This is a genomic window from Bradyrhizobium sp. AZCC 2262 (assembly GCF_036924535.1).
In the GTDB taxonomy this organism is placed as follows: Bacteria; Pseudomonadota; Alphaproteobacteria; order Rhizobiales; family Xanthobacteraceae; genus Bradyrhizobium.
In genome coordinates this window covers 282,958-398,300 of sequence record NZ_JAZHRT010000001.1, presented here as the reverse complement: position 1 = coordinate 398,300, position 115,343 = coordinate 282,958, and the positions used below count along the sequence as shown (strand labels likewise).

92 protein-coding genes and 9 pseudogenes (2 of these 101 only partly in view) are annotated in these 115,343 nt (G+C 60.3%); 38 read left to right on the top strand and 63 right to left on the bottom strand.

The annotated features are described in order from the left end of the window. From V1283_RS01860 to V1283_RS01850, 3 genes are all read left to right on the top strand, one after another. On the top strand, window positions 1-390 hold the 3' portion of the coding sequence (locus V1283_RS01860; protein WP_334384743.1) for a TetR/AcrR family transcriptional regulator. 249 nt of this gene lie to the left of the window's left edge; only the last 390 of its 639 coding nucleotides appear in the window; the start codon falls outside the window, past its left edge; it ends in the stop codon at window positions 388-390. Next, the gene (gene nhaA, locus V1283_RS01855) at window positions 387-1,571 is read left to right on the top strand and encodes a Na+/H+ antiporter NhaA (protein WP_334384742.1); all 1,185 of its coding nucleotides are present in this window, start codon (window positions 387-389) and stop codon (window positions 1,569-1,571) included. Before V1283_RS01860 ends, nhaA begins: the two co-directional genes overlap by 4 nt. A gap of 141 nt (window positions 1,572-1,712) precedes the next feature. Beyond that, entirely contained in the window at window positions 1,713-2,651 is a 939-nt protein-coding gene (locus V1283_RS01850; RefSeq protein ID WP_334384741.1) for a hypothetical protein, read from the top strand. A 22-nt stretch (window positions 2,652-2,673) separates the two neighbouring features. Here the strand turns inward: V1283_RS01850 and V1283_RS01845 are convergent, their stop codons facing one another. The 3 genes from V1283_RS01845 to nirB are packed head-to-tail and all read right to left on the bottom strand — an operon-like array spanning window position 2,674 to window position 8,138. Then, window positions 2,674-5,334 (bottom strand): nitrate reductase, encoded by a 2,661-nt coding sequence (locus V1283_RS01845; RefSeq protein WP_334384740.1) that lies wholly within the window; start codon window positions 5,332-5,334, stop codon window positions 2,674-2,676. 12 nt (window positions 5,335-5,346) lie between these two features. Then, entirely contained in the window at window positions 5,347-5,682 is a 336-nt protein-coding gene (nirD, locus tag V1283_RS01840; RefSeq protein WP_334384739.1) for a nitrite reductase small subunit NirD, read from the bottom strand. Further along, window positions 5,679-8,138, bottom strand: coding sequence for a nitrite reductase large subunit NirB (gene nirB / locus V1283_RS01835; protein ID WP_334384738.1), 2,460 nt, complete (start codon window positions 8,136-8,138; stop codon window positions 5,679-5,681). Before nirB ends, nirD begins: the two co-directional genes overlap by 4 nt. Window positions 8,139-8,795: 657 nt before the next feature. Here nirB and V1283_RS01830 point away from each other — a divergent pair. Further along, the gene (locus V1283_RS01830; protein WP_334384737.1) at window positions 8,796-10,055 is read left to right on the top strand and encodes an MFS transporter; all 1,260 of its coding nucleotides are present in this window, start codon (window positions 8,796-8,798) and stop codon (window positions 10,053-10,055) included. A gap of 92 nt (window positions 10,056-10,147) precedes the next feature. Next, entirely contained in the window at window positions 10,148-11,860 is a 1,713-nt protein-coding gene (locus V1283_RS01825) for a protein kinase domain-containing protein (RefSeq protein ID WP_334384736.1), read from the top strand. A 71-nt stretch (window positions 11,861-11,931) separates the two neighbouring features. On the opposite strand, the gene V1283_RS01820 is transcribed toward V1283_RS01825, so the two are convergent. The 6 genes from V1283_RS01820 to V1283_RS01795 form a co-directional block, all read right to left on the bottom strand. Further along, complete coding sequence (locus V1283_RS01820; protein ID WP_334384735.1) at window positions 11,932-13,368, bottom strand: NAD-dependent succinate-semialdehyde dehydrogenase; 1,437 nt, start codon at window positions 13,366-13,368, stop codon at window positions 11,932-11,934. A 354-nt stretch (window positions 13,369-13,722) separates the two neighbouring features. After that, entirely contained in the window at window positions 13,723-14,121 is a 399-nt protein-coding gene (locus V1283_RS01815) for a DUF1127 domain-containing protein (RefSeq protein WP_334384734.1), read from the bottom strand. A 42-nt stretch (window positions 14,122-14,163) separates the two neighbouring features. Further along, window positions 14,164-14,736, bottom strand: coding sequence for a cupin domain-containing protein (locus V1283_RS01810; RefSeq protein ID WP_334384733.1), 573 nt, complete (start codon window positions 14,734-14,736; stop codon window positions 14,164-14,166). A gap of 673 nt (window positions 14,737-15,409) precedes the next feature. Then, on the bottom strand, window positions 15,410-17,896 hold the full coding sequence (locus V1283_RS01805; RefSeq protein WP_334384732.1) for a two-component system VirA-like sensor kinase: 2,487 nt from the start codon (window positions 17,894-17,896) through the stop codon (window positions 15,410-15,412). Further along, a complete protein-coding gene (locus V1283_RS01800; RefSeq protein ID WP_334384731.1) occupies window positions 17,893-18,861 on the bottom strand; it encodes a cytochrome-c peroxidase in 969 nt (322 codons plus the stop codon). The genes V1283_RS01805 and V1283_RS01800 overlap by 4 nt, the downstream gene beginning before the upstream one ends. 180 nt (window positions 18,862-19,041) lie before the next feature. Beyond that, window positions 19,042-19,539 (bottom strand): DUF1127 domain-containing protein, encoded by a 498-nt coding sequence (locus V1283_RS01795; RefSeq protein ID WP_334384730.1) that lies wholly within the window; start codon window positions 19,537-19,539, stop codon window positions 19,042-19,044. A gap of 283 nt (window positions 19,540-19,822) precedes the next feature. Here V1283_RS01795 and V1283_RS01790 point away from each other — a divergent pair, with 283 nt between their 5' ends. Next, window positions 19,823-20,005, top strand: a complete 183-nt coding sequence (locus V1283_RS01790) for a hypothetical protein (RefSeq protein WP_334384729.1) — start codon at window positions 19,823-19,825, stop codon at window positions 20,003-20,005. A gap of 96 nt (window positions 20,006-20,101) precedes the next feature. Here V1283_RS01790 and V1283_RS01785 read toward each other — a convergent pair whose 3' ends face one another. From V1283_RS01785 to V1283_RS01755, 7 genes are all read right to left on the bottom strand, one after another. Next, window positions 20,102-20,827: a response regulator gene (locus V1283_RS01785; protein WP_334384728.1), complete on the bottom strand. Its 726-nt coding sequence runs from the start codon at window positions 20,825-20,827 to the stop codon at window positions 20,102-20,104. 97 nt (window positions 20,828-20,924) lie between these two features. Further along, the gene (locus tag V1283_RS01780) at window positions 20,925-21,956 is read right to left on the bottom strand and encodes a helix-turn-helix domain-containing protein (protein WP_334384727.1); all 1,032 of its coding nucleotides are present in this window, start codon (window positions 21,954-21,956) and stop codon (window positions 20,925-20,927) included. A 192-nt stretch (window positions 21,957-22,148) separates the two neighbouring features. Next, on the bottom strand, window positions 22,149-22,358 hold the full coding sequence (locus V1283_RS01775) for a hypothetical protein (RefSeq protein WP_334384726.1): 210 nt from the start codon (window positions 22,356-22,358) through the stop codon (window positions 22,149-22,151). Between the two features lie 33 nt (window positions 22,359-22,391). Continuing rightward, window positions 22,392-23,774 (bottom strand): FAD-binding oxidoreductase, encoded by a 1,383-nt coding sequence (locus V1283_RS01770; protein WP_334384725.1) that lies wholly within the window; start codon window positions 23,772-23,774, stop codon window positions 22,392-22,394. Between the two features lie 168 nt (window positions 23,775-23,942). Continuing rightward, the gene (locus tag V1283_RS01765) at window positions 23,943-24,893 is read right to left on the bottom strand and encodes a cytochrome c (RefSeq protein WP_334384724.1); all 951 of its coding nucleotides are present in this window, start codon (window positions 24,891-24,893) and stop codon (window positions 23,943-23,945) included. Window positions 24,894-25,073: 180 nt separating this feature from the next. Continuing rightward, the gene (locus V1283_RS01760) at window positions 25,074-26,426 is read right to left on the bottom strand and encodes a glycosyltransferase (RefSeq protein WP_334384723.1); all 1,353 of its coding nucleotides are present in this window, start codon (window positions 26,424-26,426) and stop codon (window positions 25,074-25,076) included. A gap of 184 nt (window positions 26,427-26,610) precedes the next feature. Further along, the gene (locus V1283_RS01755) at window positions 26,611-26,892 is read right to left on the bottom strand and encodes a hypothetical protein (RefSeq protein ID WP_334384722.1); all 282 of its coding nucleotides are present in this window, start codon (window positions 26,890-26,892) and stop codon (window positions 26,611-26,613) included. A 195-nt stretch (window positions 26,893-27,087) separates the two neighbouring features. On the opposite strand from V1283_RS01755, the gene V1283_RS01750 reads away from it, so the two are divergent. From V1283_RS01750 to V1283_RS01725, 6 genes and pseudogenes are all read left to right on the top strand, one after another. Beyond that, window positions 27,088-27,327 (top strand): hypothetical protein, encoded by a 240-nt coding sequence (locus V1283_RS01750; protein WP_334384721.1) that lies wholly within the window; start codon window positions 27,088-27,090, stop codon window positions 27,325-27,327. A 231-nt stretch (window positions 27,328-27,558) separates the two neighbouring features. Next, on the top strand, window positions 27,559-28,764 hold the full coding sequence (gene zigA / locus V1283_RS01745) for a zinc metallochaperone GTPase ZigA (protein ID WP_334384720.1): 1,206 nt from the start codon (window positions 27,559-27,561) through the stop codon (window positions 28,762-28,764). A gap of 11 nt (window positions 28,765-28,775) precedes the next feature. Next, window positions 28,776-28,976, top strand: a complete 201-nt coding sequence (locus tag V1283_RS01740) for a hypothetical protein (protein ID WP_334384719.1) — start codon at window positions 28,776-28,778, stop codon at window positions 28,974-28,976. 509 nt (window positions 28,977-29,485) lie between these two features. Continuing rightward, window positions 29,486-29,677, top strand: a pseudogene (locus V1283_RS01735) (DNA polymerase IV); the annotation flags it as partial. Window positions 29,678-30,277: 600 nt separating this feature from the next. Next, on the top strand, window positions 30,278-30,502 hold the full coding sequence (locus V1283_RS01730; protein WP_334384718.1) for a hypothetical protein: 225 nt from the start codon (window positions 30,278-30,280) through the stop codon (window positions 30,500-30,502). A gap of 1,736 nt (window positions 30,503-32,238) precedes the next feature. After that, window positions 32,239-32,421 (top strand): hypothetical protein, encoded by a 183-nt coding sequence (locus tag V1283_RS01725; protein ID WP_334384717.1) that lies wholly within the window; start codon window positions 32,239-32,241, stop codon window positions 32,419-32,421. Between the two features lie 12 nt (window positions 32,422-32,433). Here the strand turns inward: V1283_RS01725 and V1283_RS01720 are convergent. From V1283_RS01720 to hflC (V1283_RS01695), 7 genes and pseudogenes are all read right to left on the bottom strand, one after another. Next, window positions 32,434-32,606 (bottom strand): annotated as a pseudogene (locus tag V1283_RS01720) (IS630 family transposase); the annotation flags it as partial. A gap of 398 nt (window positions 32,607-33,004) precedes the next feature. Further along, a complete protein-coding gene (gene hflK, locus V1283_RS01715; protein WP_334384716.1) occupies window positions 33,005-34,027 on the bottom strand; it encodes an FtsH protease activity modulator HflK in 1,023 nt (340 codons plus the stop codon). After that, window positions 34,024-35,031 carry a protease modulator HflC gene (gene hflC / locus V1283_RS01710; protein ID WP_334384715.1) on the bottom strand — a complete coding sequence of 336 codons (1,008 nt, stop codon included), beginning with the start codon at window positions 35,029-35,031 and terminating at the stop codon, window positions 34,024-34,026. The genes hflK (V1283_RS01715) and hflC (V1283_RS01710) overlap by 4 nt, the downstream gene beginning before the upstream one ends. A 115-nt stretch (window positions 35,032-35,146) precedes the next feature. Then, the gene (gene hflK / locus V1283_RS44540) at window positions 35,147-36,235 is read right to left on the bottom strand and encodes an FtsH protease activity modulator HflK (RefSeq protein WP_442895838.1); all 1,089 of its coding nucleotides are present in this window, start codon (window positions 36,233-36,235) and stop codon (window positions 35,147-35,149) included. 66 nt (window positions 36,236-36,301) lie between these two features. Beyond that, window positions 36,302-37,255 (bottom strand): annotated as a pseudogene (locus V1283_RS44535) (SO_0444 family Cu/Zn efflux transporter); the annotation flags it as partial. 221 nt (window positions 37,256-37,476) lie between these two features. After that, window positions 37,477-38,523: an acetamidase/formamidase family protein gene (locus V1283_RS01700; protein WP_334384712.1), complete on the bottom strand. Its 1,047-nt coding sequence runs from the start codon at window positions 38,521-38,523 to the stop codon at window positions 37,477-37,479. Between the two features lie 77 nt (window positions 38,524-38,600). After that, window positions 38,601-39,491: a protease modulator HflC gene (hflC, locus tag V1283_RS01695; RefSeq protein ID WP_334384711.1), complete on the bottom strand. Its 891-nt coding sequence runs from the start codon at window positions 39,489-39,491 to the stop codon at window positions 38,601-38,603. 388 nt (window positions 39,492-39,879) lie between these two features. On the opposite strand from hflC (V1283_RS01695), the pseudogene V1283_RS01690 reads away from it, so the two are divergent. Then, window positions 39,880-40,028, top strand: a pseudogene (locus V1283_RS01690) (IS630 family transposase); the annotation flags it as partial. Window positions 40,029-40,495: 467 nt separating this feature from the next. On the opposite strand, the gene V1283_RS01685 reads toward V1283_RS01690, so the two are convergent. After that, the gene (locus V1283_RS01685) at window positions 40,496-40,864 is read right to left on the bottom strand and encodes a VOC family protein (protein ID WP_334384710.1); all 369 of its coding nucleotides are present in this window, start codon (window positions 40,862-40,864) and stop codon (window positions 40,496-40,498) included. Window positions 40,865-41,529: 665 nt separating this feature from the next. On the opposite strand from V1283_RS01685, the gene V1283_RS01680 reads away from it, so the two are divergent. Further along, window positions 41,530-41,709, top strand: a complete 180-nt coding sequence (locus tag V1283_RS01680; RefSeq protein ID WP_334384709.1) for a hypothetical protein — start codon at window positions 41,530-41,532, stop codon at window positions 41,707-41,709. A gap of 184 nt (window positions 41,710-41,893) precedes the next feature. Here V1283_RS01680 and V1283_RS01675 read toward each other — a convergent pair whose 3' ends face one another. Then, window positions 41,894-42,292 (bottom strand): hypothetical protein, encoded by a 399-nt coding sequence (locus tag V1283_RS01675; RefSeq protein WP_334384708.1) that lies wholly within the window; start codon window positions 42,290-42,292, stop codon window positions 41,894-41,896. A 241-nt stretch (window positions 42,293-42,533) separates the two neighbouring features. Here V1283_RS01675 and V1283_RS01670 point away from each other — a divergent pair, with 241 nt between their 5' ends. The 5 genes from V1283_RS01670 to V1283_RS01650 all read left to right on the top strand — a co-directional run bounded on the left by V1283_RS01670 (window position 42,534) and on the right by V1283_RS01650 (window position 46,384). Then, the gene (locus V1283_RS01670; RefSeq protein WP_334384707.1) at window positions 42,534-43,217 is read left to right on the top strand and encodes a hypothetical protein; all 684 of its coding nucleotides are present in this window, start codon (window positions 42,534-42,536) and stop codon (window positions 43,215-43,217) included. Between the two features lie 481 nt (window positions 43,218-43,698). Beyond that, window positions 43,699-43,971, top strand: coding sequence for a hypothetical protein (locus V1283_RS01665; protein ID WP_334384706.1), 273 nt, complete (start codon window positions 43,699-43,701; stop codon window positions 43,969-43,971). Window positions 43,972-44,402: 431 nt separating this feature from the next. After that, the gene (locus V1283_RS01660) at window positions 44,403-44,699 is read left to right on the top strand and encodes a hypothetical protein (RefSeq protein ID WP_334384705.1); all 297 of its coding nucleotides are present in this window, start codon (window positions 44,403-44,405) and stop codon (window positions 44,697-44,699) included. Continuing rightward, window positions 44,689-45,261 carry a type II toxin-antitoxin system VapC family toxin gene (locus V1283_RS01655; RefSeq protein WP_334384704.1) on the top strand — a complete coding sequence of 191 codons (573 nt, stop codon included), beginning with the start codon at window positions 44,689-44,691 and terminating at the stop codon, window positions 45,259-45,261. The genes V1283_RS01660 and V1283_RS01655 overlap by 11 nt, the downstream gene beginning before the upstream one ends. A 304-nt stretch (window positions 45,262-45,565) precedes the next feature. Continuing rightward, window positions 45,566-46,384, top strand: coding sequence for a haloacid dehalogenase type II (locus tag V1283_RS01650; protein WP_334384703.1), 819 nt, complete (start codon window positions 45,566-45,568; stop codon window positions 46,382-46,384). 414 nt (window positions 46,385-46,798) lie between these two features. Here V1283_RS01650 and V1283_RS01645 read toward each other — a convergent pair whose 3' ends face one another. The 5 genes from V1283_RS01645 to V1283_RS01625 all read right to left on the bottom strand — a co-directional run bounded on the left by V1283_RS01645 (window position 46,799) and on the right by V1283_RS01625 (window position 52,155). Beyond that, window positions 46,799-47,209: a DoxX family protein gene (locus tag V1283_RS01645; protein ID WP_334392933.1), complete on the bottom strand. Its 411-nt coding sequence runs from the start codon at window positions 47,207-47,209 to the stop codon at window positions 46,799-46,801. A 34-nt stretch (window positions 47,210-47,243) separates the two neighbouring features. Next, the gene (locus V1283_RS01640) at window positions 47,244-47,744 is read right to left on the bottom strand and encodes an SRPBCC domain-containing protein (RefSeq protein WP_334384702.1); all 501 of its coding nucleotides are present in this window, start codon (window positions 47,742-47,744) and stop codon (window positions 47,244-47,246) included. Beyond that, window positions 47,741-48,334, bottom strand: a complete 594-nt coding sequence (locus tag V1283_RS01635) for an ArsR/SmtB family transcription factor (RefSeq protein WP_442895690.1) — start codon at window positions 48,332-48,334, stop codon at window positions 47,741-47,743. Before V1283_RS01635 ends, V1283_RS01640 begins: the two co-directional genes overlap by 4 nt. A 216-nt stretch (window positions 48,335-48,550) precedes the next feature. Then, on the bottom strand, window positions 48,551-49,552 hold the full coding sequence (locus V1283_RS01630; protein WP_334384701.1) for a YwqG family protein: 1,002 nt from the start codon (window positions 49,550-49,552) through the stop codon (window positions 48,551-48,553). Window positions 49,553-49,764: 212 nt separating this feature from the next. Next, window positions 49,765-52,155 (bottom strand): LPS-assembly protein LptD, encoded by a 2,391-nt coding sequence (locus V1283_RS01625; RefSeq protein ID WP_334392931.1) that lies wholly within the window; start codon window positions 52,153-52,155, stop codon window positions 49,765-49,767. A 372-nt stretch (window positions 52,156-52,527) separates the two neighbouring features. Between V1283_RS01625 and V1283_RS01620 the strand changes: the two genes are divergently transcribed. The 3 genes from V1283_RS01620 to V1283_RS01610 all read left to right on the top strand — a co-directional run bounded on the left by V1283_RS01620 (window position 52,528) and on the right by V1283_RS01610 (window position 55,909). After that, the gene (locus V1283_RS01620; protein ID WP_334384700.1) at window positions 52,528-53,259 is read left to right on the top strand and encodes a response regulator; all 732 of its coding nucleotides are present in this window, start codon (window positions 52,528-52,530) and stop codon (window positions 53,257-53,259) included. Next, window positions 53,259-54,671: an ATP-binding protein gene (locus tag V1283_RS01615; protein WP_334384699.1), complete on the top strand. Its 1,413-nt coding sequence runs from the start codon at window positions 53,259-53,261 to the stop codon at window positions 54,669-54,671. The genes V1283_RS01620 and V1283_RS01615 overlap by 1 nt, the downstream gene beginning before the upstream one ends. Before the next feature lie 815 nt (window positions 54,672-55,486). Next, window positions 55,487-55,909, top strand: a complete 423-nt coding sequence (locus V1283_RS01610; RefSeq protein ID WP_334384698.1) for a VOC family protein — start codon at window positions 55,487-55,489, stop codon at window positions 55,907-55,909. 245 nt (window positions 55,910-56,154) lie between these two features. Here V1283_RS01610 and V1283_RS44530 read toward each other — a convergent pair. From V1283_RS44530 to V1283_RS01600, 3 genes and pseudogenes are all read right to left on the bottom strand, one after another. Further along, a pseudogene (locus tag V1283_RS44530) lies at window positions 56,155-56,436 on the bottom strand (DUF4261 domain-containing protein); the annotation flags it as partial. 453 nt (window positions 56,437-56,889) lie between these two features. Next, on the bottom strand, window positions 56,890-57,783 hold the full coding sequence (locus tag V1283_RS01605; RefSeq protein WP_334384697.1) for an SDR family NAD(P)-dependent oxidoreductase: 894 nt from the start codon (window positions 57,781-57,783) through the stop codon (window positions 56,890-56,892). Between the two features lie 680 nt (window positions 57,784-58,463). After that, a complete protein-coding gene (locus V1283_RS01600) occupies window positions 58,464-64,823 on the bottom strand; it encodes a SpvB/TcaC N-terminal domain-containing protein (RefSeq protein ID WP_334392929.1) in 6,360 nt (2,119 codons plus the stop codon). A 41-nt stretch (window positions 64,824-64,864) separates the two neighbouring features. Here V1283_RS01600 and V1283_RS01595 point away from each other — a divergent pair, with 41 nt between their 5' ends. Continuing rightward, window positions 64,865-65,068, top strand: a complete 204-nt coding sequence (locus V1283_RS01595; protein WP_334393404.1) for a hypothetical protein — start codon at window positions 64,865-64,867, stop codon at window positions 65,066-65,068. A gap of 1,771 nt (window positions 65,069-66,839) precedes the next feature. On the opposite strand, the pseudogene V1283_RS01590 reads toward V1283_RS01595, so the two are convergent. Further along, window positions 66,840-68,199: pseudogene (locus tag V1283_RS01590) on the bottom strand (epoxide hydrolase family protein). A gap of 120 nt (window positions 68,200-68,319) precedes the next feature. Here V1283_RS01590 and V1283_RS01585 point away from each other — a divergent pair. Further along, entirely contained in the window at window positions 68,320-68,820 is a 501-nt protein-coding gene (locus V1283_RS01585) for a winged helix-turn-helix transcriptional regulator (protein ID WP_334384696.1), read from the top strand. A 514-nt stretch (window positions 68,821-69,334) separates the two neighbouring features. Here the strand turns inward: V1283_RS01585 and V1283_RS01580 are convergent. The 7 genes from V1283_RS01580 to V1283_RS01550 all read right to left on the bottom strand — a co-directional run bounded on the left by V1283_RS01580 (window position 69,335) and on the right by V1283_RS01550 (window position 74,879). Then, window positions 69,335-70,093 (bottom strand): sulfite exporter TauE/SafE family protein, encoded by a 759-nt coding sequence (locus tag V1283_RS01580; RefSeq protein WP_334384695.1) that lies wholly within the window; start codon window positions 70,091-70,093, stop codon window positions 69,335-69,337. Between the two features lie 157 nt (window positions 70,094-70,250). Next, a complete protein-coding gene (locus V1283_RS01575) occupies window positions 70,251-71,246 on the bottom strand; it encodes an HlyD family secretion protein (protein WP_334384694.1) in 996 nt (331 codons plus the stop codon). After that, a complete protein-coding gene (locus tag V1283_RS01570) occupies window positions 71,243-71,680 on the bottom strand; it encodes a DUF983 domain-containing protein (protein ID WP_334384693.1) in 438 nt (145 codons plus the stop codon). Before V1283_RS01570 ends, V1283_RS01575 begins: the two co-directional genes overlap by 4 nt. Continuing rightward, complete coding sequence (locus V1283_RS01565; RefSeq protein WP_334384692.1) at window positions 71,677-71,886, bottom strand: DUF1656 domain-containing protein; 210 nt, start codon at window positions 71,884-71,886, stop codon at window positions 71,677-71,679. Before V1283_RS01565 ends, V1283_RS01570 begins: the two co-directional genes overlap by 4 nt. After that, window positions 71,883-73,937 (bottom strand): FUSC family protein, encoded by a 2,055-nt coding sequence (locus V1283_RS01560; RefSeq protein WP_334384691.1) that lies wholly within the window; start codon window positions 73,935-73,937, stop codon window positions 71,883-71,885. The genes V1283_RS01565 and V1283_RS01560 overlap by 4 nt, the downstream gene beginning before the upstream one ends. A gap of 27 nt (window positions 73,938-73,964) precedes the next feature. Continuing rightward, complete coding sequence (locus tag V1283_RS01555) at window positions 73,965-74,438, bottom strand: hypothetical protein (RefSeq protein WP_334384690.1); 474 nt, start codon at window positions 74,436-74,438, stop codon at window positions 73,965-73,967. A gap of 114 nt (window positions 74,439-74,552) precedes the next feature. Further along, window positions 74,553-74,879 (bottom strand): hypothetical protein, encoded by a 327-nt coding sequence (locus V1283_RS01550; RefSeq protein ID WP_334384689.1) that lies wholly within the window; start codon window positions 74,877-74,879, stop codon window positions 74,553-74,555. Between the two features lie 110 nt (window positions 74,880-74,989). Between V1283_RS01550 and V1283_RS01545 the strand changes: the two genes are divergently transcribed. Then, window positions 74,990-75,922, top strand: a complete 933-nt coding sequence (locus V1283_RS01545; RefSeq protein ID WP_334384688.1) for a LysR family transcriptional regulator — start codon at window positions 74,990-74,992, stop codon at window positions 75,920-75,922. A 194-nt stretch (window positions 75,923-76,116) separates the two neighbouring features. On the opposite strand, the gene V1283_RS01540 is transcribed toward V1283_RS01545, so the two are convergent. Next, window positions 76,117-76,755: a GntR family transcriptional regulator gene (locus tag V1283_RS01540; RefSeq protein WP_334384687.1), complete on the bottom strand. Its 639-nt coding sequence runs from the start codon at window positions 76,753-76,755 to the stop codon at window positions 76,117-76,119. 158 nt (window positions 76,756-76,913) lie between these two features. Here V1283_RS01540 and V1283_RS01535 point away from each other — a divergent pair, with 158 nt between their 5' ends. The 8 genes and pseudogenes from V1283_RS01535 (at window position 76,914) to V1283_RS01500 (ending at window position 85,302) form a co-directional block, all read left to right on the top strand. Further along, window positions 76,914-77,705, top strand: coding sequence for an enoyl-CoA hydratase/isomerase family protein (locus tag V1283_RS01535; RefSeq protein ID WP_334384686.1), 792 nt, complete (start codon window positions 76,914-76,916; stop codon window positions 77,703-77,705). A gap of 33 nt (window positions 77,706-77,738) precedes the next feature. Continuing rightward, complete coding sequence (locus tag V1283_RS01530) at window positions 77,739-78,947, top strand: CaiB/BaiF CoA transferase family protein (RefSeq protein WP_334384685.1); 1,209 nt, start codon at window positions 77,739-77,741, stop codon at window positions 78,945-78,947. An 85-nt stretch (window positions 78,948-79,032) separates the two neighbouring features. Further along, window positions 79,033-80,037, top strand: a complete 1,005-nt coding sequence (locus tag V1283_RS01525; protein ID WP_334384684.1) for a Bug family tripartite tricarboxylate transporter substrate binding protein — start codon at window positions 79,033-79,035, stop codon at window positions 80,035-80,037. A 10-nt stretch (window positions 80,038-80,047) separates the two neighbouring features. Then, window positions 80,048-80,515, top strand: a complete 468-nt coding sequence (locus V1283_RS01520; protein WP_334384683.1) for a tripartite tricarboxylate transporter TctB family protein — start codon at window positions 80,048-80,050, stop codon at window positions 80,513-80,515. A 12-nt stretch (window positions 80,516-80,527) separates the two neighbouring features. Continuing rightward, window positions 80,528-82,036, top strand: a complete 1,509-nt coding sequence (locus V1283_RS01515; RefSeq protein WP_334384682.1) for a tripartite tricarboxylate transporter permease — start codon at window positions 80,528-80,530, stop codon at window positions 82,034-82,036. Between the two features lie 46 nt (window positions 82,037-82,082). After that, a complete protein-coding gene (locus V1283_RS01510; RefSeq protein WP_334384681.1) occupies window positions 82,083-83,078 on the top strand; it encodes a 4-hydroxythreonine-4-phosphate dehydrogenase PdxA in 996 nt (331 codons plus the stop codon). Window positions 83,079-83,290: 212 nt separating this feature from the next. Continuing rightward, window positions 83,291-83,916: pseudogene (locus tag V1283_RS01505) on the top strand (tyrosine-type recombinase/integrase). 762 nt (window positions 83,917-84,678) lie between these two features. Next, entirely contained in the window at window positions 84,679-85,302 is a 624-nt protein-coding gene (locus tag V1283_RS01500; protein ID WP_334384680.1) for a tyrosine-type recombinase/integrase, read from the top strand. A gap of 277 nt (window positions 85,303-85,579) precedes the next feature. Here the strand turns inward: V1283_RS01500 and V1283_RS01495 are convergent, their stop codons facing one another. The 4 genes from V1283_RS01495 to V1283_RS01480 all read right to left on the bottom strand — a co-directional run bounded on the left by V1283_RS01495 (window position 85,580) and on the right by V1283_RS01480 (window position 90,036). Then, the gene (locus V1283_RS01495; RefSeq protein WP_334384679.1) at window positions 85,580-86,362 is read right to left on the bottom strand and encodes an LLM class F420-dependent oxidoreductase; all 783 of its coding nucleotides are present in this window, start codon (window positions 86,360-86,362) and stop codon (window positions 85,580-85,582) included. A 127-nt stretch (window positions 86,363-86,489) separates the two neighbouring features. Next, window positions 86,490-86,948 carry a TIGR03668 family PPOX class F420-dependent oxidoreductase gene (locus V1283_RS01490; RefSeq protein ID WP_334384678.1) on the bottom strand — a complete coding sequence of 153 codons (459 nt, stop codon included), beginning with the start codon at window positions 86,946-86,948 and terminating at the stop codon, window positions 86,490-86,492. 1,232 nt (window positions 86,949-88,180) lie between these two features. Further along, on the bottom strand, window positions 88,181-89,260 hold the full coding sequence (locus V1283_RS01485; protein ID WP_334392928.1) for a TRAP transporter substrate-binding protein: 1,080 nt from the start codon (window positions 89,258-89,260) through the stop codon (window positions 88,181-88,183). 392 nt (window positions 89,261-89,652) lie between these two features. Further along, window positions 89,653-90,036: a GYD domain-containing protein gene (locus V1283_RS01480; protein WP_212265020.1), complete on the bottom strand. Its 384-nt coding sequence runs from the start codon at window positions 90,034-90,036 to the stop codon at window positions 89,653-89,655. A gap of 489 nt (window positions 90,037-90,525) precedes the next feature. Here V1283_RS01480 and V1283_RS01475 point away from each other — a divergent pair, with 489 nt between their 5' ends. Together V1283_RS01475 and V1283_RS01470 are read left to right on the top strand one after the other, a co-directional pair. Continuing rightward, the gene (locus V1283_RS01475) at window positions 90,526-90,828 is read left to right on the top strand and encodes a hypothetical protein (protein ID WP_334384677.1); all 303 of its coding nucleotides are present in this window, start codon (window positions 90,526-90,528) and stop codon (window positions 90,826-90,828) included. Between the two features lie 122 nt (window positions 90,829-90,950). Continuing rightward, a pseudogene (locus V1283_RS01470) lies at window positions 90,951-91,031 on the top strand (hypothetical protein); the annotation flags it as partial. A gap of 25 nt (window positions 91,032-91,056) precedes the next feature. Here V1283_RS01470 and V1283_RS01465 read toward each other — a convergent pair. From V1283_RS01465 to V1283_RS01445, 5 genes are read right to left on the bottom strand one after another with little or no spacing between them, the layout of a single operon-like run. Continuing rightward, window positions 91,057-91,245 carry a hypothetical protein gene (locus V1283_RS01465; protein WP_334393403.1) on the bottom strand — a complete coding sequence of 63 codons (189 nt, stop codon included), beginning with the start codon at window positions 91,243-91,245 and terminating at the stop codon, window positions 91,057-91,059. A 10-nt stretch (window positions 91,246-91,255) separates the two neighbouring features. Then, on the bottom strand, window positions 91,256-92,443 hold the full coding sequence (locus V1283_RS01460; RefSeq protein WP_334384676.1) for a M24 family metallopeptidase: 1,188 nt from the start codon (window positions 92,441-92,443) through the stop codon (window positions 91,256-91,258). Between the two features lie 22 nt (window positions 92,444-92,465). Then, on the bottom strand, window positions 92,466-93,878 hold the full coding sequence (locus tag V1283_RS01455; RefSeq protein WP_334384675.1) for an MFS transporter: 1,413 nt from the start codon (window positions 93,876-93,878) through the stop codon (window positions 92,466-92,468). Between the two features lie 31 nt (window positions 93,879-93,909). Continuing rightward, window positions 93,910-94,686, bottom strand: coding sequence for an alpha/beta fold hydrolase (locus V1283_RS01450; protein ID WP_334384674.1), 777 nt, complete (start codon window positions 94,684-94,686; stop codon window positions 93,910-93,912). A gap of 11 nt (window positions 94,687-94,697) precedes the next feature. Then, window positions 94,698-96,317 carry an FAD-dependent monooxygenase gene (locus V1283_RS01445; RefSeq protein WP_334384673.1) on the bottom strand — a complete coding sequence of 540 codons (1,620 nt, stop codon included), beginning with the start codon at window positions 96,315-96,317 and terminating at the stop codon, window positions 94,698-94,700. A gap of 108 nt (window positions 96,318-96,425) precedes the next feature. Here V1283_RS01445 and V1283_RS01440 point away from each other — a divergent pair, with 108 nt between their 5' ends. Both V1283_RS01440 and V1283_RS01435 read left to right on the top strand, forming a co-directional pair. Next, complete coding sequence (locus tag V1283_RS01440; protein ID WP_334384672.1) at window positions 96,426-97,328, top strand: LysR family transcriptional regulator; 903 nt, start codon at window positions 96,426-96,428, stop codon at window positions 97,326-97,328. 475 nt (window positions 97,329-97,803) lie between these two features. Next, on the top strand, window positions 97,804-102,624 hold the full coding sequence (locus tag V1283_RS01435; RefSeq protein ID WP_334384671.1) for an NAD-glutamate dehydrogenase: 4,821 nt from the start codon (window positions 97,804-97,806) through the stop codon (window positions 102,622-102,624). A gap of 31 nt (window positions 102,625-102,655) precedes the next feature. Here the strand turns inward: V1283_RS01435 and V1283_RS01430 are convergent. From V1283_RS01430 to V1283_RS01380, 11 genes and pseudogenes are all read right to left on the bottom strand, one after another. Continuing rightward, window positions 102,656-103,105, bottom strand: a pseudogene (locus V1283_RS01430) (YeiH family protein); the annotation flags it as partial. Window positions 103,106-103,350: 245 nt separating this feature from the next. Next, window positions 103,351-104,100: a hypothetical protein gene (locus tag V1283_RS01425; RefSeq protein WP_334384670.1), complete on the bottom strand. Its 750-nt coding sequence runs from the start codon at window positions 104,098-104,100 to the stop codon at window positions 103,351-103,353. Window positions 104,101-105,920: 1,820 nt separating this feature from the next. Then, window positions 105,921-107,150 carry a 5-aminolevulinate synthase gene (gene hemA, locus V1283_RS01420; protein WP_334384669.1) on the bottom strand — a complete coding sequence of 410 codons (1,230 nt, stop codon included), beginning with the start codon at window positions 107,148-107,150 and terminating at the stop codon, window positions 105,921-105,923. Window positions 107,151-107,453: 303 nt separating this feature from the next. Then, window positions 107,454-107,687: a DUF6894 family protein gene (locus tag V1283_RS01415; protein ID WP_334384668.1), complete on the bottom strand. Its 234-nt coding sequence runs from the start codon at window positions 107,685-107,687 to the stop codon at window positions 107,454-107,456. A 180-nt stretch (window positions 107,688-107,867) separates the two neighbouring features. Continuing rightward, entirely contained in the window at window positions 107,868-108,176 is a 309-nt protein-coding gene (locus V1283_RS01410; RefSeq protein ID WP_334384667.1) for a hypothetical protein, read from the bottom strand. A 242-nt stretch (window positions 108,177-108,418) separates the two neighbouring features. After that, entirely contained in the window at window positions 108,419-109,612 is a 1,194-nt protein-coding gene (locus V1283_RS01405) for an HlyD family secretion protein (protein WP_334384666.1), read from the bottom strand. A 12-nt stretch (window positions 109,613-109,624) separates the two neighbouring features. After that, complete coding sequence (locus V1283_RS01400; protein WP_334384665.1) at window positions 109,625-109,828, bottom strand: DUF1656 domain-containing protein; 204 nt, start codon at window positions 109,826-109,828, stop codon at window positions 109,625-109,627. Further along, entirely contained in the window at window positions 109,828-111,711 is a 1,884-nt protein-coding gene (locus V1283_RS01395; RefSeq protein ID WP_334384664.1) for an FUSC family protein, read from the bottom strand. The genes V1283_RS01400 and V1283_RS01395 overlap by 1 nt, the downstream gene beginning before the upstream one ends. Next, entirely contained in the window at window positions 111,677-112,138 is a 462-nt protein-coding gene (locus V1283_RS01390) for a winged helix-turn-helix domain-containing protein (RefSeq protein WP_334384663.1), read from the bottom strand. Before V1283_RS01390 ends, V1283_RS01395 begins: the two co-directional genes overlap by 35 nt. Before the next feature lie 230 nt (window positions 112,139-112,368). Further along, complete coding sequence (locus tag V1283_RS01385; RefSeq protein WP_334392927.1) at window positions 112,369-113,004, bottom strand: response regulator transcription factor; 636 nt, start codon at window positions 113,002-113,004, stop codon at window positions 112,369-112,371. A 232-nt stretch (window positions 113,005-113,236) separates the two neighbouring features. Beyond that, window positions 113,237-113,452 carry a hypothetical protein gene (locus tag V1283_RS01380; RefSeq protein ID WP_334384662.1) on the bottom strand — a complete coding sequence of 72 codons (216 nt, stop codon included), beginning with the start codon at window positions 113,450-113,452 and terminating at the stop codon, window positions 113,237-113,239. Window positions 113,453-114,033: 581 nt separating this feature from the next. Between V1283_RS01380 and V1283_RS01375 the strand changes: the two genes are divergently transcribed. Next, window positions 114,034-114,423, top strand: coding sequence for a response regulator transcription factor (locus tag V1283_RS01375; protein WP_334384661.1), 390 nt, complete (start codon window positions 114,034-114,036; stop codon window positions 114,421-114,423). Here V1283_RS01375 and V1283_RS01370 read toward each other — a convergent pair. Beyond that, window positions 114,389-115,343: the final stretch of an ATP-binding sensor histidine kinase gene (locus V1283_RS01370; protein WP_334392926.1), read on the bottom strand. It continues 5,336 nt past the right edge of the window; the window shows 955 of its 6,291 coding nt (coding positions 5,337-6,291); its start codon lies beyond the right edge, outside the window; its stop codon occupies window positions 114,389-114,391. The two genes, V1283_RS01375 and V1283_RS01370, sit on opposite strands and share 35 nt — an antisense overlap.

Sequence of the window (115,343 nt, the reverse complement as noted above, 5' to 3'; positions counted from 1 at the left end):
ATCGAAAAACCGTCGAAGCAATCGAAGCTGTCGCGCTTCGCACAGCTCACGCTGGATTTCGGCCTGCGCCGCAATGGCATCTATCGCCTCATGTTCGCATCGCGAACCATGGCATGTACGCCGAAAGGCAGCGAGCTGCACAGCGCAGCCATGGAGACCTTTGAACTCCTCATGGAGGCACTGGAGGCCCCCGCGGTGGGACTTCTGCGCGAGCGTAGCGCCCTGAAGATCTGGGCCTCGCTGCACGGCGTGGTGATGCTGGCCGAACAGGGACTGCTCACCGGCCAGGTCGCCCATGTCAGCCGGGAAGAACTGGTCGAGGACATCGTGCAGGAAACCAAGCTTGCGCTGTCACTCGCCATCGAAACGGCCGGCAAAGACGGCCGATGACGGCCGAGGTTCCGGCATCTGACTACCCCGACAACACAGGCCTCTATGGCGGCGTAGTTCTTGGCCTCTCCGCCATCGCGGCTCTCGTCGTCGCAAACTCGTCCTTCGGGCCGGCCTACGAGGCGCTGTTGCGGATGACGGGCGAGGTCCGGATCGGGACGATCGGACTGAGCAAGACCATCGATCACTGGATCAATGACGGCCTGATGGCGGTGTTCTTTCTGCTGGTCGGGCTCGAGATCAAGCGCGAGGCGATCGAGGGCGCGCTGGCGAGCCCAAAGAAAGCGGCATTGCCCGTGATCGCCGCGTTCGGCGGCTTTGTCACGCCGGCCGCGATCTTTGCCGCCGTGAACTGGGGCAATGCCGACGCGTTGCGCGGCTGGGCCATACCGGCCGCGACCGACATCGCCTTTGCACTCGGCGTTTGCGCCATGCTGGGACGCAAGGTGCCGGCTTCGCTGAAGACCTTTCTGTTGGCGCTCGCGATCATCGACGACCTGATGGCCATCATCGTGATCGCGATCTTCTATACCGCGGACCTTTCGGTCACGGCGCTGGCGCTCGGCGGGCTGGGCGTCGCGGCGCTCGTGGTTCTCAACCTGCTCGATGTGCGCAGACCATCGTTCTATCTGATCGCGGGATTGTTCACCTGGGTCTGCGTACTCAAATCCGGCGTACATGCGACGCTGGCCGGCGTCGCCGTCGGTCTCGCGATGCCGATGACCAGACATGACGGGCACAGCCTGCTGGAAGATACCGAACATGCGCTCAGGCCGTGGGTGATTTTCACCATCGTGCCGATTTTCGCCTTCGCGAATGCCGGCGTATCGCTTCACGGATTGACCTTGTCAAAACTGGCGGAGCCGATAACGCTTGGCATTATCGCTGGGCTTTTCGTCGGCAAGCAGATCGGGGTCTTTGTCGCTTCGATGCTTGCGATCAGGCTGGGCCTGGCTGCGATGCCGGAAGGAACGACCACGACAAAGCTCTACGCCATGGCCATCCTGACCGGCATCGGCTTCACCATGAGCCTCTTCATCGGCACGCTGGCCTTCGACGATGAGGTGGTGCTGAAACAGGTCCGGCTCGGCGTTCTCATGGCTTCGCTGCTGTCCGGCATCGTCGCCGCGCTAATGTTCTCGGCGATCGCGCGATCGGGTGGGACTTCACCTCCCCGATAAGGAGTCAGCCAGCGAAACGACGATGAAGCCGCGGCGGCGCAAACGCGCCACACCCGTCATGAGATCGAAGCCCGCGCGGTCGTGGCTTCTTGTATTCGCCGCGGCCAAATGGTCATCTCAGCCAATCAAGCGCGCCATCGATTGAGCACGAATCTGACCAGATCCACCGCACCGCGCGGTCTGCCGTTCGCCCCGGCGCGACCCGCCAGAGGCGTAGCGCTGGGCGTGCTGCTGTCGTTATGTCTTTCCGGCGCAGCCCTTGGAAAAGACGATGGCGACGATGAGGAGGACGCGGCCAAGGCAAAGCCGCCCCTGCCGAACTTCTACCTCGATATGAGAACCATCTATTCGACGGTGCCCGCTGGCTCGCTCTCGATCGGATTCAGCACGCCTCCATTGTTGTCCACACTGACGAACCTTTCCTCGCTCCGAACCCTCACCTCGCCGTCCAGCCAAAGCCTTTCGGTCGACCTGCCCTTGACCGTCGATGTCAACGATCGGCTCTCGGTCTATGGCGGCGTCAGCGGAGCCACGTCGCAGGCCGGTACCGATCCCTGGACGAATTTCTCGATCTACGCCTTCACGGTCGGATTCCAGGCCGACATCTATCAGCAGAACGGCGGAATGTTTCCGACCATCACGATTCAATCCAACGCGACGCGATCGACTTCGGACGCGCCGCTGGCCACGACGGCCTACAACACCATCCTCGAAGCCGATTACGCGTTGAATGCGGATGAAACGCGCGGGCTGCTCGCGGGGATGCAATACACCCGAGTCCTCGTCGATACCCCGTTTGCCCGCGTCAGCCCTGACGTCATGGGCTATGTCGGCGGCTATTATCAGTGGGACAACAACTGGAAACTCACCGCCCGCTTCGGCGTGCAATCCTTCGGCGGCGCGCAGCTGCTGAACCTGACGCCGTTTCCCGCCTTCACGCAGCCGATCGTGCGGTTAGACCTCGATCGCATGGACGACGACGACAATCGGCTGTTCGGCATCACCGCGCAGATCGCCTGGACGCCGAAGCCGTCCTACCAGCTAACGCTGCGAACGCCACTCTACGCGATCAAGAACTAGAACCGGCCGACCATCGGGCCGCTCATGCCGGCTGCGAATCCCGTACGGCCGTGCCGCGCAGCAGCTTGCCGATCTCCGGCTTGCACGCGCCGCAATTGGTACCGGCCTTCAGGCGTCGGCCGACATCGTCGACGCTGGCTGCCCCTTTTTTGATTTCAGCCGAGATCTGGTGCTGTCCGACGCCGAAGCACGAGCAGACGATCGGCCCAACGTCCTGGCCCGCATCGAGCGGTTGACCCGTCAGCAGTGACATCCGCGCATTCGGCGACAAGGCCTGCTCCGCGAAAAGCCCTGATAGCCACGACCGCGAGACCAGCTTGTGATCGGGGGCGATGAACACGCAACCTTCCAGCCGGCCGCCGCGAACGGCCGCGTAGCGGAAACGGCCGGCCTTCGGATCGCGATAGGCGATCCACTCGATGTCGTCATACCCGACGCGAAGCTGCGCCCGCGCCCAATCGCGCCAGCTCGTTGGTCGCTCGTCGCCGGCGAGCTCCATCCGCCAGCAGGTCCCTGAAAGGCCGCCGACCCAGTAACCCGTGGCGGGCCGCTCGATCTCCTGGCGGCTGAGGATGAAGGCATGCCATTTCGGCAAGTAGGCTGCCGCCTTGACCGGCGTGTGCTTGGACTCCGGCTGCCCGGAGATCGGATCGGTCGCCGGATTGACCAGCGCATTGACCCGGCCATCGCCGGCATACTCCCCGTTCCAGTGCATCGGCACGAACACGCAGCCGCGCCGCTGTTCGGCGGTAACGACAACGCGCGCCACCATCTCGCCCCACGGGCTGGTCAGTCGGACGAGGCCGCCATTCTCGACGCCAGCCATGCGCGCATCGTCGGGATGGAATTCGGCATAAGGCTCGAAAATGTGCGCCAGCAGCCGCGCTGATTTTCCCGTCCGCGTCATGGTGTGCCATTGGTCGCGGACCCGCCCGGTATTGAGCACCAGCGGATAATCGCGGCTGGTCGCGTTCACGGCGGCACGCGGCGTCACCGGCACGAAACGCGCTCTATGATCGGCCGTGAAGAATTTTCCGGTTTCGAACATCCGCGGCGTGCCGGTCGGATATTCGCGCGTGACCGGCCACTGGATCGGAGTAAGCGCATCGTAGGCGCGATCGTCGAGCGTATTCAGGGCGGACAGATCGAAATCGCGGGTCCCTTCATTCTCGAAACTGGAGAGTCTCGCGTGCTCGCGGAAGATCGCGGCAGCGTTCGGATAGTCGAACCCCGAAAAGCCCATGCGCTGCGCGACGTCGCAAACCGCCTGCCAGTCGGCCCTTGCAGTGCCGGGCGCCGGCAGGAACCGCCGCTGCCGGGAGATACGGCGTTCGGAGTTGGTGACGGTGCCGTCCTTTTCGCCCCAGGTCAGCGCCGGCAACAATATTTGGGCATGACGCGTGGTGTCGGTATGGCGCATGCAATCGGATACGACGACGAGCTCGCAGCCATCGAGCGCGCGGCGCGCACGATCGGCATCCGGCAAGCTGACCAGTGGATTGGTGGACATGATCCAGACCGCCTTGATGCGCCGGTCGGCGATCGCCTCGAACATGTCGACAGCCTTGAGGCCCTGCTTGTCCGCGATGACAGGCGACTGCCAGAAGCGCTGCACGATGTCGCGGTGTTTCGGATTTTCAATCTCCATGTGGGCGGCCAATTGATTGGCCAGCCCGCCGACTTCCCGGCCACCCATCGCGTTGGGTTGTCCGGTCAGCGAGAACGGCCCCATGCCGGGCCGCCCGATACGGCCGGTCAACAAATGACAGTTGATGATCGAATTGACCTTGTCAACGCCGCTGCTCGACTGGTTGACGCCCTGCGAATAGAGCGTGACGACCCGCTCGGTTTTGGCGAACCAGTCGAAGAACAACGCCACCGCGCCCTCAGTCAGGCCGCAGATGTCGGCCGTCTGCGCAACCGTCTGGCCGGCGACCTGTTGCAGCGCGGCTTCGGCGCCGGTGGTGGATCCATCCACGAATGCGCTGTCGATGGCGTCGCGCGATGCAAGATGCGCGAGCAACCCGTTGAACAGCACCGAATCGCTGCCCGAGCGAAGCGGCAGGTGGAGATCGGCGTCCTCGCAAGTCGCAGTCCGCCGCGGATCGATGACGACGATGCGGCACGCCGGGTTGTTGGCCTTGGCGGCCACCATGCGCTGGTAAAGGATCGGATGGCACCAGGCGGCATTGGAGCCGACGAGAACCAGAAGATCGGCGCTTTCGAGATCCTCATAGCAGCCCGGAACGGTGTCGCTGCCGAACGCGCGCTTGTGGCCCGCCACGCTCGACGCCATGCACAGCCGGGAATTGGTGTCGATGTTGGCGGTGCCGATGAAGCCCTTGGCGAGCTTGTTGATGACGTAATAGTCCTCGGTCAGAATCTGGCCGGAGACGTAGAAGGCCACCGAATCCGGCCCATGCTCGCGGACTATACTGCCAAAACCCTCCGCGACATGATCGAGCGCCGCATCCCAGCTTGTTTCCTGCCCGTTGACCACAGGAGCCAGCAGCCGCCCCTCGAGGCCGATGGTCTCGGCGAGCGCCGAGCCTTTCGCGCACAGCCGCCCGAAATTGGCGGGATGAAGCGGATCGCCGCGGACGGTAACGGCGCCCGAGGCATCCCTGTCAGCGAGGACGCCGCAGCCGACGCCGCAATACGGACAGCTTGTCTTCACTGGCACGGGCGATCACCCTCACTCGGCGGGCACAGCCGCCGCCGTCTGGATGCAAAGCCAGACGGTGTTGTTCTCCACCTTGGTCGGATGCGCGCGCGTACATCCCTCGTCGGGAGCGACCGCCGTACCGCTCCTGAGCTCAATGACGAAATTGTGCAGCGGACAGGTGACGCGCTTGTTGTGGACGATGCCTTGCGATAGCGGTCCGCCCTTGTGCGGACAGCGATCGTCGAGCGCGAATACCTCGTCATCGGCAGTCCGAAATACCGCAATATCTCCGGACGCCGTTCGCACGACGCGCGAGCCGAGAACGGGAATGTCGCTCAGCGCCCCGATTTCAATCCAGTTGGTCATGCGAGCTCCAGCTCCGCGAGCGGGGTGAATTCGTTGCGGTCGACGCCGCGTTTGGCACGCGCCGCCCACGGATCGCTCTGCGAGAATTGCTGCGAATAGGCAAAACGGCTGAACAGCGCTTTGCGGTTGGCGACATCGTCGACCACCTGCTTGCGGATGGCGTCGAGACCGACCCGATCGCACCACTTGTACATGCGCTCCAGATACCAGCCCTGCTCGCGATAGAGCTGCGTCAATGCGGCGATGACTTCGAGCGTCTCCTCCTCGGTCGCGACCTTGGTCAGGAACTCGGTTCCCTTGATGTGAAGACCGGCGGCGCCGGCGAAGTGGATCTCGAATCCGGAATCGACGCAGACGACGCCGACGTCCTTGCAGGTGGCTTCCGCGCAATTGCGCGGGCAACCGGACACCGCAAGCTTTACCTTGGCCGGCGTCCACGAGCCCCACATGAATTTTTCGATCTTGATGCCGAGGCCGGTCGAGTCCTGCGTACCGAAACGGCACCATTCCGAACCGACACAGGTCTTCACCGTGCGCAATCCCTTGGCATAGGCGTGGCCGGACACCATACCCGCATCATTGAGATCGGCCCAGACCGCAGGCAAATCCTCCTTCTTCACGCCGAGAAGATCGATGCGCTGTCCGCCGGTCACCTTGACGGTCGGAATCTTGAACTTGTCCGCGACGTCGGCGATGGCGCGCAGTTCGTCCGGCGTCGTGACGCCGCCCCACATCCGCGGCACGACCGAATAGGTTCCGTCCTTCTGGATATTGGCGTGAACGCGTTCGTTGATGTAGCGCGACTGCTGGTCGTCGCGATACTCGCCGGGCCAGGTCGCGAGCAGGTAATAGTTCAGGGCGGGCCGGCAGGAGTGGCAGCCGTTCGGCGTCTTCCAGTCCATGAACCGCATGACATCGGGGATGGTCTTCAATCCGTTCTCGATGATGACGCGGCGCGCATCGTCGTGGCTGTGATCGGTGCACGCGCACATCGGCTTGACCTTCGGCGCTACCGAATAGTCGCCGCCGAGCGTGAAAGCGAGCACCTGCTCGACCAGGCCGGTACATGAACCGCAGGACGAAGAGGCCTTGGTGTGGGCACGCACGTCGTCGATCGTGAACAGTTTCTTTTCGCTGATCGCCTTCACGATCGTACCCTTGCAGACGCCGTTGCATCCGCAGATTTCCGCGTCATCGCTCATGGCGGCGACCGAGTTCTTGCCGCTATGGCCGCCATCGCCGAGATTGGCGGCGCCGAACACCAGCCGCTCGCGCATTTGCGAAACGTCGGTGCCGTCGCGCAGATGCTGGAAGTACCAGGGGCCGTCGATGGTATCGCCATAGAGCACGGCGCCGATGATCTTCTTGTCGCGCAGGATGATCCGCTTGTAGACCCCGCGCGAAGCGTCCTGCATGACGATCTCTTCCTTGTCCGCGCCCGGCGCAAAATCGCCGGCGGAGAACAGGTCGATCCCGGTCACCTTCAGTTTGGTCGAAACGACCGAACCGTCATAGGTGGCAAACCCCTTCATGGCGAGGTGGTTGGCGCACACCTTGGCCTGGTCGAACAGCGGAGCGACGAGGCCGTAGGTCTGGCGACGGTGCTGTACGCATTCGCCGACGGCGTAGATTCGCCCGTCGTAGGTCTGCATGGTGTCGGAGACGACGATACCGCGCTCGCAATGGAGACCCGCTTTGCGCGCCAGCTCGAAATTCGGGCGGATGCCGACCGCCATGACGACCAGATCGGCGGGAAGTACCTCGCCGTCGGCGAAGCGCACACCGGTGACGCGATCCTCGCCGAGGATCGCCTGCGTCTGCGCGGGCATCTTGAACACCATGCCGCGTTCTTCCAGCGACTTGCGCAGCAATCCACCCGCAACCTGATCGAGCTGGCGCTCCATCAGCGTGTCGAGCAGATGCACGACGGTGACGTTCATGCCGCGCTTCATCAGGCCGTTGGCGGCTTCAAGGCCGAGCAGGCCGCCGCCGATCACGACCGCGTCCTTGTAGCTGGTCGAGGCCTGAACCATGCGCTCGACGTCCTGAATGTCGCGAAAGCCGATGACTCCCGGGAGGTCCTTGCCCGGAAGCGGCAACATGATCGGGTTCGAGCCGGTGGCGATCAGCAGGCGATCGTAAGGCACCCGCGCGCCTTCCGCGGTGACGACTTCGCAGGTGCGCCGATCGATCATCTCGATCATTTCACCCTTGCGCAGCGTGATCCCGTTATCCTCGTACCACTGCTCCGTGTTGAGCATGATGTCGTTGACGGTCTTCTCGCCGGCGAGCACGGGCGACAGCAGAATTCGATTGTAGTTGCCGTATGGCTCGGAGCCGAAGACGGTGATGTCGTAGAGATCTGGCGCACGGTCCAGCAGCACTTCGACCGTGCGGATGCCGGCCATGCCGTTGCCGATCACCACCAACTTTTGCTTGTTCACTTTGTCGAGCATGCTCTGCCTTCTAATCCAGGTTCCGATGGTCCGACGCGGCGACGCAGACCTGCATCGTCGGTTGGCAAGAAGTATTGAATGATTGGGGAGCGCCCATCGGCGGGCAGAGGATCATCGACTATGACGATCGAGGATTTCTCATATTCAAGACACGTGCCAACACCGGACCCGTATTTTTTCGGACGCGACGCTCGGCTTCAGCCGATGAATCGGTAATTGGCGACAGTTGTGCGCGCACGGATGCCCAAAAAATCACCCGTTTGGGCCATCCATTGTGCACAACACGAATGCTTAACCATCGCCCGGCGTCAATTTGCCCGCGGAGATGGCACTACGCGGATAAGCGGCCTTTCAGGCGCGCTTTACCGCTAATATTCGGCACCGCACAATAAAACACCACACTGCACGTTCGAGCGGCTGTTTTTGCCAACAAACGGAGCATCAGCCGCATTCGCGGCAGCTTGTTCGCGCGTTGCAAGGTACTGCAACTATTCGCAAAGTGACGCGCTGGGTTTTCTGGCACACGAATTGCTGACGTTTGTGACTGAGAGCGTATGTCTCAACGACGAGACGACCTCTCGCTTTCAAAAATTCAATCTCTTGTGCCGAGATCACCGCGCTTGCGCGGTGTCACGCGCCGATGTTCGAGGCTGCTCGATGAAGTTTGCTGAATTCAAGAAGGCTGGTCACTGGCCCACGCTGCTCGCGGCCTTCCTCTATTTCGACATAAGCTTCATGGCTTGGGTCGCGCTCGGTCCGTTGATCGTCTACATCGTGCGCGACATGAACCTTGCCGTCGACGAGAAGTTCACGCTTGTCGCCATCCCGGTTCTGGCCGGCGCGTTGCTGCGGGTGCCGATGGGCTTTCTCGCCGATCTGTTCGGCGCCAAACGAACCGGAATTATCGCACAACTCGTCGTCATCGCCGCGACGGCATGGGTTTGCTACTTCGGCCTCCCGACCAAGCTGTCGGTGGAGGTCTTTGGTCTCGCGCTCGGCATCGGCGGCGCCTCGTTCGCGGTTGCGCTGCCGCAGGCGAGCCGCTGGTATCCGCCGCAATATCAGGGCGTGGTGATGGGGATCGCCGGCGCCGGCAATATGGGTGTCGTGCTCGACACGATGTTCGCGCCGTCGATCGCCGAACATTGGGGCTGGCAAGCCGTGTTCGGCGTGCTGCTCGTTCCGATGCTGCTGATCCTCGCCTACTACGCCTATGCCGCCAAGGATGCGCCCGGAGAACGGAAACCGATTTCGCTAAAGGCTTATGGCACGTTGCTGCGCGATCCCGACAGCCGCTGGTTCATGTTCTTCTACTTCATCACCTTCGGTGGTTTCGTCGGACTGGCCAACGCGTTGCCGCTGTATTTCAGCGTGCAGTATCACGTATCAGGCGTTGCGGCCGGCCTGCTGGTTTCCCTGATCGTCGCCTTCGGTTCGGGTTTCCGCCCGGTCGGTGGCCTGCTCGCCGACCGCATCGGCGGCATCCGCTCGTTGTCGATGTTTTTTGGGGTCGTCGTGGGGGCCTATCTTGTCATCGCCTTCATGCCGGAGGGACCGGCTGCTCCGGCGCCTGCGGGTTGGGCGCTCACCGAGATGCCGCGGATCGCCTGGGTGTCAGTGTTGCTGTTCTCGATCGGAGTCCTCGCGCTCGGCATGGGTAACGGCGCCGTGTTTCAGCTCATCCCGCTGCGCTTCCGTCAGGAGATCGGCCTCATGACCGGCATGGTCGGCTGCGCCGGCGGCATCGGCGGCTTCTTCCTTGCCAAAGCGCTCGGCGTCGCCAAGGGAATGACGGGCGGTTTCGGCGCGGGCTTCCTGTTTTTCGGCCTGCTGGCGTTGCTTGGTTTCCTGGGACTTGCCATGGTCAAGGTGCGCTGGCGCACCACATGGGGCGCCGCATCGGGAGCGCGGGTCTGACGACGCGCGCTGCCATAGCGTTTTCGAGCGAAGTGGTTACCGGTTCGCGTGAAGAAAACGCGTCAATAGTAAAGCCTTGACAGGCCGCGCGGGTGACGATCGGTTCGCAACGAAATCTCGGGGTTCGCGTCGGCTTCGTCAGCGAGACCGGCAAGCGCTCGGCTAATGAGGATTACGTCGGGACCTGCCTCGGCCGGTCCGGTGTGACCAACCGCGACATTGTCGCCGCGGTCGCCGACGGCGTCGGTGGACACAAGGGCGGACGGGAAGCCGCCGAACTCGCGGTTCGATGCTTCATCGACGCCTATTATTCCCTCCCCGAAACGCTCGGCGTGCGCCGCCGCGCCTCGCGTTCGCTGGAAGCCGCCAATAGCTGGATCTACACGCAAGGCCGCACCGACCTGCAGCTCAGCGGCATGAGCTGCGCCTTTTCCTCGATCATCCTGTCGCAGCGGCAGTGCCACGTCATTCATATCGGCGACACCCGCGCCTATCGCCTGAGCGAGGGCCGCCTGGAGCGGCTGACCACGGACCACATCGCCGGCCGCGGCGATCTCGCCCATCTGCTCAACCGCGCCATCGGGTTCGAGGATTTTGCCCGCTTCGACTACGCGACCGTCGGGCTGCGCCAGCACGACAGGCTCCTGATCTGCAGCGACGGCGTTCATGGCGTGCTGGCCGATCACCGGCTCCAGGTGCTGTTGAGCGAGCGCACCTCCCCGGAAGAATCCGCGCGCGCCCTCGTCGACGCCGCACTGGATGCAGGCTCCAGCGACAACATGACTGCGCTGGTGCTGGACGTCGTCGACCTGCCGCCCGCCGACCGCGACGAACTCACCCACTCGATCGCGACGCTTCCGATTCTTGATTTGCCCGAAACCGACGCCGTCATCGACGATTTCACGCTCGGCGAAATATTGTCGGACGGTCGCTACAGCCGGCTGTTCAAGGCGATCGACAAGCGGCAGGGCCGCGAGCTCGTGCTGAAGTTTCCGCATCCGCGCGTGGCCAGCGAGGGCTCCTATCGCCTCGCCTTTGTCCGCGAGGCGTGGGTCGCGGCCCGCGTGCGAAGCCTGTGGATCGGAGAAATCATCGAACTGCCTGCCGAACGGCAGACCCGCCTCTATTCGGTGATGCCGCTTTACGAAGGCGAGACGCTGGAACAGCGGCTCAACCGTTCTCCGCAGCTTTCGCTGTCCGAAGGTATCGGGATTGCGACCAAGCTAGCGCGCGCCGTTGCGACCCTGCACCGCGCCGGCATCATCCACCGCGACATCAAGCCCGACAACGTGATCCTGCTGAAGGCCGGCGGATTGCGGCTGGTTGACCTCGGCGTTGCGCGCGTGCCGCTGCTCGAGGATTTTCCGGCCGAGGATATTCCGGGCACGGCGAGCTACATGGCGCCGGAGCTGTTCGGCGGGCGGCCCGGCGACGAGTTTTCCGATCTCTATGCGCTCGGCGTCACCGTGTACCGGACGTTCACCGCCGCCTACCCCTATGGCGAGATCGAGCCATTCTCGCGGCCCCGCTTCGGCAAGCCCGCTTCCCTCTCCCGCTATCGCCCCGACCTGCCGGCCTGGCTGGACGCGGTGGTCGGCAAGGCGCTCAACGTCGATCCGGCGCAACGCTACGGCGATGTCATCGAGTTCTCGCACGAGCTCGAGAACGGCGCGATGTGGGCGAAGCCGGCCATCGCGTCACGGCGCTCACTCTATGAGCGCGATCCGCTCGTTTTCTGGAAGAGCCTGTCCGCGGGCCTGATCGTGCTCGTCATCCTGCTTCTGGCATGGTTGGTACATCATTAGCCCGATGCTCGGTGGGAGCGTCGGGCCATGTCACGTCAGCGAAGCAAACTGTGTTGGCTTCGCGATCTGGCTCACACGCCGGTCTGGGTGATGAACTTGGTGTTGAAATACCCGTCCATCGCCTCGGTGCCGCCCTCCGAGCCATAGCCGGAATCCTTCACGCCACCGAACGGCACTTCCGGCAAGGCAAGACCAAAGCTGTTGATCGAGACCATGCCGGCTTCGATCGCGGCGCCGATCGCGGTCGCGGTCTTGGTCGAACTGGTGAAGGCGTAGGACGCCAGGCCGAACGGCAAGCGATTGGCTTCCTCGGCCACCTCGTCGAAGGTCGAGAAGCGCGAGATCAACGCCAGCGGGCCGAACGGCTCCTCGTTCATGGCGCGTGCATCCTTCGGCACGTCGCTGACTACCGTTGGCTCGTAGAAATAGCCCTTGTTGCCGACGCGGTGGCCGCCGGTCTCGAGTTTTGCTCCTCTGCCCACCGCATCCTGCACCATGCCTTCGATGGCGGTGACGCGGCGCGGATTGGCGAGCGAGCCCATCTTCGAATCCGGATCGAGGCCGCTGCCGACCTTCATCGACTTGGCTCCCTCGACGAACTTGTCGACGAACTCGCGGAACACGTCGTCCTGCACCAGCATGCGGGTCGGCGAGATGCAGACCTGGCCGGCATTGCGGTACTTCGCCGCCGCCAGAATCTTCGCCGCCGAGGATACGTCGGCGTCCTTGAACACGATGGCCGGCGCATGGCCGCCCAGCTCCATCGTGGCGCGCTTCATGTGCAGGCCCGCCAGTGCGGAGAGCTGTTTGCCCACAACCGTCGATCCGGTGAAGGAGATCTTCCGGATCACCGGATGCGGAATGAGATATTCCGAAATCTCCGATGGCACGCCATAGACCAGGTTGATGACGCCGTCGGGCACGCCCGCATCGACGAACGCCCTGATCAGTTGCGCAGGCGACGCCGGCGTTTCCTCAGGCGCCTTGACGATGATCGAGCAGCCCGCCGCGAGGCCCGCAGAGAGCTTGCGCACGACCTGGTTGATCGGGAAATTCCACGGCGTGAAGGCCGCAACCGGGCCGACCGGCTCCTTGACCGCGATCTGGTAGATGCCGGGGCCGCGCGCCGGGATGACCCGGCCATAGGCGCGCTTGGCTTCCTCGGCGAACCACTCGATGACGTCGGCGGCGGCCATGGCTTCCATCTTGGCCTCGGCCAGCGTCTTGCCCTGCTCCATCGTCAACAGCGGCGCGATCCCGTCATTGCGCTCGCGCATGATTTGGGCCGCCTTGCGCATGATCCTGCAGCGCTCGAACGGCGCCACTGCGCGCCAGACCTTGAAACCCTTGGCCGCCGCTTCCAGCGCCTCGTCGAGATCGGCGCGGTCCGCATGCGCGACGGTGCCGATGGTTTCCTCTGTCGCCGGATTGAGCACGGCGATCGTCCTGCCCGATTGGCTCGGCCGCCATTTGCCGTTGATGAACAATTGCGTATCGGAATATGCCACGAGACTTGCTCCCTCTTTTATTGTCGCCGGACGGCGAAATCGGCCGGCTGAAAGTCAGGCGCCTTTATGATCGAAGCCCGGCCAGATTGCAAAGCCGATTCAACCGGGTACGGCCCTGCGACCGGCGCAGAGCGCTTGCGATACGCCTCGACTCCGCCGCAGACTGACCTTTAACTTCAGGAGAAGACATCATGGCGACATACGACGCCGCCCGAAGCTTGCATGGCAGCAACTATCCAGACCTAACAATTGGCCCCACTTGGTAGCGTTCGTGGCTTGCTGAACGAGATCACCCTGATCGACAGTGACGTGCCTTCAGCAGGAACCTGCTCGCATCGGTAGCGCCTGCCGCCATCACCATGATGGCAGTCTCTGCAACTGCTGCTCAGACCGTCCTTCTGACGTAAGGTCGGGAGAGCTGACCGTCGGCAGAGCCAGACTACCCTGACTGCCATCATTCAAGGGAGACGGTTCGTGCTCCGTTCCGATAGTCGCTCGCGACCGGCGCACCGTGCTCTCAATCTCGCCTCGGGTAATCCCGAGGTCGCGAAGCATGTGATCGTTCATGCCGGCGAGTTCTTCGATGGCGTGACGAGCTGCCCATTCGGCTTCGATCGCCGTCTTCACTGTTTTGAGGATCGCGAGGAATCGATTGATGGCACGTCGTGCGATCCGGCCCGGTTGCGACCGGCGCCGCGCCGGAGCGCTGATGCCACGGGCCTCATGGAACGATCGTTGCGAATGCATTTCCATTGACTTTTCTCCCTGGTCCTTCGGTTCCGATACAGAACGCTGTTAGCGCGAGACCTGTCTCGTAAAGGCAGCCGGCAACGCCGCGTCGCCATCCCCGCGCCGCATGAGGGTCGGCCAGCCTTTCGGCTGCGGCGAGTGGATGGAATGCGCTGTCCCATGCAGAGGCGGCCCAACGAGCTTCGTGCCGTAGCGGGCCGCGATGGCCGTGATCTTGTCGACGTCGTCGACACCCGCCGCCGTTCTGAATAGTCCTTCGATCTGTCCTGGTGAAAAAATCACCAACATGCGGAGCGGCGTATCCGATGAATTGCACCAAGCATGCGGCACTCCCCTCCTGACAGTAACGCTTGTGCCGGCGGGTGCGTCCCATCTCCGGTCGCCGTTGGCGATGTCAAGCATGCCTTCGACCACGATGAAATGCTCCTCCTCCTTGCTGTGAATGTGCAACGGCACGCCGTTGCCGGGATCCGCAACGATCTCAAGCACCGAATAAGCCCCCATGGTCTGCGCGGAAGAGACGCGGATCTTGAACCGTTCGCCCGGCGTGACTTGCTGCCACTCACCACGGTCCTGATTGGGGGTGAGGCGAACTTCAGCGATTTTCGGTGTCGTCATTTGGAGTCTCTGTTCTGTTGGTGAAGCCAGTTGATGAGCGGCGACCGCTCGCTTGGCGGTTACTCTGCAGCCATCGCGCGTCGGCTGGTCGGAAGCGGGAAGGCCGAGAGTTGGCCGCGGAGCCCACGCAAGGTGTTTTCGATAGGAACGACGGAGCTTCCATGGCAGCAGGTACTGATTGAATCGGGTTCGGCCTGACTTCGTGCCGCCTCAACTCAAGCGAATGACGGCCATCCACGGTCGCAACAGTCATACGAGAGATGTGCGCGGCATCGAACGCCGCCGCCGAGCTCGTGCACGTCGCGGCGATTGCCAGTCTGGCGAGTAAATGAACAGCTGTCCGGCGCACGGTGATCCGAGACGAGGCCACCGAACGCCCGCGTATCGAGGCGAGGTCAAACAGGAGGCGTTGACGCGCCGATCGCGACGGCAGGCGTGATATCGGATATGCTGGCAATTTGAAATTCTCCGCGAGTTGATGCGGAGAATTTGCCGGCTATCCACTACAGCATTATCTCTGACACGAGAAATGGGATTACCGCTGTAGTCCCGACCGCCGCACTTTCGTCATCTTTGGACTGGCTGCGCCGAAGTTGCAAAGACGTATCCGCTCGCGCGCTCGGTTCGGATCACGTGCGGCGCACTCGGATCAATCAGGGCACCGAGAACCGATTTACGACAGCAGTCGCGGCCTTACCGGGCTGGTAAGGCAACGTGACAAGGCGCCGGCCAATTCTGCGGACGTCAACGGATGATGGACAACTTCCGAAACGCCGGAAGTTGCCAGCAATTGCGCGTCGAGATCCCGTGCCGAAGTCGTCGCCAGAACGATCGGCAGGTTGGGGACGAGCTCACGCAACGTGGTCGCAAAATCGAGCGCCAGGCTCGCGCCGGGTTGGTGGCACAGGAGCGCAGCGTCGAAGCGCGCGCGCACGGCACAGGCTTCCGCGGCTTCCTCCGCCCCCGTGAAACCGACCGGCTCATAACCAAGAGCGGCCAGAATTTCCTCATGCCGCAGCAGGCGTCCGCGGTCGGTTTCAAGCACCAGTACCGTTTCGCCAACGCCGCGACCGGACGTACCTGATGCATGTTGAACAAGGATCGGCTGATGCGACGAGACAGACGGAAGCCAGATGTCGAAACGCGTCCCTGCCCCGACGGTGCTGTTGACCTGCAAAGCGCCGCTATGTTCCCGTACGATCTCGCGCGCGGTCGCAAGCCCAAGACCGTTTCCGTGATAACGCGTCGTAAAGAACGGCTCGAAGATCCGCTCCAGCGTCCCTTCGTCCATCCCCCGCCCGGAATCGGATATTGAAACCACGACGAAGCGGCCGGGATTGATTTCGAACTGGGTAATCCTCCTGGCCTCCCTGATCTCGCATGTCTTGATCTCGATCTGGATGACACCTGGTTTGTCCATCGCCTGGGCTGCATTGTTGCAGATGTTCAGGATGACCTGATGCAGCTGCGCTGGCTCGGCTGAAACCACCGCTGCTTCCGCGGATTCGCTCACCTTGACTTCGACATGGGCCGGCAACGAAGGCGCGAGCAGCGATTTCGCTTCCGCGACCAGCGTCTTGATGCAGACGTGCTCCCGCCTTCCCTCGCGGCGGCGTCCGAATGTAAGGATTTGATCGACCAGATCCCGCGCCCGCTCCGCGCCGCGCCGGATCGCGGTCAGATTGTGCTGCGGCCGGGCTTCGGCGTCGAGATGCTCCTCCACCATCTCGGTATGGCCGAGGATGCCGGCCAGTATATTGTTGAAGTTGTGGGCAATACCGCTGCTGAAGGTGCCCACCGTTTCCATGCGGCGAGCCCGTTGCAGATGCATTTCCAGCCGTGCGCGTTCCTGTTCCATGGAGTCGCGCTCCAGCGCATAGACGATCGTATCGAGCGCCATTCGCAGCAGGCTGAGTTCGCCGGCGGCGGTCATACGACAGGGTCGACCGATCGCGTCGAACCCGAGGGCGACGGTGGTACCGTCCTTGTTGACATTCGTCGCGCATGCCCATCCACCCAGACCAAGGGCGACACAAATCTCCTTGCTCTCTCCAACCGGCAGGCGATCGACGCGCGGAACATGGATCGTTCCATCGACGCTGGGGTTGAACCGGGCCGCAAGCGCAGGCGCACGGTTCGGCCAGCCGGGCGAAAAGCGCGTGCCCGGTTTGCACCAGACGTGTTGCCGCGGCGCTGCGCCGGTCGATACAAAATAGGCGCGGTCACAGCCGATGCATTCAGCCATATCGGCGAGAGCCTGTGCGACCTCGTCGTCAATATTATGCGGCTGCGCGTTGATGAAGCGCATCGATATGCCCGCAATCACATGCTCGAACGCGGCACGCCGCTGCAGGGCGATCGCGCGTGCCCGCAATTGCAGCCCGAGAAATACCAGCGCACCGAGCAGCAGCAGTGACGTGGCGTAAAGCAGAACACGATAGTGCCGCGCCGACGCGCGCGCGGCGAGCTGACGCTTCATGATCAACGCGCGCACCGCATCCTGCTCACGCGTGGTCGCCGCGGCCATCAGCGCCTTTAGCGCGGCATCGGTTAGCGGCAACAGGTCATGCAGCAGCCCACCATGCGCGATCGCCGCCTGTATCGAGGCGGTATCGCCACCAGGGTCTGGCAAGGCCGCCAACTGCTCCAATCGATCCTTGACCTCGCGCGCGGCGGCCGGCGACGTATCGAGCGTGAGGTGCAGCATGGCGGCGGAGAGCGTGGTGGCGGCCGCAACCACCTGCGTGCGGTCCGAGGCGGCTAGACGCGCGCTGAATATGCCGAAATAGAGGAAGGAATTCCTTAGCAGCGCGTTCCTGCTCTTGAACTGTTCGACCAGAGTTTGCTGCCGATTCGCCCCTGCAGCGAGAATGTCGATTGCGGCGCTCTCCTCGACGTCCGAACCCGCGGCTCTGCGCAATCGATGGACGGACCCATCATACGCGTCGGTCAGGCGTGCCAGCGCATCGTAGTTTCGCGACAAGCCGGCGCGCGCCGTCAATACTTCACGATTCAAGGCACGCTCGAACCTGGAAAACTGATCGAGCGCCTCGATCTGCTCGTCGAAGCGTGTCGAATTCAGGTTCAAGCCGCTCAGCAGCAACCAGGTCAGCAGCAGGAGAAGAAACGACACCACAACGACGACAGGCGTCATCTTCATGGCGCACCTCCTACCGGAACGCCGCGGTATTTTCCGGTCAAGGTCCCGAGATAGGCAACGAGTGCACTTACCTGTCGGTCGGTCAGCGTAGAATTCAACTGCGCCACGCCCATCCTGCGAACGGCCTCGTCGAGGGTTGCGGCGCTGCCGTCATGAAAATAGGGCGGCGTGGTCGCAACGTTGCGCAGACTGGGCACGCGCAGAATTTCCGGCTTTGGCGACGCCAGCGGGTGGAATATTCCGTGCCGCTGAAAAAGATTGCCACCAATGTTCACGCCCTGGTGACAGGAGACGCAACCCAGGGATTTGAACAGGCGATATCCGTCCTGCTCTTCCGCAGACAGGGCGCCGGCGTCCCCTGCGAGCCAGCGGTCGAACCGGCTGCCTGGCGTAATCAAGGTTCGCTGGAAGGTTGCGAGGGCATCGACGACATTCTCGGCGTCGGGACGGCGGCCGTAGGCCGCCACGAATTCGCGGCGCAGCCCGGAATCGGCGTCGAGCTTTTCCACAATCTCGGCGAGATCGGCGCCCATGATCTGAGGATTTTGCAAGGAGGCTTTGGCATCCGACTCGATAGCGCGGATCTTTCCCTCCCAACCAAAGCGAAAGCTGAGTGCGGCGTTGAAGACGGTCAGCGTGTTGAGCGGAAGGCTTGAGCCATCGAGACCCTTGTCGTGGCTCTCTTTGCTTGCGCCATTCGTGTTGAGGTCGTGGCACGAGGCGCAACTGCGCAAATTGTTGCGAGACAGGCGATGATCTCCGAACAGCCGCTCGCCAAGCCTGACTTTCAAGGCGTTGATCGGTCGAGGCTCGGGAACGGGGGTGATGGGTTCGTCGGAGATGATGCTGTTCGCTTCCTGCGGCTGCACAAGCTGCTGCGGCATTGCCGAAGAGAGCAACAGGCCGCCCGGGATCAAGATGCAGATCATCAGGATCCGGCGCCAATGGTGGGCGGGCCCAGCCATACCGCCTCTTCCGCGTAGGGTCAGGTGAGACAAAGGATTTCCGCTCAACGTAATTGCACTCAGACTGGCCCCGCCGCCCCGCACCCTGAATATGGGGACTGCCTATTGATTGTGAAGTTCACGCGAAGGCGGCCCCCCGCGCCGCGAGGGACCGCCTTCGTGATCTTGCCGATGGCAAGATTAGCCATCCCGGCCATTTCTCACGATCTGCTCGATCTGCGAACGATGAGGAAATCCCATGTCCCGCAGCATCCGGTCGTCATAATCCGCCACCGCCGTGATAGTCTCATTGATCTCGCGCTCGCGACGCCACTTTGCCCACCGGCTTGCGATGGCGCGCCAGATCATGGATAGCCAGCCGGGATGGACAAACCGGTATCGGTCGGCCGCCCGCGCCGCAGCGTCCCTCGTGGATAGAATGCCCGATCCAAATGCTATTCGATCGACGGCGTCCTCGCTCTCCAGCACCGCCGTCTCCGCACGCGCAGCGGACGAAACGAGCGAAATGGATTTTCGTCGTTTGCGCCAGGAGCGCTCCGACGGCCGCAGAGCACCAACCTCGCTGGTGATCGCCGTGACCGCACTCGTCGCAAGCCCGTGCATCGAAGCTCCGTAGAGGGCAAATCCTTCGAGGAAAAGCCAATACACCGACAGTCCGATCGCGTCCGGCTGCGCCATCGCGGGCCACGTCTCCGGGTGTAAATTTGTTTCCGCTCTGGAAATCTCCGCGACCGGCGTCAATCGTTCGACGGGAATGTCACGTCTATCGCGTGGCGCAGCGCGCGAGACTTGTTCCTGGCTGCTCTGACGCCTGACGGCGGCGATCGCCGATTGAGAATTCAACATCGGATACTCCGACAGATTGCTGATGAAGGAAGGACATTGCTGCGGACCCGGCCCGCACGTCGAGTGCTGCCGCCGAGTTGGTGCAGGCTGCCGTGATCGCCAGTCTGGCAACCACATGAACGAGAAGACGCACCGTCAGCCTCGAGTCCCGGCCGAAGACGGCGCTCCGCGCGGACGTCCTGGAGACGATGGCGATCCGGAAAGACCGCGCAAAGCCGCCGAAGACGACAACCGGCAGGCGACCGCTGAAGACAATGGAAAGAATTTTCGTTTCGACATGAGATTCTCCGTGAACTGATACGGAGACTCTGATATCCGCCAGTTACGCGATCATCACCTGCGCGGACAATGTCGTTACAACCGTAACCTGGCGCCGCCACATTTTGATCAATGTTCAGAACGGTTCGACCGCGAGCGTGAAAATGTAGCCGACGCCGCGCTCGGTCTGGATCACCCGCGGCGCACTCGGATTGACCTCGAGCTTGCGCCGCAGCCGCAGCACTTGAACATCGATGCTTCGGTCAAAAATATCCTCGTGTATCCGCGTAGCCTGCAACAAATTCTCCCGCGACAGCGGCCGTTGCGGCGCTTCGAGAAAGGCCAGTAGCAACGCATACTCGCCTTTGCTCAGCGCTACCGGCGTCCCATTGGGGTCGAGCAGTCTGCGGTTGCGCCGCTCAAGCTGCCAGCCGTCGAATCTGTATCCACCTCGTTCCGGCTCGTGGGCGCGGGCGACCCGCCCCATCTCCTGCCGCCTCAAAACGGCACGGACCCGGGCGAGCAGTTCTCTGAGGCTGAACGGCTTGACGATATAGTCGTCCGCGCCGAGTTCGAGGCCGACGATGCGATCGATCTCGTCGGGGCGATGGCCGGTCGTAATGATGACAGGAACATCCGAATGAGAGCGAATTTCCCGCAACATATCCAGCCCATCCTCCTGGCCGAGCCGGAGATCCAGAATAATCAGGCTGGGAATGGCCCCGGTCAGATGGCGATTAAGTTCTGTCCGGTTGGAGGCCGGCTTGGTCGGTATATTGTGATCCTCCAGATATCTGATCACCATTTGCCGCAACGAGGGGTCATCATCAACGACAACGATATGGCCAACATCCGCGAGCATGAATTGATCTCTCAACTTTTCTTGTTACTAGTCGTGTTGCAATTCGCATTTCGATGGGCAAATGGTGCCCGAGGGGCCGGGGCCATGCTGATCTTGTCTAGGACGTCCGAAATTGGACGTCGCGTGCCAAGGGCGCACTGTTTCCTGCACCAGCGCGCACAGGACTGTCACCGTTGTCCTGTCCGGCATATGCACCCGGCGAATGGCCAAACCGCTTCTGGAATCTCCGCGCGAAATGCGCATAGTCGCGAAAGCCGCAGGCGTAGGCGATCTCGCTGAGAGGCTGGCCGGAGTCCGTGAATGTCCGCCGTTGGAGAAGATGTGCCGCATGGTCCAGGCGATGCGAATAGATGAATTCGTTGCATGTCGTGCCGCGCTCGGTGAAAAGCTTCTGGACATATCGCAGCGAAATCCCCGTTTCGCTGGCCACCTCGGCGGGCCCGAAATCCGGATCTGGAAGACCGTCCTTGACCACGCCGCAGATGCGCGCGAATAGCTTGTCCCCGGAGCGTGAGATGGGCCGCGGGTCAGTCGGAGCAAACAGCGCGCCGACGAGGTCATAGACGGCCAACTGCATGTAGAAACCGGCGGACGATGACGCGGCTTCCATATCGGCATTCCGAATGAGGTCGAAGAGCAGACGGCTGGCGCGCGTTCTTTGTCTGCCAACACCACCTTGCGGCTCGAACCCGAAGTGAGACCGCACCGATTTTCGCGGCAGCCGAAGCGTCAGCCAGTGTGGGCTACTATACCGGGAGAGATATGTCACCGGCCGCGCCGCATCGACGAGCGCAACGTCGCCTACAGCGAGTTGTGCCGCTTGATCGATCTGGGTCATTGCAGTCTGCCCAGCGACTTGGAAGATCAGGAGATAATGATCCGCGCCATCGCAGCGAACATCCCGGTAGCTCCGCTCTACCCGGTGATCAGAGCAACCGGGGGCCGTGGACTCCCAACTGATCTTTACCGAAGTTGCCTCAAGCCCGCATGCATTGAAGGGACGCATCCAACCGGCAAAGGCGTTGGGCGTCGTGACCTCGACGTCGCGCCCGCAATTCGATCGGAGTAAAGCTCTCCACGCCTCGAAGTCCAGGAGGGGTGTCGTGCCAACATCGTCGCTCTGAGGCATTATTATTGTCTCCGTTTTGGAGCACTTTTGTCCAGCGACGGTATCTATGGCTTCCGGTCAAAACTGTCTGTGACCTGAGAGGGTGAGGTCTCGGGGACGTGATGAATTGTGATCAGAATGCTTACGCCGAATCTGTAACGCTATATGCATCCTATGCAGCATAGCATATGCATGACACATCATATGCTGCTCTCACCGAGCAAAGGCTGTGTCGTGGAAGTGGGGCTGAAGGTCTACCGCAGTCCCATCGGTCAAAATTGCAAAAAATTGAAGCATATCGACCGAACGGTTTCTTTGCTGCCCGACAAACTCGCCCTGATGACGCGCGGCCGCCAATTCGTTCTCGCTCGGCTGCCGTGAACTGTCACCGCCTGTCAAATCCTCGGCGATGGCTTGCGCCATCGCTTCGATGTGGCCGCAAGTCGAGTGGTACTCCTATTCGGCGGCCAAGACGCGCTGACCGGCCGGCAGCGGAATGGCTGAGTTGAAAGTATTGTCCGGATCGTAGTGCTGCTTGGCCTTGATGAGCCGCTCGGCATTGCCACCGTAGCTCCTTGCTGCGCGCTCAACCTCGCCTTTGCCGAGCATATTCGGATATCCACCGGGAAGCGCGAGGCCATCAAAGGCCCGACGCGCGGCTTGCACCCACCGTCGATGCCAGTGCTCCTCACGCCGTTCTGACCGATCGGTGAAGGATGCGAGGATCTCGACCAGCACATGGTCGCGGCGAAGGCCGAAGGCGGTCGCCGCCATTGGCACGCGCGAGGCGGCGCCGCGAAACTCATGGGTGATGATGGCGCAGCCCGGTGAAGCCGCATTCGCCATCGCCCGAATGAAGGCGTCGATACCCTGGCGATCGAGCCTGGGAAGCCAGCACGTCTCCATCAATACGCGTTGTCCGGTCGCAAGAAATGGATCGAATATTGCGAGCGAAGTGCCATAGGTTGTCGCGGCCAACGTGCTGACGACGAGCGTTCCGAGGCCAAGGAACGGCGCCAGCCGCGCCTCCCCTTGCTCCGACAGTCCGCACCACGTCGGCACGACCATGACCAGCGGAACGCCATCAGGACCACCAACCAACCCGAATTGAACCGTCAGTTCTTCGGGCGCGGTCGCGATGATGTCGAGGCAACCTTCGAGAACGGCTCTGGCTTCGGCGAACGGGAACAGCAGCATGCCTGAGCGGACGCCGGGCAGATAGTGCGTGCGGTGCTGCATCGCGGTCACCACGCCAAAATTGCCACCACCGCCGCGCAACGCCCAGAACAATTCCTGTTCGTTGTCGGGGCTCGCGGTGACGATGCGCCCGTCCGCGAGCACGACCTCGGCGGCAAGCAGATTGTCGAGCGCAAGTCCGAAGCGGGCGATCAGCGATCCATAGCCGCCACCGAGCGTCAGCCCGGTCATGCCGACCGAGCTGCATGAGCCCGTCACCACCGCAAGCCCGCGCGGATCGGTCACTGCAAGAACGTCTGACGCGCGGGCGCCTCCAGATATCCGTGCGGCGCGATAGTCCGGGCTCAGCGTTACATCGTTCATCGCGGTCAGGTCGATCACGATGCCGTCGCACAACGCGCGACCGGCCCAGTCGTGACCGCCGCCACGCACTGAAAGCGAGAGATCGCTGTCGCGCGCAGCTCGGATCGCCGACTGCACGTCCTGCGCCGTGCGGCAGTGCGCGACGGCACGCGGCATCGGGCCGACCGGCTTCGCCCAGATCGCCGTCGCAGCGGCGTAGCTGTCATCGCCCGGCCTCGACAAGCGACCGGACAGCCGTTGGTCCAGCCAAAGAAACGTACCTTCGATCGGATCTGCCATCGCTCTGCTCCTCGTGATCAGGCATTGCAGTCAAATCGAGCCGGGTTACGACCGGATGGCATTCCTGATCCCGTTGGTTGCATCTGTAGTCGGTGTGAGCGCGCCAAACACCCGAGCCGTTTCGCGGTCAGGCATTGCGTCTTGTCTTCTGATGGAGCCAGGGACGTTTCAGGAATTCGGCAAATGCGTCAGGTACTGATAGACCGCGCTGAGCTCTTCATCGCTCATCCTTCCGATTGGTTGCCACGGCATTTCCTTGCCGAGTTCATGTCCGTCGGGATCAACGCCGGTGCGCATCGTGGCGATGAACTGCTCAAGCTTCCATCCCTTTACGAGATTGAGGTCGGGCCCGAGCGGCCCAAGCTGACCGGGCACGCCGCCGGTCAGCTTCGCGCCATGGCACGCGCGGCAATCCTGATACGACAGGATGTACTCGCCATACAGCAAAGTGGAGCCGGCAGACGGCGCCGTGATGGGACTGATCGATACCGGCTTTCCCGTCGGCAGCATGCCGGCGCCCAGCATCGCGATACCCAATAGATTGAGATGATCCGGCGGATTGTCGGTTGGCTTTCCGATTGCAGACAGGCTGCGGATATAGGCGATGACGGCGCGTATGTCTTCGTCGCTCAATTTTCCGGCATTGGTGTAGGACATGATGATCAGCCAGCGGCCGTTCGGATCGACGCTGTTGCGGATGGCCCGAAAGATGTCGCCATCAGACCAGTTGCTCACTTGCCCGACGGGTGTCAGGTTGGAGGACACGAACGAACCGATGGGCATGGGAAAGTGCTCGCCGATGTCGAGGCCTCCCGTGAGCGTGCCGGTCTTTGAGTGGCAAGCGCTGCAGAAACCGTCCGAGATCGCCTTTCCGCGCTGAATCTGCTCAGGCGTGCCTTCTACGTTTGTAACTGTCGCCGGGGCACTGCGGGCATGCAGCTTGAACAGCCCGTTCGCCGTGATCAGGCTTATCAAGGTGACGATGGCAGACAGTAGCGTCGCCAGGCCTGTACCGCCCCACTTTATGAAACCATTCTTCGTCCGCCAGACGCGAAGGCCCGACCAGGCGAGCAGTGCGGCGACCATCATCAATGTCGCCAAGGCGAACAATTCAAACATGGTACGTTCCTATGGGCGTCGAGCAGAATAAAATTGGAAAGCATCAGCCGCGGTCATCCGCAGGCGCGCAAATTGGCGACGCCCACGAAAGACCTAAAGCTGGAAAAAATGCGAAGCGGTTACGACGCCGGGCTTTTTGCGTTACAGCCGTAACGTAACCGCAGCAGCCATGCCGGAAGCCTAACGGCTGCCGACACGCCGACGGCGACTGATCACTGTCGTGGCGTCCTCCGCGACCGCTTCTTTCGACGCATGCGCGAGTTCGCCGATGATCCGAAGAATTTCCGCTCGGGTGTCGATCCCGCTGAATTCGTCAGCCATCGATGATGCCCGCATGCGATAGGCCGGACGATCGAGCACGGTGCGGACGGCTTCGCGCAGCGCCTGCGGCGTCGGCTCGTTGGTCGCGAGATCGATCCCGATGCCAGACCAGGCAACGCGTGCGTTCACGTCAGCCTTGTCCTCCGTCAGCCCTGCGGTGACGAGGGGAATGCCAAAGCTCATCGCCTGATTGACGCTGCCATAACCGCCGTTGGTGACGAACACGTCGACCTTGGGCAGCATCCATTCGAACGGCAGATACTGCGCGAGGCGCGCGTTGGCGGGGATTGGGCCAGGGATGGCCTCGACGGGACGGCCGCCTGCCGTGGCAACCACAAGCAAATCAGGCTCATTGGCGAGCGCCGCCAGCGTCGGTCCAACCAGCAGACCGAAATTGTGATTGGCCAATGTTCCCTGCGTCACCAGCACCACCTTGCGCGAGCCGTCGAGTTCGTGAGCCCAGGGCGGCAGCGGCGCCTGATCCGGAATGATCGGAGGCCGGCCGACGAAGCGCACCGAGGCTGGAAAGGCGCGTGGAAACTCGAAGCTCGGCACGGTCAGCTGCAGATAGGCATCGGCGAGTTCGACGACGGAATCGAACATGGGCATCGACAGCGGCCCGACACCCATGGTCTGCAACGACCTGTTGAGGCGATCGGCCACCGGCTGATAGAGCTGTTCGTCATGCTCACGATAGACCACCGCGTAGTCGTCACGCTGCGCCTGCGTGGTTGCAGGTGCCAGCCCGACAAAATGCGGCGCGCCATCGTCGCGGCGCCAGTGCAGGAACGATGTGCCGCAGAGCGCGATGGGCGGCCGTTTCGCCTGCGGGCCGAGCAACATCGGCAATACCCCGAACAGCATGTCGTCGCCGATAATGATGTCGGCCGGGAAATCTTTCAGCGCCTGCTGAATGCCCTTGTGCTGAGCTGGAATGGCATCGATGAACACCCGCTCCATGGCGACGCGGATCCATTCCAGCCCCGGAGGAATGGTTTTCAATTCGGGAGCCACCGTTGCGAAGTCACGCAGATCGAAGTCGGCACCGGCCGGAAGCGCGTAAAACGTTGCGCCGATGCGTTCGATGGGGTTGCGCAGCGCGCTGCCCGACAGGAAGGCGATCTCGTGACCTTCGTCGATCAGGAAGCGTGCAATCGCAAGCAGCGGATTGAGATGGCCGGTGGCCGGGGTCGAAGCGAGGAGAATTTTCATGTGACCTGTCACTCTCATTTGTGAAACCGTCGACCCGTCGGAGGCGTCCGAAAGGTTGGCTCAAGCAAAGAACAGGTTGCCGCTTCGCGGTTACGCTGCGACTTCGAAGACCACGCCAAATGGTTACGGCTGTAATGCACGACGTGGTCTTGCGCCGCCGTTCGTCACTCGCGCCGCCGTCAACTCAACAGCCGCGGCAGATGGTGAGTTTGCGATCGACTGCGGCGTCCTCCTCAGTGAGGTGCTCGAGATCGCTGGGGTTTTGTGACGGCACGTCGCGCACATGCGGTTGGCGGTGGCCGATCGGCGCCTCGCCCACCAATCGCACGCCCTGTTTCAATGAAGGAGGAGCCGTCGCAGTGGTGAGGGATCCGGCGGACGATCTCGCCGTTCCCACCGTCTGCGCCATGGCCCCGCGGCTGCCAAGCAAAGACAATACAGCGACGATCTTGATCACGTTTCGCATATCCATCTCCCGAAATCTGCGCGCGTCGCTGGATGCAACGCGACCGACGTGTGGTCCTCGGTGCTGACCTTGCGAAGGTGAGATTACGAGCTGATGTTGCGGGGACGCTGAAAGCATACAAACGTAACATAGGCTGACACGACCGAACCCTTCGCCGCGTTTGTGAACGGCTCGGCGGATCTCCGGCAGTTCTCCATGGTCAGGACGTACACTCTGATCGCAGGCATCCTCCTGAACGAGTTCTCGGATCTCAAGCGGTGGTCGGATCATCCAAAACGCCGGAGATCGGGCGTCGATCGCAATGCGATCACCTTCGCGTGCGAATTCGGAATCAAGACCGTAGGCCTTATGAGGCGCGAAGAGCCCGTAGCGGATTTGCAGGCGGCGGGTGGCGACGTAGTGCTGATCGATGCGCCGGCCAACGGAGCGGCATAGCGCTTTAGCAAGATGCTTTCAGCGGATGCTGTTTGCATGAGCCTGCCGCTTGAGGCGCTCTCCAAGCTTGCACGCCAAACTAGACTTACAAACTTCGAAAGAAAGACGAGGCCGCACGCGCCTTGACAGATGGTCGGCGATCTAGGATGTTATGTTATAACATTGCATGTGCCGTTCAGATGCCCAATCCCAAGCGTCACCCTACCCCCTTGAAAAGGCTCTTCGATCTCCATGCAAAAACTTCCCGTCACCGTCTTGTCCGGCTTCCTCGGGGCTGGAAAGACCACTTTGCTGAACCACGTCCTGAACAATCGGCACGGCCTGAAGGTGGCGGTGATCGTCAACGACATGAGCGAGGTGAACATCGATGCCGACCTGGTCCGCGATGGTGGTGCGAATCTCTCCCGGACTGATGAAAAACTCGTCGAGATGACGAACGGCTGCATCTGCTGCACGTTGCGCGACGATCTCTTGAAGGAGGTGCGCGCTCTCGCGGAGAGTGGTCGCTTCGATTATTTGCTGATTGAGTCGACCGGCATCGCCGAGCCGCTCCCGGTGGCAGCTACATTCGATTTTCGTTCCGAAGCCGGCGAAAGCCTCGCCGACGTGGCGCGTCTCGACACCATGGTGACCGTCGTCGATGCGGTGAATTTGCTCAAGTATTACTCGTCGACCGACTTTCCCGGGGAACATGGCGAGGCGCTCGATAATGACAAACGCACGCTGGTCGATCTGCTCGTCGAGCAGATCGAGTTCGCCGACGTGATCGTTCTCAACAAGGTCGACGATGCCTCGCTGGAGGAGTGCGACGCGGCGCGAAAAATCATCCGTTCGCTCAATCCGGAGGCGGAGCTCATTGAGGCCAACCACGGACGAGTTGCCTTCGATCGCGTTCTCGATACCGGCCGTTTCGACTTCGAAAAGGCTCAGCAGCATCCACTCTGGTACAAGGAGCTTTACGGCTTCGCCGATCATGTGCCGGAAACGGAAGAATACGGCGTGAAGAACTTCGTCTATCGCGCGCGCCGACCATTTGACCCAGGCAAGTTCGATAAGTTCATCAAGGCCCCTTGGCCCGGTGTCATTCGCGCCAAGGGGCACTTCTGGCTCGCGACCCGGCCGCAATGGCTCGGTGAAATCAGCCAGGCGGGTTCGCTCATTCGCACCCAGGCCCTTGGTTTCTGGTGGGCCAGCGTGCCGGCGGCACGATGGCCGGATGATCCTTTTTGGCGAAAGAAACTTCGCCAAAACTGGAACAGCATCTATGGCGATCGCCGCCAGGAAATCGTGTTCATCGGTACTGGCATGGACGAAGGCTCGATCCGCGCCCGCTTGGACGCGTGTCTCGTACCGGGAAAAGCTGCTATGGACGTCGCGGAATGGGCTAAGCTCGCAGACCCGTTTCCGATATGGCGGCGCGCGCAAGAAGCAGCCTAGCGGGAGCGCACATGGGCGACATCATTCGACTTGTCCCAAAATCTGAGCTTGAGCGGATTCGTTTAATTCAGGAAGCTCGCGCGATATACGACAGCATATTCCCGCCAACTGCTTTGGTCAGCAAGCAGCCATATGGTCGCCCCACACAGAGCACGCAACCGCGCGCATCAGATCCGATTCCCCTCAGGAAATTTGCGGTCGAAAGCGAATGATGAAATCCTTTGGGTTCTGAGAAGAAAGGTTTCTCAAAATGCGTTGCGATGGCGAATGGATGTGAGCGTAAAGGATCTATCGCCACCTTGCCAAAATTTGGGTTTCATAGGAATAGGCAAATGGGCCTTCGAAGCCTGGGCACAACTTGATTGCTAAGGCCGGCGCTGGATCAATAGGACAAGTAGATCGGTCCGCTCTCGGCGCTGTCCATGGCCGTAATCGGCAATACTTGCGGCGTACTCCATCGCGGGCAGTCGGGGGTTCAAGTCGGTGGAACGTCTCGAGCCCCCGACGCTGCGATTGTGATTTTCGTTTCGTAATGCTGCGCGGTCGTCTGACCTTCGTTCTCTCCCCGAATTGACGACGGCAACGACAAACGGATCGCCCTTAGTGTACCGACGAACTTTTTGGCTATGCCAATTGGATTCTTACTGCATTCCATAATCGCTCATTCCGCGAATTGCGCTTCCGGCAAACGGCCGCTTCGCGAAATTAGCGGCTTACCGCGAAGCCCAACGGTCAGTACGTCATCTCGCCGGAGATGGGACCGGCCTTCGTCGAGACGCTGCCGGTCGGGAAGTTTCACGGCATCGGGCCGACAACCGCTGCCAAATTCAACGCCTTGGAGATCTGGACAGGCCTCGACATCCGCCACTCCCTCGCCTTTCTTCAGGAAAACTTCGGCAAATCCGGTACCTACTCTGCGCGAAACGCATAAGGCGAGGCTCATGGCCGCTTCTGCGCGAAGCGGTGATCGCGGGCGTCTCTCGCGGCCGAGCCCCCGAAATAACCGGGCATGAAGAGCGTCAAGCCAGAACAGTGCTCAACAGCCTCATCGATGCTGGGTATCTGGTTTCAGAAACAACGCGAAGCAATGTAAGGCTCGGCCTCCCCATCAAGGCCGCGGATCGTTGGTTTCCACGCTTCTACGTCGTGGCCGCTTAAAAGTTGGTACACCCTAGGGGAAAAACTTGATTCGGCTTGGAGAAGCGCCCGCACCTTCACGACCACCAATCTGTCACCATGCATTAATGTCCGCTTTGCGCCCCAGAAGCGGCCCTCCCCGCGAGGTCGCGTTTTGACCCGGACCGGAAGTCGCGCTTGTGAAGGCGAAGATCGGTAAGCTCGAAATAAACAGTCTCTGAACTGCCCGTTCGGCCGACGTTCACATCAACCCGCTTAAGATCTCCACCTAGGAACTGAAGGTTAGTGAACCCATAGACGTGGTTCCCAGCGGGGGGCCCGACTCCACTCCGCCCAACAATCTACGCAGGGACACACTCACAACGGAGGAGACGTTATGAAGAAGTTTCTTATTCCGGCTGCAGCCGTAGCAATCATGACAGGCGCTGCCTACGCTCAGACGGAATTTTATGTCGTGCAAGACACCTCCACGAAGAAATGCACCATCGTGGACAAGAAGCCGACCACAACAACCACTGTCGTTGTTGGCGACGGCAAGGTGTTCAAGACGCGCACCGCAGCTGAAACCGGGATGAAGACCATCAAGGTCTGCGCGCACTAAGGGTGGCGACGGCGAGAAGCGATGACGCTCGCTCCGTCCGTTCCCATCGAAAAGTGAGAGGCCGCCGAAGCGGCCTCTATTCACCGGTACATAGCAACTGGAGGATTAGAAATGTTGAAAGCAATGCGCAACTATGCGTTCGGCGCCGCAGCGGCAACTGCTCTTTTTGTAATTCCGATCTCGGCCTTTTCCCAATCCATCGAGGTTGGACCGGGAGGCGTCCGAGTGTACGACGGTCGAGGGGGGCAATGCGAGCAATTGCGGCGTGCCTGCGAAAACAAGGACATGCTAGGGGAGCGGGGCGAAGGAAATTGCCGCAGATACCGTGAGACCTGCCAAAGACCAGTTCAGAGGGATGTGTGCGCCGAATTGAGACAAGCCTGCCTCTACAAGAACGAGTTGGGCGAACAAGGCGCAGGAAATTGCCGTAGGTATCGCGAGACTTGTAGAGGTCGCTTGTAAAGATCGTCTTGCAGGGTGGTCCGGCATTGCTCGGTACCGCCCCGCGCACCGGTCATCCCGAAGGCCGCCTCAGTTGGCGGCCTCGTTCATATCAGGCCAAGCCTGCGACGTCGCCTGTTGGCAGATTTTGTTGCAAAAGTCGGCTGTAACCGATGGACCGGTAGACCATTTCGCTGAGGACGAGCGGCTTTGATCCGCCGGCCCCGACGCTCTCTACGCAGCAAGGATAGGGAGATGCCATCAGGTCCGATCGAGGCCTCAGTCGCACGAAGGCGAGGATCCGAGTGCGGCCCGCACCGCTCTGGTACCATCGCTTACCGACACATGCCCAAACGCTGCGCGGGAGCCGGGCAGCAAGACAGCGGCAGGCTGCCAAGCGCACAGTGGTCGTTTACGGAGAAGCAAAACCGAAAATCGCGCGGGTAGAATATCCTCAAAGGGAACGATCGCGCGTACCCGCCCGGTACGATCCAATCGATAGGACCCGGTGAAGGTCAGAGGAGCAAGGTCCGACGCGGGCCGTCCCTCACCAGCCTTCCCCTTAACTTTTTGTTCTGGCGAACTTTTTGCTCTGGCGCTGCGCTGGTTCCGGGTGCACATTGTTCCCATCGCCGCACGGTATCGTGGCAGTTATCGGTGATGAGAACGCCGGTCGCACTCCCGCCAATCCTCAAGCGGATGGAGCAGCGTATGCCAGAGCGTCGCCGTTTTACACAGACGACTTCCGTTGAAGAACGTCTTGCTGAGGAAGCAAAGCGGCTGCGCAAGCAGGCTCAAGGCACCCCGCCGGGCATAGAGCGCGAGCGCCTTGTTCGCAGAGCCCGCCAAGCAGAGACAACTACTCGCATGACCGAGTGGCTGACCTCCCGCGGACTACAAGCACCAAAAGAAGTTTAATGGAAATGGCTATTTATCGACTATTACGAAACTCCACTATGGCGCCGGAAGAGATTAGCCGCATCACAGAGGCTTACGAGCAAAGGTTGCATACCCTCTGTGTCAGGGACCGCGACGACCCCCTGACGGAAATAATCGCGAAGACGATCATCAAGATCGCGCAATCCGGTGTTCATGACGCCGCGCAGATTTCGGCTCTGACGATCAAACAACTAGGCGTCCGATAAGGCCGCAGCCTCCTCGCGCCCCCGTTTTGGCAAAAGAAGCGGCCCCAGCGCAGGGGGCGAACTGGGGGCCGCCATTCCACCCGCCGGGTATCACGGCGTGAGCGTCCGGCGGACCGAAGCCAAGTTCCCCCACACCCGAGGAGCAACAACATGACCCCACACATCTCCGAGGAATTTTCCACCAGGTTGATCGAGAGGAGTCCCTTCGTGATCATGGGCAACACGATGCCGCCCCGAGATCCTAGTGAAGACGAAGAGGACGAGGAGGAGGAAGAGGACGAAGAGGACCGCGGCGACGAGCCGCCGGTCGTGCGCGAGCCGGACGAAGACTAGAGCATGATGCTTTTAGGATTGGGCATAGCGTGAGTTTCGGAAATAGTTGGCGCATTCGGTGGGCGTAAATGCTCGGAGGATTTCGCCGATTGTGACGCAGATGGTTTCGGCCGAACGCGCGGCGGCCTTGCGCAACAAGTGCTTGAACTTGGCGAAAACCTGTCGATCGGGTTCAGGTTCGGCGAGCGAACGGACGTCGTGGTCGCGACAGTCGATGTGCTTGTTGGCACCTTTGAGATATGCCACTGACTCAGAAATCGTCCGCTTATTGGGGGAAGATCGGAAGTGATCCGCGTGCAGTCAGACTGGTGCTTTTGGCCCGCTGGAGAACAGCCGACCTTGAGCGCGTAGGCCAAGCCGCTCCAATCATGACAACTGCATGACGCAGGAAATGCCAGAAACGTTGGCTGGTCCTCATATTCGACATAAGTAAAGGGCGGAATGCGTCTGTAGCTGGCGTATTTGAGCGCCACATTGGTGTTCTGCTCGGCGGGAAGAAACGAGACACCTCCTTTCTCGGCTTCAGTCCGGGGCAGAGAACGTCCGTGGCGCGACCCAACGGAACATTCTTCGGAAGCTGTGATTACGGGCCGGTCACCCTTAGATGGAGGGGCACGCGTCCCTTATCAGAGTCGATAATATAGAGCTGCAGCTTGGGCAAAATCTTCTCCATGGCTTCCAGATACAGTCGTGTCCTGGTGACGTCCGGTGCCTTTTCATACTCCTTCTGCAACGCCAAAAAACGGCTTGTCTCGCCGACGGCGTCGGCGACACGCTGTTGCTTGTAGGCCTCCGCCTCGCTCAACCGTGTGCGAGCCTCGCCCCGTGCCTTGGGAATAAGGTTGCTCGCGTAAGCGCGGGCTTCGTTGATCACTTTCTCGCGGTCGGCCATGGCGTTCGCAACGTCCTGGAACGCCTGGACAACCGATCTGTCGAGAGTCATTGTCATAATGCTCGCAGACACGATGCGAATGCCGCTGCGGCGACGGTCCAGGAGTTCCTGCGTCTCGGCTTTGACGCGTTCCTGCACGGCGACCCGCCCTCTGGTCAGTACCTCGTCGATGGGCATGCCAATGACCGTCTCGGTCAGCACCCCCTCGGCGACGGCCTCGACGTAGGCCGGTGCTTCCTCGATCTGAAAAAGGAATTCCGCCGGATCGCGGATGACGTATTGCAGAACAAGGGCAGCATTGACGATATTGGTGTCCCCGGTCAGCAACTCCATGCCGAAGGGCGCTGCCGATTCACCGCCGGGTATCGCAAATCCCACGCCGACTTTCTGCACGCTGGTCGTCTTGACGACGTCCAGGCGATCAACAGGCCAGGGGAAGCGGTAGTGCATGCCAGGGCCGACCTCGGCCTCGACGGCACCGAAACGGCGCACCACCGCGCGCTCGTCTGCTCCGACGATATAGATGCCCGAGGCCAGATGGGCTCCCAACAAAAGACCGAGGATGGCGAGGATCCAATAGCGATGGCGACGCCAAGCGAGGCGCGATAGTCCGGGATGCGACCGCGGTTCTATTCGGTGCGTCAGATCTTCTGCGGCATGATCTGCTTCTCGCCGCGTGTCGCCAAGGCGGGCCTGATCGGACGCGAGCGTCATCGGACCTCCTCCTCGCGTTTCTTGTTCTGCAGAAGACCGGCGCCGCTTGAAAATTCTCCAGGCGCCGGAGGGGACGGTCCGACCTGGCCCGGTTGCTTGTCGAAGTGCAGCATCCGCAGAGCGTCGGTGTCTGCGGGAAGGAAGATAGTCGTCTTGTCATCCAGCAACTTGTCGTAGGCCCGCAAGGTCCGGAGGAATTGGTAGAATCTCGGATCCTGCCCGAAGGCTGCAGCGAAGGTCCGCGAAGCCTCGGCATCGGCCTCGGCCTTGATGCGCTCGGCCTGTCCGGCAGCGTCGGAGTCGATGCGGCTCTTCTCGTGGTCGGCCTCCGCGATGATCCTCTTCGCCTCTACCTCACCCGCCGAGCGGTTTTCCTTGGCGATCTTGGCCCGCTCGGCCTTCATGCGTTCGAAGACGTGCTCCCGGTTCAGCTCCGGAGGGTAGAGGCGGCGGACATCGACGCTGACCACGTCGATGCCGTAAGCCGTTCGGGCGAAAGCGGCGGCGCGACGAAAGACTTCCGACGCCACGGCCTGGTAGTTGCGTTTTGCCGGGTCGGTGGAGATGAGGACGGATGCCGGATACCGGCCCATGACGGCGCCGATCTCCGCCAAGACGACATCGGAGAGACGCTGCTCGGCCGCAGCCGGGGTCGCGAGCGCGGCGAGAAAGCGTTCTGGGTCGACGATCCGCCATGTCACGAGGCTGTCGACGCCGAGGTTCTTCTTGTCAACCGTCAGAAATTCGGAAGGCGCCGGGCGAAAGAACAGGATGCGTTTGTCCAGCCGCACAACACGGTCAAATGGGGCAACGACGTGGAGGCCCGGCTCGGCAAGGACACGGACCACACGCCCAAAGCGGGTGACAAGTCCATATTCGGTGACGTCCAGGGCGAAGAACGAGGAAACAACAGCCCAGACCGTGAGCGCCGCCGTCAGTGCCGGCAGGGTACGCCGAAGCACGACGTTCGATCGTTTATTCGCCGTGGTGGATTGTTCCGCCATTCTCACCTGCCGACGCCTTCAGATCCTATCCGTTTGACCAATGGGCTTCGTCATCTCGCTCCCACCTGATCCGGCTGCTTCCTAAAGTCTCTTGATCCTCGCGAAGCCGGCCTCGCTACTTGCTTTGGCCCGAGCCGATGGGCTGCAGGAGCCAAATGTCGAAGTCTTTCACGTCGCCGGCACCGGGCCGCACAAACTTCCGCATACCCGGCAGAACGTCTTCGAGCGTTTCGAGCTGCAATCGGAATTTTGTAAGCGTAGGGGCGCGCTGGTAAGCTTCGAGCCGAAGCGCAAAGGCGTCCGCGCCGGCCTGCGCACCAGCGATCCGCTGCTCCTTGAAGGCCAGCGCGCCCTCAGTCATCGCCGCGGCCTCGCCCTTTGCCTGGTTAATCTTCTCCACTGCGAAGACGTTCGCCAGGTTGATCGTGCGCAGCTTGTCCTCCAGGGCGCTGGCGACGTCTCGGAAGGCGTTATGGACCTCGTCCGGCGGATGGTCATAGAGCAGGCTGACGGCAAGGACCTCGATTCCTGCCTGGTAGCGGTCCAGCATCGACTGGGCGGCCTCACGCGTCTCGCGTTCGATCTCCTCGCGCGCTGTGGTGTAGACCGCATCGATGGCGCGGGTCGCGACCGCACTCCGCAGCGCTGCCAGGATCGTGCTGCGCACGAGTGCCTTCGGTTCGGCGAGATGGTAGGCGAAGGCCAGCGCATCCTTGACCCGGTACTGGGCCGTGGACCTCAGGTCTATGAGGTTGCCGTCGCCGGTGAGCAGGAAGGAGTCGCCGGGCGTCGTCTCCTTCTGGAACCAGACCCCGCTCGCCGCCTGCTGCGGCAGGGGAATCGATCCGAAGGCCGGCCGGCTGCGAAGCTGCGCGCGCGTCGCCTCCTCCCGGGACAGCTCCGGTGGAAGTCCGAACTCGAGCCGCTGCGCCAGATTCTGCGCGATCAGACGGTGGTTCTCGAACGGCCAGGGCCATCTGAAGTGCAGCCCAGGCTCGAGATCCGACGCCAGGATCCGGCCGAACCGCAGTCTCATGCCGACCTCGCCGGGCCCAACTGTGAAGAGGCCGCTCCCGAGCCAGAGGACCGCCGCGCCGGCGGCGGCTGCGAACCCCAGACCGCGCGGGGTAACTGCGATTCCGGTCAGCTGCGCGGCTCGGTCGCGGAGCCAGACCCATTCGTTTGGAACGTGCGTCCGGCACATGCTGAGGATCAGCAGGCCGGTGAGCAGCACGGCGCCAGCTTCCTTGACGAGGTCCGGCACGAATCCGGCGGCCGTCCCGAATGTCGCGCGCGGATCAAGCCCCCAGGCGTGGTAAATCGCATTGAGGGCGAAACCCGCAGCGAGCGTCATGATGACGACCGCGACCAGATAGGCAGCCACTGCGTGGCGGCCCAGGACCTTCAGCAGCACGACGAGGCTGCCGATATTCGTGGCCGGTCCGGCGAGAAGGAAAACTAGAACGGCGCCTGGGCTCAAGCCTTTGAGAGCCAGCGCGGCCGCCATAGGCGTCGAGCAGGAAGCGCAAGTGTAAAGAGGGATGCTCAGGACAAGCATCAGCACCATCGAGGCGATTCCGCCGCCCCACATCCCGTCAAACAGCTGCGCCGGAATTGCGACGACCGCGACACCGGACAGAACGATACCCAGAACGAGCCACCAGCTCACGTCGTCGAGCAGCTCGACGAATCCGTAACGGATGATGCGCCTTGTCGTGTCAACTATGGTCCGGCTGGCGCCACGGTCCGGCAGCGAATTCGTCCCCTGGACATGGTCGTCGTGGTGATCGTGCCTATGCGCGTGATCATGTCCTCCGGGGGCGCCTGCGTGCTGGCATCGCTCGTCGCCTGCGGCCGGAGTCTTGGCGACCTCCTGCGGCGGCTCGGTCGCTTTGGAGCGCGGGGCGCCGAACAGATTCGTGGCGAGCCCGGCGGCAATCGCCGTTGCCACCCCGGCGATGGGGCGGAACACGGTCATGACCGGGTCGGTCAGCGCGTAGGTCAGGCTGATGCTGTCGACCCCGGTTTCCGGCGTCGCGACGAGGAACGCGACGGTGGCGCCCGGCGTCGCTCCCTGCTTGCGCAGCCCGAGCGCTGTTGGCAGGACGCCGCAAGAGCACAAGGGTATGGGCGCGCCGACGACCGATCCCCAGAGCACGGACTTGATCTTTCCAGTCCCGACCAGCCGGGTCAGCAGCCGGCCCGGCACGAGGATCCCGAGCATCCCGGCGAGCAGGAAGCCGAACAGGAGAAAGACCGAGGCCTCTTCCATGATTTCCCAGGTTTGCCGAAGGACGTCCAACAGAAAGCTGATCATCGTGATCCCCTTTTCGGGGCTGTGGAGTTCCTATACGTGCTTGCTGCACAACTGACAGGGACTGCAAAATCCGCCGCACTAGCGCCGCGGCGATGCCTTGCGCAGACACCGCCGGCGACGCGTGTGCGTTACCGCGGCAGATATTTCTTGTTCAATGCGCAGGCCACGGAGTACTGCGGGTCGACGACGTTCGCGATATAAAGATGAGCCGCCTGACCAAGCATTTGAACGGCATCGTACCGCTCAAAGCCGTAGTCGCTCGTAAGCCAGTCGACCATGTCGACGCAGGCGAGCCGAAGGGCGTCGATCAGAGGCCGCGTGCTGCCGATCGACATGATCTCATTGTCATTAATCAGGCGCGGCCAGTTGATTTTCTTGCCCTTGATCAGGTTGACCGTGAACCTGACGTTGAACGGCGTCTCGATCGCAGCACCGTGGATCTCCCCATCGCCCTGGGCGGAGTGCCCATCGCCCAGCATGAACAACGCGCCCGGTTCGAAAACCGGGAATTGCATGGTGACTCCTGCGACGACCTCGTTGAAGTCCATATTCGCGCCATGCGGCCCGGGAATCAGCGAGCTGATGCACTCCTTCCCTGCCGGAGCCGTGCCGATGGTGCCAAAGAACGGCCTGAGCGGTACCTCGGCTTTGCCGATCTTGCTGTTCGGCATGTCCAGAATGGCGACCTTGCGGTTCTTGTCGAGACGCCAGATGAACAGACGGTCGGGGGCAGCCGGCGTTACCATCGCAGTCTTGTATTCCGGCGCGAGCAGCCCGAAGTACGGAATTGAAGCACCCCATCCCCAATCGCGGTTGGGCTCGATGCTGTCGATATGGACCTCCAGCGTGTCACCGGGCTCGGCGCCTTCGACGTAAAACGGACCGGTCTGCGGATTGACCTTGGTGAGGTCCAACTTTGGCATCACCGTCTTGTCGGAGATGGAGAACGCATCGTTGGAAGCGTCACGCGTACTGGTGATAACCGAGTCCCCGGACCTGATGCGCATGGCCGGCGGATGGGAATGGCAGTAGGTGAAATAAACCTTGTCGCCCGGATCGTACCTCACTTCGGCCGCCACAGCCGGCCGGGCAAGCGAAAGCCCGGCAATCGACAGCAGCAGCGCGGCCGGCATGAATCGCAACGTCTTTGTCGGTGCTCGATAGTTCGCAGGCATGTTCATGACCTCCCTAGGATCATTTGGCTCATTTCATGTGCTCACTCGATCCTTTGTTTCCTCCTCTGGAACCCCATCTACTGCCTCGGCAAATCCCCGCGGATGCCATCGCTCCCCGGAGCACCGCCGTTGAAATAGTCGCTGTCCAGGAGCACGCCGAACAGTGGGGAATCCGCAGGCAGCACCATGGTCGTGCTTTTTCGCGCGAAGTTTCGCGACGCCTCCATGGCACGCAGGAACGCGTAGAATTCGGGCGCCCGGCTCAGCGCGTTCGCATAGATGCGCGCCGCCTCCCCGTCCCCCTCGCCGCGGCGCTGTTGCGAGAACTCGATCGCCCTCGCGAGTATCCGCGCCTTCTGCTCCTCCGCCGCGGCTCGCACCTTCAGCCCCGCCTCCTCGCCCTCCGAGCGATACAGCATGCTGATGCGGCCGCGTTCGGATTTCATTCTGGCGTAAAGGCGGGACCGGTTCTGCTTGGGAAAATCGAAGCCGCGCAGCTGGACATCGAGGACTCCGATGCCGTAGTCCCGCAGCGCCACGGCGTCACACCGACGAGCAATCTCGGCGACGATGGCATCCGCTCGGTAGGCTGCGGCATCCATCGAGACAAACGCGACCAAACGATTGTTCCCGATAGCGGCCCCCAACTCTGCGGATAGGATGTCGCCGAGTCTCGATTCGGCGGTCCTTCTGTCGACGACCGTTTCAAAATACCGCTTCGGATCGGCCACCCGCCACAAGATCGTGCCGGATGCTACGACTGGCGTTTTCTCAAGGGTCAGGAATTCGCTCGGCGGCGCAGCGTAGATGAACAGGCGATGGTCGAACGTCCGGACGCTCTGCAAGGGATGCTTGAACCCCAGCCCTGGCGCAGTGATCACCTGCGTCGGCTTGCCGAACTCCGTGACGATCGCGTAGTCCGCGCTGTCAACGGTGAAAAAGCAAAGGCTACCGACTGCAGCGACCAAGCCAAGCGCAGCGATCGCCGCCAGGGCGCGCCGATACGGCCACCTGTCGGATACCACTGCGTTATCACGAGATCGAACCATGGCCCGTCCGTCCCGCTGGTCTACTTCAGCGTTGGGCTGTTCGCCTCGGCGTGACGGCACCGCGGCGGGCGCCTCGACATGATCAGGATTTAGGAAGTTTGCACCAATGCCCCATCGAGGGCAAGAGACGGTGATCCGTGTTTTGCGCCCGTGGCGCTGGCGGGATATACCACGGCGGACACGCCCGACCCGCGTGTATGCTTACTGCGCGCCATGTCTCGCGAATCTACGCCTTTCTGTGGCCTGCACCCCGCGGTACGATGCTTACGCGACGAAGGTGATCGTACGCAGCGCCCGTGCAGGGCCGCAGATCCAGCGAGGTGTCCACACACCTCCGTCAGGCAGCTCGAGGCCGACATCCGTACCTTCATCGATCTGCACAACACAAACCCTAAGCCCTTCAAATGGACCAAGTCCGCAGGCCAGATTTTAGCTTCCATCAAACGCTTCTGCCATCCCAAGTCCACAGCGGGGATAGGGAAGAAGTGGAGAAAAGTTGACTGCCCTCCGCTACCCGCCGTTAGCGCCGCCGTCTCTCCGCCGGCGATAAACAGCCCCTCTCCGGCTTTGAGCATTTTGGCCGCGCCACCGAGCGAGACCTCGGTCGACCCTGACATCTGGTAGAGGATGTCGTTGGCCGCCGAGACGCCGCTCCACTCGTCCGGCTGAAGAGTGATACTCATCGCTTTGAAATGGAGCGGCACGTCTGTAACGGTCCGCAGTTTGGTTGCGGCGATCACCGTTCGTGTAGTTGCCGATGGAGCAGGAGTGTTTGTGCGGTCCCGGAGGCGGGAAGCGCCATCGCGCCGAGCAACAGTAGTCCGGTTGTCCTGAACTGCATGATTGCCTCACAGGTTCAGCGGATAATCGGAGCACCCTACGCTCTCCCAACGCCTCTTGGAATGACAGGCCGCTTCGAGCTGCTATTGGCCGGAAGCCGGGAGCAAAGGTCGAGCGAAACTGAGTTCGTGGCCATCGGGGTCAATTAGGTGGAAGAAGCGCTCACCCCATTCGGCATCGCGGGGCACGGTAGCTGGCTGGTATCCCGCTGCGAGTGCACGGTCGTAAAGTGCGTCAACATCGGTGACGTAGAAGATGACCCGACCCCACCAGGACCAGCGTCGTTCGGCTGGTTGGACGATGAGGTTGAGATAGCTTGTCCCTGCTCGAAAGCTGGTGAATGACGAATCTTCGCCGCCATGCAGGATCTCGAACCCCAGCGTGCGGTAGAATCGGACGGCTCGTGGCATTTCGTGGGTGCCGAGTGTGGCCGCGCTGATCCCCTCGATCATGGACAGAACTCTCCCGTTTCATTTCCCCGCGCCGTTGCCACAGGCCCCAGACTGGCAACTGGCGGCGGACGCCCACCGCATCGGGCGGAAGCTTCCGGTTTCGCAATTTCCGCGGGGCGCTCACCTTCCTTCCAAATATCTGCGAATTAACTCGCGTTTGCGATCCCTCAGGCGCATATTCAGACAATCACCGCTCCGCCTCCTAGGCACTACCGGTGACAGAGAGTGTTGCGCTCCCGCCTGTTCGAGGGAAGCATCATGCCCCAATCTCAACGCCTCTCGTCCGTCATTCCATTCGCTGCAATCGAGCGCCCCGCCTGTCCGAAGTGCAAGGCCCAGATGATGCTCGTCAGCATCGAGCCAGCACGCGCCCGGAGCGTCGACTTGCAAACGTTTGAATGCGCTGTCTGCAATCAGGTACTTACGACCTTTGTCGCGTATGAAGACCCCATGACGTCCAAGGGTCTTGGACGCTGGCTTCAAGGCGATTTGCACCCACCGAAGTAAGGCCGGCCGGCGTGAAACGGCGAGCTACTGTCCGGCGAGTTGGTCGGGCATCTAAACGGCGCGCACGGCACCGAGAAGCGGCTCGATCGATTGGCTGACAGATTGTTCCCCGGCAGAGGCAGATCTCGCCAAATCTGACTGCTGAAGGCGCAGGGAAAATGATCCCGATCAAATCGACCGGTCGAACGCTAACCGAGATGCAAGAACTGGAGGCGATGGCCGCGGAGTTGCTAAAGACTGCCCGCAAGCTCCCTCCGGGGCCGGTACGCCACGATCTCCTTAAGGAGATCAGGAAATTCCGTGCTCGGATCATCGCGCTGAAGGCGAAGGGGAAATGATCGGCCTTGTCCAGCGGGTCAAAAGTTCCCAAGGTCAATTAAACTAACCCGGCCTCGGTAACCGTGCCGCTTATCCGTGATCTTTCGAGCCTCAATGAGCGTTGCCGACAGCACGGCTATCCGCGCTGCCGACGTTGCTTCTGACGAACAAACGGCACCTACGCATCCTGCGACATGCGAAACATCATTGGCAGATTCCACTGAGGGCTGAAAAAAGCCCGCGACGCGACCGAACGGCAATGATCAGGGGTTTCTCGCGTCCTATTTTGAATTCGTAGACAGCAATTTCATAAACGAGCCGCGACCCAACGTAGCCAAGGGTCACGAACGCGTTTTCTTGCGAACCCTTTTGAGCAACTTCCCAACGATTTGCAACGGACAACGCATCGCCGATAGCATTGCCGGTTTCTTTGTCGATCGATACGTGGCGTTTAAAAGATGCACTCGGCGCGGGCCGAACAAGTCCCTCGTCATTTACCCGCACCCATTCCTTAATTTCACACGAATAGACCTCGGCCACGGCTCCGATCGGGCACATAGCAATGGCTGCCATAGCGGCTGCAAATGTGGTGTTGAGTTTCAATCAAATCACTTTCCGAACTGGCTTGTTATTCTCCCTTAGCGGCACCAGAATCCATTATCGCAAGCATTGCAGTGGCAAGGTTACCGTCGTGCGTACTCCCGTGCAATAATCAGCACTCGCGTTGGACACGCATTGAAAAAGTGTGCCACGTGACGACCACAAAAGTGCTAACCGGGGGTTGCGGTTTTTTCCTCGGATCAGCTATCGCTCAAGCGCCGTCAACAGCGACTAGGGGGCGAACATGTACGAAGTTCTGATATTGCTGGTTCTGGTAAATTTGGGCTTCACCAGCTACATCTGGAGAACGGTCAGGCGTGGCCCTAAGCGGAAATTTCTAGGTAAGCTGCTAAATGGCAAGCCCATCACGCCCAATCATACACCGTCTTCGTTACGAAACGGCATCGAGCAACGAATCACCGACGGGGATCGACGGTTCTTCTCCGATTTCGAGATGTTTGCCGACGCTCTAAACCACAGGTTCGAGCCAAACGAGCCGTGGCGGTTGCAAGAACGACCTAACGCTGAACTCACAGGCCGCGAGGAACCGGAGTACGGTCGTCGCTACGAGATTTTCTATAACGAATATAGCGTTGGAAATCTGCAGATTTTTGCGACCCATCACTACGGCCCCGCTGATCCACAGGTCGGAACCGAAATCGAGTTGCAGTACGCTCGATTGCTGCCGTTTGGCGAAATCAACAGGTTCATTTCTGCTATCGCTAACTTCACGGCATCAGGAAATGCAGAAGAAGCTCAGCGCGTAAAAAATACGATTCATGAAACGATGCTCGATGAGCTTTGGCAGCATGAGTTCGACCCCGACCTAGATAGCCGGAATAGCGGCGGATCAATCGAGCTTCGGTTTGATGGATCGGCGGCGGCTTTTTTGAGGACCTCAACAAACCGGAAAGCCCGCTCGATCTGACAGTACATCCGAGCCAACCGGCTTCAAAAACCGACATCGTCGCTTTCGGCCTTGGAATCTAAAAGCTCGGTGATCAGAAACAGGTCACGGAACGTCCGAACCTGGCGAGTACTCGAGTCCGGTTGTGGCACGTCTCGGACATGGCCCAATGTCCGACTCGAGTTCGCTTCCGGGGGAAGAGCGGAAGATGGATTTCGGGGCCGTCAGGTCCGTTGATGACCCAGAGCGACCAACTTGGGGATGCGGCCAAGCTTCCTTATGGCCACCCAACGGGAGATTTTGAGCTAGGCTAGGAGACACGGTTCCGACTGCCAAGTACTCACGCGAGGAGCGCAAGTGCATTCCCTATCCTTCAATGCGACACACAGCGGGAGGATTGGTGATGGAGCGCATAGCGATCGTGAGCATTCTAACCGCCCTGCTAGTCCCGTTTACGGCTGCAAGAGCGACTGAGGATGGCGACTATAAGAAGATTTGTCGCGTGAGCGACAATCTGGAAGTGCTCGCCGACAGCGACGATGCAAACTCATGCAGACAAATTTCAGTCGGCTCCCAGGCGCAAGAATATCAAATTGGACGCCGTGACAGTGACAACAACGGCACCATTATCGTTACCACACCCTTCGGCATAACCGACAAAGCAGCCAGGGTAACGACTTCAAAACTAGCAGCGAACACGCAAAACACGGCCACCCCGGAACAATTGCGAAATGCGCAAAGGCTTCGGGGAGTCGGTAGCTCCAGGAACATCTGAGCGCGGATCCCAGATGAAACCGCTCTCAAGCAGCGATCGGCGTGATGTCGCTTATTGGGCACTTAGCCGACGTTGGCAGGTGATCTAATGTCCGCTTGCGGCGCCATAACCGGTCGTTCGCATCGATCTGCGTCGCTGATTTCAGTTCGCACCAACGGCGGCTCTCGGCTACCCGAAATCCAGCACTTTTGGTGAGGCACGAAGCGCTCTGTTAGGAAGTAACCAGTGATGGGTAGGCTGCCGGCGTCATATCAACGAAGATGTGTTTCAGTCGTATCGCACGTGCTCGCTTCTGGGCGAGCGCTCCTTCGAGGATCGCGAGCGACAGTGCGTGCGCGGTGGTCGCGCACCGATCGCCAGACAAGCCCTTGTTTCCGGTCTTGCAAAAACGTTGAACAACTGTTATGTTTTGTTCAACAATGGAGGTTGCCATGGCTGTGCGGACCCGCACGTCGACAGAGACCGAGGAGCACATTGCGCTTAAGCGCAACCGGCTCGTGCTCGAGCAAGCGCGCGCCGTCGGGTTGCTCGGTGAGGCCAAGAACACGCGCTTGTCCGGCCGCGTACCGGCAGGCCTGATCGAAGCGGCAAAGAAGCGGGCTCACGTATCTTCCGATACCGAACTTCTAGAGCTCGCGTTGTCGCGTTTGGCGCTCGAAGACGATTTCGGCGCGCGTCTTGTTCGGCGCAAGGGAAGCGTCCCGGCAGATATCGATCTTGCCATTTGATCTCCAGGGAACGCGGCGGAGGCTGAAGCCGCACAAGCGTTTGGAGCGGTTGACGCGACGAGCAGATTCCGAGCTTGCCTGGGCATCCGACGAGCCGCTCATCGGCGGCGCGCTGATTCTCGATACCGGCGTTTATCTCGATGTCTTGCAGGCGCGCACGCCGGACGCCGTCGATGAATTGCTGACATATCGGGTCTGCTACCACTCGGCCGTCTGCCTTGCCGAACTAACGCATGTATTCGGGCGGCTCGATCCGGCTCACCACTCAACGAGTGGGGTTCTGCAATCGGTGCGGGATGTGATTGAAGACATTCCGCGGCATCGCTTGCAAGCTCCGGATTCGGCGACGTGGGGCGAAGCGGGGATGCTTGCGGGCGAGCTCTTTCGTCTCAGCGGCGCGCCGAAGGGTGCGGGTCGTGAGCGGAAATACCTCAACGATGCGCTCATCTATCTTCAGGCGCGGGGTATCGGTGCCAGCGTATTGACAGGGAATGTCGGCGACTTCGACTTCCTGAACCAACTTGTTCCGGGAGTTCCGATCATTCTGTATCGGCAGGCGTGAGCCAATGCCCGCAGCCGCTCAGAAAATTCCCGCCGTGCCGCAAGAACTCCGGGTAGCGAAGGATTACGCTAATTGGCACTTAGCCGACCTCCGCGTTTCGGCGAACGTCCGCTTCGCAGCCAGAAGCGGTCCATAACGGTCGCGATATTCGCAGCCTCCACCACCTCGATAAACGAGACAGAACGCCGCCTCGGAGGTAGCGCAACTGAGGCCTTGAAGGCTGCATTCAGTCGTACCCGTCCTCCTGGTGGCCGCGTTCCAGGATGACAGACGTGTGCCGACCAATGTGACAGGAGAAACGGTTATGACGGACGAAGTTTTGAACTCGGTTGGACGCCGCAGCCTCCTGGTGGGACTAGGCGTGGTGGCTGCTGGCGCTGTCACAGCAACGCCGGTCGGGCGAGGGGCACTTGCAGACGATCAGGGAAGCAAAATGAACGCTCCGGTGCCGTCGATCTGCGCTTTCGACGTCAACGAGACGTTGCTTGATATCGAATTCATGGCACCGCTGTTTCAACGACTATTTGGCGATCGGAAGGTCGTGCGCGAGTGGTTCGGACAGCTCATCCTCTATTCGAACGCCATAACCTTGTCTGGCCCTTACACGACGTTCTTCACCTTGGGACAAGGCATCTTGAAGATGCTGGGCTCGATTCACAACGTCTCGATTACCGAGGCAGACATTGAAGAACTGAGAACACGAATGCTCACAATGCCGGCGCATGCCGATGTGCCGGCAGGGCTGAAGCAGCTGAAGGACGCGGGGTTTCGTCTGGTGACCTGCACCAACTCGCCCCCCGATCCGCACAGTAGCCCGCTAAAGCACGCAGGCCTCGATGGTTGGTTTGAAGCGTCGTTCAGCATCGATCGCGTTCGTCGCTTCAAACCTGCCCCGCAGGTGTACCACATGGTCGCCGAAGAATTGAATGTACCGCCGTCCGCAATTTGTATGGTGGCAGCGCACGTGTGGGACACGATCGGCGCGCAAAGCGTTGGCTGCTCGGGAGCGCTCATTGCCAGACCCGGCAATGCTCCGCTGCCCGTGCATGGGCTGCCCCAGCCACAGGTTATCGCTCCGGATCTCCCGGGGATCGCTACCCAGATGATCAAGCTTTGGCGTTAATCGTCTTCTTACCAACTGTGGGGTGATGGTACGGCCATTGACGTAATTTAAGCTTTCGCTACGAATGGTCGGCCTTCCGGTCTAAGAGGTGACGGTTGGGACTTGAACGGCTGCGATTGGGCTCGCGTCCAACTTTTCCTTCCACGCCTTCCAGCGCCGCGTAGTTTTATCGGCCGTGTATGTACCGCTCTTCGATCGATCTCTCCCTCGATGCGAAACTCCAACTTATTCGTCGCGCTCGGCTGCTGCAGGTCTTGCTCGATTGGAATAGAGCCCCCTATGGGGTGACTTTGGAACGGAGAAAGATCACCTTTTCGACGTGATCCAACACGGGGCGTTTTTCCGGTTTTAGCTTTGACATTGTCCAAATAAGCCTGGAGCGACATGGCACACTCCTTTGCAAACTGTCAGTGATCAGTCTCGGCTCAGCGGGATGAGTGCACGAAGTCGCTCGTCCCGTAGATAGAGCCCGCCCCAGACGAGGATGCCGAAATAGACGCCGAACAGGACTGAGCTGATCAGCGGATCCTCTATTCGCACCTTGCTGGCGACAGCGCCGCCAAGATATGCCGTGAGCAAGATCGCACCCAAGATCGACGTTCGCGGAATCGCGTACAGCATCGTGCACGCGAGACAGATGATCCCAAGCGGGCGGATGACATCTAAGGGATATCCAATCTTAGTCGTTGCCTCGACGACATGCTGTTCCAGCACAAGCTTCGACACACTATCGAAGAGCAGAAACGCGATCATGAGTCCGGTCATGCCCCAACCGGTCCACTGCATCCATTTCGGGCGTCCAGAGACTTGAAATTGCAGCCCCATGAGGTTGGCTCCGGTGTGAGGTTGATGAACTGATTCAGCCATAGTCTTGAACTCCTTGGAGGGTCTCGAGGTGCGCCGCCATACGATCCGTCCCCATGCTGATCATTTGGCCGAATCCCATCTTGGCGGACAAATCGCGATCAGCGATGGAATCAAACAGCGTGACCAACTTCCACCGCGTTCGCTGTCCGCGAGCTTCTAGTGTAACGGTGTTGACCGAAGTCGGCGGAGGGGGATTACGATTGGGATCTTTGATCGTTCGCCACACCAGGCGTTCCGGATCGACGATCTCTTCGAAGACGCTGTCGATCGTGTAGCGCGTGCCGTTGGGCGCCTGCATGACGTGATGCCAAGCACCGCCCGGCCGCAGATCCATCTCGCAGACTGGATTGGTAAAGCCGGGCCCGCCGTACCACACCGCGACTTGCTTGGGGTCCGTGATGGCCTTCCACACCAGTTCGCGCGGCGCATCGAAGTCGCGCGTGATGACGATGACTGGCCTGTCAACGGCGCCGACGTCGATGATCGCTGTCATTCTTTGTTTCCTTCTTTCATCGTGGGTGCGCGTCGCGCTCGCTGCGAACGGTCTCGTTTCTTTCCGGTATTCTGCATTTGCAGCACGCGCAGATGCTCAGCGAGGCTGTCGAGGCTCCTGTCCCAGAAGCGCCGGTAGTCCTCGAGCCATTCGAAAACCTCCTGCAGCGGTCCTGCCTCGAGATGGCGGGGACGCCATTGCGATTGACGGCCCTGCGAGACCAGGCCGGCCGCTTCCAGCACCTTGAGATGCTTGGAAACCGCCGCAACGCTCATGTCATACGGCTCTGCGAGTTCCTTCACAGTCGCATCGCCTGTCGCTAAGCGCGCGAGGACGCCGCGGCGCGTAGGATCTGCAAGCGCGAAAAACACTGAGCTCAGACGATCTTGGACCATAATAAACCATATAGTTGTCAACCTATAGGTTATATACCTATCCCAATCCGGCCTTCCGCTCAAGCGCTTTTTTTTGCGGGCGGCGACGGCGCGCGCGTTCGTGGAAGGCTGCTTCGCCTCCTCGCAGGAATTGCAGGCAGTCGTTCGGATTGCGGTATCCTTGAGGCCGCCGGAGGCGTAGGTGATTGCGGGCATACCACCACCCGTATGTTGCATTGCGTGCGCGGATAGCTGGACTTCCCACCCATTCTCATTTCGCTGACCACATAACTCGGTCATGTCACTTCACGACTGCCTGGATCGCCAGAAATAGACTAATCGTAGACAGGGATGATCGCAGTGCATCTGGCTTATGCCGGACAATCGAAGTCTGTCTCGTGACCTACTCATAAGACATGCTGAGAGAGCGCCTCAATAGCACTGCATGATCATCCAGCATCGATCGAATCGACGGGCAATCAGATCTTGCTTGCGTGCGGACAGGTAAAGCCGCCCCAAGTCCCCCCACTCCATTCCCACTTCGATGTCGCTATCGATCTGCAAGATGAGCTGCCAGTCAGCTGCTATCGCAGGAGCATCTCCGGTAAGTCTCGCGCACTCCACTTCCACCGGCTTCTGGATCGAAAAGGCAGTGCCACCGACCTGGTGGATCATCTCACCCTGCTCGCCGAAAACGTCGGGATGTCGGGCATACAGGTCATCCCAGAATTGGTGATAGGCAGAGAATGCAGGCCCATTGGGGGACCACGCACCGGGCTCTTCAGCTCTTAGGCGACCTAACTCGCGGGATTGCAGCGGTGGAGGCAACAGCCAGGCGGTCGGCCGCAACATGCGCGGCTTGAAAACGTAGCCGCGCGGCATCACTTCCCTTGCCTCGGGCCGATCGAACTCCTCGGGAGAGCGTCTGCGTTGCAAGCGCTCGACCGGCTGCGCCGTGAAGACCGCGCGGGCCCGCGCCTGATCATCTTCCTTGCCCCACGGCCAATCGAAGGGATCGCAGAACAGCATTAGCCGCCCGGCAGACGGGAAGCCATCCAAGGCGTGCACGGCATGAAGCTCGGCAAAGTCGATCTGGGCAACGAAGCTCATTGGCCAAGCGCGGTTGCGGATGTCCCTTTCGGCTTGGCGCGAGCGTTTCCATCCCTCTGACGATCGTTTCCATCGCTGCGTCTGGAAGAGCCGGTGCAGCCAATGGCGGGGGCCAAGCAGAACACGGCCCGGCATCGGACCGGTCCAATCCGATTTCGATTCAAACACCGGCCGCCGCGGCCAATCAACATCCGATGGCATGTCAGGCAAACCGCCCAGGCGGCTTGTGCCCAACGGCGCGTTCGCCGCTTCTTCAACCGGTCCCGGAACCAGAATGATGCAGTGTCTCGCCAACTGGGCGAGCCGTGCGGCCCATTCATCCAACCCGGCCTCCCGAAGGGCGGCCTCCAGTTCTGATCTTGACCACATTGTTATTCCCCGTGGCACTGCACCGACCCGCTCCGCATCACTCATCTAAGACGGCGCCAGCGGCGCATTCTCGACTTGACGCTCGTCGAAAAAGGAACCGGGATCTCGATTGATATCCCGGCAAGTTTTGGGAGGAAACGCCCGAGGGCGTGCGCCGCCATTGCTCGCTACCATATTGAGGGAACGGGAATCGAATAGCTTCCGATGGTCCGCAACCCGATCGTAAGCATGAAAGCGTGACCGAGGACCGGCGGAGCAGTGCCCGCGGAGTACGAGAACGACGTCACATAGTTGGCTGCCAGCACGAAGCAGTCGTCAACATAGCCTGCGCCGATGTTGTACGAATTGATCTTGTTGGCTTCGAGATCCCAGCGCGCCGATCCCGACACGACCCAGTTCGCCGCCACCTTGACCGAGGCGCTGCCGAGCAGGCCTTCGCGCCGGGTCAAATATCCGAGTTCGGGCTGCGGGGCATAATTGCCGTACATCAGGCTCACCGACCAGCGGTCGAACGCGGCGCGTCCCTCGGCCTCGAAGCGGTTGACGTTGAGCGTTGCTTCATCGATGCGCGAGCGCACGCTGAACGTATAGGTTCGGTTCGGCGAATAATTGATGCGGGCGACGTAGTCGGAGCGGGCGTTCTGCAGGCCGGAATCGAGGCCGGTGTTAGTCGCGTCCTTCACCGCATACGAATTCAGGCCGAACAACTGGTAGGATTGTCCGAACAGCACGTTGACGCTGCCGCCGCGGTCGAACTGCGTGGTCGCCTGGACGCCGACATTGGCGCGGCCGCCGCCTTCGACGCGGTCGTAGCCCGAGAACTTGTCGACCGCGAACAGGTTGCTGGCGTCGAACACCATGCTCTGGGCGTCTTCGTTCGGCAGCTTGCCGGCGTAGATCTCGTTGGGACGAGCGATGATCTGCGCGATCGGCTCGATCGTGGTGGTGCCCCAGGGCTGAACGTTGATGAAGGGATAGCGATATTCGAGGCCGACCGCTGGCATCGCCCGCAGTGCCTGGGTGTCGCCGACAGGAAGGAAATTCGAAACACCCGGCTGGTTCGAAACCGAGGCATTGATGGCGTCGGCGCGCAGAATCGCAAACGGTGTCCAGATTTGACCGAACGGATCGGTGTACGACTTCCGCCATTGCGCCTCGGCCGTCAGGCGCGTGTAAGTGCCGGGGAAGCCGCGCAACAGGCATTGCGACGGCGTCCGCGCCAGTGGATCGGCGGACGTCGTTGTGCACAGGCTGGCGGTGTTGGCCAGTGTCGTGATCGGGTCGAAGGCCGCCGTGTCACGCGAAAGGTTGGTGAAGTTGGTCTTGTAGCTGAATTCGCCGCCAAAGATCGGGTGGTTGATCACGTTGTTGTAGTCGACCACCGGATAGATTATCGGAACCTGGTTCTGGTTGCCGGAGAAGCTCAGATAATAGATCGTGCGCGCGTCGAAGTAGCTGCGGCTGCCGACGCCGGTCAGATAAAGCTGCGAAATGGCTTCCGTCGGAAGGCTCAGGAACGAGCCCAGCGGGTCCTTGTACTGGGCCAGCCGGTAGTCCGAGAAGAAGTAGTAATCCGACAGCAGAACGCCGTCCCAGCCCCAAACCCATTTGTCGTTGAGCGCGAACTGGCCTTTGGTGTCGATGCCGCCGCGGAACTGGCGGTCGCCGGGCTGGCCGGCGTAGGCACCCGGATCGAGCTGATCGATGCCGTAGGCGCGAATCTGGTAGGCGCCATTCATCAGGCGCTGGCGGAATTCGCCCTGCAACAGCACGCCCTGCCGGGTGGTGAAGCGCGGACTGAAGGTCGCGTCATAGTCAGGCGCGATCGCCCAGTAGAACGGGGTTTCCACGCCGTAGCCGAAGGCTGTGTAGTTGCTGTAGCCGGGCATCAGGAAGCCGGTCTTGCGCTTGACCGTCGGATCGGGCGTCGAGAAATACGGCAGGTACGCCATCGGCACGCCGAAGAACTCGAGCTGGGCGTTCTCGAAATACAGCATCTTGTCGGTCTGGTCATGGATGATCCGTGCACCCTTGACCTGCCACAGCGGGGGCTTCTTCGGATCGTCCTTGCAGGGCGCGCAGGCGGTATAGACGCCGTTTTCGAACACGGTGTAATTGCCGCTTGAGCGGTCGGCGCGGGTCGCCGCCATCCGCGTCGCATCCTCGGTATCAACGCGCAGCGAATCGACGAAACCGTCACGGTAGTCGTCGCTCAGATCCATGACGTTGGCGTAGGTGACTTTGCCTTCGGCGTCGGTCAGGCGGATGTTGCCTTCCGCATGCAGCCGCTTGGTCTTCTGGTCATAGATGACCTTGTCGGCCTCGACGCTGGTGCCGTTGTAGAACATCTGCACGTTGCCGACCGCCGACACACGCTGGTTGTTGTAGTCGTAGTCGACCTCGACGGCCTGGACGACCATCTTGCCGTCATTGTTGGCGGGCCGCACCGGCGGCTTCGGCCGATGCGGATTGTATGTAAAGCCCTGCGCCGCGGCGGGGATCGAGATCACGATTTCGAAAATCGCGGCAACCACTAAGATTAGATGAGCCGTAACCAGCCAGGCCCTGATAGCGGGCGCCGGAGCGATCGGATGTCGTAAGGTCTGCTTCCCCGGTGGAAGGCGGCCTGCAATCCAGAACTTCAACGCCGACCTCTATCGTACCCACCAACCGCTCGACCGTTAGCGGTCGAGTCCGTAGATGCTCCAGGCATTAGTTTTGGCGTTCCCTCTTAACGCGGAAACTCCCGGCGTTGATGTCCCAGGAATCTCAAACATCCCGAAAATATTGCAGCTTGTTGCACCATGGGCCGTTGGTTACATAAGGTTACAAAATCGCTCGCCGGAAGCGCTCAACTCGCAGGCGACGCCCGTACAAATGGGCCATAAGTCCGGGTCCGAATGCGGGGTTTGTAAGGGGATTCCGACCTCATGAACGCTCAACCACATCTTCTTATTGTCGATGACGACAAGGAACTTTGCGCATTGCTGTCAAACTTTCTGGCCCGGCACGGCTATCGCGTTTCCATTGCCCATAATGGCCGCGAGATGGCGTCGATCCTGGAGGCGTCGCGCGTCAGCCTGGTGATCCTGGACCTGATGTTGCCCCGTGAGGACGGCTTGGCACTATGCCGCCAGTTGCGTGCAACCGGTACATTACCGATCATCATGTTGACGGCGATGGGTGATGAGGTGGATCGGATCATAGGCCTCGAAATGGGCGCGGATGACTATCTCGCAAAGGTGGCGAACCCGCGCGAATTGCTGGCCCGTGTCCGCGCAGTGCTTCGGCGTGCCGGCGCGCCCGAAGCTGGCGCTCCGGCAGATCAAAAACGCATTCTTGAATTTGCCGGGTGGCGCTTGGATGTGACCCACCGTCAACTTTATTCGGGGAAAGACGCCCTTGTACCGTTGCGGGCCGGTGAATTCGAATTGCTGCTTGCTTTCGTCGAACGGCCGCAGCGCGTGCTGTCGCGTGACCAACTGCTCGACCTTTCGCGGGGACGTTCCACCAACGTTTTTGACCGCAGCATCGATGTTCAGATCAGCCGGCTTCGCCGCAAGATCGAGCCTGACCCCAAGGAGCCGACGCTGATCAGGACAGTTCGCAACGGTGGCTATATCCTGGCTGCGAACGTCGTCCCGGTTCCTGCGTCATTATGATGATCCTGACGAAGCTGAATGGCATCGCAGCAAGGATCGCAATCGCGATCGTGCTTGCGATCATTCTTGGATTGGTGATGGCCTTCGGTCTTAGCATCGGCCTCAGCTCGTACGGTTTTCGGCAGGATCGCTCACCTTATGCCTCCGGTCGCTTCATAATGGTAGCCGTCATCACACACCGAAATCTGGCGATGCTTTCTGGAGAAATTGCCATGACCATTCGTGCCGTGGCGTCCGTCCCCCGGGCCGAAAGACAGAAGCTCATCGCAATCGCGGCGACTGCAGCTCCCGAGATGCCGATTGCCTTGGACGCGCCCGCGTCTTCGGGAGCTGGGGCCAAGGTCGATTATAACCTCGACCGGCTCCGCAAGCTCGTTCAAATACAGCTCGAGGAATTGTCCCCGCCGATAATGGTCAGCGCTCGTCGGCTGCCGGTCAAAACCGATCGATCTGGCGACCGCGATCAATCCGGGTCGGCCTCCGAAGAGGAAGCGGTGCTGGAAGCTGCATTGCTGGATGGTCAGCGGATCACCTTCACCATTCCTGGCTTGCCCTCGTTCGGCGGCGGATATGTATTGCCGATATTTCTTGCCTCGTTGGTCTCCGTTGCGCTCCTCATAGCGTTCTGGACCGCGCGCCGGCTTGCCCGTCCAATCCGGGAGTTTGCGGGTGCGGCGGAGCGGCTTGGCGTCGATTTGACGGCGCCGCCGCTCGCCGTACATGGACCGCAGGAATTGCGTACGACGATTGAGGTCTTCAATCGTATGCAGGATAGGCTTCGGCGTTTTCTGGAAGACCGGACCCAGATGCTGGCGGCCATCTCGCACGATCTGCGAGCGCCGCTGGCCCGCCTGCGTTTGCGCGCCGAGCTGGTCGCAGATGGTGAGCAACAGCGCAAGATGTTCGATGATCTGGAAGCCATGAATGCCATGATCGATTCCACGCTGGCTTTTGCCCGAGATGACGCTCGCCGGGAACCGCGAAGGCTCGTAGACCTTGGTGTCCTCGTTGGAGATGTCTGCGAAGACGTTGCGGATGCCGGCGATAAGGTCTCCTATTGCGCTCGGCGGGGCATCGACGTTCCCTGTCGACCGACCCTTGTTCGTCGAGCTGTCGCGAACCTCATCGATAATGCCGTCAAATATGGAGGGGCCGCGCGCGTGAAGATCATTCGCGATACCGATCGCGTCGTCATAGTGGTCGAGGACGATGGGCCGGGCATTCCGCCGGAGGAGCACGAGAAGGTTTTCGCACCGTTCTATCGACGGGAGCCTGCGCGCGATCCGGCCAAGGCAGGTGTCGGCCTTGGCTTAAGCATTGCCCGATCGGTCGCGCGCGAGCATGGCGGCGATGTCACGCTTAAGGACATTGATAGCGGTGGGCTGCGCGCTCTCATCGAGCTGCCGGCGTAGCATGCGGATCTTGGTATTCGTTTCCAGCGATCCAGCGATTGGGACCGGCCTTAGTGCGTGGATAGGAATTGGCCGGAAGCCGGTGAAGTGAGGACGAATCCTACCTCAAATGACCACTATCAAGGAATGCCGGTATTGGTGGTTGCGTTTCCCCGCAACCACCGATTCCCGAGATAGTAAATCGCAAGGCAACCGGGTCTCCGAAAGGAGGTCCGGCTTCTTTTGCCTGCAGCAAAGCTCAGCATCGCTAAAGGTGCGCCTCACTGTTTCCTTGTGATCGCAGCTGCAGCAGAATCTGGGTAATCTGCTCGCCATCCGCCATGGGCCGGCCAAGATGTTGAAGGCCTTGGCCGTGATCGGCACGCCGTTTCGGCGAGCTCCAGACATCACCTTGCTTCATCTGAGCATGCGTCCGGCCGGCCGCCGGCTGCAATGCAGGCACGATAGCGCCACGGCACCGCACAGCTTCCAGCCTACATGCCGCGCGCGTCGTATTCGGCTTCGCGCTGCGCTTCTGTGTAGCGGCCCTTTGAGTAGCGCGGCCACTCGAACGCCCAGCCGTTGCGCACCAACCCCAATAGCCAACGAGGGGTTGAGGCGAAATATTCGTGCCGGCTACCTAACCCAATCCTGTTCTTGGTATCATGGTATCGCCTCGCACCTCTCATTTGCACTCTCAGGGGCAGCCGGCTTGCGGCGATCTCTGTTGCGCAATCCCCTGTCACACGTCCCCCGCCTTAAAAAAAGTTCGAGCGGCCTGTCGGGGCGGCCCAACATCGTCCGTCCTAGGGGCGGACCTGAATAGGAGTTCCCAGATGTCCCAGACCATGGAAGCCAATACGTCGGCCGGCACGCCCGTGAAGGGTGGGCTCGTCGCCTATGTAAACGTCGACGGCGCCGCTAAGGCGGCGGAGTTCTACGGGAAGGCATTCGGCGCCACGATCGTCGCCCAGATGCCGCCCGATGACACCGGGCGAACCGCGCACATCCACCTCTACGTCAACGGCTCATCGTTGATGTTGAGCGACTACTACCCCGAGCACGGCCATAGGGTGGTCGCGCCGGTCGGTTTCAGCTTGCACCTGATGGTCAAGGACATTGAAGCGAACTTCAAGCGCGCCGTCGACGCCGGCTGCACGGCGGTTCAGGCACCGGAGAAGATGTTCTGGGGCGACACCTACGCGCAGCTGCGCGACCCGTTCGGGGTGGCGTGGGCGATGAACCAAAGCGCCACCTGACCACAGACACCCCTCAGAGCCCGCGGCCATCCTCCCACCCCAGCCGCGGGCCTCATTCTGGCGGGATGTCCTCCCAAATGTTCCGATGACCGGCACCTGACGACGCGCTTCTCGGGCGACCCCGTTCCGGGCAGGAGATCGGCAAAGCCTTGGCAGGACAGCGCTCGCTATTTTAGCTTTGACTATCGTTAGCGTATTCGCCACTCACCGGGATGATCGCGGTTGATGCCGGTGGCATGGTTGCCTCAAATTCGCGGCTGCTGGCGAACTCCTAAAATCCAAAGGGCGGTCTCCTTCCACGACATGAGCCTTGGTGCAGGGCCCTTTGCCAGCTCAGCGGGTATCTTTCGTCGGTCGAGCGGAAACCAGCGGATGACCGGGCGCGCCGGTCCGATCAGCGCTTCGCTCAAATGGAATCCCTGCCACCTTACGTTACCCGGACCATCCGCCGTGTCTCCATGTTTGATGATTGGCCCCTTGGTGACGATATAGGAAGACATGATGCGCAAGAACGCATCGACTTCGCCCGGTTCGTAGTCAGTTCAACTAGTTGTTCGGGGGTCATAATTTGCCGAAAATGGGATTTAGTTAGAGACGCGATTAGGTCTTTTGCCCTGTCCACTTCTTGATTCACACGTTACCGCTCCCGTGGGTTCCCGAACTAATTTGTACTGCTCTTCGAAGCTAGCGTCATTCATACTATTTTGGGTCAAAAGAGATCTGCGCCCGTCGCGATATCAAGACAACTATTCCGACGAGAGCGCATTTGAGTTTCCTAGTTCGTCATGATTTGACTGCGCAACTCCAACCGAGGACATATTTGGTCTTCTTATCCATGTTATCTTTTATAGCATACTCTATCTCTGCTGAGACGGTCTGGAAACAGCCTCGCCATCCCAAGTTACAACGTAAGCGCTTCACCGACACCCTTTGCCGAGCGGCTTGATTTTCTTCGGGCCGCGTGAACGTGGCGGAGCGATTCAGGCTGCACCGGGCTCGAACGGACCTGGTTCGAGGAAGCCCTCGATCGATTCGACCTTTGCGTAGTTCTCGGCGATGCTTTCGGGTGTCAGATGTGGATCGTAGAAGCCGGGTCCCATCACGATAGCGATCCGTTGGATTGCTCCGGCTTCCAGGTGGTAGATGCGGTTCGTCTGCGAACAACGATCGCTTGCCAGCCAGACGATCGCTGGCGCCACAGCCTCAACCGGCATGGTGGCTTCGCTCTGCTTCAGCCAAGCGGAATCGGCAACCGCGGCCGGGTGCATCCTCGTGTATCCGACTGGCGAAATGGTGTTCACCAGAATCCCATACTCGGCACCTTCAATTGCGAGAATGCGCATCAATCCGACTACGGCGCACTTGGCAGCCGCATAGGTGGCTTGGCCGCGCAATCCCAGGAGGCCGCTGACTGACGTCGTGAGGATGATCTTCCCGTAGCGCTGTGCGACCATATGCGGCCAGGCAGCCTTCACCGTGTTCACCGGCCCGCCGAGGTGCACGCGCCAATAGTGATCGAAATCTTCAAGGGTGGCGTCCTCGAACAGCTGGTTTCCGCAGATACCAGCGTTGTTCACGAGCAGGTCTATTCTGCCGAAATGTTTGATAGTCGTCGCGATCAGGTCCCTGGCACCTTCAGGGCTGGAAACATCCCTGTCGTTTGCGATTGCCTCGCCGCCACGTGACCGAATGAGGTCGGCCACCTGCTCCGCCAGCATGGAGTCCTTCCCGAACCCGGATACGTCGGTCCCCAGGTCGTTCACCACGACCCGAGCACCTCGTTCTGCGAGAAGTTCGACATATGCCCGCCTCAGCCCGCGGCCTGCCCCAGTCACGACCGCGACCTGCCCTTCCAACGAAATTCGTTCAGTCATCTCGCTATCCTCTTCCTGAGGCCGATATCTCATCCAGTCCTTCGCATGAGGCATTCATCGGGGCCGCAGTGACTGAGATCTTGTGCTGTTAAAGGAGGCCGTTGAAGGATCAAGAACAATGATATCGGCGAAATCCGTCGAGGTCCGTGCTGTACCGGCCCGGACGATGGTCGCATCCCGGAACATGAGCCAATAACCTCCAGCAGCGCTGGAGGTTTCCTTGGGAGCCGCCAAAGGCGGCTTTAAGGTAAGCGGTTACAACAGCATCACTCGGCGAAGGTCTGCTGCGAAACGGGAATTGTCTGCTTGAAATTCAGGTATCTGGTGAACGGTGTTACGGCACCGGATTCCTGCAAAATTGCTATAAAGCTTTGGTGCGCCTACTGATGCGAAGAAGCTGGTGAATGAAGTGTTCGCACGATGATGAGCACCAAGGCACCGAAACTCGCTATTCTCAGAGCCGAAATGATATAGAAATTTAGTGTATTCGCGGTATCAGAAAGAAGAAGTGCAGGGACGACAAAGTTATCCCAGAAGGCAAAGACGAGAAGCGCTGTACTCAAAAGGCTTATCCATAGCAACCGACTGTCACGATGTTTGAGCCATGAGCGATAACTGCCAATCGCGGACAGGACGTACACAATCATGGCAGCGAAATTCCAGAAGTTCATAACATTAGCTTACCTTGTATTTGCGATGTTGAGTAGTCCGCTCGAATTGCGCACATAGCTTACCCCATCTTGAACAACCGTTGATGGCAGTGAACTGTTGTGCTGCTGTGCATAATAAGACTGCGGGGCTTGCGACGACTGCAAATTTAGCGATCCCCAGTTCATCTTGCCCTGCGTATCAGTTGGGGCATTAGGAAGTTGTGCGTCTTTAGCCCCGTCTGAATAGGTTTGATATTTCCCATACTCGTCCGCTGCCAAACCGCCAATCGTGAGGCCGGCCCAAGTTATGATTTTCCACTTAGGTGTCTTGTCATCAAAATTAGGCGGTAAAGGATCGAATACAGGATTGGGCGCTGCTGGAAGGGAAGCTTGCTGGTCTCTATCGAGCCTCCCGTATTCCCTGCCTCCGCTCTGACGAAGCAGTGCTTGGGTGCCATAATAGGTCTCGACTGCGACAACGCTGATGATTGCTGCTGGAATTGCGATTGGTGCCAATCCTGGGGCCCCCAGTGCGGCCACGGCTACCGCCTGCCGACCGCTCGGGTCCTTAAGTGCCCCCGGGTTGTTCCTCGCGTAACTATACGAATTCAACTGCTGCGGATCGCGGAGGTATATCTGCTGGTCTTCTTGCGAAAGGGTCTTCACCTTGTCGCTGTCGCCGAGCGAAAGGTAGATCGGTTCCTCGCTCAGGAATTGGCCTCTGGTGCTGTTGTAATAACGGTCATGGTGGTAATTTAGATCGCTCCCTTGGTCGTATTCCTGCCCGATGTACTGGCGTTGTTCGCTCAGGTTGGCGCTCGTCTTCTTTATTCGTGCTTTGCCGTAAGCGTGATACGCGAATTGATTTTCCATCGTCGAACTTGCATTGGAGACGATGTCGGCCCCGCCCGCGTGATCGCCGTGAATGTTGTATGCCTTCGCGCTCGCGCCCGTGCCCTGGACATCTGCAATGCCTTCACCGTTGGCGAAGAGGTGTTTCGATATGATCTTCGCACTCGTACTGGAAGCGACGTTGTAGAGCATGAATGGGAAGGTGGTCGTACTTCCTCCTCCGGCCAGTTGGATGCGCTCGTTGTTGATATCGTACGCGTACGTCGTGGTCGCACCTGATCCCACGATCTTCGTTATCCGGTTCCTCCAGTCCCACGTTACTGTCGTCGTGCCATAGCTGGTCACGTTGCCGTTGTTGTCGTATGTGTATGCGGTGCTGCCAATCGTTGTCGGCGCGTGCGGGTTGGCATAGTTGCCCGCGTACGCATAGGCACCTGAATCGGTGCTCGAGGCGATGTTGCCGATGGCGTTGTATGTGTACGTCTTCAAGAAGTTGCCGGATACCGCGCCCGTCGACGATGCTGAGAGTAATCTGTTCAGATCATCGTATGCGTAGGTTGTTGTCGCTGCTTCATCTGTATTCGAGTTGTTGATCGTCTTCGTAATATTCCCCACCGCGTCATACGAGTACTGGATATCCTGAACGGTCGTCGGCGTCCCTGCCGCCTGCGATGACGTGCTGTATGTAATTACGAGCACCGGCCGATGTGATGCAGAGCCATTGGCAGACGTAAACGTGGCACTTGTCACAGCGGTGTTCGTGGCAGCGAGGTTATTCAGATCGTGCTGTTCGCGAATGGAGAATTTTGTCGATGTACCTATATTGATCGCTGCGATGCCGGTGCTATTGAGCGTCCATGTACTTGTCGCTGACGCAGCCGGAGCATGAACGACATCGCTCGAAGTCGCAGAGCCCACTCGCGGGAAATCAGCCGTGGCAAGCGTTGACGTGGCGGCTTGTGTACTCGTGGCGATTACAAGATTCAGTGCGGCCGTGTTGGAAACCGCTGATACCCATAAGCCAAGCGTTGCTGCGGAGATAACTGCCCCTGCGGGTATCGAGGAAGTATCGAAGGTGATGTAGCCACGATTAATATGGAACCTGGTACCGCTGTTGTCGGACTTATCCGCTTCTACAGCAAATGTAGTAGAAGTGCTATTGAGGCTCGTCCCTGTGCTCGCGTCATGCGCCAGAGCCCATGTGGTTTTCGCTGCCGCAATCACATGACCATCTCCGGTGCCCGCATATATCGAAACGGTTGTCGGCGTGCCGAGGACAGTAACGGTTGAAGTGGCGACTCCCGTCGTTAGTTTTCGAGTCAGACGGTAGAGATGACTTGGATCATATGTGTTTGACGTGATCGCGCCGTTGCCCGACGAGCGATAACTGACCTGTCCGAGCGGGGAATAATCAGTAAGGGAAATGATGCTGGTAAATCCGCTGTCCGTGCTTTCCTTTCGCTGCACCGCATTGAGCTGCCCTGCGCCGTTGTAGACATTTTGAACCTGGCTATTGTCGGGATACGTCGTCGTAGCGATATTGCCCAGACGGTCGTAGAGATAACTCAGAGTGAAGTCCGCGCCGCCGATCGTCTTGGTCTCCTGCCTCACGGCTCCGAACGGATTGTATTGCGTCGTCGACGAAGCGCCCGATGTAATCCAATTACACAGCCGACCTTTGCCACTCGGACAGTTATCGTATTTATAGGTGATTTCAGTTCCCGCTTGACCGGTGTAATCCTCCGTGAGAGGCCGATTTAGTGCATCGTATGTGTAATTGACCACCTGCCCCTTAGGATCAACCTTCTGCGTGAGGTTACCGGCATCGTCATACGCATACGTCGATGTGCCATAGGTGGTATCAGCTGATGCGTGCAAATCCTCTGCGGTTAATCTGCGACCAAGACCGTCGTACGTGAAATTGCGGACGTTACTGAGAGCGTCGGTAATATTCGTCAGGTCATTGAGCCCATCGTACGAGTACGTCGTCGTATATGTCGATGTGCTGTTGTGTTCCACGACTTGCACCAAATTACCACGGGCATCGTTCGTGGTATCCTTTGCTATTCCGTTTTCGTTGGTGATGGTGGAATCCCACGTCCCGTATGAATAACCTGTGGTGCCGACAGTTGTCTGCGCTGTGAGCGGTCTATCGACTGAATCATATGTGTACGTGGTAAAGAGCGAGCCGGTTGTCGTTGCCGGAGCTTTTGATGAGGCAGACGCAAAATACGGGAGCGATTCCTTGTAGGCGTGACCATGTGCGTCATACACAGTATCTTTTGCCACCCATTGCGTCCCTGTCGCCTGTGAGAAATTTTGGATCGAGCGCCCGAGTCCGTCTTTGTAGTCGTACGACGCAATACCCTGTGCGTCGGTAATCCATTTCGTGGAGAGTACGGAGACCGCACCAGATGTGTCCGTATAAGCCGTCGTCTCCATTTTGACGAGCGTGCCAGTGCTATCGGTGCCCTTCTTTTCCACTACACGACCGAGGCCGTCATATTTTATGGTTGAAGTCGCGCCGTTCACATCGACAATCTGCGTGGGCTTTCCAAATTTCAGATCGTAAGTCCTGACCTCAACATGACCGAGTGGATTTGTCGTTGTCGCCGGGTACAAATTACTGGAATCATACACAACGGTCGTGGTACTCCCGCGCGCATCAACAGAGGAGGTCACGAGCCCGTAGCCATTGAATACTTGCTTCGTGGTTGCGTACGCGCTGCCGCTCTTCCATTTTTGCGTCTGTGTTTCGTTGCCATTAGCGACCGAGCCGGACACTAAGCCGTCATACAGATGCTTTGTTTCTGCGATTTGTGCACCGGAATAATTTGTCTCTGTTTCGTGAGATACGAAATTTGTGGGAGCGCTCGGATTGGTCGAGGAGGCAGTAGTAGTCGCCCACTCGAAGTGAGTCGCTATGAGATCCGATCCTGTATCGCTGTAACTCGATGCAAGACCGTCAGCGAGTGTGACCTCGCCGTAGTCCGTTACGCTCGATGGGTGGCCGTATGGATCAGTATCTCGATGCTGGGCGCGGGTGCGGTAACTTCCGCCACTATTAAAAGATTGGTCAATACTGTCTGACGGGACTTCCAAATACCGATTGCCGTCCTGTGACTGGACGCCATATCGTGTCCACGTTCGTTTTAGAACCGTGCCTGCTGGCGTCGTGACATCCGTTCGGAACGGCTTTCCAATCAGGGCGAACTGATCGTTTTGTTCACCGAGCGATGAGTCGTTGCCATCGCCCTGAGAATAGTAACTGGTGGTTATTTTGTCGTCGCGTGTCTCCTCGACTGACTTGAAGCCCGCAAATTTTCTGTCCTCCGGTCCGTTAGTCCAAAAATATCCGCCCGCGTAATCATAGGAAAGCGTCTCAATGTTTCCATTGAGATCATTGACAGTAGTAGTACTGACCACATCAACGGGAGTACTCATCTTATTGACGCGATTGCCCGAACTATCAGTGATGGTGCCCGCAGCTTTGTAGGAGTACGAGATACTTCCGCCGTCAGGACTGGTTACGCTCGTGAGAAGATCCGCAGCGCCACCGTTCCTGATGTAGGTCGTATTCCAAAAATGTGTGCCGTCATCTCCATCACGCGACAGATCATCAAGACCGTCACCATTAATGTCCGTTATGCGTGTGCCTGCATCAAAATTGTCCCACGCAAACGGCTCCGGGAGAGTCGTTGCCGTATCATCGGTATTCCATGTGTCCCCGTAGCTCTTTGTGATGTGGGCGTGTTGAGTGCGAGCACCACCGGAGCTACCGGTATTCCAAGATTGAACAAAATCGGGAAGCTTGTCGGTATTAATATCCATAACTTGAAATCCGCGGGTATATCCACCTGACCCCGCCGACAATTGAAACGGGATGGAGTATGTATTGTCCTGAACCCATTCAAAATTAGCACCGCCCACGCCCGTATTTATGAACACTTGGGGTGTCTCGAATTCTGTCGCCTGTACGATATCCGCAAGACCGTCGCTATTTGCGTCGACAAGCCACACGCCCCGGGTGTTGCCGGAGCTTGCGAAGGAAGTTGGGATGGTTGGTGTACTTGTGGCGACCCAAGCTGACCCAGTATTCAGCCACACATTCTTGATCCCAGTTGGTAGCGACGACTGCACCACATCAGGAAGATTGTCTCCATTAACGTCCGCGAAGCGAATACCCCAATCGCTTCCGACATCAACGATAAATGGCATTGACCAATTTGTATCTTGATCCCATGCAGGATACGCAGTGGTCGTACTGGCCAGATAGACTTTTTGAGAGATAGGTACCCCAGGGTTTGATCCGTAAGACCTAATAACGTCAACTCGCCCATCGTTATTGACATCCATTAGATAGACACCCTTGGATTGCTGCACCTCTGTGATAAATTCGGGAAAAACAATTTCGGAATGTAATTGAAATTGTGACGTTGTTCCGGTGTTTATATACACAAGCTTGGTGTCGGAACTGAACGCATTTGAGTGCCACCTCACTACATCCGTCAGACCGTCGTTGTTAATGTCGACCGCACGAACTCCCAAATCACCGCCGACACCTGCCATCGAAAAATATTCTTCAGGATTTGTCCATTGAGATGTCACATTGGTCCATGTTTTAGTCGAAGTGGAGTAACTGAACGACGTGGGTGGCAAAGTGGTGATGTTGCCATCTGAATCCCATGCGGACTCAGTGGTACTTCCGAGTAAGGTGCGGCTTCCATTTTCGCCCATGACGTAGCTCAGGGCATATTTTCTGGAAGACGTTCCGTTGGCAAACGTATCAATCTCTTTGATACGATTGACCGTTTTTATGAGATAACCCGCTGCGTACGATGTTTGTACATCCGGTCTAGCTTCCGTCACGAAATCGATTTCGAGAGGTCCCGTCGTTGCTGTTCCTCCGTATAATATCTTGCTTGGATACAGTTCGCTGCTTGTGCTCGTGTATTGATAGTTGATGGTATTGCCGTTCAGATCGGCTGCCTGCTCAAGCATCCATTTGAATTTTTTAGTCGTATCTCCGGGATTTTCATAACGGGCGGCAGACGTAGTACCGTAGAAGTAGCTGTTTCCGTCTTTGTCGGTTACTAGCCAGGAAGTGTTGTTTATCAACTGATATGAACGATAGCTTCCATCATCGACCCGAGGTCTAAAAACATTTGAAGTACCCACCTGCATGAGCTCACCATCTATGGAACTCGCAAAGGTGCTTGTGGCATATAGCAGATCGATACCTGTCTTGTTCAAGCGCTGGATGGACGGGATTGAAATACTCCACCCCATTCCAAATTGACTTCGAATGTCAAAGTCATGGCTGTTGTACGTAAGCTGTATTGCAGGCTGGAATCCGTTTCGCCCAGGCGGGACGACAATCGTATACGGCACTGAAATCGACCCATCATTCGATTTAGGTACTAGCGAACGAAGGGACGGGAGTGGTTCAATTTGAGCACTGGATTTGTTGCCAGCGGTACTACCAAAATTTGAAGATTGTGCTGCCGCACTTGCTCCATCGTCAGGATTTTTCTCCAATGATTGCGAAGTATCTTCGGTAGTTGGAGCCGTCTGATCCTGTGTCGTTCGATCAGGAGGAGTTGCATCTTGAAGCGACTGATCTGTCGCAGGTGGCGGAGTCGTATCGTCTACAGGTGCTGGAATCTCAGCCAAACTCGGAAGGGCGTCGGATGATGATGTTGTTTCTTGAAGTGGCGGGGACTGCTGCTCTTCTTGCGCAAACGCCGGTTGGATCGGCGCGAGAATTGTCGATGCAAGAATAAAGAGCGAAATTGCTTTCGATTGGACTGACCCGAGATTCCAACGAGAATTTCTCACAAAGAAAATTACTTCACGGACACCTGCACAATAACATGCGCATTGACTGTGCAACCGTTCCTCACCGGGGATAGTTGCCTACTTACCCCGCCTAGGTGACGGGATTTCTCTGACTCACTTCAGCCCCAATCCCCTGAATCTATTTCTTATGAACCGCCGCGCCCTCTTACTCTCACCGCTCATTTTTCTCTGGCCGGAGCAGAAGGCCGAGACGTGGCTGATCGAGCACCGCCCCGGGCAGTACTGCAATCATTGTCGCGGACCATTTCTAAGAACCGGCAGCCTCGTCAGAGTGTGGAGACACCACGACAACTTCCTGTACTGCTGCGAAACGGAGGCTCGTTTAGGGCATGCTCGGCGCACCAAAACGCTTCAAGGTTGAGAGCCACGGTCTCCCTCCCTGGATTCATCACCGATGCCAATGCTGCGGGCGAAGGAACACAGCCGCAGACCAACTCATTGTGTGGACGCGAGATGGAGACCGGCGTTGGCGGTACTGCTCAGAGCTTTGCGCCAAGATTGGCAAAGCCGCAGCTTTCCAAAGGAGCTGCGGATACGTGGCTAGCCAATGACTAAGAACTTTTCGATATCAGCTAAGTGCTTGAAAATGTTGGTAGCGAGAGACCGCTACCGCTTTTCCCCACACGATGCGAATCTGCGATATTTCCTCCGATTATCCGCCTAAATGCCCAAATCGACTCGAATTATTGGTTCAAGTCGAGCGCAACGGCTGCTTTGCGCCAGAAGCGGCCCCTCACTTCCGAACAAAGCGCGGCGATCCGATTGATCAAGATACCTGAACCAGCGATTTCGCGACTTCGCGAGTGCAATTTATGAAGGACTGAACCGCAGGGCTGAGAATTCCGATAAATTCTCCACTCGCTATCAGCGACACCGTGAGCTGAATGGCGATGGTTTTGACCAGCGGCTTTGGTGGTAAAAACCATTGTTTCGAAATACCTGGCCAACGAGCGCGCCGGGCGCGCTGTCAGAAGGTGGCAAGACCCAATTGCCCTCGATGATGTCCGCGGGGCAATTCGACGCTGATCTCATGACGGGCCCAGAAGTGTGAAGCTCACGAGAGTTATTGACTTGCTGGCGGCGGAAGGAATCTCGGTGGAGAATTGCAACGTCGCCGCCCGCCAAGGCAAAAGCAAACATAGCCAAATCAATGCCTCAAAGTAACCCTTCTACCAAGAGGCCTTCACGAACGATCTCTCGGGCTACGAATTCGTCGCTACGGGAGGGCGACATCGCTCTATACCGGGGCTCTGGCAGCGGCTTGAAGCCGATCCTGCTTGTTGCCGCAGAAAAAACTTCACAAGGTTGCGTCGAGCGACTTGAGCATGAATATGCGCTCGAGTCCGAACTTGACGCTGCCTGGGCGGCGCGGGACGCAGAAAGTTCGTCGCGGTTGCGATAACCGAGAGATATGGCCGACAGGCCTGACCGGCACCGTTTTGGCGGGACGCCGGCCTATTGCCAGCCCAGCCTCGAACAGCACGTTCAGCCGGGGCTGCCCCTTGACGCTTCCGGGTAATTGCGTCCTAGTCGTTTCGTTGCGCGGTCCAATATCCCGAGCAGCGCCTACCTCCTGCGTGGCCGCTCCACGTCCCACGGCTGGCGACTCGCATCAGCCTTCCCGAACCTGATGCGTATTTCTCGTGAACCGTTATCGACGCGCGAACCGCGCCCGATCTTCCGACATACCTTGGCCTAACTGCGCAGCGACCGGAAAGCGGCGCGAACCTCCTCGGAGAAGGTTTGCGGCTGTTCCCACGCGGCGAAGTGACCGCCTTTGTCGGCTTTATGGAAGTAGATCAGCTTGTGATAGGCCTGCTCCGCCCAACTCCGTGGCGCCTGAAAACTTTCGCCGGGGAATGCGGTCACGGCTGTGGGAACCGAGACGTTGGCCGGGAGATAAAGGTTGACCTTGTTTTCCCAGTAGAGGCGCGCCGAAGAGATCGCCGTGTTCGTCACCCAATAGAGCGTGATGTTGTCGAGCACGTCGTCCCGCGTCAGGTCGCCGGCGGAGTGTCCATTGACTGCGTGCCCTTTCACGGCGGAGGTGATCGCAGCCGCCGGCTGGGCATAGCCGTCGCCGTGGTCGAGCAGCCAGGCCGCGAGGCCGGCAGGTGAATCCGCGAGACCAGACAGCGTTTGCGGGCGCGTCGCCATGATCTGCGCGTAGGCGCGTCGCTTGGCAAACTGAACCTTCAGGTGGTCGAAGGCGTTTTGTTCGTCGGCCGAAAGACCTGAAGGCGCCGGATTGCCGGACTGCAGCGCTATTATGATCTCGGGAGGAACCACACCGGGTAGGTTGACGTGGATACCGAGCAATTCCGGAGGTGCGAGTTTCGCCATCTCGTTCGTGATCGGCGAACCCCAATCGCCGCCCTGCGCCGCAAATTTCGTGTAGCCAAGCCGCTTCATCAGCACGATCCAGGCACGTGCGATACGGACCGGATCCCAGCCGGTGGCGGTCGGCTTGCCCGAAAGCCCGTATAGCCGGGGATCGACGGGATCACCAAATGGAATGCGTCCGCTGCGCTGCCGCCATTCGCCGTGGGATTGGTCAACGGATCGATGATCTTGAGCTGCTCGATGATTGAGCCCGGCCAGCCGTGGGTGACGATTAGGGGCAACGCATTGTCATGTTTCGATCGAACGTGAATGAAGTGAATGTCCAACCCGTCGATCTCGGTGATAAACTGTGGCAGCTCGTTGAGCCGCGCTTCCACCTTCCGCCAGTCGTATTCGGTCTGCCAATAGTGCACGAGCTCTTGCAGGGTCGCCAGCGGCACGCCCTGGGAGTCATCGTCGACGGTCTCCTTCTCGGGCCACCGCGTCGCGGCCAGGCGCCGGCGCAGGTCGATGAGATCTTCGTCGGACACGTTGATACGGAACGGGCGGATCGCATCATTGGTGGCGGCTGGCGCCGGACGCACGGGAAACAGACTGGCGGCAGCTGCTGCATCAATCCCATCCCGGCGCCGGCCAGGAGCTCGCGCCTGTCGTGGGTGATCGGGTCCGGGTCTGGTTTGACGGCGCCGAGCGCTCTGATGGGCGTGTTCATTGAAGTTTCTCCTTCGAAAAGGACGACCGCCACGCGGCCGATTGCATTGGCCTTGATGACGGGCCATGTTACTATGAAATTCATAGCGACAAGCCCGATGAAAAAAATGTGATGAGGAAAATGAAGGACAATACTTCTGACCAAACGCTCTGTCCGGTGGACCGCGCCGAAGCCGTGGTGGGCGACCGCTGGACGGTGCTAATCCTTCGCGAACTCTTCATGCGCTGTCATCGCTTCGATAAGATCCAGGCGCAGACGAGCGCGACACCGCAAATGATTGCGGCGCGCTTGAAGAAGCTCGAAGTGGACGGGCTGGTGAAGCGACGCGCCTACAACAAGCGTCCCCTGCGATACGAATATCACCTGACGAACAAGGGCGAGGCGTTCTTTCCCGTGCTGCTGGCGCTGCGCGCCTGGGGCGAGACCTGGAGCAAGTCGCCTAAGGAGGAGCGGGCTGTGAACTACACCCATGTCTCCTGCGGCAAACCGGCGGGGCTTGGTCCAGTCTGCCAATCCTGCGGCAAGCCGTTGCATCGCGAGGAACTGACTGCGGAGCAAACTCCCGAATATCAAAGCGAACGCGACGCGCGGTGGGAGGCGTTCAAAACAAGCCATGAGTGACGAGCAATGGCGGGGATGATGCGTCGTCCTGTTGGGAAGGCTGATGCGGTTATCGCCGATAGCTCTAATTTGAACATGGCAGTATCTTAATTTCATCATTCCGTAATTTTCCGGACCGAACCTTTCCCAGGTTCGGATACTTGGATAGAGTGGCGCGGGTAAATCGACGGGCAGCTTAAATGACGGGACACACTCAATAATACGGGACACACTCAATTGGCGATAACGCCACGCGACCGCTACCTTCAGGCGGCGCAAAGGGAAATGACTGAGTTCGAACGGCGCGAGCGCGAGTTTTTAAGGAAGGAACGGCAAGAGCGAGCTGCGGAGTTGCAGCTTCCCGTTCAGAAGATTGAATTGAAAGGTAGGCGGCGGAGCCTGTAGCAAGAAGGTCAAAGACCAGTGCAGCTGTACCGGGGCCGCCGCACGAGGTGGACGTTAAAGGTGACCTTTAAGTCGCCCCTTAGGGCGACTTTTTCTTTCCGAGCTGAAGGCAGATATTCGCAGTCCAGATTTACGCGAGATAGCCGGATACGCCGTCCCACAATAACTTCAACGCGGTCACGACCAGCAATCCGTAGCAGGCGCGATAAATCTGTTGCTGGTCCAGCTTTCCGTGAAGCCGCCAACCAAGCCATACCCCGGCGGGGATGGCGAGCACGCAGGCCGCCATCACGATCCAGACGTTGCCTGTGGGGTGGACCAACAGCAACCACGGTACCGCCTTGGTCGCGTTGCCGACCGTGAAGAACATGCTCGTCGTTCCCGCGTAGACTTCCTTGCTGAGGCCGAGCGGCAGCAGATACATCGCCAGCGGGGGCCCGCCGGAATGTGCGACCATGGTGGTAACGCCCGAGGCGAGACCGGCAGCGACCGCCTTTGGCGACGAACGCGGCTGAATCTTCACCTCCGAGCCAGCGAAAAGCCATAGGCCGACAAAGATCAGAGTGACCACCGCCATCACGATCGCGACGGCGCGATGGTCCATCACGCGGAACAACAGGTATCCGAGCCCGATGCCGATCACGAGCCCGGGCACCAACAACGTCAGGTCCGGCTTCGACCATGTCGAGGGCTTCCAGTAGCGAAGCGCAAACAGGTCCATCGCGATGAACAATGGTGCGAGAAGGCCGCCGGCCGTCACCGGATCCATCACGAACGACAACAGCGGAATGCCGACAATGGAGAACCCGCCGCCGAATGCGCCCTTCATGAAGCAGATCAGGAACACGCCGGCGAACGCGATTAAAACAGTGGTGGCTGTCAGTTCCATGGCTCCCTCCGTGATGGCCGCGGGTCCAGCGCGTCGGGAGGCTGGATCAATCGCGGTGCAATCGGTGCAATGTGATCGACCCCTCCATAATGATCCGATATATGTATCGGTACAATAAAAACATTGATCTCGGTGCAATAAATGCCATCGCTTGGCGTCAGGGTAGCGCCATCAAAGCGCTCGACTGCGGCGTCAGCTGCACGAGGGTGAGGTCCAAGGCGTGGGCAAGCCGCTGGGAGCGGCTTGGCCGGCTCTCGGAACCGATCTGGTTGCCGCGAATATCCGACTTCAGCACCTCAACGGTCGCGGTGGCTCCAGCCACGAGTTCGTTGCGTTCGTCGGCGCGATCGAGCGCGATCCGGACCGGGACCCGCTGCGCGAGCCGCACCCAGTTGAAGGTCGGATTGACGTTGGCAAGAAGCGTCGAGCCATTGCTGCGGTCGCGGTCTTCGATACCGGCCGCGATGCTTTCCACGCGGCCTCGCAACGCATGATCGCTTCCCATCAGCCGCACGTTGACGGGATCGCCGATGTGGATGCGCTGCAGTTTGGTTTCCTCGAAATAGCCCTGGACGTGCAGCGTGTCGGTGTCGAGCAGTGCCATCACTCCTTTTCCGGGCGCGAGGTACGTCCCCGGCCTCAGCTCCATGTTGGTGACGGTGCCGCCGACGGAAGCGTGCACCTCGCTGCGCTCGAGATTGAGCTGCGCAAGCGCACGGTCGGCGACGGCCTGATCGTAATTTGCCTTTCCCGTCGCCTGGGTGGCGACGACCTGTTCCAACCTTTGCCTGGAAACAACTTCGCCGGGCGTCAGCGCGCTGTAGCGCTTCAGATCTGCCTCAGCGTTGTCGAGCGCGGCGCGTCTTGCGGCCAGCACCGCGTCGGCCTGCTCCAGTGCGATCCCGTAGCGCGCTCGGTCGATCCGGAACAGCACATCACCGCGTTGCACCTGCTGGTTATCCCTGACCAATACCTCGCTCACGAAGCCGGAGACATCGGGAGCCACAGGCACCACGTCAGCCCGGACGTGACCGTCGCGGGTCCAGGGCGCGTCCATATAGTAGTCCCATAGTTTGTAGCCGGCCCAAAGCGCGGCCAGCACCATGAGACCGGTCAACGCGAAGCGGCGTAGCAAATTCTGAAAGGCTTTCATGACACCAACTCCTTGGAGACGTGGTTTGGCAGGGGCGCGACACGGGTTTCTCGATCCCGGCGGCGCTTGGCGGCTTCGAAGCCCTGCATGCCGGTCTGCCACTGCAGGCCAACAATTGTTCCCTTCACAGGCTGCAGTAAGAAGATTGCCGCAAGCCCGGTAACGGGTATCCAGATCAGCAATTGAAGCCAGACCGGAGGTGAATAGGCCATCTCGACGGCAAGAAGTGCCGGCACGACAAGGTGGCCAACGACGGCGATCACAAGATAGGCTGGAAGGTCGTCTGCGCGCTGCGGCGTGTAATCCTCGCCGCAAACTTCGCAGCTGTCGACCACCTTCAGAAAGCGGCCGAACAGATGGCCTTGACCGCAGTTCGGGCACTTCATCGTGAATCCGCGCCATGAGGCCTTCGGAAACGAAACAGGGGCGTTCATGAGAAAAACTCCTTTGAAGTGAAGACCAGGCTGGCGACCAGGCAAACGAAAAGCGAGAAATCAAACAGTGCGGGATGCCAGATCCAGCGATACAGTCCGACGCGCGCGATCAGCTTGCTGATGATGCGCGCCAGCAGGTAGGCGATCACGCTCCAGAGCACGAGGCTCGGTACGAGCACGCCGAACAGGTCAATTTCGTATGTCATGCGGCCATCTCCCGTTGTCCTGACAGCAGCGGCTGATAGGTCGGTGCGTCCGGGAAGAGTCCTGTGCGGATGCCAGCGAGCCCGATCAGCGCCGCATCGCGGGGCTCGCCCGCCGGATCCCGCAGCGTGAACGCGATCGTGCTGTCGAGTTGTCCCATCAGGCAGTCCGGCAGCCGCCTGGCAGCATGGTTTCTGCAAGCAGAAGCGAGATGAGCGAGGAATGTATCGATCGCCATTGTTGTGCGCCGTGACAGGGCCAGGCTCGCCTGCCTGACGTCGTCGATGCTCAATGCCGTCCGGAGTTGGCGAAGATTGGCGGCGTCGCGCCTTGCCTCGGCAGGAACCACGGCGATCCGCGTGGCAAGCAAGGCGAGGCGATGCTGCATCAGGCTGGCGATCGCGACGCGATCCTGCCTCGATGTGCCTTCGGCGACGACAGCCAGCGTGCTCCAATTGCTTCGGATCAAGCGGCTTGCGACCCATTCGGCGCCGAGCAGGCGAACGATGCCGCAGAGGACGCCCGTAAGCGAGACGCCCACCATCAGCGCTATGCTGGAGTTGGCATAGGACGAGAAATCGGCCGAGTACGTCTCGGTCAGCGCCAATTGAACCGAGATGTAGACGGCAAGGATGAAACCGACGCGGGCGGTCTTCGGCCGCGCAGCCATCCAGCCGAACAACAGGAAAGCCGGCGCGAGTGCCGCAATCAGCATCTCAAGGGTCGTGATCCGTGGCAGCACCCCAAACAGGTAGATTCCATGGACGGCGATGACGACGAGGAATAGCCCGTAGAAGGTGCGAAATGTCGGAAGCGGATCGTCCGCGCCGGCGAGAATACTGCCGACGACGGCTGCGAACAGCGGAGCGACGATGCCATCGGGCCAACCGGTTGCGATCGCGAACCCGCAGCAGGCCAGGATAGCCAGTGCCACGGCCGCGGCTGACAGGAGCGAGGGCCCGTGATCCCGGTGCGAGACGGCGACCGTCAAGCTGTCGGGTGTGAAAGCGAGCCGAAGCTGTTCCGGATTGCGGCCGTCGGCGATTGCCTCGCGCAGCAGCTGGCAATCCTGCATGACATCGATGAGATTGCGCAAACGGACTGCGACACCGGCGATCGTGATGTCGGTCCAGTCGGCATCCGCGCCCAGTGCCGGCCGAATTTCATCGATCGCCGCACGCAGCGCATCGGCTTCCTGTCCATCGCGGCCGCCCGCTTTGAGCCATCGCGCTGTCCTGGCGCAGATTGTGGCAATGCGCGCCGGCGCCTGATCGTGTGAGTCGAGCGCGAGCTTCCGGTCCTCGATAGAGCCAAGCAGCGGAAGCAGTGACAGCGTATGCTGCCGGAGGTACAGGAGGCCTTGCGCGATAGTTGCGGTACTGGCGGCTTCAAAGCCGAGATGCCGAGCAAGCTGGTCGATTTCGGACGCCGCAGCGGCAAGACGTATGCGTTCCCTGTCACGCTCTTGTTCGCTGCCGCGGCGGGTGAGGACATCCGCGCCAAGCCGGCGCGCCCCGGCGAGCCAGGCATCCGCTTGTGCAGTGACTGCGGAAGCTACGCTCCGCGGCAGCACGAGCTTCGCAACCACGCTCGCACAAATGATTCCGAGCGTGATTTCCTGCACGCGGGCGACGACGATGTCGAAAGTCGCTTGTGGCGCCGATACGACTGGAAAGCCCAGCAGCGCCACGGTGTAGCCGGCCAGCATGAACACGTAGCTGCGCGGTGTTCCGTCGATCAGCGACAAGTACAGACAAATGCCGACCCAAAGCGCGATGCCAAGGCTGAGCAATTCCGGAGCATTGACGAGGTTCGGGAGCAGGACGATCGTCGCTGCCGCGCCGATCAGCGTTCCCAGAATACGATAGACGGCTTTCGAGGCGGTCGCCCCGGTGAACTGGTTGGAAGTGATGTAAACCGACGCCATTGCCCAATAGGGGCGCGGCATATCCAGCAGCAGCGCGATCGAGAACGCCAGCATTGCCGCCGCAAAGGTCCGCAGCGCAAAGACGAGGGCGGCGTGCCGATCAAGGAATGATGGAGGTTCGCTCATGGGCTCTTCGCGTCCCTGATTTAACGATTATGCGGCGATCCGATCGCGGTGATTCAATGCGCTGGTCCGTAACTCGATAGCCTTGACGGAATCTTCGAAGGCCTTTTCCAGGACACCTCTGCCGATGGTCCCGAGCACAAAGCCGAGGATCCAACCCCCAAGGTTCTTGCCGTCCCGCACGACGACCACGTCAATATCGGTCGTGCCATCAGGCCGACGCGTGAAGGTGTAAGTGTGGCCCGACGCGCCGCCCCACACATTTGAGTCCAACGTCGTCAGCACAACGCGGTTGTGGTCGGACCAGCTGTAGTGCAGGCGTTCCCAGATGCCTCCCGAGCCCTCAGTCACGTCGGCCTGAAAGTGCCCGAGAAGATGCACCTTGAGATAGTCATCGGCAGAATTGCCGAAGAGCTTGGAGCGACCAGGCCCGAAGTCGGTCAGGCCAGCTATGTACTGCTCGGGCGTCAAGGTGGTTGTCCGGTGAAGGTGGATCGTGGACATTTGCAGCTCCTGCATTGGTTTGATGCAATCGTCAGTGGATTGGTCCCGCAGCTTGATTCAAGAGGAACGCGTCAGCACCCTTCTGCGTGCAAAGGCGAAGATTTGCGCTGGAGTTCAGTCGGAGGGCACGTTTGCCTTACGCACCACCAGGCTGTCTCCGTTCCGGATGATTTCGAGCACACCTGCCTGCTGCGGCGTCGAGAGGACGACACGCTGGCCGGGCGCCAGCACCGAGACGAAGCGGATCGGCGTTCCTGCCTCACCCTGCGCAAGCGTCGTGACAACGCGGAATCCATCGGGTTGAACGGTGTAGTAGGCGACGCCAGACACGTCGCCGAGATTGACGCTCTGTCCCTCGATGGGCCGCAGGCCGTTGGCGTGAGCGAGCCCCAGTGAGCCCAGGGTAAAGGCGGTTGCGAGAAGCGTGCTACGGATCGACATAGGATCCTCCTCGGTTTGGGCGGTTTGGGCGGCGGGCCGGTCGCCGGCCTGATCCCTTGCCCTACGACATGGTCCGGCTATGATCATTGATCAAATAGATTGGATCGATAATGGGCATCGATACCGTCAATCTAGGTCGTATCGACTTGAATCTCCTCGTTCATCTCGATGCGCTGCTCACGGAGCGGAGCGTCACGCGTGCCGCGGCACGCGTCGGCATTGGTCAGTCCGCGATGAGCCACAATTTGGCGCGGTTGCGGGACTTGTTCGGTGACGAACTTCTTACGCGCGGCTCCGATGGCATGCGCCTCACCCCACGCGCGGTGACGCTATTCGAGCCGGTGCGGACCATGCTGGCGCAGGTCGAAGCGCTGGTGTCGTGCGACCAGGCCTTCGATCCGGCAACGGCGGTACGAACGTTCAGGTTCGGATTGCCGGACAGCATGGAAATCCTGATCATGCCTGCCGTGCTGGCGCGCATGCGTGAGGTCGCGCCGGGCATTCGCCTCCGGCTTTACAATTCCGATGCGTCACGGCTGTTCGAAGAACTCGACGCCGACGAAATGGACCTCGCCATCGGCTATGGCGCGTTGGAGCAGGGACAATTCCACCACAAGCGGCGCAAGCTGTTCACCGAGACCTGGCTGTGCATGTTCAATGCCGAGAAGACAGGCATCGTCCCCCCGATCTCGCTCGACGACTTTGTGCGGTTTCCCCATGTACTGACCAGCCTGAGGCCGGGGCGGAGCGTGCGTGGCATTGTGGACGAAGCGCTGGAGAAGCTCGGGTTGCGTCGCTCCGTCGCCCTCACCACGCCGCGCTTCCTCGCGGTCCCGTCTTTGGTGGCGCGTACACCCGTCATCGTCACCATGCAGGCGCGACTGGCTCGCCTGTTCGCCGCCGAACTCGGGCTCAGCCTTAGCCCGCCTCCGGTAGAATTGAGTGAGCTCACGATATCATTGCTGTGGCATGCGTCTTACGATCACGATCCGGCTCACACCTGGTTACGGGAGTTGGTGACCAAGGTGGCCGCCGAACTGTGAGCCGGCATGCGAACGGCGCGTACCGCCGTGTAAGTCCTTCCTCCCTGATCCCTGTGCGGACACAGGAATCCAATCGTACTCAGCTGTCCGCTTTGGCCCCTTGCTGACGTGGGTAGTTTGCGAATGACTTCTTCGCGCCAGAAGCAGTCTTCACATGCTGCAACAGAGTTGCAGTCGATGCAGTGGATACCCGCTCACTCGCCCTCGGCGAAGCCGGCCCGGACGACTTCCTCGCGTTTGCGCCGTAGATGGTTGCGCAGGATATGGGCAAGCCCGCCGGCATCGCGCCGCTGCAGCGCGTTCAGGATTCCTTCGTGCTCCTGGATGGCAAGCGCCCAATGTTGAGGCGTCATCGGTGTGATGAATCGTGCCCGCCGTATCCGCGCCGCGACCGACTCATAGAAACCGGCCAGCACGGCATTATCGGCCGCGCGAACGATAGCCTCGTGGATCAACCGGTTGCAGCGATAGTACGAGATCAGGTCCTGCGCGCGATAATGTTCGACCATGTTTGCCTGCAGGTCGGCGATCTCGCGCAGTTGCGCGTCGGAAATGCGCGGACACGCCAATTCGCCGGCCGCCGCCTCCAGCGCCTCACAGACTTCAAACAGTTCCTTGACGTCCTTCTGCGTGAGCTTCGCGGCGCGCGAGCCGCGATTGGGCAGCAACACGACAAGTCCTTCGGCTGCGAGCACCTTGAGCGCCTCGCGCAATGGGGTCCGCGATATCGCAAAGGACGCGCACAATTCGCGCTCGGGAATGCGCGCACCAGGCGGGATTTCGCCTTCTGTCAGGACGTGCCGGAGGCGGGACACCACCTCGTCATGCATCATTATCGAGGGCTCCTCGAGGTCTTAGTGGAATCATTTTGAATGCAAAAATGATCCAAATAAAGCCAATTCGATAAAATACTGTTGCACGGAGCCAATTTTGCATTCAAAAATGTCACCTACGGCCAAACCGGGGTTCATCCTGAGGGGATGTCAATAAAATGAATGAAAACGCCACCCCTGACACAGACCTGCTTTACGAGGTCCGCGACGGCATCGGCCGCATCATTTTCAACCGGCCGCAGGCGAGAAACTCGTTGACGTTCGGTATGTATGAGCGACTTGCGGCGATATGCGAAGCCGCCGCCGACGATCGCGGCCTCAAGGTGCTCATCCTCAGCGGCGCGGGCGACAAGGCCTTCGCGGCCGGCACCGACATCAACCAGTTTCGCGCCTTCAACACCCCGCAGGACGCCATCGGCTACGAGGTCAGGATCGATCGCGTGCTGACCACGCTCGAACAATGTAGGGTGCCGACCATTGCGGCGATCAACGGCGCTTGCACCGGCGGTGGCGCCGGCATCGCCGCGTGCTGCGACCTGCGCATCGGCACCAGGACCGCGAAGTTCGGGTTTCCGATCGCACGCACGCTGGGCAACTGCCTGTCGGCGGCCAATATCGGCCGGCTCTCGGCCCTGATCGGGGCAACGCGGCTCAAGGAGATCATCTTTACCGCGCGGCTGATCGAAGCCGAGGAAGCAGCCAACATCGCCTTGCTGCACGAAGTCGTGGAGGATCTCCCTGCCCTCGAACGACGGGCGGATGAACTGGCGCGGCTTATCGCGGGCCATGCACCCCTGACGCTGCGCGCCACCAAGCAGGCGCTGCTGCGCGCGCAGCCGAAGCCGGCCGAAGACGAGGACCTGATCCTGATGTGCTATCAAAGTCAGGATTTCCGCGAAGGCATGGACGCCTTCCTGAACAAGCGCCAGCCGCAATGGACCGGCGAATAAGCAACAAGAACAAGAAGATTGCGGGGAGAAACAATGGGTCCTCTGAGTGGATTGAAGGTTGTCGACCTGACGCACGTCATGGCAGGACCGACCTGCACGCTGATGCTCGCCGACATGGGCGCCGAGGTCATCAAGATCGAGAAAATTCCGGCCGGCGACGACACCCGCTACATGGTTCCTCCCAAAATCGGCGACGTGGCGGCCTCATTCCTGATGATGAACCGCAACAAGAAGGGCATCGCCCTGGACCTGAAGACGCCGGGCGGCGCGAAGGTGCTGCAGCGCCTGATCGAATCCGCGGACGTGCTGGTTGAAAACTTCGGCCCCGGCGTGATGGACCGGCTCGGTTTCGGCTACGCCGACATCCGCAAGAAGCACCCCGCTTTGATCTACTGCTCGCTGTCTGGCTTTGGCCGCACCGGCCCCTACAAGCATCGCCGCGGCTTCGATCTGGTGGCGCAGGCGATGAGCGGCATCATGAGTTTCACCGGAGAGCGGGCCGACGGGCCGCCGGTCAAATGCGGCGCGCCGCTGTCCGACATCACGGCCGGAATTATCGCGGCCATGGGCATTCTCGCCGCCTATGCCCACCGTCTCAAAACCGGCGAGGGTCAATGGGTCGAAACCTCCCTGTTCGAGGCCGCGCTGGTCCAGACCTACTGGCAGGCCGCGATCGCGATGGCCACCGGCGTCGCGCCAAAGGCGATGGGCTCGGCCCACCCGCTCAATGCGCCCTATCAGGCGTTCGAAACCGCCGACAAGTGGATCGTGGTCGGCGGCGCCAATCAAAAGCACTGGGGTCGCACGCTCGAAGTACTCGGCGCAACCGAACTGGCGCGCGATCCGCGGTTCGCGACCGGCGCCGACCGAATGGGACATTTGAAGGAGTTGGAAGCCCTGCTCACGACGCACTTCAAAACCAGGCCCGCCGAATACTGGCTGGCTGCGCTTGAAGAAGCCGGCGTGCCCTGCGGTCCCGTCAACGACATGCTGCAGGCCCTCGCCGACCCGCAAACCATCGCGCGCGAAATGGTGGTCGAGGTCGAGCATTCCACGCTCGGCAGCGTCAAGACGATTGGATTGCCGATCAAGTTCTCGCAGACGCCCGGCAAGGTGCGATCGGGCGCGCCGCTCTACGGCGAGCACACCAGTGCCATCCTGGGCGCCTACGGTTTTGACGCCGACGAAATTGCAGCGCTGCACAAGGAAGGCGCGATTGCCGCGGCCGAGTTTGAAGGATGAAGTCGGCTGACGCAAAAGCCTAAGAAACCGCCAAGACCAAGAAAACAAAATCAAAGACACACGGCAGGATAAACGGGAGGACTCGATGTCTCAGAAGCCGACATTCGCAGCGATCGCCTTCGGTCTCGCAATCGGGCTCACAGGAGCGGCAAGTGCCGCGTGGCAACCGGCCAAGCCGATCGAATTCATTGCAACGGCAGGCCCCGGCGGCGGCACCGATAATTTTGCCCGTGCTGTCCAGAACATCATCACCAAATACAAACTGGTCGAGCAGCCGATCGTCGTCGTCAACAAGGCCGGTGGCAGCGGCGCCGAAGGCTATACCTACGCCAAGGCCATGGCGGGCGATCCCTACAAGGTCGTGTTCGGCACCTCGAATGCCTGGAACCAGCCGATGGTTTCCAAGGTCGCCTATAACTACACCGACCTGACGCCGATTGCCGCGATGGTGCAGGACGAATTCCTGCTCTGGGTCAAGCAGGATGCGCCTTACCAGAACGTGCAGGATTTCGTGAAGGCCGTTGCCGCGAAGCCGGCGGGCGATTTCAAGATGGGGGGCGCACAGTCAAAGGACACCGATGAAACCCTGACCCGCATGATCGACAAGGCGGCGAAGGTGAAATTCGTCTACATTCCCTTCAAGAGCGGCGCCGAGGCCGCAGTGCAACTCGCCGGCGGCCATATCGACGCCCATGTCAACAATCCCAGCGAAAGCATCGGACAGTGGAAGGGCAGCACCCAGCGCCCGCTATGCGCGTTCAGCCCGCAGCGTCTGCCGGACGGACCCAAGGTCACGGCGACGCAGAACTGGCACGACGTCCCGACCTGCGTTGAATCCGGCCTTGCCATTCCGCAGTTCCAGCAGCCCCGGACCGTCTGGCTGCCGGGAAAGATCACCCCCGACCAGGCCGCCTTCTATGTCGACCTGATGAAGAAGGTGCAGGCCACGCCGGAATGGAAGGAATATATCGAGCGTACGTCGCAGACCGATACATTCCTGACTGGCGACCCCTTCAGCAAGTTCATCAAGGAAGACATCGAACGCACCCGCAAAGTTGCCGTCGATGAGGGCTGGCTGATCTCCAACTAGAGTTCGGACGATGGTCTCTGGACGCAGCCTGGAAGCGGCGACGGCGCTCATCACCGGGGCGTTCGGCGCGGCCGTCGTCATCTCCAGCCTCGACAACGGCATTGGCTGGTCCGCCGCCGGCGTCGAGTCCGGCACCTTTCCTTTCATTGTCGGCCTCGTCATCCTGGCCGGCAGCGTGTTCAATCTCGTTCAGGGATGGCTGCACGCCCGGGCCGTCGTGCTCGAGCCCAGCGAGCTCAAGCGGGTCGGAATGTTGTTCATCCCGGCCGCGGTCTTTGTCGGGGTAATTCCGCTGATCGGGATCTATCCGGCCTCCGCCTTCTACGTGTTCGGCGCGCTGGCCTGGCACAAGCGCGGGTCGCTGCTGCTTGCGGCCGTCGCCGCAATCGGCGCGGCGCTGGCGCTTTACTTGATATTCGAGCTGACGTTCCAGATCTCGCTGCCGCGCGGCGCGCTCGGCACCTTGTTTGGCTTCTAGGGGAGCGCTTCGTTGGAAAATCTCGAAGCTCTCATGCATGGCTTCGGCATCGCGCTGTCGGGCAATCATATTTTCCTGATGGTGATCGGCGTGCTGCTCGGCATTCTCGTTGGCGTGCTGCCCGGCCTGGGCGCGCCTAATGGCGTATCGCTGCTGCTGCCGCTCACCTTCGGAATGCAGCCGGTATCGGCGATCATCCTGCTGTCTTCGATGTATTGGGGCGCGTTGTTCGGCGGCTCGGTCACGTCCATCCTGTTCAATATTCCCGGCGAGCCTTCCTCGGTCGCGACCACGTTCGACGGCTATCCGATGGCGCGCGACGGCAGGCCGACCACGGCGCTGGCGACGGCTTTCGGCTCGGCCGCCTTCGGCGCGCTGGCCGGCGTCGTTCTCATTACGCTCTGCGCTTCATGGGTCGCGCAGGTGGCGCTGGCCTTTGGACCACCCGAATATTTCGCGGTCTATTTTCTGGCGTTTGCGAGCTTCGTGGGCATGGGCGGAACGCCGCCGATCAAGACGCTGGTGTCGCTGGCGATCGGCTTTGCGCTGGCGGCCATCGGGATCGACACGGTCTCCGGCAGCGTGCGGCTCACCATGGGCATCGACGAGATGGTGAAGGGCGTCAGCTTCGTGGTCGCCGTGATGGGCTTGTTCGGCATCGGCGAATTGCTGATCGCCGTGGAAGAGGAATTTCATGTCAGGGCGATCTCTTCCAGAGTGGAGTGGCGCGAAGTCTTCCGCACGCTTATGGGCCTTCCGCGATATGGCTGGGCGCTGTTGCGCAGCGCGGCGATCGGCTGCTGGATGGGCATTACCCCGGGAGGCCCGACCGCCGCATCGTTCATGAGCTACGGCATCGCCAAGCGTCTTTCGCCCCGGCACGCGAATTTCGGCAAGGGCGAGCCGGAGGGTATCATCGCTCCGGAAGCCGCCGATCATGCCGCCGGCACCAGCGCCCTGCTCCCCATGCTGTCGCTGGGCATCCCGGGATCGGCAACCGCCGCCGTGATGATGGGCGGCCTGATGATCTGGGGTCTCAATCCCGGACCGATGCTGTTCGTCGAGCAAAAGGATTTCGTCTGGGGATTGATCGCCTCGATGTATCTCGGCAACGTCGTCGCCGTGGTGCTGGTGCTGCTGACGGTGCCGATCTTCGCCGCGCTGATGCGCGTGCCGTTCTTCATCATTGCGCCCGTGATCGTCATCATTTGCACGGTCGGAGCCTACTCGGTTTCCAACTCCTATCTCGACGTCGTACTGATGATGGGATTTGGTGTCCTGGGATATCTGTTCAAGAAACTCCACTATCCCCTGGCGCCGCTGGTGCTCGCGATCGTGATCGGCGACAAGGCGGAAGATGCCTTTCGCCAGTCCATGCTGATGTCGCGGGGCTCGCTTGGAATATTCTTTGCCAAGCCATTGGTGACGACGCTGATCCTGCTTGGCGCGGCGCTGCTGCTGATGCCGGTGATCTGGCGCACGATCGGCCGGATGATGCCGCGGTCGCAGGTGAAGCCATAATGATCGCACCGAACGAATTGGCCGCAGAAGAGCGCGGGAGATATTAATGAGACCGGTTATAGCACTTGCGATGGGCGATCCTGCCGGCATCAGCCCGGAGTTGACGGCCAAACTCCTCGCTCTCGATGAGGTCGTTGACAAGGCCCGGATCGTCGTGATCGGCGACCGCCGCGTTCTTGACGACGGTGCGCGCATTGCCGCGGTGAAGCTCGATTTGGTGTCGGCATCACCCGACGCCGATCTTTCAAAGGATGAGCGGGCCCCGGTTTTCATCGATCTCGGTCATCTTGATCCGGCCTCGGTGACGCGAAGCGCCGCGACCGCCGAGGGCGGTCGGTTTGCGCTCGCCAATTACCGTCATGCGTTGACGATGGGACGCGACGGCCGGGCCGACGCGGTCTGCTTCACGCCATTCAACAAGAATGCCATGCGCCTTGCGCACCCGGTCTATGACGACGAGATCAGCTTTTCGGCCGACGTGGTCGGACTTGACGGCCCGGCGAGCGAATTCAACGTACTGGACGGGCTGTGGAACGCACGCGTCACGTCGCATATTTCGCTTGCCGAGGTCGCGTCGCAAATCACCAGGGACCGCGTCCTGCGCGCGCTGCGGCTCACGGATGCCTCGATGCGCACGGCCGGATTCGAGCGTCCGCGCATCGCGGTCGCCGGTCTCAACCCACACGCAGGCGACGGTGGAAATTTCGGGCGGGAAGAAATCGAGGCGATTGGACCCGCGGTGGAAGAAGCCATTTCCGACGGGATCGCAACCGAAGGTCCGTTTCCCGCAGATACCGTTTTTTTGCGTGCCAGGAGCGGCGCATTCGATGCCGTTCTCACGATGTATCACGACCAAGGCCAGATCGCCATGAAGCTGATGGGCTTCGATCGTGGCGTTACGCTGCTCGGTGGCTTTCCGTTTCCCATATGTACGCCGGCCCACGGCACGGCCTATGACATCGCCGGAAAGGGGGTCGCTGGGGTTGGGGCCGCGCGCGCGGCCATACTGCTTGCAGTAGAAATGGCGCAGAAGCAGAACTGACTTGAATTTGCTGCGCTACAAACGCGGATATTTCGCTTTTCAGTGTCTCGCACGTTGTCGGTTTTTAGGCAGCCAGCCCGCACCTCGCTGAGGCCGCTTTGCGCCAGAAACGGCCGGTCCCGCGTTCATAATCGCGCAGAAATGGTCGCTCGTCATAAAATGAACCGCTCACGAAAGAGCGACGCGGTGGGCGGGATGGCGGAGGATCCCCCATGCCCGTACGTCGCGTCAGCCCCAGTCGTCAACCTTGGAACAAAGGATTGCTCGTCGGCCAAAAGAAGCCTCTCGAACCGAAACACGTATGGTCGATTCGAGTTCGGTTAGAAATCGCAGAGTCAAAGCGCGATCTTGTAATCTTTAATCTAGCAATCGACAGCAAGCTGCGCGCTTGCGATCTGGTCAAGTTACGGCTGGACGACATTTGCTCTGGGTTAAGAGTGCGGCAACGAGCAACGATTGTGCAAAAGAAGACTGGTCGACCAGTCCAATTCGAGATCACGGAGCAGTCGAAGAATTCCGTCGAAGCTTGGCTACCATCGCTCCGGACCACCGGTTCTCGATACCTCTTCCCAAGTCGGCTTCACGCGAGCCCGCACATATCAATTAGGCAATATGCCCGGCTGGTGCACCGTTGGGTCGAAAGCATCGGCTTGGAGCGAGCTGTTTATGGCACGCATTCGATGAGGCGGACGAAGGCCGCCCAGATTTATCGCAAAACCGGAAAAACCTCCGCGCCGTGCAACTTCTCCTCGGCCATACAAAGCTGGAGAGCACCGTCCGATATCTCGGGATTGAGGTAGATGACGCTCTAAATATAGCCGAGCAGATCGAGCTCTAACAGCGACCGGTGGCTATCGACGAATTGTGGAGCACCATCGCTACCATCGCTGATGTCGCGTAGCCCGCGCGTCGGCGGGACGTCTGCGCTACTCATGATCGCAAGACTACAAGGCGCTCAAGGACGCGCGTTAATCTAGCGTGGTATAGTTTTTGCTAGTTTCGTGTTAGCTTGATGGCGCGCGCGCTGGTTCGCAGCGTCCGCACATTCGTCGAGCCAACCAACCCCACGAGGAAGACATGGCAAGGAAAGCGAAGAAAGCAAAGAAGACTGCCAAGGCGACCAAAAAAGTCGCCAAGAAGACCAAGAAGATGAAGAAGTAAGCGCGCGGTTTTCCGCAAGTCAAAGCCGCTGCGGTATCGCGACCACCATCGCTGGTGAGCTTGACGCATCGCAAGATGCTCTGGCCGAGAACGCGGCGACGATCAGACCGGCCCCATGTGCAGACGGCCCAAGAAGCCTACGACTGATGCACATGGGTCCGGTTTTTTGTGTCCGGTCGTTGGCCGGGTCGCCGTCGCACCCGTGTCAGTCGATTCCCCGGATTGCGACTTAGCGCCCTTAGCCCTTCCTTCGTTGAAAGGGGCGGCGGCGGGGCACCTCCAGCGCTCATGCAGAAGCGGTCATTCCCAGAAGGCCGCTTCGCGCCAGAAGCGGTCGCAGTGAGCACGATCGTGGGGAAAGCCCGAATGATCAGTCGGGACTAAAGTCATTCGCTCGCTATAGAGCGACGCGGAGGGCGGGGTTGGCGGAGGGTCTCGTATGCCCGCACGCCCCGTCGATCGATGCCAACGACCTTGGAACAAAGGATTGCTCGTCGGCCAGAAGAAACCTCTTGAGCCCAAGCACGTATGGTCTATTCGAGTCCGCCTAGAAATCGCGCTGTCAATGCGTGACCTTGCGATCTTTAACCTAGCAATCGACAGTAAGCTTCGCGCCTGTGACCTGGTAAAACTGCGACTGGACGACATTTGCTCGGGAACAAATGTGCGGCGTCGAGCGACTATTGTCCAAAAGAAGACAGGTCGACCAGTTCAGTTCGAGATCTCAGAGCAGTCGAGGAATTCAGTTGAAGCCTGGCTACCAACGCTGCGGGCCACTGGCTCCCGATATCTCTTCCCAACTCGAATTCATGCTAGTCCTCACATATCAACCCGCCAATATGCCCGGCTGGTGCAGAGCTGGGTTAAAAGCATCGGCTTAGAGTCAGGATCGTACGGCACGCACCCGTTGCGCCGCACGAAGGCTGCGCAGATTTATCGCAAGACCGGTAGCTTGCGTGCAGTCCAACTTCTCCTCGGCCATACCAAGTTGGAAAGCACTGTCCGATATCTCGGGATTGAGGTGGATGACGCCTTGAATATGGCTGAACAGATAGAGCTTTAATCGTCGACCACCGGCTTCGACGCCGGTGGTCCCTTTCGTGCCAATAGCCTGTTCGAGCCAGGTCAGCTCTAGTCCCAAAGCGGACTCCGCCGGGTCATGCTTTCGGGGCCGGGCCATGCCCCTTTAAATGCCTGTTGAAGCGAAGGTCCCTTAGTGCCCAGCCGCGAGGGTTGGCGTGCTCGTTAAAAAGGGCGGCAACGGCGAGAGTTCATTGCGGGGACGGCGGCCGCTGCAGTCCAGAGTTTTGGTTCCGTCGAGTGATGGACTCACAGACTCTTCAGAGCGCCGCCACGAGGGCCGCGCTTTCATCCAGCATGGGCAAAATCTCGTCTCGGGGCTTGGGCGGAAGCATCAGGACGACCCGATCAACGCCGGCGTCACGGTAGCGTTTCAGCACCTCCAGGTGTCGGGGCGCCCCGAAGACGTTGAAGGAGAGCGACGCGGGATCGCGGCCGGCGTCCTTTGCCATTTGTCGGAATTGCGGTAGCACCTCGAGCGGATCCAGCGCACGCCCGCCGATGGGAATCCAGCCGTCGCCATAGGCGATCGCCCGTTTTGCTGCGTGGGGAAATGCGCCCCCAACAACGATGGGCGGGTGAGGTTTTTGAACCGGTTTGGGCCACTGCATCATGGGTTCGAACTTGACCAATTCGCCGTCGAATGCCGCCGTAGACTGCGTCCAGATTTGCTTCATCGCCTGGATCCGCTCACCCATCAGCTTGAAGCGGGTTGCAAACGCAGTGCCGTGATTGGCCATCTCCTCCTCGTTCCAACCCCCGCCAACGCCAAAAATGAACCGGCCCGAGGAAAGCTGGTCGACGGTCGATACCTCCTTGGCGGTGTGGATTGGATCGCGCTCGACGACAAGACAGATCCCCGTCGCAAGCTTGATGGTTTTCGTCACCGCGGCGGCAGCGGCCAGCGAGAGGAACGGATCGTAGGTATCGTAATAATACTTCGGCAGCTCGGCGCCGCCAGGCCACGGCGATTTGCGACTGGTGGGAATGTGACTGTGCTCCGGCAACCACAATGAATCGTAACCTCGCGCCTCCGCCGCCACGGCAAGGTCGTGCGGTGGAATCGCGTAATCCGTCGGAAACATCGTAAGCCCGACATGCATGTCCCATACTCCCCGGTTGCGGCCAAGCTCCATCCTACGCGACCGCACGTGACGGTCGCAACAGCGTCTAGGCTTGACCATCATGGTCGGCCTCGTCGGCGCCCACGGACAGGTCGCCCCAGCTCGTCACCCGCTCCAGGCGGACCGCGATGACGGGCCGATCGGCGATCTGCATCGCCGCCAACTGGTGGTACCGGGAGCGTAGCAGCTCCTGCGCGTGATCGTGCTCGGTTCCGTTGCGCAGGATCTCGGCCCGTCCACGCAACATCACCCAGCCAAGCCGGGTCCAGTCTTCGTCGTACCGATCAACCACGATGGCGACCATCGGGTTGCGCTCGATGTTGCGGACGCGCTTGAGTGCTGCTCCAGTCACGCGCTTCGGCTTCTCGTCGATGCTGATGTAAAGGGTGTCTTGCGAAATCGTAAAACACACTGGCACGACGTGCGGAATGGCCCTGCTATCGGCCGTGGCAAGATGCCCGACCCGTTGCACCGACAGGAACTTGCGTTCGTGGTGTGACAGCATGTGACGGTCCGCCGCGCGATGACTGTCAATCGCGCCGATACTGCACGGCTTGGCTCGGCTTCGCCAGCCAGGAATCTGCGTTCGACCAAACGTCGGCAGGCCTGCCGGCGCGATTCGAAACCGCGGTCGCGATCAATCCGGTGATAGCGCATCCGATGCTCAGCCGCGGCAACGAGGTGCCGAATAGGATGAATTTTGTTGCGGTGCATGAGTCCGGAATTGCCGCTTAGCCGACATGGGCGCTCAGACCAATGTCCGCTGTGCGCCAGAAGCGTCATTCCGTCCATCTGCCCGTCGGAGACGCTGCCGGGTATCCGGTCTTCGCCGGCCAGCAATTCGACCGGCTGCTTGTCACCTCCGCCTAGGAAGGAATGGATGGAGCACCCAAGACGGCAGATCCGAGCCATGGCCGCACGTTCATTCTCAGCGGTACGATCGTCGTCCCGAGCCGCGGGCGTGGCTGTCTTGACGAGGGATATCCAGCCGTCTGGAATCAAATGAAAAATTGAGGCGGCGTCACGCGCTTCCCTCTCCCTCATGCGAACACGTGACCGTGCTCGATCCCTGCACGGGATTCGCGGCCATTTCTGAATGCAGGTTTCCGCGGTCTCCCTGGGCATTCGTCGAGGCCGGAAAGTAGCGAATCATCCACCTCCTTGCTCGTCTTGATCTGACAAAGCGCGGCGCGTGCACACATCACGCGAGTGCATCATCCGGTCGCAAGACGGCGTGAACAGCGTTTACCCTCTTTGAAGCGCGCGGTATCAATTTTAATATTGTGGTGTACTCTGAATGCATGCATGTCGATGGTCGGCCTGCATTGAGCCAACTTTTGGGATAGTGGAGGGCAACATGGCCAAGAAAGCGAAGAAGGCAAAGAAGACAGCCAAGAAGACGGCCAAAAAGAAAAAGAAGTAGTCGTTCGACGAGACCTGCGTCTGAGATCCGTTGCGCCCTTCGCAGCACGGATCGGCGGCAGCCTACGTCGCATAGTATCCGCGCAACGAGCAGTCTGACCGGACCATTATGCAGATGGCTGCTGCATAATGGTCCGGTTTTTCATAGTGACTACCGACCTAATCGAATGATGTTGCCTGCTGGTACTTGGCTGACACAGCTTTTCAGCGACCGCGTGCTTTGCGCGCCAACACCGGACGTCCCCATAACGACGCGAATGACCTTGGGTGATCTACAGATCGCGGATTCCGCTTGCCTCCCTATCAAAGGTTTGTCTATTGGGCGGTGGTGAGCGCGTACACCGACATCTCGGTGCGTGCGTCCGCGATCAAGAACCAGCGGTGCTGCTCGGCGCGGAAGGCACGCCAGTTCTCGAGCACGCGCTTGAACTGCTCGCTTTTCGCGGCCTCCTCGTCGAGCACCTGCTCGAGCGCGGCGCGCAGCGCCTTCAGGATGTCCGGGCTGAGCAAGACCAGCTGAGCGCCGGCCGCAACGAGGCGATTGAGCGCCTTGGGGTTGCGCGCGTCATAACCCGCAAGCATTTCCATAAGCGCGTAGGCGCAGGCCACCCTCAGCATCGCCTGATAGGCCACCGGCAGTTCGGCCCACTTCGACTTGTTGATGTAGAGGCCGGTGTTGGCCTCCAGCTCGAGCACGCCCGGAAGGTGCATGTACTTCGCGACCTTGTGGAAGCCGAGTTTCTCGTCGTCATAAGGTCCGACCCACTCGGCGGCGTCGATCGTGCCTTTCTCAAGTGCCGGATAGATGTCACCGGCCGCGATCTGTTGCGGGATCACGCCGAGCTTCGACAGTACCTTCCCGCCGAAACCCGCAACGCGCATCTTGATGCCGTTGAAATCGGCTGCTGACTTCATCTCCTTCCGGAACCAGCCGAAGGTCTGCCCGCCGGTATTTCCGAACGGAATGCTGACCACGCCCATGCCATCATAGACCTCGTCCATCAGCTTCTTGCCGTCGCCGTAGAGGTACCAGGCATTCTGCTGACGCGGCGTCATCCCGAAAGGAAGCGACCCGTCGAATATCAGCGTGGGATTCTTGCCGATGTAGTACCCGCCGTAGGAATGGCCGCACTCGACCGTGCTGTTCGCAACTGCGTCCAGCACCTGCAGCCCGGGCACGATCTCTCCCGCCGCAAAGGGATCGATGGTGAACTTGCCGTCGCTCATCTCGTTCACGTATTTGGCGAGCGTTGGGCTCGCTCCCCACAGACCTTCGAGACTCTTCGGAAAGCTCGACGCGAGCCGCCACTTGATTGCACCTTGCGCAACCGCGGGCGAGGTAACGGCAGCAGCACCGGTCGTTACAGCGAGACGAGCGAAGTTCCGGCGTGAGATCGTCATGCGGTCCTCCCCGATCCTAAGGGCGGCTATGAGCCGGCGTTCTTGTCTTTGACTGATGCCGACAGCCTTTCCCGCAGACAGTATAACAAATATTGCGCGTTGGAGAAGCGGCGCCTGAAAAGCTGGCGGCGACAGCCATAGCTGTGAAGCACATAGCTGCGAGCGGGCCAACCGGTGGAAAGCCGCGACCGACAAGAAAGGGCCCATGAATTAGCTCACCGCTTCGTTGAATGTCCGCTTCGCGCCAGAAGCGGCCATTCGTTCGAGTTGCATTAGCGATCCGGCAGCCCACGCTCGGCTGCCGAAGCAGCACCGGGCACGCCTATTGCCCACGACCCTGCTGGCTTCGTCATGTCGGCGGCAGCGCAGATCCCAGAATTTGGCACTCAAGCTTCGCCGATCTCACGGCCCGAATCGATCCCTACTCCGTAGTAATCAGCACGGCCCGCCGATCTGAATTTCAGAGTAAGTTCGCCTGCCCGCTGGAAGGCCTTTGCCGTATCACTCGCCGTGAGCGCCACGGTAGTGGTTATGTCTGAAAGGCTTCCGCCCGCCGCGGCCGCAAGGACCGCTGAAATCATCGTGGGTTCATCCGGTGCTTCCGCTATGATTAGCCAATCGTAGGGTCCCAAAGTCAGATACCAACTGATCAGTCGAGCACCGGCGGCGGCGAACAACTCCGCGACCGCCTCGGAACGGTCCTCCGGCTTCGCAGTCATCCCCTTGATGGCCGCTGCGGTGTAACGACCTTGAGAAATGTAAATCGTCATGCTGGCCTCCTCTGCATTCGCTAGTGGTCCATTCTCCGAAGTAACGTCGTGTCGCGGTGATGTTCGCATTAACATTGCAATCGAATGTCCGAAATGGGGTCATTTGCCGACTTCGGCCATCGTCACCTCAAGGTCCGTCTTACCCCCGCAAGTCGACATCGTCAGCTTGACCACTCATGTCGGTTAAGCGCCAAGAGCGGTCCATCAAGAATGGTCATTTTATTGAGATCAGGAAGTATTCTATCGCTACCATATTGCGCTCGCCATAGAGCGACGCGGCGGGCGGGTTGGCGGAGGAACTGTCATGCCTACGCCGCCATCGGCGTCCTGGGAATGCCGCGGAAGTTCGGCGATCCCGACTTTGCAAGGGGAAGCGTTTCAATTCGGAGATAATTTCATCAATGATCGAATCACTGATTACGGCAGTTCGAGGCGGGCGACCCGCCTCGATCGTGTCAGTGACAGGCAGCATCTGCAGGGAGAACACGTATGACGAATTCCGAGGATAATCTGCCTCCCGCAGTCGGGGCCTATTGGATCAAAGAGGAAGATTATCCAGCGTTGCTGCAACTTTTCGACGATGGCGACAAGATGCCACCGAGCTGGAAAGAATGGCTGAAGATGGCCGAGGAAATGGAGCAGGGGCTGAAGGCCTATGGACACGTTGTGCTGCGTGTTTACATCGACCCCGCCACATTCCCAGACTGGTGCGCCGCCCATGGCACAAGCCCAGGCAGCGCCGGACGCAGAAAGTTCGTCGCGGCTGCGGTAACCGAGAGATATGACCGATAGGCCTGACCGGCACCGTCTTGGCGGGACGCCGGCCCATCGCCAGCCCAGCCTCGAACAGCACGTTCAGTAAGGCGTTCAGCTTGGCGTTGTGAGTATTCTCAGATTTTTATAGCTACTTCGAGATGTCGGATGGCATCGACTTCGTGCCGATTGCGATGGGCCTGTTCGGCATCGCCGAGATCATCTCCAACCTCGAGCAGCGCACGCATGCGCATGGCGTCACGCTGATTAGCTCGTTGTGGCCGTCGCGGGAAGCGCGATCAGGATCCAGCCGATGGCGTGAGGGACGAAGCCCAGTCCCATCCGGGCCGTCGTTCCAACACGTAAGTCACTCCCAAGGATGAGCGCCGCGGCGCCCATGCCCATGAACACCAGGCCCGACCAGAAATCCTTCGACATCAGAACCGCTCTGGGCATTGCCTGTCTTTCAATTCTGGCCGGCAACGTTCCAGCCGCGTGCGCCGTCGCCAGCGGCTTCCCAGCCGGTTTCAGTCACGATCAGCGTATCCTCGAGCTTGATGTAACCGCGGGTAGGATGCGGCAGCGCCGTCTCGATGGAGATCACCATTCCGGGCTGTAGCGGACGATCGGCATCGTAAGCTGCGTACGGCACCGGGCCGTGATCGGACAGGCGCGGCGCTTCATGACTGATCAGGCCTATGCCATGCGCGGTGAAATCCAGGATGTCGCGATGCGGAGAGGATTTCACCGCCGCTTCGCCGGCCGTGACGATTTCGCCACCCGCCGTACCCGGCCGGACGACCTTGCGCGCTATCTGCTGGATTTCCTCGACCTCCTGCAACAATTCCTTCAGCTGGGCGTCGGGTTGCCCGAGGATGCCCATGCGGCACAGGTCACCTATGTAGCCGTGAAAATTGCCACCGGAGTCGAGCGACATCACGTCGCGCCGCTCCAACCGCTGGTTCGACGGCGCGCGGTTGCGGCTGGTCCCCGCTGTTATCAGGCAGTATTCGAACGTCAGATCGCGCGCCTGCTCTTCCTTCCTCAGCCGGTCGACGACATCGTGCTTGCTCATTCCGGGTTCGCAAGCCTTGAACGTGGCCTGCATGGCGCTGACGACGCGCGCGGAAGCCTGACGGACAAGCTCGATCTCCGCTGCCGTCTTGATCGCGCGCAACCGTTCCAGCACGAACTGCCCATCGAGCAACTCCACATTGCCGAGTTGAGCACCGAGAAGTTGCCTGGCGTCAGCGGGCAGAAAACTTGGTTCAATACCCACCCTCCTCACGCCGTCGCCGAGCTGTTTGATATGCTGGACAGCAGTTTCGGTCGCGTCGAGCGTTCCCCAGCACGACGTCTTGACGATCGGCGCCGGAATGGTTCCCAGCTCGCGCTCGAAACCCTCCATGCGATTACCGACATAAAGCGTGTTTTCGGGCCGGCCCCTTTGATAAACGACGACAGGCAAATAGCGGCTGACGCCGATCGCATCCATCGCGTCGAAAAAGAAGAAGCGGTAGCCACCCAACAGGTACTGGACGTTATGCCGCGAGGTGGCGACGAGGACATCGAGGTCCGCCTCCCCCATCAGCCGGTCGAGCTTCGCCGTATCGAACGGTGGCTTCGCCGCGGCTTCGCTGTGCGTATGGTTCATGACATTCAATTCCTCTCGAGGGTTACGCCGCGGTTTTTGCCGTCACCGGCTTCGACGCTGCACTCCCGCTCCTTGTGCCGCCGAACAACGAGACCGGGCGCCCATGCGGCTCGACGCCAAGGAAGGTAAAGGCAAGTCCGACCAGAAGGCCTGCACCAGCCAGAAAGATGAACGCCGGCGTCACAGCAGATGCAGTCGCCTGCGGATGCACGAAATTATCGGCACCCGCGATCACGGCGAGACACAGCGGCCCCACGATCTTGCCGACGCCATTGGCGAATTGTGCCAATCCAACCGCGCGCCCGCTGAGCTGAACCGGGAAGATCTCCGCCGGATAGGGGGCGAGATTTGAGAACCCGCCGTCGAAGAACAACGCACCGACGATCAGGAAAACCAGGAACAGCGGCACCGAGCCGACGAAATCATTATAGAAGAATGCGGCCAATCCCAGTGAAATGGCGATGCCATATCCCATCAGCTGACCGCACGGCTTGCGGCCGACCCGATGGGCCAGAAAGGCAAACCCGGTCCGGCCGAGCACGCCGGCAAGACTGACATAGATGAACATCTTCGCTGCATCCTGGGGCGCAACCCCGAGCAACAGGGCGACGATCGTAGGTCCCCACAGGAAGACGCCATAATTGGCGGTGCTGGCGCCGAACCAGATCAGCACCGTCAGCCAGAAACGCCGTTGTTCGGCAAACAAATCGGCAAACCGAGCGCGGCTTGCGGCTGGTAGCGCCGGCAGGGCAAACGGTTGATCGCCGACCTGGTAGAGCTTGCGGATGCTGGTCTGCGCTTCCCGTACCCGGCCCTTGCTGATCAGCCAGCGCGGCGACTCCGGCATGACAAAAGCGGTCAGGATCGCGAGGATGATCGGCAGGAAGCCGACCGCGGCGAGCCCGCGCCAACCAACCAGCGGCAGCAGATAGCTCGCCGTGATCGATGCCGACAACACGCCAAAGGCGACGGGAACTACCACGAGGCTGGTAACCAGCGTCCTGTGGCGGGTCGGCGCGAATTCGACGATCGCCGGCACGGCTGCCGCCGCGCCCGCCGCAAGGCCAAAGCCGACGAAGAAGCGCAGTATCGCAAAGAAGATCCAGCCGTCCTCCGGTATCAGCGCAATCGCTCCGGAACTGAGGCCGCAGATCAGGACACCGGCGACGGCGAGCGGCTTGCGGCCAAAACGATCGGCGAGGAAGCCCGACGCCAGCGCGCCAAGCATGGCGCCGATGCCGGCGCTCATCAGCATGATCGAGGTCTGCCCGAAGGTCAGGTGCCATTTCGGCGCCAGCACCGACACCAGAAACCCGACCACGAAGAAATCGAAGAAGTCGACCACGCCGGTCACGGCGAAAAGGATGATCGATAGCCAATATCGCGTCGTTACCGGCGCTTCGTCGAATGGCACTACGCTCGTCTGGTCGGCCATTGGTCGTCTCCCCGTGTTGTCGACCCGCCTCTTACGAATTCAGAAATGCAATCACCGCCTCCGCCACGCGTTCAGGCGCCTGGATCGACGACACATGTCCGACCTGCTCGATCACGCGCGTCTTGGCGCGCTTGAGATCGCGCGCAATGGCAAATGTTTCCGCGTTCGGAATCAGGCGATCCTCGCTGCCGGCGAGCAGAAGCGTCGAGCGATCGAAGCCTGAAAGGTCGGCCGCGACCGGCTGCGCCAGGATGCCGCCACGCCGCGCCTTCTGGCCGTCGTCACGGCTGTTGCCGCGAAATATCTCGATCAGTTCGGGCCGGTCGCGCAGGCAATCCGGCGGAAAGAAGAACTCCGCAATCTTCGGCGCGTTGGCCGCGGTATCCGCGCGGTAGGACGCCAGCCTGCGGAAAACATCCGCATTCACCTCCAGCGGGCTCTTGTTGACTTTCCACGTGCTGCTGAGGATCAACCGGTCGATGCGATCCGGATGCCGCGCCGCCAGCACCTGCGCGATCAGGCCACCCAGCGAGGTCCCCATCACATGGGCGCGGTCATGGCCGAGGCCGCCGATCAGGGCGTCCGCATCGTCGGCGAGGTCAGCCAGCGAATAAGGCGCGGCGGGATTGCGCGTGGCACCGGAATCGCGCTGGTCGTAGGCGATGACGGTGGAATGGTCGTTCAGTGCGCGTGCCAGGCCGCCGAACATCGCATGATCGGCCTCGCCGCCGTGCAGCAGCACGAGCGGCGCTCCGCGGCCGGTTTTTTGATAGGCTGTCGTGACGCCACTGGCTTCGAACGATTGCATCGATGCCTCCGTTAATGCAGCAGCGTCGAGAGCGCGCCGGCGAGTTCCTTTGCCGGATCCGACGGCAGCCACGGCATCCGCCACGCCACGTGGCCGTCGGGACGCACCAGCACGGCGCCGCGCATGCCTAATTGATATCCGTCTGCCGGATCAGCCGCGGGCAATTGCTTGAGCTGCAGCGCCATGCCGGTCTTTTCGGAAACCTGGCGCCCCGCTTCGAGCCATTCGTTGCCGAGCGGTCCGGTGACGACGGAAAATTCCTTGTCGAACCAGTCCAGCGTCGAATGTTTTCGCGCGGAATCCAGCCACATGTGCGGAAAGCGCGCGCCGGGGCGATCGGATGGCGTGTAGTAGCGCGAGTTCAGTGCCTTCGCGACGGTGCCGTCGGGGATCACCGCGCCTTCCTCGTAATTGTGTCCGAGATTCTGGCCGATGCTGTGAAGGTGATTGTCCATATCGTTGATCCAGAAGCGGATCCGGTCTGGGTTCCGGGATCGCACCGCATCGTCGGTGAGGCCGAACCGCAGGCGATTGCCGAAGCTGAAATTGGCGTTGGACTGCGCGACGGGCCGGCGCTCGCTGGAATAACTGTCGAGCAGGCGGTCGTCCGCCCACCCCTTGAGCACGAACGCCAGCTTCCAGGCGAGGTTGTGCGCGTCCTGCACCCCGGAGTTCAAGCCGAAGCCGCCGGTCGGTGGAAAGCGATGGGCGCAGTCGCCGACCAGGAACACCCGGCCCTTCCGGAATGTCTCCGCGACCTGCATGCTGACGCGCCAGATCGAGCGGTTGAGCAACGTCACGTCAAGGTCGGGAATTCCGACATGGCCACGCGCGATTTCGATGAACTCCTGATCGGTCCAAGGCCGCTCGCGATCGTCCTTGGTGAGACCGATCTGCGTCACCGTCAGCCACCGATCACGGCCGTTGGTGTTGAGGATGCCCGCGCGCGGCAGGCCGGGCTTGTCCGGGATGACGATGAAGCCCGCCGCCTCGCGCGCAATCGGCAGGCTCGACAGATCGGCCCGCCAATACTCGTTCGACATCACCGCCAGCGTGGCCGGCCCGACCATCTCGATGCCGGCGTTGCGGCGGGTTCGGCTGCCGGCACCATCTGCGGCAATCAGGTAGGTCGCGCTCCATTCGGTGATTTCGCCGGTCGCCTCGGAGCGCGTCCTGACACGGACGCCGCTGTTGGTTTCCTCGAATGATTCACATTCGGTGCTGAACAGCACGGTGGCATGTTTCGACCGCTCGACGACGCGCAGGATTTCTTCCTCGACGGCATCCTGAGCGACCAGGCTCTTCCACGCCGGCGTATGCCCGACATTCGGTTCGGGCCGTGTGCGGCCGAACTCATGTCCCGCGATGCTGTCGAGGAACACGAACATGTCGGAGTTCTCTTGCAGGCCGCGGTCGCGGATCGCCGTTTCGATCCCCCACTGCCGGAAGATCTCCATGGTTCGGACCCAGCAGCCGCGCGACTTTGGATGATCCGTTGTCGTCGTACTCTTCTCGACCACGACGCAATCGATGCCGAACCTGTCGAGCAGCAGCGACATTGCGAGCCCGACCGGGCCACCGCCGGCGATGAATACGGTCGTCTGGCGTGCTTCGTCCGCGGCGATGCCCATGCCCGTTTTCTCCCTGTATTTATTTTGGGCAGAGACTGCCCTAATTCTGTTATCTCACAAGAATATGTTTGATATGGTTGCTATCTCAATTTGAGAAGGAGGCTGAAATTGGACCTGCGGCAGCTTCGTTATTTCGTCGCGGTCGCCGAACGCGGCGGATTCGCGGCTGCGGCCAGCACGCTCAATATCGCGCAGTCGGCACTCAGCCGGCACGTCAAGGAACTCGAGCGCGAGCTTGGCGGTGCGCTGCTCGAACGCGGCGCGCGCGGCGTAACCGTGACCGAGTCAGGCAAGGTGCTGTTGGCACGCGGCCGCTGGCTGTTCGGCACCATTGATGACATCAAGGCCGAAGTACGAACGGAAAACCGCGAGCCCAGCGGCACGGTGCGGTTGGGCGCGCCCTCCAGTCTCGCCGATATCTTCTATGCGCCACTCGCCCATCTAATCGTGAAGCGTTTCCCACGGGTGCGGCTCGAATTGAGCGAAGGCCTGACGGAGGGAATGTGCGACCGCCTGCTGCGTGGCGAACTCGATCTCGCCGTCGTCACCACGCCGCAGCCCAATGATCACCTCGATTACGAAACGCTGGTGGTCGAGCAGGTATTCCTGATTGGTCCGCCGCGTGATCCCCTGCTCAAACGCGGCAAGCTGACCCGCAAGGAATTCGAAGGCCTGCCGGCCGCCATCGTGCCGCTCAGCCGCAATCCGTTCCCACCAACGGTGCCGTTCTCGCTGCGGGTTGACAGCGCCGTGCCGATGAAGCGAATCGTGGCCTCCGGCCTCGGTTATGGCCTGCTGCCCTTCTCCGGCATTCACGAAGAGATCGAGGCAGGCAAATTGTCGGCCGCACTCTTGCCGTGGATGCGCGCCGATCGCGTATTGGCGCTGCCACGCGGTCGTCCGGTGAGCCGCGCCACGCGTGAAGTTTTCACGGGATTGATGCAGGTTTGCCAAGACCTAGTTGATGAAGGAAAAATTCTGGTTGCCAAGCCGCGCAAAACTTCCCGCTGATGAATTCAAGCCCTACGCATAAATTGGTGGCTTACTGAACATTTCCCATCCTCTCGCTCCAGACGCTCGTAAGGTCTTGATGGAAATTTTAGCCTCGTGCGTCGGCGAAATCCCGGTCAGCAGGTCAAGGACTGCTTTGCGCCAAAAGCAGACTCTCGTCCGCAGATGCCTGGACGATCAATGTGAGCATCTTCCTAGTGCGGCCTTGCTTCAGTGGCCTTTCCCGATCCGGCCGGTTCGGACTGTGGGTGGAGGCGAGCGGCGCTAAGACCTTCAAGAACAGTTGAAACGTTCCGCTGGAGGTGTATTTTTGGTATTGAACGACTTTGTCATCAAAAGCCACAGAGGCTCAAAGCTGAGGGTTTTGCAGACGCCATCGATCTCGATTGAAGAATGGCGCTCCAAGAGTTGCACTCCAAATCAGGCAGACAATAGCGTCTGCGGTTAGACGGCGCGGCAACAAACGGAGGACGTTATGGCGTGGCGTGACGACAAAGCTCGCGCGACCCTGATCCGTGAAGCGGCGGGAAGCATGCAGGCGGGCAAGACGCCCCAGGCGTTTGCGGAACTTCTGTTCGACCACATCAATATCGAGGACCTCGTCAACTACGATGCCACCTCGCTGGCCTTTCTGGCGGAACAGGCTTGGGAGCATGTGCAGCGACGCACGGCGGGCAGTGCCGATATCCGCGTCACCAATCCGATGATGCCGGACGGGCGCGAGATTTCCGTGCTCGAGGTTCTCAACGACAACATGCCCTTCCTGTTCGATTCCACCATGGCGGAGCTCGCCGAGCAAGGCATCGAAGTCACGCTGGTCACCCACCCGATCATCGCCGTGGAGCGCGATGAGCAAGGCAAGCTCCTGCGTTTCTATGGCGAAACGCCGACAGAGGGGGCAAAGGGCGAGCGCGAAAGCCTGATCCATTTCCACATCGCCAGGCTTGACGCCGATGCCGACCGCCAGAAGCTGGTCGACGGCCTTGCCAAGACGCTCAACGACGTGCGCGCCTGCGTCGCCGACTGGCAAGCCATGCGCGCCCGTGTTGAACAGGCGATCAAGACCTTCAACTCCAATCCGCCGCCACTGCCGATCGACGAGATCGCCGAAGCCAACCAGTTCCTGCAATGGCTATGCGCCGACAATTTCACCTTCCTGGGCCTGCGCGAATATCGCTTCTCTTCCGACACCGACGGGTCGGACGGAACCAGCGAGGGCGAGGGCCTCGGCATCCTGCGCAATCCCGATGTGAAGGTCCTGCGCCGCGGCACCGAAATGGTGGTGATGACGCCGGAAATCCGCTTATTCATGCGCGAGCCGACCGTCCTCATTGTCACCAAGGCCAATGTGAACAGCCGCGTTCACCGCCGCGTCCGCATGGATTATGTCGGCATCAAGCTCTATACGCCCGACGGCCGACTTGAGGGCGAATTGCGCCTCGTCGGCCTGTTCACCTCGGGCGCCTATACCCGTTCGGCGCGGCAGATCCCCTATGTCCGCCACAAGGTGGCGCAGGTGCTGGAGCGCGCCGGCTTCGACCCGGCCAGCCACTCGGGCAAGGCCGTCCAGCATATCCTCGAAGAGTATCCGCGCGACGAACTCTTCCAGGTCGATGCCGAGACTCTCTACAATTTCGTGATGGAGGTGCTGACGCTTTATGAGCGCCCCCGCGTGCGGGTGCTGGCGCGGGCCGACAAATTCGACCGCTTCGTCTCCATCCTTGTCTTCATTCCGCGCGAGAAATATGACACCGGCGTGCGTACGCGCGTCGGGACGTTCCTGGCGCAGGTCTATAAGGGTCGCCTGTCAGCCTCCTACGCCTCCTTCCCCGAAGGATCGCTTGCGCGCGTCCACTACATCATCGGGCGCTATGAAGGCGAAACGCCTGTCATCGCGCGCGGCAGACTGGAATCCGAGATCAGCGCCATCGCCGCGACCTGGGGCGACAACCTGAAAGCCGCACTCGCCACCTCCACCGACGGCATGCGAGCCCGCATGCTCGCTAACCGTTATGCGCTGGCCTTCGCCGGCGGCTATACAGAAGCCTTCGGCACCTCGCAGGCGATCGCCGATATCGCCACCATCGAAAAACTCACCGCAGCTCGTCCGGTGGCGATGTCGGTCTACCGCATCGACGGTGAGGACGATCCGACGCGGTTCGGCCTCAAGGTCTTCTCGCGTGGCGCGCCCCTGTCGCTGTCCTACCGGGTGCCGGTGATCGAAAATCATGGCTTGCGCGTCGTCAACGAACGCACCTATCAGATCATGCCCAGCGCGACGCCGGCACCCGCACCGGTGTGGCTGCACGATATGACAGTCGAGGCCAATGACGGCAAACCGATCGTAATTAGCACGGAATTCAACCATCGCCTGGAAGCCTCGATCATGGCGGTGGTGGGCGATCGCGCCGAATCCGACGGATACAACGCCCTCATTCTGCGGACAGCCCTGAGTTGGCGCGAAATCTCGGCCATCCGGGCCCTCTCCCGCTACCTGCGCCAGATCGGCGCGCCGTTTAGCCAGGGCTATATGTGGGAGACTTTGCGCAACAACACCGCCATTACCACCAGCATTGTCGCTCTATTCCTGGCTCGCTTCGACCCGCACCTCGTCGCCACCGATGCCGAGCGCTCGGCACGCGAGACAGCCCTTCTCGCCGAGATCGAGGAGCAGCTCAAATCCGTCGCCTCGCTCGACGAAGACCGCATCCTGCGCCTTTTCATCAATCTGGTGCAGGCCACCATCCGCACCAATCTGTGGCAAATCGGCCAGGACGGGCATCCGCGTCCAGTGATCTCCTTCAAATTCGAAGCGCGCAAGATCGAGGGTCTGCCGGCGCCGCGACCGCTTTACGAGATTTTCGTCTATTCGCCGCGTTTCGAAGGCATTCATCTGCGCTTCGGCAAGGTGGCGCGCGGCGGCCTGCGCTGGTCCGACCGGCCACAGGATTTCCGCACCGAGATCCTCGGCCTGGTCAAAGCACAGCAGGTCAAGAATGCCGTCATCGTGCCGGTCGGCGCCAAAGGCGGCTTTGTGCCCAAACGCCTGCCGCCGGCCTCCGATCGCGAAGCCTGGATGGCGGAAGGCACCGAAACCTATCGCATCTTCATTCGCTCGCTGCTCGAACTCACCGATAATCTTGATGGCGATACGATCGTGCCGCCCGGCGACACCCTGCGGCACGATGGGGATGACCCCTATCTTGTCGTCGCCGCCGACAAAGGCACCGCCACCTTTTCCGACACCGCCAACGCTATCTCGGCCGAGAAGGGCCATTGGCTTGGCGACGCTTTCGCCTCCGGCGGCAGCCAGGGCTATGACCACAAGAAGATGGGCATCACCGCGCGCGGAGCGTGGGAAGCCGTCAAACGCCATTTCCGCGAACTTGGCACCGATATCCAGACCGTGCCCTTCACCGCGGCCGGTGTGGGCGACATGTCCGGCGACGTTTTCGGCAATGGCATGCTGCTCTCGCCGGTGACCAGGCTGGTCGCGGCTTTCGATCACCGCGACATCTTCATCGATCCCTCGCCCGACCCGGCCATCAGCCATGCCGAGCGCCTGCGCATGTTCGACCTGCCCCGGTCGAGCTGGCAGGACTACGACAAGTCGCTGATCTCGCAGGGCGGCGGTGTGTTCTCGCGTTCGCTCAAGGCAATCCCGCTCGCACTGGAAGTGCGAGCGTTGCTCGATCTCGATAAGCCGCAAGCCACGCCCTTCGAGGTGATGAGGGCAATCCTCAAGGCACGCGTCGACCTGCTCTGGTTTGGCGGCATCGGCACCTATATCCGCGCTTCAGGGGAAAACGACGACCAGGTCGGCGATCGCACCAATGATCCGATCCGTGTCACGGGCTCGGATGTCCGCGCCCGGGTGACCGGCGAAGGCGCTAATCTCGGCGCGACCCAGCGCGGCCGCGTCGAAGCGGCACAGAAAGGCATCAAGCTCAACACTGACGCCATCGACAATTCGGCCGGGGTCAACACCTCCGACGTCGAGGTCAATCTCAAGATCGCGCTGGCGCGCTCCGAACGCGATGGTCGCCTCAGTCCGAGCGACCGCAATAGCCTGCTAGTGGCGATGACCAACGAGGTCGGCACGCTGGTACTGCGCAACAACTATCTGCAGACGCTGGCGCTTTCGCTGGCCGAACGCAGGGGCATGGCCGAGAACGGCTTCCTCGCCCGCCTGATGCAATCACTGGAGCAGCGCGGCCTGCTTGACCGCGCCGTAGAGTTCCTGCCGGACGATGTGGCGATCACCGAGCGCACCCGGCGCGGCCAGCCCTTTACGCGGCCGGAACTTGCCGTGCTGCTGGCTTACGCAAAGCTGACGCTCTACGACGATCTGCTCGCCAGCAGCGTGCCCGACGATCCCTATCTCGCCCGCGAATTGTCCCAATACTTCCCACGCGAGGCTCGGGACAAATTCCCCGATTCGGTGGAATTCCATCGCCTTCGGCGGGAGATCATCTCCACCAATCTCGCCAATGCCGTGATCAATCGCGGCGGTCCGCCTTGCGTGGTGCGCTTGATTGACGAGACCGATGCCGACGTACCCACCATCGCCATGGCCTTCGTAGCGGTGGGTGAATCCTACGGCCTCGATCGGCTAAACGACGCGATTGATGCGCTCGACAACAAGATCGACGGTCAATTGCAGCTCGGTCTCTATGCCGCAGTTCAGGATCTGCTGTACTCCCGCGTGGTCTGGTATGTGCGCAATGTCGATTTCAGCGTCGGTCTGGAAGCTGTGATCTCGCGCTTCAGCCCCTGCATCCGTGAGATCGCCGCAGGGCTCGACAATAACCTGCCGCAGGATATCCAGGCCGGGCGCAGCAAGCGCCGGCAAGACCTGACCGATGGCGGCGTCCCGGCGGAACTTGCTGGCGAACTCGCCGATCTCGACACCCTGGTCTCCGCACCCGATATCGTGACGGTCGCAGAGCGCACCAGCCGCGCCATCGGCGATACGGCCACGACCTTCTTCGCCGCCGAGGCCAATTTCGGTCTCGACCGCATCATCGCCGCCGCGCGCGGCGTGCCGGCGAGCGATGTCTTCGAACGTCTCGCCATCGACCGCGCCGTTGACCAGATCGCAGCCGCCGAAAGAAGACTGGTCGCCGATATGCTTGCAAACGGCCAGTCCGGCCAGCAGGCTGCCGAGAACTGGCTCGCGGCCCATCCCAAGGCTACGCGCATCCGCCGTTCGGTCGACGAGATCGCTACTGGCGGCCTGACGCTCGCCAAGCTGACGGTGGCTGCGAATTTGCTGGGGGATTTGGTGAAGGGCTGAGATGGCAACCCTTGTCGACGTCCTGCACCCCTCAGCGGGCCAGGAAGATAAACGCGACCACAAGGATCGCCAAAAACACAGTCTCGCTCACCATCAACAGAATGGGCTTTAATCCCACGGTGGCAAAGTCCTTTAGGTGCGCCTTCATTCCGATCGCCGACATGGAAACTACCAGCAACCAAGTGGAGAGTGTTTGGAGCGGGTGCTGAATACCGGCGGAGATCACGCCAGCGCTGTTGCTGGCGACGAGCAGCGCTAACGCTGCCACAAACCAGGGCACCAGGGGTGGCATCGACGCGCCGGATGGGCCGGCGACATGGTGTTTGCGGTACGACAAGGTGATGATGAGGATCACCGGCAGCAGCATCGCGACGCGCAACGGCCTCACGATCATCGCGACGTCGCCGGTCTTCTTCGACATGCTATAGCTCGCGCCGACCACCTGCGCCACGTCATGAATCGTGCCACCTGGGAAGATGCCTGCATGCTCGTGGCCGAGACCGGGCGCCGTCCATAATCCCCATCACCAGCGTTACCTTCAGCCAACCCATAAGTTTGCTGAAACACCGAACGTCCGCTTCGCGCCAGAAGCAGCCAGTCGTAGCCCGAAAAGTGCTTGAGCTGCGTACCCGCGGCCGGCGTAACGAAGGTCTAGCCGCTACTCTTGCCCAAGCGGGAGCCGCTGCCGCCGTCCCGTCGCCCCTCCGCCCCATAACTTCAGCCGACCTAGTCGATTCGCCGACGCTGGGTTTGACTAACCGAGCTGCTTACGAAGCGATCCTGCGCCGGTTTGGCCGTCAACTCGACCAGCGCGAGGTCGCCCGGCTGAGCAACCATGTCAGTGGTGACTAGATTGGTCAGTCGCAATTCTTCTCGAGACAGTTCATGCAGATCTTGCCACGGCGGCACGTTCAGCGACAGCGACAGCAGATCACCTGTGCCGCCCATGTCGAAGGTGTATTTGGCGAGACGCCCGATATCGCGTTCCACGATCATCAGATCATCTGCGCTGTAGGTCGCGGCCCTGGCGTCATTGGCGCGGTCACCCATCCAGATCTGATGCACCCGAACATGGGCAGTCTCTGGCACGTAACGTGTCGTGCCCGACAGGAGAAGGAACACGCACATCGATTCGCAATACGCCACCGGCGCCATGTCGGCAGGAGCCTCCTGCGCGGTATTGGTCTGCACGCCGGTGCCGACGGTGGTCAGCGCCCCGAGATTGCGCCAGCGGCGTCCAAGCGCGATCGCGTCGTTGACGGAACCGCCGCTGGAATCCAGCACGATGGTCGTGCCGCGGAGCTGTCGGCCGCGTGCGAATTCATCGAAATCTCCTGGAGTGTTGGTAGTTACGACGCCGACCGCGCTGACCCAGCCGCCGCAATTCGGCTGGCAAGAGACCCAGCTGAACTTCATCGGCAATTTGCGTGCTTCGAGAGCGACGCCGGCATGCGCCGAACCGGTCAGCACGGCCACCAATGCGATGCAAAGGGCGGCACCAACCAGCAGTATCCAACCCCGAATCTCTGCCCAAGGAGCGTGAGCAGAGATCAGAACGGAAGTGCGGGCGCGCTTTGAGGTTTCCGCCCTGGAGACTGTCGATCGAGACGGCAAGAGAGCAACGCCTTTTTACGAGGATGATTTCGTATTTTCGGTCCGCTTATCGGGTGGGCTCAGCCGCGTGGCGACAATGCTTGGCGCGCCATTTCGGGCCCGGGCCGCGCATATAGTGCAGACCCGGCCGGTAGCTGTCGCGCCGTCCATAATCAGGTTGGAGATGACCTCGGCGAAGTCGGAGGCTGCATCAGCCGTGTTGCGAGCAAAACCTGACAGTGCGGCTGCATCCACGATTCTCATCGCCTGAATCCGTCCTGTTAGCCCGCTCGACCATCGAGCCGAAACACGCCAAGCGTAACCAGGAGAAATGGATCGAACTATTGCACAGAGGTGGACCCACAACGTTCACTAGTTGAGCGGAGCAATACCTAGGTTTAGGATCTGCCTACCTGGTTGTTAGGACTGATGGGAACGTCTCACTTCGTTCAGCGAAGTCGGTCGATCAGCCGATCACCCTTTCAAGTGGGCTTGCTAGTTCGCAAAGAACCCTGCCCGGTCTTCTGAGTCGAAGACGTACGGCGTCTACCGGCCTAGAGCTCGGCAGATATGGGTTTTGACAATCATCATTTCACGACACCGAACAATTTGGTCGATATCAAAAATGTAGCGGACATCCGCCCGCCGAGCCATAAACTAAGGGATAGTCGACACCACCCTACTTCCTAGTGCGAGGCTACCTCAGTACAGCATGATTGTCCGCGCGTGGAATAGCTTCACCTGACGCTGGGCGCTACCAATCGGACTCGATTATAGGAAAATGGAATGCGACGGAACCGGACCCACGAGCCGGCAGTCGCAAGACAAGGTCGGCGGCGTAGCGCCCGCCGGCCTTTCTCTTGCTCAAGCGACCAGCTGAACGTCGATAACGTTCGATTTGTGAGGTCGACCGGCCCAGCTCGGCAGAATTTGGAGGTTGGAAACACCGAATAGAGTGCTTGCTGCGGCATAACAGGCAAGTCGGCAAATCGTGAGCCATAGGCCGGGCAGGCGCCACGGCAGCAATCGTCGATCGGCCCCCGACGGTCGCGCCCGTTATCGGACGCTCGGGCGGGTGTGCCTTGACCGCTTTATCGGCGCGGTTGCGCCGCCCCCAGTACATTTCCGCCGGCTCCGCCACCACCCGTTTTCAACGACGACCTACGGATTAGGAAACCGTCTCATGGGGAAACAATAGTTCACCGCGCTGGTGTCTCAGATATGTTGCTTATCGAGAGGATGAAACGTCATTTCCGCTGGGCGGTCCAGTAACCTGAGCAACGCGAGCCGCCCGAATAGCCGTTCCATGTCCCGCGACCGGAATTGCTTGAGAGTCGACCTGCGCCGGATGCATATTTGTCCGGCACCGTCACTGAGGCGCGGACAGCGCCCGAGCGCGCCACATGGCCCCTGAACCTCACGAGGTTGGGATGCGTGACGACGCCGTCAGTGATGTTGACGGAGAAATTATAGGTCGGATCGCACGCGCCTCTTTGCGTCACGAAGAGAAGGTCTCAGGGACCGTCGTACGCAGAGCGGGCTTGTGCGACCGATACGAAGGCGACCAGGCAACTTGCGGCTATCGGATATGTGAAAAGCTTTCTCATTGTGTGCTCCATGTTGCTTTGGTCATTTGCTTCGATGAAAATGTGCTCTCAATGCGGCTTGCCAACCTCAGTGCGGCGTATGCCGATGCGGCACGATCACTCTGCCGCGAGCGCGTGGTATCGAAGCGGCAATTCGATCCGGCCCCAAACATCGACTAATGCCTCAGCAAGCGCGTCAATTAGCTTGTCATCGTGATAAGGCGCCGGCGTGATGCGCAGCCGTTCCGTGCCGCGCGGGACGGTTGGATAGTTGATCGGCTGGACGTAGATGCCGTACTCGGCGAGCAGGAGATCGCTCGCTTTCTTGCACTTCTCCGGATCACCTACCATCACCGGTACAATGTGCGTCTCACTGGGCATCACCGGCAGCCCGGCTGCATTGAGTACGGACTTTACCCGCGCGGCGCGTTCCTGATGGCGGTCACGCTCCCATTGCGAAACCTTGAGGTGCCGGATCGCCGCGGTGGCCGCGGCACAGATCGCCGGCGGTAGTGCAGTGGTGAAAATGAACCCCGGCGCGTAGGAGCGCACCGCATCGATAACGTCGGCACTTCCCGCGATGTAGCCGCCCAGGCAGCCGAATGCCTTCGCCAGCGTGCCCTCGACTACGTCGATGCGATGCAAGGCCCCTTCCCGCGCGGCGATGCCGGCGCCGCCCCGGCCGTACATGCCCGCCGAATGAACCTCATCAATGTAGGTCATAGCGCCGTAGCGCTCCGCGAGGTCGCAGATGCGGTTCACCGGCGCAATGTCGCCGTCCATCGAGTAGAGAGCCTCGAATACGATCAGCTTCGGCCGACCCGGAGGCTCCGCCGCCAGCAGTTCTTCGAGATGACCGACGTCATTATGGCGCCAGATCTTCTTTTCCACGCCGGCACGCCGCACGCCCTCAATCATCGAATTATGGTTCCAGGCATCCGACAGGATCACACAGTTTGGAAGCAATTTTGCGATAGTCGCGATGCCGGTCTCATTGGACACATAGCCCGAGGTGAAGACCAGCGCCGCTTCCTTGCCGTGCAGGTCGGCGAGTTCGCGCTCCAACTCGACTAGCGGGTGGTTGGTGCCGGAAATGTTGCGGGTACCGCCCGCACCAGCACCCATACGCGTGGCGGTTTCGACCATGGCTCCGATCACTTTCGGATGCTGGCCCATGCCAAGGTAATCGTTCGAGCACCAGATCACGACCGGGCGCGGCCCATCCGGGGAATGCCATATTGCATGCGGGAAGCGCCCGGCAACGCGCTCTAGATCGGCGAACACGCGGTAGCGCCGTTCGTCGTGCAGGCGAGTAAGCGCCGCAGAAAAACAATGATCATAGGTCACGAGCAAAATCTCCGTCCGGTCTGTGCTCAACGATCGACCTTCCCCGACCCAAATCACCGCTCCCCGCTATTGCCTGTCGGGCCCTGAAGGAGGCGGCCGGTCCTTCGGGGAGAGGACCGGCCGCAGGGAGCCACGACGGAGGGAGGAGCGCCGGGGCCACGCGTTTGCGGAGCTGTCTGCCTCCGCAAGGCAATCGATATTCGACAAGAAATGTCAGTGCGAGTGAAGCAGTCCAAATCTCAGCAAATCGTGGCGAATGCTTACACAGTGCCTCGAACGCACTGATGTCGATCGACACAACCATCAATGCGGCTTGCCGAGAACGAAACTGAAGGGCACAACGAAGAGCTCATCGCCCTGATCGTCGCTGACATGCAGAACCCAATCCCGCCAATCCTCGGAGCTTCGCCCGTTGGTGAAGGATTGCACGACGCGGGTCGCATGATCGCGCGCCTCAGCGAGGTCGTCCACCACGGCGCCGCTGTGATCGAGGAAAACCTTCTTCGTGTTGGAGCAGTGGAAAAACACCTGGGTCATTCTCAACCTCCTTCAAATGGACGTGTAACCAACAGATCTCAGCGTAGCTGGCGTCGTCGTCGACGCGGTACGAAAGCCAGATTCGGTGATGCTTCGAGGATGCGAAACCACATCCAGAGGTTCATCAGCGGAAACAGGATCATTTGTGCACCTCGTGGATCCCATTCGCCTGGAGCACGTTCAACCGCCACACTTCGTCGCCAACAGGTCGTTGAAAGCGTTGATTTCGGAGTCAAGCACAGCCAGATTTCGCGCGTCGACGGCGCACCTCGCCGCGGCATCCCGAAGCGTCACCGACTCGTAGAATGAGGCGGCGTAGGCGCGGCAGGTGTCCTCCTTGACCGCTGCTTTGGCTGGTTGGCTGCGCACCATCTCCCAACGTGAGCGAGAGGCGTCGATGTCCTTGATCGACGTACATTCCGCCGCAACCGCAGGAATCGCGGACGCGTTGATCGCGGCAGAAGCGATGAGAACGGCGATTCTCCTCATGATCGAACTCCACAGAGCGAGTTGTTGTAAGGAGATTAAAGTTCTGCGGGTCCATGTTCTATTGCACGGGAGTCGTTCCGAGTACGGCTTGTGGTTGCGGCACATAAACCTTGGCTCAGGAAGGACGAACAACGATTCGGATGCGGTGGAGGGGCCACCGCCTCTCGGCGAGTCGCGGCACCAAACTCAGTCGACAGCGGACACGGTCGCCTGTACTTCCAGCTAATGACCGCGTTCTATCGCTATGGAGACGAAGGACTGGGAATGCAGCCCGGCCGCGCCTGAGCTCCGCCGATCAATCCGAAAAAGCTCGTCTCGAGTTCCGCGCGAGCTCTTTGCAAGAGCGTTTCGCTCGCACCGCCCTTGCCATTTCGGATCGTGACGGTTGCGGTCAAGCCCGACACCAGCGGCACGCCAGCCGGAACGTCGTCGATCGCAATCCGGACTGGCACCCGTTGCGCCAGCCGTACCCAGGTGTAGACCGGATCAACGTTGGGCAACCCTTGCGTGGAAGCCGCGGCGTTGGACACGCTAATGCCCCGCGTCACTGTTGCGATGTGGCCTATGATAGGCGCGGAATAGCCCATCAGTTTAGCCTCGGCACGGTCACCCACGCACAGCCGTGCCAGCTTCGTTTCCTCGAAATAGCCATCGACCCAATAGCTATCCGCGTCGATGATCGAGACATTGGTGGCACCTTGATGCGCGTAGTCTCCCTCTCGCAGCAAGAGATTTGTAACGATTCCATTCACCGGACTACGCACTTCAGTACGCTGCAGGTTGATCTCCGCCTGTGATACTTGCTCTTGAACCGCGTCTACGGCCGCTTTCGCCTGAAGCGCACTTCCCTCGTAAACTTGCTTCTGTTCAACGGAGGCAGATAGATCTGATAAGCGGTTCCGGCGCTCGGACTGCAATTGCTTCACGTTCAGATCGGCTATCTTTTGCTGCAATGTCGCTTTGTGCGCACGGAGTGCGGCCTCAAAATCGAATGGTTCGATCACATACAAAATGTCACCCTTGTGGACGAATTGGTTGTCCGCAATTCGCAATTCCCTGATTTGACCGGAAATCTGCGGCGCTACACTTGCAACATGAACTCGCACTCGCCCATTCCGCGTCCAGGGCCCGGCGTTATACTGGTCCCAGGTCACGAGAGCGACCGCCACCGCAACGACTGCGATCCCAGCTGTTGCTACCTTGCGCAGCACGAACCGCACGGTTCGCAGGGCGCCGCTTCGCCGCCGTGCCTTGTGCTTTCCCGAGGACGAGACGATCGGTCTGTCGCCTGGAGAACTTTCCGATGCTCTTCTCGCAACGTCGTCAACCTCTCCGGCTTGGCGAGCCGATGCGTCATCGACAGTTGGTGGCGAGCGGGTCACGATTGTCTGCATCTTGTCTTGTTGAACAGTCTCGTCGTGAACGGCCGTATCCATGGCACATCTCCTCTAGAACAACAGCATCAATAAGCCGAGAATAGTCACGCCGAGACTCAGCTCTGCAATCGAGGGGCGACTGAACACCTTCGCAAAGCCGACGACGAGCAGAAGCGGTCGGAGGACAATGATGATGACGAGAGTCACCAGCAAATAAGTTACAAACGGTGCCAACAGGACACCCCCGATGACCAGCTCTGGAAAGGTGTGTGCCATCAGGCTGCCTTCCCTGGGCAAGCGACGCCGCTGCCCCGCTCAAGGATGTTGCTGGCCAGGACAAGGCACGCAGCAACATCTGCCTCGGTCGAGTCTTTCTGCGGAGCCTGTTCGCGAAACTTGGGCGCAATGGCGCGCAAGGTGGCCGTATCTCGCGTGACGATTGCCGCGCGGGCTTCGTCTGCCAGCGATGCAAGTGGCCCAGCGGCAAACTGCATCAACTTCACATCGCAAAGCCGGAATGTCGCTGATTGGTCGAAGCAAGAGAGCATTTCCGCGAGGGCGCGATTGTCCTGCGCTCCTCCGGCAGCGATAAACTGTTCGATTCGCGAGGCGTCCCGCAACATTGCTTCCTCAGGAGCTTCTCCATTCGCATGGCCGTGTTTCAACAGCTCACTGCGAGCGTCTGCGAGCAGCCGCATCCTGCGCTTTTCATCGGAGACGGGCGGAATCAGCGTCTGTGCCGCAAGCAGGAGCATCGCGGCCACGACAACGAGTAGAGTGGTGACGAGAAAGCTCTGCGGATTGTAGGTCTGCGGATTGCTTGGCGCCAGCAAGACCATGGTGAAAGTGAGAATGAGGCGACCGAGCCCTGCCCAGATAAAATTCCTGAAGGTCAGGAGAAGTGCTGCGCCGATCGTAAAGGGAGCAAGACCGACGGCCAGCACAGGAAAGGCATCGGCGCCATTGAGGACGATGAACTCGAGTATACCGGCCAGCACAGCCGCAGCCGGTGTACCGGCAAGCGCGATAGCAGTAAAGCCGCGCGGATTCGGAGTTGTGGTGCCCAGTCCGGTAACCAGCGCCACGAAGGACAGCGAAAAGCTTGCTGCGGGCCATCCTGCCCAAACATAAAACGTCGATGCGATTGCAATCCATGCGGCGGCGCGAACACCACCTTCGGCTGCCGTCCGCCAGGATCTATGCAGGGGCGCCCGCCAGACCCGCAATGGCCATCTCGCGGACCTCAGGGCTGCCAGATCCTGGCGAACCTCGACATCCCGGCGCCGCAATTCCCTGGCTGCCCAGCCCGAAGCTTTGCTCTCGAGATCACCTTTAAGCCGCGTAGCCTGCAACTTGGCGACTAGCGCGACCGCCGCGCTGCGCGCAGCAGCGCTCCTGACGGAGCCGCCGCTCGATTCCAAAGCTACGCTCGCGATCGCTGGCCGGAGCGCCATGATTTCCCGCAGCAGCGTCAGGAATGCAGCCGAATTGGCTGGTTCACGGCCGAAGGCTGCACTTGCATATTCGCGAACGCGACGATGAATCGCCGTCAGCTGTGCGAGCATGCCCGGTTGACGGTCGGAGGCAAATATCAACGTATTTACCACTGCTATCGAGAGAATGCCGACCGTGATCGCGGCGCCACGCGCCATGCCGGACTCAAACACGTGCTGCGGGTGATCAATCTGCTGTACCGCAATAAGTCCCACCGTGTAGCCTGACAGCACCGCTGCATAGGCCCGATAGCCGTCCAAAAGCCTTGCTGCAAAGACACAAATGCCTAGCCACACCGCGAACGCCGCGAGGATCAGATCCCTCGACTGCGAGAACACACCGGTGATTGCGATTGATGCCGTCACGCCGATGACAGTGGCAAGCAGGCGAAAAGCTGCCTTGTCCAGCGCCTGACCGCGGGTTGGTTCGGCAAGAACTGCAACTGTAAGCGCTGACGTCGTCGGCGCTTCAAGCTGCAGCCAGAAACTTACGAACAGGGCCAAGATCGTCGCCAGCCAGACGCGAATGGCGAAGCCCCAGGAACTGACGGGAATCTTCGCTACAGTGAATGGCTGCTCTGCTGTTGTCGCGATCATGGCGATACCTCTGCGGATGCTTGGCCAATTGCGCTCAGTTCTCGTGTTCCGACACATCGATCGCGGCAACGAAACAGTAGCCACGTCCGGGGATGTTGACGATAAACCGATGCCCGTCCCGGCCGTCACGCAGCGCGCGACGCAGCGCAGACATATGGACCGTGAGGTTGGCAGGCTCGACGAAAATATTGGGCCAAACGCGAGCCATCAAATCCTGCTTGCTGACCAACTCACCGCGTCGTTCAAGCAAAGCGATCAGGATCTGCAGAGCCCGGCTTCCGAGAGCTACGGGCTTGTCGCCCTCCCGCAATAGAAACTGCGTCGGAAGCAGGCAGAATGGTCCGAACGAAACTCTGGCTGGAGCGGTGCCGGCCTGCTTCTCGATGAATGGCTTGTCCAAATCACGCGTTTGAAAGGTGCTTCTCGCATCAAATCCCGTTTCGGGATCAAATTGCGTCAAACGCTCAAAATCTGAAGTCGATCCTAGTGCTCGCATCATGACCTCGCGTGCTCTGGCAGGGCTATTCCCGGCAAATGCTCGTGAGGGCAATTTGATGGTTTGGAGTCCGGTGGGCTATTGTGCGAGGGTGGAGCGCAAGGACAAATTTGGCTGCGTTAGCTAAACCTAAATTTACAGATCGCGGCGCCTTGCAGGGATAGCCCAATGAGGAGCGTCCCTGCCCGTGGTCCGCCTGTTCACAATTGCGCGTCGCGCAAAGGTGTAGCTCAGGAGCGTTGCGGCGCGTCGAGCACCAGCTTCAGTTTGTCAGCCATCCGGCCGAGTTCTGGAAGCGAACCGGCCTGCATCTTCTGCATCGCCCTGCTACGATGCACCTTCACCGTGGCTTCGGCGATGCCGATCTCATGGGCAATCTGTTTGCTCAAACGGCCACGCGCGACCTGAATCACAATCTCGCGCTCCCTGGGGCTCAGCGAGGCAAAGCGCTCCCGCAGCCCTGCCAGGTCCCTGTCACTTTCCCGCCGTGCACGATCGCGAGACAGACCGAGCTGAATGGCGTCGAGGAGTTCCTGATCCCGGAACGGCTTGGTCAAGAACTCGATCGCGCCCCCTTTCATTGCCTGCACGGACATCGGTATGTCGCCGTGTCCGGTGACGAAGATGATCGGAATCTCCCTGTTCGCCGCAGCAAGCTCGCGCTGAAGATCGAGGCCGCTTTGGCCGGGCATTCTGATGTCGAGCACCAGGCAGGTGGGGCAATCCGGGAGATCGGACTTGAGAAATTCGGAAATGGACGCAAATAGCTGAAAATTGATGCCGAGCGATCGCAGCAGCCGTCCGACCGACGCGCGGAGGTCCGGATCGTCGTCGATGACCAACACGGTGGAGGTTGCGTCAGACATCGCTGCTGCTCGGAAGGGATCGCGAAAATCAGCCTGTGTCCTGGTATGCGGCCGATCGCCCATTTCTAGTCCCAATCCGGGAACCTGAACAGTCCCTTTTTTCCCAGAGCATGCGCGCGGGTAAACCAAAGTTTACGCGCTGGCACAGTCGCTTCCGCCCGATGCGCTGGTCGACTTTTCGAAGTTCGAATACGCTAGGCCCGATAGCTGTGGAGCGAGGCTGCCGATCAGCTCACGCAAGCCACTCGGGTTCAGCGCTTGTTGCCGATTGAGCCAATACCTTGGCTGCATCAACGAGCGAAGCCTTCTCAGCTCGGCGCTCGTAGTCGTCGGCAAGGGCCTTGAGCTGAGTCGCAACCACTCGGTCGGTCATGGTTTGGGCTGTGCGGAGCAAAGTCTCTGCCGTTCTCAGATATTGCTTGCCTCGCCGTGAGATTTCAAACGTCATGATGCCCTCGCGCGGTTTTCGGTCGACTGGTCGAAAGCGGCCTGGAGCCAGCCCATCCAATTGCGGTCACTTTGGCGCCGTGCTCTGAAGCGATCGACGCAGTTCCTGGAGCAAAGCCCAGTTCGCCACGAATAATGCCGCACGAGACCGAACTTGCCATCACAGATTGCGCATCGCGCGGTCCTGTCAGACCCGTGACTTTCCAATCGGTAAGCCATTGTCATCTCCTTTTGGCCTGTGCGCATTTCCAACACATGCAGACTAGGAGGATCGTCACCGACACCTCAATTGAGCGCAGGTCGACGGCGGGCATCCAAAGGCGCAAGACGACGATACGAAGGCTTATGACGCTCGGACGTGGAACTTAGGCCGCCGGGCGTACCGGCGCCCCGTTCGTTCAGCCAAAGTCCTGGTCAGAAGTCATGGCGGCTCAGTTCGCAATCGTCGTCAAGATAAGCCAAAATTTATGGGGCTCTGGCGCAGCACTGGTGGCATTCTCGCAGAGATAGAGAATTCCAGGCGGAGCGTCGGCATAGTTTGGCTGCCCGCACGGCGGTCCAGCGAATGGCCAAGGCGGCATGATGAAAAAGGTACTGGTTTCGGTCGTCGATGATGATCGGTTTTTTCGTGAGTCCATGTGCAGGCTGATGAGATCGCTGGGCTTTACTGCCGACATATTCGCGTCTGCAGCGGAATTTCTTGCGTCCCCTCGCCTTGCAGAAACAGCCTGCATGATCGCCGACATCCATATGCCCGAGATGACCGGGCTCGAACTCTATCGGCGCCTCATCGACACGGGCCACGCGGTTCCGACAATCTTCGTGACTGCGTTTCCCACTGATGTTGACCGGGCTCGCGCCCTGAACGATGGGGCTTTGTGCTACCTGCGCAAGCCGGTGGATGAGGAGCATCTCACACGATGCGTTCGCGAGGCTCTCAGCTCCGCTGGCTCGCCTGAGCAGGAGTCGTGAGCTCTCTTTCGGCATCGGGCAATTTGAACTTGAATGCAGCTCCGCGCGGATCATTCGCTTCCGCCCACAGCTTGCCGCCATGAGCGTCGATGATGGAACGGCAGATCGACAGCCCCATGCCGGTTCCACTGGATTTCGTGGTGTAAAAAGCGTCGAAGACCCGATCGAGGTGCGCCGGACCAATGCCCGGCCCGGAATCGCACACAGCCACCAGGGCACTCGCCAGATGATGCTCGGTGCTGATCACCAGCTCCCTTGCTCCCTCTTCAACCGAGCTCATTGCTTCAGCCGCATTCAGAATCAGATTCAGCAAGACCTGCTGCAGCTGAACGCGGTCCCCCAGAACCGAAAGCAACCCCTCCGCAAGCCGGGTCTGGACCGAAATGCCATCCCTGAGCGTCACGCTTTGCGCCAATGCGATCACTTCGTCGATTGCCGCGTTGAGATCAAAACACTCCTTTCGCGGCGGCGCCTTCTTGATTTGCTCCCGGATGCGATCGATGATTTCTCCAGCCCGATCTGCGTCGCCAACGACGCAAGAGAGTGCTTCCCTCACCTCGCCCATGTCTTGCGGCTGCCTCTCCAGAAAATTCTGGGCCGCCCGGGCGTTGTTGCGCGCGCTGGCGATCGGTTGCGCGATCTCATGAGAGAGCGAGGCTGCCAATTCTCCCATCATGCTCACGCGGTTCATGTGAGCAAAATCCGACTGCATCTGCTGCAACCGCGCCAACGCCTGTGTGCGATCTTCTGTGTCGGTCAGCAGGGAATACCAGCGAACAATACGGTCGGAGGAGGCCTCCCTGACCGGAATGCCACGGATCTCGAACCAGCGATATTGGCCGTCGAAGCGCCTGACGCGTGCCTCGGTCCTGTAGGGAATGCCGGCGGCGATCGATTTTGTGAAGATTTCAGCGAGCTGG

Coding starts and splice junctions, on each gene's coding strand:
- nhaA (WP_334384742.1), top strand. CDS start 387: ATGACGGCCGAGGTTCCGGCATCTGACTACCCCGACAACACAGGCCTC.
- nirD (WP_334384739.1), bottom strand. CDS start 5,682: ATGACCAACTGGATTGAAATCGGGGCGCTGAGCGACATTCCCGTTCTC.
- nirB (WP_334384738.1), bottom strand. CDS start 8,138: ATGCTCGACAAAGTGAACAAGCAAAAGTTGGTGGTGATCGGCAACGGC.
- V1283_RS01830 (WP_334384737.1), top strand. CDS start 8,796: ATGAAGTTTGCTGAATTCAAGAAGGCTGGTCACTGGCCCACGCTGCTC.
- V1283_RS01815 (WP_334384734.1), bottom strand. CDS start 14,121: ATGGAAATGCATTCGCAACGATCGTTCCATGAGGCCCGTGGCATCAGC.
- V1283_RS01810 (WP_334384733.1), bottom strand. CDS start 14,736: ATGACGACACCGAAAATCGCTGAAGTTCGCCTCACCCCCAATCAGGAC.
- V1283_RS01805 (WP_334384732.1), bottom strand. CDS start 17,896: ATGAAGATGACGCCTGTCGTCGTTGTGGTGTCGTTTCTTCTCCTGCTG.
- V1283_RS01800 (WP_334384731.1), bottom strand. CDS start 18,861: ATGGCTGGGCCCGCCCACCATTGGCGCCGGATCCTGATGATCTGCATC.
- V1283_RS01795 (WP_334384730.1), bottom strand. CDS start 19,539: ATGGCGCAGCCGGACGCGATCGGACTGTCGGTGTATTGGCTTTTCCTC.
- V1283_RS01790 (WP_334384729.1), top strand. CDS start 19,823: ATGAACGAGAAGACGCACCGTCAGCCTCGAGTCCCGGCCGAAGACGGC.
- V1283_RS01785 (WP_334384728.1), bottom strand. CDS start 20,827: ATGCTCGCGGATGTTGGCCATATCGTTGTCGTTGATGATGACCCCTCG.
- V1283_RS01780 (WP_334384727.1), bottom strand. CDS start 21,956: ATGCCTCAGAGCGACGATGTTGGCACGACACCCCTCCTGGACTTCGAG.
- V1283_RS01775 (WP_334384726.1), bottom strand. CDS start 22,358: ATGGCGCAAGCCATCGCCGAGGATTTGACAGGCGGTGACAGTTCACGG.
- V1283_RS01770 (WP_334384725.1), bottom strand. CDS start 23,774: ATGGCAGATCCGATCGAAGGTACGTTTCTTTGGCTGGACCAACGGCTG.
- V1283_RS01765 (WP_334384724.1), bottom strand. CDS start 24,893: ATGTTTGAATTGTTCGCCTTGGCGACATTGATGATGGTCGCCGCACTG.
- V1283_RS01760 (WP_334384723.1), bottom strand. CDS start 26,426: ATGAAAATTCTCCTCGCTTCGACCCCGGCCACCGGCCATCTCAATCCG.
- V1283_RS01755 (WP_334384722.1), bottom strand. CDS start 26,892: ATGCGAAACGTGATCAAGATCGTCGCTGTATTGTCTTTGCTTGGCAGC.
- V1283_RS01750 (WP_334384721.1), top strand. CDS start 27,088: ATGGTCAGGACGTACACTCTGATCGCAGGCATCCTCCTGAACGAGTTC.
- zigA (WP_334384720.1), top strand. CDS start 27,559: ATGCAAAAACTTCCCGTCACCGTCTTGTCCGGCTTCCTCGGGGCTGGA.
- V1283_RS01740 (WP_334384719.1), top strand. CDS start 28,776: ATGGGCGACATCATTCGACTTGTCCCAAAATCTGAGCTTGAGCGGATT.
- V1283_RS01730 (WP_334384718.1), top strand. CDS start 30,278: ATGAAGAAGTTTCTTATTCCGGCTGCAGCCGTAGCAATCATGACAGGC.
- V1283_RS01725 (WP_334384717.1), top strand. CDS start 32,239: ATGACCCCACACATCTCCGAGGAATTTTCCACCAGGTTGATCGAGAGG.
- hflK (WP_334384716.1), bottom strand. CDS start 34,027: ATGACGCTCGCGTCCGATCAGGCCCGCCTTGGCGACACGCGGCGAGAA.
- hflC (WP_334384715.1), bottom strand. CDS start 35,031: ATGGCGGAACAATCCACCACGGCGAATAAACGATCGAACGTCGTGCTT.
- hflK (WP_442895838.1), bottom strand. CDS start 36,235: ATGTGCCGGACGCACGTTCCAAACGAATGGGTCTGGCTCCGCGACCGA.
- V1283_RS01700 (WP_334384712.1), bottom strand. CDS start 38,523: ATGCCTGCGAACTATCGAGCACCGACAAAGACGTTGCGATTCATGCCG.
- V1283_RS01685 (WP_334384710.1), bottom strand. CDS start 40,864: ATGATCGAGGGGATCAGCGCGGCCACACTCGGCACCCACGAAATGCCA.
- V1283_RS01680 (WP_334384709.1), top strand. CDS start 41,530: ATGATCCCGATCAAATCGACCGGTCGAACGCTAACCGAGATGCAAGAA.
- V1283_RS01670 (WP_334384707.1), top strand. CDS start 42,534: ATGTACGAAGTTCTGATATTGCTGGTTCTGGTAAATTTGGGCTTCACC.
- V1283_RS01660 (WP_334384705.1), top strand. CDS start 44,403: ATGGCTGTGCGGACCCGCACGTCGACAGAGACCGAGGAGCACATTGCG.
- V1283_RS01650 (WP_334384703.1), top strand. CDS start 45,566: ATGACGGACGAAGTTTTGAACTCGGTTGGACGCCGCAGCCTCCTGGTG.
- V1283_RS01645 (WP_334392933.1), bottom strand. CDS start 47,209: ATGGGGCTGCAATTTCAAGTCTCTGGACGCCCGAAATGGATGCAGTGG.
- V1283_RS01640 (WP_334384702.1), bottom strand. CDS start 47,744: ATGACAGCGATCATCGACGTCGGCGCCGTTGACAGGCCAGTCATCGTC.
- V1283_RS01635 (WP_442895690.1), bottom strand. CDS start 48,334: ATGCCCGCAATCACCTACGCCTCCGGCGGCCTCAAGGATACCGCAATC.
- V1283_RS01620 (WP_334384700.1), top strand. CDS start 52,528: ATGAACGCTCAACCACATCTTCTTATTGTCGATGACGACAAGGAACTT.
- V1283_RS01615 (WP_334384699.1), top strand. CDS start 53,259: ATGATCCTGACGAAGCTGAATGGCATCGCAGCAAGGATCGCAATCGCG.
- V1283_RS01610 (WP_334384698.1), top strand. CDS start 55,487: ATGTCCCAGACCATGGAAGCCAATACGTCGGCCGGCACGCCCGTGAAG.
- V1283_RS01605 (WP_334384697.1), bottom strand. CDS start 57,783: ATGACTGAACGAATTTCGTTGGAAGGGCAGGTCGCGGTCGTGACTGGG.
- V1283_RS01585 (WP_334384696.1), top strand. CDS start 68,320: ATGAAGGACAATACTTCTGACCAAACGCTCTGTCCGGTGGACCGCGCC.
- V1283_RS01580 (WP_334384695.1), bottom strand. CDS start 70,093: ATGGAACTGACAGCCACCACTGTTTTAATCGCGTTCGCCGGCGTGTTC.
- V1283_RS01575 (WP_334384694.1), bottom strand. CDS start 71,246: ATGAAAGCCTTTCAGAATTTGCTACGCCGCTTCGCGTTGACCGGTCTC.
- V1283_RS01570 (WP_334384693.1), bottom strand. CDS start 71,680: ATGAACGCCCCTGTTTCGTTTCCGAAGGCCTCATGGCGCGGATTCACG.
- V1283_RS01565 (WP_334384692.1), bottom strand. CDS start 71,886: ATGACATACGAAATTGACCTGTTCGGCGTGCTCGTACCGAGCCTCGTG.
- V1283_RS01560 (WP_334384691.1), bottom strand. CDS start 73,937: ATGAGCGAACCTCCATCATTCCTTGATCGGCACGCCGCCCTCGTCTTT.
- V1283_RS01555 (WP_334384690.1), bottom strand. CDS start 74,438: ATGTCCACGATCCACCTTCACCGGACAACCACCTTGACGCCCGAGCAG.
- V1283_RS01550 (WP_334384689.1), bottom strand. CDS start 74,879: ATGTCGATCCGTAGCACGCTTCTCGCAACCGCCTTTACCCTGGGCTCA.
- V1283_RS01545 (WP_334384688.1), top strand. CDS start 74,990: ATGGGCATCGATACCGTCAATCTAGGTCGTATCGACTTGAATCTCCTC.
- V1283_RS01540 (WP_334384687.1), bottom strand. CDS start 76,755: ATGATGCATGACGAGGTGGTGTCCCGCCTCCGGCACGTCCTGACAGAA.
- V1283_RS01535 (WP_334384686.1), top strand. CDS start 76,914: ATGAATGAAAACGCCACCCCTGACACAGACCTGCTTTACGAGGTCCGC.
- V1283_RS01530 (WP_334384685.1), top strand. CDS start 77,739: ATGGGTCCTCTGAGTGGATTGAAGGTTGTCGACCTGACGCACGTCATG.
- V1283_RS01525 (WP_334384684.1), top strand. CDS start 79,033: ATGTCTCAGAAGCCGACATTCGCAGCGATCGCCTTCGGTCTCGCAATC.
- V1283_RS01520 (WP_334384683.1), top strand. CDS start 80,048: ATGGTCTCTGGACGCAGCCTGGAAGCGGCGACGGCGCTCATCACCGGG.
- V1283_RS01510 (WP_334384681.1), top strand. CDS start 82,083: ATGAGACCGGTTATAGCACTTGCGATGGGCGATCCTGCCGGCATCAGC.
- V1283_RS01500 (WP_334384680.1), top strand. CDS start 84,679: ATGCCCGCACGCCCCGTCGATCGATGCCAACGACCTTGGAACAAAGGA.
- V1283_RS01490 (WP_334384678.1), bottom strand. CDS start 86,948: ATGCTGTCACACCACGAACGCAAGTTCCTGTCGGTGCAACGGGTCGGG.
- V1283_RS01480 (WP_212265020.1), bottom strand. CDS start 90,036: ATGACGATTTACATTTCTCAAGGTCGTTACACCGCAGCGGCCATCAAG.
- V1283_RS01475 (WP_334384677.1), top strand. CDS start 90,526: ATGACGAATTCCGAGGATAATCTGCCTCCCGCAGTCGGGGCCTATTGG.
- V1283_RS01465 (WP_334393403.1), bottom strand. CDS start 91,245: ATGCCCAGAGCGGTTCTGATGTCGAAGGATTTCTGGTCGGGCCTGGTG.
- V1283_RS01460 (WP_334384676.1), bottom strand. CDS start 92,443: ATGAACCATACGCACAGCGAAGCCGCGGCGAAGCCACCGTTCGATACG.
- V1283_RS01455 (WP_334384675.1), bottom strand. CDS start 93,878: ATGGCCGACCAGACGAGCGTAGTGCCATTCGACGAAGCGCCGGTAACG.
- V1283_RS01450 (WP_334384674.1), bottom strand. CDS start 94,686: ATGCAATCGTTCGAAGCCAGTGGCGTCACGACAGCCTATCAAAAAACC.
- V1283_RS01445 (WP_334384673.1), bottom strand. CDS start 96,317: ATGGGCATCGCCGCGGACGAAGCACGCCAGACGACCGTATTCATCGCC.
- V1283_RS01435 (WP_334384671.1), top strand. CDS start 97,804: ATGGCGTGGCGTGACGACAAAGCTCGCGCGACCCTGATCCGTGAAGCG.
- V1283_RS01415 (WP_334384668.1), bottom strand. CDS start 107,687: ATGACCCAGGTGTTTTTCCACTGCTCCAACACGAAGAAGGTTTTCCTC.
- V1283_RS01410 (WP_334384667.1), bottom strand. CDS start 108,176: ATGAGGAGAATCGCCGTTCTCATCGCTTCTGCCGCGATCAACGCGTCC.
- V1283_RS01405 (WP_334384666.1), bottom strand. CDS start 109,612: ATGGATACGGCCGTTCACGACGAGACTGTTCAACAAGACAAGATGCAG.
- V1283_RS01400 (WP_334384665.1), bottom strand. CDS start 109,828: ATGGCACACACCTTTCCAGAGCTGGTCATCGGGGGTGTCCTGTTGGCA.
- V1283_RS01390 (WP_334384663.1), bottom strand. CDS start 112,138: ATGCGAGCACTAGGATCGACTTCAGATTTTGAGCGTTTGACGCAATTT.
- V1283_RS01385 (WP_334392927.1), bottom strand. CDS start 113,004: ATGTCTGACGCAACCTCCACCGTGTTGGTCATCGACGACGATCCGGAC.
- V1283_RS01380 (WP_334384662.1), bottom strand. CDS start 113,452: ATGACGTTTGAAATCTCACGGCGAGGCAAGCAATATCTGAGAACGGCA.
- V1283_RS01375 (WP_334384661.1), top strand. CDS start 114,034: ATGAAAAAGGTACTGGTTTCGGTCGTCGATGATGATCGGTTTTTTCGT.